Consider the following 115,343-nt stretch of genomic DNA (forward strand, 5'->3'; position numbering starts at 1 on the left):
TTATGAAGCCAAACGCGCTGTTGAAGCACCATGGCTGTTTCCCGCACAGAGCCACGCGTAATCATTCATCTCCGTCTGGTAGAGCACTGCATATTTAAACCAAAGCCCTTATCAGCGATCTGCACAAGTCTGCAAGCGAATGTTTTATCCCCTATCCCTCAGGGAGAGGGACAGGGGTGAGGGAGACATGAGCCGGATGCTTGCAGCAACATCATGGAAAGTCCATGAGTTTTTAGCCCTCACCCCAACCCTCTTCCGCAGGAGAGGGGCACCTGACAAACGCACAAACACACTGCTCAACATTACCAACTATGACCAAAAAAATCGCAATACTACCCGGTGACGGCATCGGCCCGGAAATTGTTAACGAAACCATAAAAGTACTCGACGCCCTGCGTAGCGGCTTCGGCCTGAATGTCGAAACCGAACAAGGCCTGATCGGCGGCGCTGCCTACGACGCCACCGGCACCCCGTTTCCTGAGGCCACGCTGAAACTGGCGCAGGATGCCGACGCGATACTGCTGGGCGCGGTAGGCGGTCCCAAGTGGGAACCACTCGACTATGCCCTGCGCCCGGAACGCGGCCTGCTCGGCCTGCGCGCCGGACTGGAGTTGTTCGCCAACCTGCGCCCTGCCCTGCTCTACCCGCAACTGCTGGATGCATCGACACTGAAAGCGGACGTCGTATCCAACCTCGACCTGATGATTATTCGCGAACTGACCGGCGGCATCTATTTCGGCAAGCCGCGCGGACGCCGCATCAACGACAGCAACGAACGCGAAGGCTACAATACGCTGGTTTACAGCGAATCGGAAATCAGCCGCATCGCGCATATCGGCTTCCAGATCGCGCGCAAGCGCCAGAAACGCCTGTGCTCCATCGACAAAGCCAACGTCCTCGAATGCACCGAATTGTGGCGCGAGGTGGTGATCGAAGTCGGCAAGGAATACCCGGACGTCGCGCTAAGCCATATGTACGTCGACAATGCCGCCATGCAGCTGGTACGCAACCCGAAACAGTTCGACGTGATGCTGACCGACAACCTGTTCGGCGATATCCTTTCCGACTGCGCGGCGATGCTGACCGGCTCCATCGGCATGCTGCCGTCGGCTTCGCTCGATAAAAACGGCAAAGGCATGTACGAGCCGATACACGGCTCCGCGCCGGATATCGCCGGACGCAACGTCGCCAACCCGATTGCAACCGTCCTGTCGCTGGCGATGCTGCTGCGCTACAGCTTCGACGACGACGCCACGGCTACGCATATCGAACAGGCCATACAGGCTGCGCTGGATGCGGGTTGCCGTACCGCCGATATTTATTCGGAAGGCACGCGAAAAGTAAGCACGACGGAAATGGGCGACGCTATCGTCTCCGCGTTGCTGGCGAGGAAATCATGAGCAGAAAAATTTATAACGTTGCCATACTCGGCGCTACCGGCGCGGTTGGCGAAACCATGCTCTCCATACTGGAGCAGCGTCATTTTCCGGTGGGTGAAGTGTTCGCGCTGGCCAGCGCGCGCTCGGCAGGCAATCGCGTGGAATTCAAGGGCGATACCCTGCTGGTGCAGGATGTCGCCGCTTTCAATTGGAGCCAGGCGCAAATCGGCCTGTTTTCCGCCGGCGCATCCGTGTCCGCGCAATGGGCTCCGGTTGCGGCGGAAGCCGGTTGCGTGGTCATCGACAATACCTCCTGCTTCCGCTACGACGACGACATCCCGCTGGTGGTGCCGGAAGTCAATCCGGGCGCAATAGGCGAGTATCGCAATCGCGGCATCATCGCCAATCCGAACTGTTCCACCATCCAGATGCTGGTGGCGCTTAAACCAATCCACGACGCCGTGGGCATAGCGCGCATCAACGTCTGTACCTATCAGGCGGTTTCCGGCAAAGGCAAATCGGCAATAGACGAACTGGCCAGCCAGACCGCGGCCTTGCTGAACGGCAAGCCCGCGCGCTGCGAAGTTTTCCCGAAGCAGATCGCTTTCAACGTACTGCCGGAAATCGACGTATTCATGGACAACGGCTACACCAAGGAAGAAATGAAAATGGTCTGGGAAACGCGCAAGATCATCGGAGACGACAGCATACTGGTCAACCCGACCGCCGTCCGCGTGCCGGTTTTCTACGGCCACTCGGAAGCCGTTCATATCGAAACGCACCAAAAAATCACCGCGCAGCACGCGCGCGAACTGCTGGAAGCCGCGCCGGGCGTGCGCGTAATCGATACGCACCAACCGGGCGGTTATCCGACAGCCGCCGGCGAATCCGCCGGTGAAGATCCGGTCTTCGTCGGGCGTATCCGCGAGGATATTTCCCATCCGCTGGGGCTGAACCTATGGATCGTTTCCGACAACATCCGCAAGGGCGCGGCTTTGAACAGCGTACAAATCGCAGAACAACTGATCGAACACTGGCTGTAACCAAAAATGACGAATGGAGTCGCCCCCCTGCACAAACGGCGCCCTGTTACGCTGTTACCAGCGCTTATCGCTCTTGCGCTGCCGCCAACCGGGGCGGTAGCGCTGAGCCTTGGCGAACCGAGCGTCCATTCGGCGCTGAATCAGCCGTTTAACGCCACGGTTCCGCTTACGCTGGACGCCGGCGAATCATTGGCGAACCTGCACATCAACGGCAAGCTTTCGGCAAACCCGGCAGGCAATAGCGAAGCGAATAGTCCGGCATTGCATTTAACGCTGGAGAGGAGCAGCGGCAACAATGAATTTACCGTTCACGTCATTTCGGATGAAACGGTGCAGGCCGCCGGCGTCAAGCTGAGACTAAGCCTCAGCGACGGACAAGGACAGACAGCGCGCGAATATTCGCTGTTGATAGACCCTCCCCGCTCGCTTACCGACCCGGTTTCCGCCGCAACAGAAAGCCGGACTCCGAACAGCGCGAGTGCAACCCGTTACGGGCCGGTAAAAGCCAATGAAACGCTCTGGTCCATCGCCGGCGCTATCAACCCCTATGCCGATATCAGTCAGGCGCAAATGACGCTGGCGCTGTATCAGGCCAACCCGCAAGCGTTCTACCAGCCGACGATCAATGCGCTGAAAAGCGGCGAATATCTCAGCATCCCCGCACATGAGGAAATTGCGCGTATCCCGGCCGGACAAGCCGGACTCGAGGTAAAAGCCGAACTGGCGCAACTGCGGGACGCGCGCAGCTTGCCGCAATCCGAAGCAGTACCGGCGCAGCAGCCCGCGGGCGCACCCGCTGGACAGACAGCATCCGAACCTGATGCCGTCCTGCCGACTGTCGATCAGTCGCGGATTCCGGCTCAACCGAAACCCGCTCCGGCAACGCCGGCGGCCGAAGCCAACAACAACGATCAGACCGCTTCCGACTCGCAGCAACCAGCCGCTGTCCCAACGGAAGAGGCTGCACCCACTGCACCGCCTACTTCGCCTGAAACATCCCTTCCTCCTCCCGTCGCCGATGTAACGGAAAAGACAGCAAGTGTCGCCGCCAGTATCGACGCTATTCCGGAAAAAACCCCGGAGCCGGCTGCAGATGCGGCAACATTCAGCAACATCCGGATGATCGGCGCGGCAGCGCTGGCGCTGCTGTTGTCGCTAACAATACGGGCATATCTGGCCCAACGCAGCCGTAAACAAACGCTCGAAGCCGAGCGTCAGGCCAGACAAGCCGAAGTAACGCGCCAGTTGTTAAAGGATAAAATGCTTGCGGACATTCGCTATCCGCAAAAACAAACGGACCCTGATCCCGTCCGCGCAACAGAAACACCCGTCGCCGAACTGTCCGTGCCGGATATGCAGATTAATCCGCTACCGAACCAAACAGGCGCAGAACCGGCAATAGCCGCGACACCGGCACCAAGCTCCGGATTGTCGTTACTGCCGCTGGAAGAAACGCCCGACTCGAGCGGCGGCTACGCGCCCGTTCCGGCAGTCCCTCCGAGCGTAGCTGAAGAAACGACCATCGGCAGCCTGACTACTAACCCCGACGCAAACATCAGCGCGGTTATCTCCGACCTGACCGACATGGACGAAAACGAAACCAAGCTCGACCTCGCGCTGACCTACGCCGCGATGGGCGACAGCAAAAGCGCCGGGGAGCTGCTGACTGAAATTATCGCGGACGGCAGCGGTAAGCAACGGGAGGAAGCGCGGTTGCAGTTGGCGAAACTGGATAAGGAAGAGTAGTGGTTTTCATAGCGTCACATCCATCGAAAATCGCTAAGTTCCGCTCACCAAACTTCGAAAACTGTCCGAACGTATATTGGTCCGGAAACTATTCAGGTTCAACGCAGCCCGGCCTCTTGAAAGAAATCTCTTCGTCGAAAAACGCTCGGAATGTGATTACGTTTTTCTTGTTCTTGTAGCAAGTTTCGTTCGATCCTTTCAGTGACTCGGGGACAACCAGATGAATTCCCTGATTGCCCATGTCGTCTATGGCAGTCGAAGATACACGGTCATCAACTGTTGCCAGAAACAGTGCGCTGCTGGATCACTCGATTGCTTACGTTGAAACTACACGTACTGAAGTTCCCAACCTCCGTAATATATTCCATCATAGTAAATCATTTCTTGATACAAATATATGGGTGATGGGATATCGACATTGTACCCTTGCGTATCTAATTCTTCGCCGTTTGCAAACCCGAGACCAATGACAGCAAGGTATGTGCAATGAAACCAATTGAGCGGGCCGATCCATGGGCCATTCAATCCTCCATCTTCGACTTCTTCGTTAGCTACTGTACCCCCAAGCATCAGTTTGAGATACATTCCTGATTCTATAGGTTTTATATCGAGGGTGTGTCTCTTCAAAAGTTCAAAATTTGCTACGGCAGTAAGTATTAGATTTTGCGGGCGGAATTTCAAATGATTTTGAAATATAAATTCCAACCTCTCTTGTAGCCCCTTGCCTCCACTTAAAACAACCCTAGCCTGTTCTTTCGCAATACTTACCAGAGCATTTGAATAACTGACGTGATTAGTCACGCTCCCCCCATGTTTTTATAAAACCAAATCAAACAGCGGCATCAACAAATATTTTATTGCGGTGGTGTGAAATAAAAGCCAGGTTAGGAATAAATTTTTCCGGCATCTCAATTTTACGGCCTTCAACCGGAAGAAATATGTTAACAACAAAGACATCATCACTTCGCTTTAATTGTTCAGACAACATGACCTCATGGTCGTCAGAAAGTGTTATTAACCCTCGATCAAAAGCTTTGTCGTGGATAGCAGAAAGACAAAGGCCATTACTGGGGTTAAGCCGGTTTTTTTTATCGTAACTCCATGGCATTATGTGGCTCGCCATCAGCAAACGCGCATCTGAAAGTCCTGAAATACAACAGCGCCCCCGATAACTACTCAACACAGCACGCCGGAAGAAGTGTTGTTTAACTCGCTTTTCCGTCAAAACTCGTTTTGTCTCGCCAAAAAAGTCTTGGAGCTCGGCTAGCTCAGCTGAGTCCAATTCAGCAACTGACTCGGAATCTACTTCATTACGAAGCGTAGCGTTTAATAATAAGCACTCGAGAGCGAGTTTTTCCCAATCGGCATGGAATTCTGCCCAAACTTCTTTGTCCAGCGCACTTGCATTGCCTAAGCCAGCACGCCCAGTGCTAGTGATTGCCGGGTCTAAACTGGCAAAATTTACTAGCTTCATAGCTACGGCACTAGGCGTTCGCCCAATCAATTGGGCAAGTTGAATAATTTCCGGGTTCCGGCTGTGCAACCTTCCGAAAGGAAGTTGACAATAAAGATGAAATGCAAGTTTGAGTTGTTCTTTCGTCCAGCGACTTGTGGTCATGATATCTTGCGGCACTTCGACAGCTTTCGCTTCCGATGCCTTCTCCTGTAAATTGAGTTGCAATGCTATCAGTTTAGCCGCATATTCAACCATTGGGACAACTGCCGCCTGAGAACATAGCTTGTAAGCTTGCGTATCCGAAACAGGTATCCTGAACGAATCAGGATACCCCATCAGCCGCGCACATTCTCTGGGCGTCAATCGGCGCGAATTCTTGTTCTCGCCTTGATATACCAGTATTTCCGATCCGTCCTTGTTGTGCGGTGCAGAATGTCCTTGAGCGTATGTTCGCTCTTGGACGGCAAAGGCAAGGCATCGAAATCGAATGCCACCGGTTCGCGGAAACCGGCAATCAGGATGCGCTCGCGGTGTTGCGGGACGAAATGCGCGCCGTCCATGACGCGATAATGGACATGGTAGCCCAGCGTTTCGGTCAGGGTGCGGCGTATAACGTCGAAGGTGCGGCCCTTGTCATGCGAAACGAGGTTTTTGACGTTCTCCAGCAGAAAGGCGCGCGGGCGTTTTGCTTCGATAATGCGCGCCACGTCGAAAAACAGCGTGCCTTGCGTTTCGCAGGCAAAACCGTGCGCCTTGCCCAAAGCATTTTTTTCGATACTCCGGCTATCGAGAAAGGCTGGCAGGGGAAACCGGCCAATAGTACGTCGTGGTCGGGAATGTCCGCAGCCGGCACCTGGGTGATATCTCCGGCAATAGGATGTCCATCGCGAAAGTTCTCGGCATAGGTTTTCTGTGCATAGCTGTCCCACTCACTGGTAAATACGCAGCGTCCGCCGATTTGTTCGAATGTCTTGCGCAAGCCGCCTGTAATGGTTTAATGAACCCGGACACTTCCAAAGGCAGAATTTATACTGTCAGCAGAGGTGAGCATGATGACAAACGAGAAAAAACACGAGCGCCCCAAATACAGTCTGGAATTTAAGCAAGATGCCGCCCAGCTGGTTCTTGAAAAAGGCTACAGCCTGAACCAGGCTGCGGACCATTTGGGCATATCATTAAGTGCCCTCGGGCGCTGGGTTCGTGCGGAACGCAAGCCTTCCGGCAATGAGTCTGCGACGAAAAAGCCAGGCTTGAATCTGGGGGATCACGATGAATTGATTCGTTTGCGCAAGGAAATTGAACAATTACGCATGGAGCGTGAAATCTTAAAAAAGGCCGCAGTCTTCTTTGCGAAAGAAGCCGAATAAAGTACGGGTTTATTCAGGTGCAACAGAAGACGTATCCAGTGACCGTGCTCTGTCGAGTCAGGTGAGTACCAGTGCGTATTATGAGTGGTTAAAAGCCCGACAGGACAGCGATAAGGATCAACAAGATCAAAAGCTTGCCGAGAAGGCGAGGCAGATTTTCATCGACAATAAACAGTGCTTTGGTTCGCGTCGTTTAGCGGATCGATTGCAAAAACAAGGTCATGCCGTTGGGCGTTTTAAAACGCGGCGCATCATGCGAGATTTAAAGTTGAAGGTTCGCTATCCCAGGCGAGTTAAGGTCACCACCGATAGTAACCATAACGAGGCCATTTCGCCCAACCGCTTGGACCGGCAATTCCAGGTTGCCAAACCCAATCAAGTAGGGACGACAGATATTACCTACGTGTGGACCCTACAAGGCTGGCTTTATGTCGCGGTGGTCATCGATCTGTTTTCCCGGCAAGTCGCGGGCTGGGCGATTGATGATCACATGCGGACCTCGCTGTGCGTCAAGGCCTTGCAAATGGCCTTCTGGCGCCGTAAGCCGCCACCCGGTCTGTTGCATCATCACTCGGATCGTGGCAGCCAGTATGCGAGCCGGGAATATCGCCGGCATTTAGAAGTGATGAAGATGGAACAGAGTATGAGCCGTAAAGGGAACTGTTGGGACAACTCGCCGACCGAACGCTTTTTTCGCAGCTTGAAGCATGAGCAGCTCAACTACGAAAAATTCAAGACCCAAGAGGCCGCAAAACTGAGTGTGATCGATTATTTGGCTTTTTATAATGGCCGCCGTTCACACTCAATATTGGGTTATCAGACCCCTCTCGAATTCGAGCGGGAATTTTATCGAAACGCTGCCTGAACAGGTGTCCGGTTTTTGTTGACCATTACAGCCAATGCCCGCGAACAGGTCTATAAAATCAAAAGCGCCTTCAGCGCTGTCATCCCCGAATGGCAGCAATTGCTGCAAAGCGTGAGCCACATAGGCGGGAGGATGCGTTTCTCTCGCTTCCCACCGTCTGATAGTACGAACGTCAATCTCCAAATACTTGGCGATCGCCGCTTGCGTATGGTGCTTGCGGGCTTGATCCAGACAGGCAAGCGCCGCGTCCTGATCGCTGGTCAAGCAAGGTAAAAAAGGCGTTCATGATAATTTGTTCCGGGCATATTCTGGGAATTTTTGCGGACAATATGCCTTTTTTATCCCTAGTCAACCTTTTGTCCGGCAATAGCGGGTTAAGCCGGAATTGAAGCAGTTACGCCGGAAACGCCAGGAGCTTGGCCGATTATCGCACTGCCGATCTTTCAGAAATTACAGCACGCTTTCCGGCCAAACCTGTCAATTCTGACAGTTGCGCAAAAGACAGGAGGCCGATACAGTTTTTGTTTGCCACAAAAGCCGGGATATAAAAACAATGGCCGATGAACAGCTTTTTAAAACTCTGTACAACTGGTTTCTTGAAGAGAGGAACAGGCTTAGCCGTTCGATAATGTCTTATAAAAAAGACCTCGATCTCGAACCTGACAGGAAAGATCTCAAGAAATCTATCGAAGAAAAAGAAAACCGTCTTGCCTTGATAACCGAAGAGGCGATACAGAAATATCAAGCCTTCTGGAACACCCTATTCCCGCATGAGCGACGCCCATGCCCCAGTTGTTTTACGCATGGCGAGGTTTCGGACCTGCTCCCCATGCCAGAAGATAACGGGGATGAGCGTGTAAGGTGTAAAACCTGCCAACGGAGTTTTTACTTCCCATCGAGTTCAACCGATACCCGACAGTAATGGCGTAGACTTGCCGCAACCGGAAACATCGAAGCAACCCGGCTTTTTTGTGATGCGTCCAAACATCGGATAGCATTATTACCCCTCCATATGTGCTGCTTACTCAATAGCTCATGGCCACATGACCATAACTGCTTTTATAAGAAGCCGCTCGACGGCCCAATGCGATAAAATTGCATGGAGACGGCGGCAGATCAAATCGCGCCGCATCGGGAAACATTTCGCCCACTACACAAGACGATCTTAATATAGCGATGAAATATAAAGGGATAATATTCGATTTTAACGGTGTTTTACTTTGGGACGCGGACTTCCATTTTCAGGCATGGCAAGCGACCGCACTTCGGCTCAGAGGCTCGGAAATGAGCGGTGAGGAATTTGCAACCCATGTGCATGGACGCACCAACTCCCATATTTTGCGCTATCTGACCGGACGCACGCTGCAAGGCCGCGAGCTCTTCGATCTCGCCCAGATCAAGGAATTAATGTATCAGAACTTGTGCCTGAAAAATCCCGACCGCTTCGCACTGTCTCCGGGCGCAACCGCGCTGCTCGATTTCGTTGTGGAAAACGGCATACCCAGAACCATTGCCACGGCTTCGGAGAAAAACAATGTCGATTTCTTCGCACAGCACCTCGATCTGGAAAAGTGGTTCGGTCTGCAGCATATCGTCTACGATGACGGTTTCCTTCCCGGCAAGCCTGCGCCCGACATGTATGCAAAGGCGGCGGCAAACCTCTACCTGCCGCCGGATGCCTGTATCGTTGTCGAAGATTCGTTTTCCGGTTTCAAGTCCGCGCATGCGGCAGGCATCGGGCATATCGTCGGGCTGGGTCCGCGCGAAACGCACGACAAGCTGCTCGCCTGTGAAGGCGTGTCAACCGTGATCGAAAGCTTTGAGGAATTTCCTCGCGAGTTGCTGGAGGCATAGGGTATGGTCGAGAATAACTTCCCCGTTCGTGGTTAGCCCTTCGACTACGCTCGCTCAGCAGAGCCTTTTCGAACCATGAGAACGGCCCTTCGACAAGCTCAGGGCTAACGGGTATATAGTCACCCGGGAAGTTATTTATCGCCGTATCCTTACCGAATAATTACTTACAACTATTCGTAACTATTCAGCCTACCCGCAGGAGAAGATGTGAGTGAGTCAGGCGAGACATTCTGCGCCCTTGGATGGGCGCAGGGCGCTGCCCTGAGCGGCAGCCGAAGGACGGGGTTTGCGGCGTGGTTAACTACCGACACGCTTCCGCCTGGTTAATATCACCGACACGCTTCCGCGTGGTTAATATCACCGACACGCTTCCGCGTGGTTAATATCACCGACACGCTTCCGCGTGTCTCGACGGGCCTGCCTCTCTTCCGGCTGCTTTGGTCATGCCCCAAAAGCACTCGCTGAATAGTTACTAAAATACTGACCAATAATCTATCGCTACGCTTTGAACGAGCGGGCCGCATCACTGCTGATCGTTCTCCGCTTCCGCGATCACCTGCAAAAAGATATCCCCGTACTTCGCCAGTTTGGCCTGCCCAACGCCATTGAGCAGCCCCATCTCGCTCAGCATTTTCGGCTTGCGGTTGAGAATTTCCAGCAAGGTGCTGTCGTGGAAGATGACATAAGGCGGTACGCCTTGTTCGCGGGCCAGTTCGAGTCGCTTGGCCTTGAGCGCCGTCCATAACAGATCTTCGCCGGGTCCGACCAAGGCGGTACGCGCTTGCGTGCCGCGTTCGTCCTTACCGGCTTTAGGTTTGACCGGCGCGGCATCGCGCCGCAGCCGGACAGTCTGTTCGCTTCGTAATACCGGGCGCGCCGCTTCGCTCAGGCGCAGGCCTCCGTAGCCTTCCATATCCACGTCAAGCAAACCGGCGGCGACGAGCTGGCGGTAGACGCTGCTCCACTGCGGCTGGGTGAGCTGTTTGCCAATGCCGTAGGTGCTGAGCTGCCCGTGCCGGAATTGCTCTATTTTCGCCGTTTCCTTGCCGAGCAGCACGTCGATCAAATGGCCGACGCCGAAACGCTGGCCGGTGCGATAGACGCAGGACAGCGCCATTTGCGCGGCTTGCGTCGCATCCCAGGTATCAACCGGTTCCAGGCAGTTGTCGCACTGACCGCAATCGCCGGGATGTTCTTCGCCGAAATAACGCAAAATGGTCTGATGGCGGCAGGCGGTGGACTCGCAGAAGCCAAGCAGCGCATCGAGTTTTTGCATTTCCACGCGCTTGCGCTCCTCGGGCGCATCGCCGGACAGCAGCATCTGCCGCATCGACACCACGTCGCCCAGACCGTAAGCCATCCAGGCATTGGCGGGCAGGCCGTCGCGCCCGGCGCGTCCGGTTTCCTGATAATAGCCTTCCATGCTTTTCGGCAGATCGAGATGGGCGACGAAGCGCACGTTGGGCTTGTCGATACCCATGCCGAATGCGACCGTGGCGACCATAACGACGCCTTCTTCGCGCAGGAAGCGGCGCTGATTGGCGCTGCGCTCCGTAGCACCAAGCCCGGCGTGATACGGCAGGGCGTCCCTGCCCTGCCCTTTGAGCCAGAGCGCGGTTTCCTCGACCTTTTTGCGCGACAGACAATATACGATACCGGCGTCGTCAGGATGCTCGCTATCCAGAAAGGACAATAGCTGCTGCCGCGCATTGTTCTTCAACGCGACGCGGTAACGAATATTGGGCCGGTCGAAACTGGATACAAATTGTTGCGCCTGCTCCAGCGCCAGCCGCTCGACGATCTCGCGCCGCGTCGGCGCATCCGCCGTGGCGGTCAACGCGATACGCGGCACGTTGGGAAAGCGCTCGTGCAATATCGTTAACGCCCGGTATTCGGGACGGAAATCATGGCCCCACTGCGAGACGCAGTGGGCTTCGTCGATGGCGAACAGCGCGATGCCGCCGTCTTGCTGCAAGCGTTCGAGCAGCCCCTGAAAACCTTCGGTCATCAAACGTTCCGGCGCGACATACAACAGTTTCAATTCGCCGCGCAACGCTTGTCGCCACACCTCGCGCGCGGCATCGGCCTCCAGACTGGAATTCAGAAAAGCAGCCTGCACGCCCAGCTGCTTGAGCGCATCCACCTGATCGTGCATCAATGCGATCAACGGCGACACCACGATGCCGACGCCCGGACGCAGCAGCGCCGGAATCTGATAGCATAGCGACTTGCCGCCGCCGGTCGGCATCAGCACCAGCGCATCGCCGCCGCCGGCCACATGCGCAACGATAGCCTGCTGCGCGCCGCGGAAGGCGTCATAGCCGAATACGTCGCGGAGGATTTGTTTTGCCTTATCTGAAATCATGATTAAAAACTCCGCGTTCCAGCGGACCCGCCTGGCTCACTGTTAAAATCGGATACTGAGACGCGACGGGAAAAGCCTGACATCTCACAAATAATGAGACAGTCTTGAGAGGAATTACAACTGATCGCGTATCTCTATAGCATCGCGGTCGCCGTCATCTTTGCCTCTTTAATATCGATCACCAATACCTAAAATTATAAAAGACGCCATTATATAAAAGCCATTATTTCGCTGTTTCAAAACTTGAGCACCGTGGCTGCGAACTACGCTCTCATCAGTTTTCCCCAGGACGATAGCGATCGACGCCGGGCGGCAACAGCTCGAACACCGGATGCCTGGGGATACCGAAGACTGCTGGGTAATAAACGCCGGCCAGATACAAACCGTCAGGAGGCGCGGTAACGCCGCCCTGATTACGGTCGCGGGCTATCAATACCTCTCTTGCCCAATCCGGCTCGCGCTGACCTGAGCCTATCGCCATCAATACGCCGGCTATATTTCTGACCATGTGATGCAGAAAGGCGTTGGCGGAAATATCGATTTCGATTTGACTGCCGACACGTGTAACCCGAATGAAATGCAGCATGCGCCGTGGACTTCTGGACTGGCAGCCCTGCGCGCGAAACGAGGTAAAATCGTGATCGCCGATCAAATGATCGGCCCCGGCCTGCATGGCCGGCACATCCATGGGGCGATAACTCCAGGTAAGCTGATGCCGCAACAAAGCCGACCTTACCGGCCGGTCGAGTATTGCATAGCGGTAAAAACGCGCTATGGCGCTGGTGCGGGCATGAAACGACGCATCGACCGGGCGCACCCACAGCGCGCGTACATCGTCGGGCAGGTTGGCGTTGACGCCCATCAGCCAGGAACGCTGTTCGCGGAACAGGGGGGGATCGAAATGCACTACCTGCTCCAGCGCATGCACGCCCGCATCGGTACGTCCGGCGCATACCACCGGAACCAGGTGCGCCGCCACGCGGCTGACCGCATGTTCCAGACAGCTCTGTACCGTGCGCTGTTGATGCTGCGTCTGCCAGCCGGCGAAGGCATGACCGTCGTATTCAATCCCCATCGCGATACGCTGCGACACAAGCTTGCCCGCTAAATCTCGACAAAACGCACGCGTTGCGTCACGCCGCACAGCAACTCATATGGTATGGTCTGGGCGAAACGGGCAACTTCTTCCACCGGCAAGCCGTCGCCCCACAGCGTGACAGGATCGCCTACTTCCGCGCGCGGGCAGTCGGTCACATCGACACTGATCATATCCATCGACACGCGCCCGGCCAGCGGCGCGCGATGGCCATTGATCAGAACCGGCGTTCCCGACGGCGCATGGCGCGGATAACCGTCGCCATAACCGATAGCCGCAACGCCAAGACGTGTCGGACGCCGGCACACCCAATCGCCGCCGTAACCCACTGCGGCGCCGGTTTCCAGCAATTTAACCGCTATTAAACGCGTGCGCAACGCCATTGCAGGGCGTAGATCCATACTTGTTATGCTATCGGACGCGCCAAAAGGTGAAATGCCATAGAGCGCCAACCCAGGCCTGACCCATTCGGCCTGCGTGTTTTTCCAGCCCAGAACGCCGGCAGAGTTCGCAATGCTGCGTTCGGCCTGTACGCCATCCATCGCTATGCGGAAAAATCCGGTTTGCTGTTCGGTTACCGGATCATCCAGCACATCGGCATTGGCCAGATGCGTCATCAGCGCAAAAGGTTTACGCACTGCGGAACAATGCCGCAAACGCGCCAGAACCGGTGAAAAAGTTTCCCGGTCGAACCCGAGGCGATGCATGCCGGAATCGAGCTTGAGCCAGATGGTAACCGGCTCGCTAAGCCGGATTTGCTCCAAACACTCGACCTGATGCAATGAATGCACTACCGGTTCCAGCTGGTAGTGCATCAACAAACGAAGCTCTTCGCCGCTGACAAATCCCTGCAACACGGCTATGCGTTGCGACACACCGGCCTTGCGCAGAGTCACACCCTCATCGGCGCGCGCTACCGCGAAAGCATCGGCCTGCGCCATGGCCTTTGCTACTCTCACCAGGCCATGACCGTAGGCGTTGGCCTTCACCACCGCCATGATTTTGGAATGCGGCGTGATGGCGCGCACCACTTTCAGGTTATGTTGTAATGCCGTCCGGTCGACAACGGCATGCGCTGCCATCACCATGTCAGTATCCGTCGTTCGCGTAAGGATCGGAAACAAAGTTCTCGAAGCGGGTGTATTGTCCCAGAAAGGTCAGCCGCGTGGTGCCGATCGGGCCGTTACGCTGCTTGGCGATAATGATTTCCGCCGTACCCTTGTCCGGGCTATCGGGGTTATACACTTCATCGCGGTAGATAAAGACGATCAGGTCGGCGTCCTGCTCGATGGAGCCGGATTCGCGCAGATCCGACGGCACCGGACGCTTGTTCGGGCGCTGTTCCAGATTGCGGTTAAGCTGCGAAAGCGCAATCACCGGGACATTGAGTTCTTTCGCCAGCGCTTTCAGCGACCGGGATATTTCCGAGATTTCCGAGACGCGATTTTCCCCGCCGCCCGACCCTTGCATCAGTTGCAGGTAGTCCAGCACTACCAGTCCCAGTTGGCCATGTTCGCGCGCCAGACGGCGGCAGCGCGCGCGCACCTCGAGCGGCGACAGCGCAGCGGTATCGTCGATAAACATACGCGTTTCCGCCAGAATGCTGATCGCCGAAGTCATGCGTGGCCATTCGTCGTCCTCCAGTTTGCCGGTGCGGACGCGATGCTGGTCGATACGGCCCAGCGAGGACATCATGCGCATCGCCAGCTGCTCGCCCGGCATTTCCATGCTGAATACCGCGACCGGCACCTGTTCCTTGATGGCTACATGTTCGGCGATATTCATCGCGAACGTGGTTTTGCCCATCGACGGACGGCCGGCAACGATGACCAGATCGGACGGCTGCATGCCGGAAGTCATATCGTCGAAATCGTTAAACCCGGTGCTGACGCCGGTGATATGGCCTTCCTTGTGAAACAGCGTTTCGATGCGATCTATGGCGACGGCCAGCAGGTTTTTGATCGGCTTGAAGCCGGTGTCGCCCTTGCGGCGCTGATCGGCAATCTGGAATACGCGCTGCTCGGCCGCCTCCAGCAATTGCGGCAGCTCTTTGCCCTCGGGGAAATAAGCGGAGTCGGCTATTTCCGCGCCGACATGTATCAATTGCCGCAACACCGAACGCTCGCGCACGATATCGGCATAAGCGGCGATATTGGCCGCGCTCGGCGTATCGCGCGCCATTGCCCCCAGATAGGCCAGCCCTCCGGCATCGTCCAGACTGCCGATTTTTTCCAGCACCTCGGCCAGCGTCACCACATCGAACGGCGATTGTCTTTCCGCCAGCGTGCTGATTGCACGGAAAATCAACTGATGATCGCGGCGATAAAAATCCTGCTCGCCCACGCGATCGGCAACCGTATCCCAGGTCTGGTTATCGAGCATCAAGCCGCCCAATACCGACTGTTCGGCATGCACCGAATAGGGTGGAACTTTCAGCCCGTCAAGCTGGGCGTCGTTGTAGCGGTTTTCGTCAACCATTAATCGATACGATACCTAGTGCAAACAATCCTTGCAAAACACACCACGCATACAATCCAGCGATTACATCGTCGAACATTACGCCGAAACCGCCATGAACCTTACGGTCGAACCACGTTATCGGCCATGGTTTCAGGATATCGAATAGCCGGAAAAAGATAAAACCCAGAGCGATATTAAGCAGCGTCGGCTGAGTTGCGGTCATGGTGATGAAAAAACCGACGAACTCATCCCATACCATGCCGGAATGATCCGAAACCCCCAGTTTTTTTTCGCAACGCCCGCACAGCCAGACACCGGCGGCAAACAGCAATGCGGTCGCTCCCAGGTAATACGGCACCGGCAGCGGCGCTGCCAGCAGAAACATAGGGATGGCGACCAGCGTACCCATCGTGCCGGGCCCCCAGGGACTCAAACCGGAACCGAAACCGAATGCCAGAAAGCAGGCCGGACACCGTAACACTTGACTTGGCATCACTGGAATTCGTTTATTTTTTACCCTGCTCATTTGCGGAAATGCTGGTAACCGCTAACCGGCAACTGCTGTAATTGGCCGTTGCGCAGCAATCTTAACCCCGGTTCGGATTCGATCATGCCGATACGCGTAAACCCGGTTCCGACAGCGGCCAGCGCCGCCGCTAATTGCGGCTCATGTTGCGGCGGCATGGTGAAGCACAATTCATAATCATCGCCCGCAACCAAAGGCGGCAGCCAGTCGCCGGTTCGAGCAATGTATTGCCGCACCTCGTCGTGCAGCGGCAACGCCTCCCAATCCAGCGCCGCGCCGACTTTGCTTGCATCGAGAATATGACCCAAATCAGCGCTGAGGCCGTCGGACACATCGATACAGGCGTGCGCAAATCCCAGCAATTCACGTCCGGCCTGTACGCGCGCTTCCGGTTGCTCCAGTTGCTTTATCGCTTCAGACGCTACGCCGTCGTAGTACCCGAGTAACGATTTGAGTCCTACTCCCGCCAAGCCTACACTACCGGTTACATAAACCGCATCGCCTGCTTTGGCTCCGGAACGCCGCAACGCTTTGTCCGCTTCGACATATCCCATGGCCTGCACCGTGATCGACAGCGGACCGCGCGTGGTATCGCCGCCGACCAACTCGACATCACTGCGCTTTGCCAACGCCAGAAACCCCGAGGAAAAAGCGGACAACCACGCCTCGTCGACATGTGGCAAAGTCAGCGCCAGCGTCACCCAGGCCGGTTGCGCGCCCATCGCCGCCAGATCGCTGAGATTAACCGCCAACGCCTTGTGTCCCAGGCGTTCGGCATCGGTTCCCGCCAGAAAATGCACGCCTTCCACCAGCGTATCCACGGTTACCGCTAAATCGAATCCGGGTTGAGGCCTGAGGATGGCGCAGTCGTCTCCTATGCCCAACGAGGTTCTCGTGTGCCGGTGAGCGCCCGCTGTAAAATAGCGTCGAATCAAATCGAACTCGCCGAGCGCGGTATCGTTCAAGGCCGAAGGCTTCCGTTTTTTGCCGCCGCAATCTCGACGCTGCGATACTTATGGGCGATTTTATCGAGTATGCCGTTGATAAATCTATGGCCCTGGCTGGCGCCGAACGACTTCGCCAGGTTAACGCCTTCGTTCAATACCACGCGATACGGTATCTCCGGCATAAACAGCAGTTCGTAGCCGGATACACGCAATATGGCGCGCTCGACCGGGTCGATTTCCTTCAGGGGTCTGTCGACAAATTCAGCCGCGCTGGCGTCGATTTCATCAACGCGTGCCGGAATACCGTGCAATAAAGTTTTAAAATACTCCACTTCCGCTTTGCCGAGACCGTGCTCCTCGACAAACTGCCTTTCTATTTCAACAAGATCGTAACCGGTCAACTGCCATTGATACATGGCCTGCAAGGCGCATTTGCGAGCGAGGGTACGCGCCTGCGCCTGGCTCATGCCTTATCCAGCTCACGCAGCAAATTAACCATTTCAACCGCTGTCAATGCCGCTTCGGCACCCTTGTTGCCGGCCTTGGTGCCGGCGCGCTCTATCGCCTGTTCCAGATTATCCACCGTCAATACGCCGAAGCTCACCGGAATCTGGTGCTTCAGCGAAAGACTGCTGATACCTTTGACGCATTCGCCGGCTACGTAATCGAAATGCGGGGTAGCGCCGCGTATGACCGCGCCCAGTGCAATAATGGCGTCATAGCGCTGTCCTGCAGCCACCTTCTGTACCGCCAGCGGCAATTCATAAGCGCCCGGCACGCGCACGATGCCGATATCCTCATCCTGCGCGCCATGGCGCTGCAGCGCGTCAATCGCGCCGCTTTCCAGATGATCGACAATAAAACTGTTAAAGCGCGCGACGACAAGACAAAACCGCGCGGAGGCGATCGTCATTCCGCCTTGATAAACCTTTATTTTCGACATTTATTGTTCTCCTTTTAGACCGTCACAGTGGACATACTCGACCACTTCCAGGTCGTACCCTGATAATCCCAAATATTTTTTCGGAGCTCCCGCGCCCAATATCCGCAGCTTGGTCACGCCCAGATCGGCCAATATCTGTGCGCCGGTGCCGGTAGTGCGCCAGTCGTCGCCGCCCTCCGTTTCCGTATCGACGTCGATACCTCGATCCTGCATGCTGTAGCGGTGGATGCGCTCAACCAGCGAATGCGCATCTTCGCTGTTACGAATAACCACCAGGACGCCACGGCCTTCTCTGGCGATTTTTTGCAGCGCCGTGCGCAAGGGCAACCCCACGGCGTCGCGCTGGGAGCCCAGCAGGTCGCTCAACAGGTTGCGTCCATGAACGCGCACCAGCACCGGCTCGCCGTCGCTGATCGCGCCCATGGTCAACGCCAGATGCAGCTTGTTTTCGATTTGATCCTGATAGGCATGCAGACGAAAACGCCCGAACTCGGTCGGGTAATCGCATGAACAGATACGCTCGACCGTTTTCTCATGCTGTGTGCGATAGTGGATCAAATCGGCTATGGTCCCCATCTTCAGTCCATGCTGTTCGGCAAAGACCTCGAGGTCGGGCCGGCGCGCCATCGTGCCGTCGTCGTTCAGTATTTCAACAATGACCGCCGCCGGTTCGAGACCGGCCAGACGCGCCAGGTCGCAACCGGCCTCGGTATGTCCGGCACGGTTCAGCACGCCGCCGGGCTGCGCCATCAGCGGGAACACATGGCCGGGCTGAACCAGATCGTCCGCTTTCGCCTGCTGCGCAACCGCCGCCTGTATGGTGCAGGCGCGGTCCGCGGCGGAAATGCCGGTGGTCACGCCGCTGGCTGCCTCTATGGATACCGTGAAGTTGGTCGAGTGCGGCGTTTTATTTTCGTTGACCATCAAAGGCAGGCGCAATTGTTGGCAACGCTCGCGAGTCAGCGTCAGACAGATCAGGCCGCGGCCATAGCGCGCCATGAAGTTAATATCTTCTGCGCGCGCATGCGTCGCGGCCATGACCAGATCGCCTTCGTTTTCTCTGCCCTCATCGTCCATGATGACCACCATTTTACCCTGGCGCAGGTCTCCGATAATTTCTTCTATAGTACTTAACGCCATATGCTTTATCTATTCCTTGAATCCGGCTTCCGCCAGTAATGATTCTGTAATGCCGCTTTTCGGTATCGCAGCCTGCTCGCCCAAAACCAGACGTTCCAGATAACGCGCCAGCAGATCGACTTCTAGATTGACGCGCTGTCCGGGCAGCAATGCTGCCAGCGTCGTCTCGGCCAGGGTATGCGGCACAATATTCAGCTCGAACCGGTTGCCGTTCACGCCATTCACTGTGAGACTGACGCCATCCACGCAAATCGAACCCTTGGCGGCAAGGTAGCGCGCCAGCGATGCGGGCGCCGCCAGCACAAAACGCACCGAACGGGCATCGCTGCTGCGCGTCAGCACTTCGCCTACGCCGTCCACATGACCGCTGACGATATGACCGCCGAGTCGTGTCGACGGCGTCAACGCCAGTTCGAGATTAACCGCCTGCCCCGGCTTCCACTCGCCCAGCGTCGTACAGCTCAGCGTTTCGCGCGAGACATCGGCGGCGAAGTATTGCGCACCCAGCGCTACCGCCGTCAAACAGACGCCGTTTACCGCAATACTGTCGCCCAGCTTCGCATCGTTTAACGGCAACAAACCGGTTTCTATGGTCAGACGGCTATCGCCGCCTGTCGAATCCATTCCGGCGAGACGTCCGACAGCTTGAATAATACCTGTGAACATGGTTTTGTTATTTCTCCGGCTGTAGTCTTAAGCGGATATCGGGGCCGACAAAGCGAAAGTCGACAAATTTGAATTCAGGGCGCTCCGACATGCGGGCAAGTTCCGGTAAACTGAAAATGCCGCGCCCGCTGTCTCCCAGCGCGCAAGGAGCTTGATAAATAACCCATTCGTCTATTAATCCGGCCTGCAGCAACGCGCCGTTCAGGGTCGCGCCCGCTTCTATCATCACCTCGTTAAAACCGGCGCGGCCCAGTTCATCCGCGACAAAAGCCAAATCAAGGCGGCCCGAGCCGCTCAAAGGCAATGGAACCACGTCGGCTCCGGCCGCCTCCAGACTCCGCACTCGCGACATATCGGCCTGCTCGCCCGTGTAAATCAGCGTGCGTCCCGGCAGCTTCAGCATTTGAGCATCAACCGGAAAACGCAACTGCGTATCGAGCACGACTCGATCCGGCGCGCGGCTACGCTCCAGCAAACCGGGCAAACGCACCGTCAGCGCGGGATCGTCGGCCAGAACCGTATCGACGCCGGTCAATACGGCTGCGCACGAGGCACGCAGCCGTTGCACGTCATGACGGGAAGCCTCGCTGCTGATCCATTTGCTCTCGCCGGAAGCCAGTGCGGTGCGTCCGTCCAGGCTCATTGCAATTTTGCTGAATAGCCACGGACGACCGCTACGCATGCGTCTGCAATAACCGCGATTCAGGCGCTCGGCCTCCGCGCCGAGCAGGCCCAACGCCGTTTCGATACCGGCTTGCGCCAGCTTCCGCATCCCTTTTCCGGCAACCAGCGGGTTGGGGTCCTGCATCGCAGCGACCACGCGGCTCACGCCCGCAGCAATCAGCGCGTCGGCGCACGGCGGGGTCTTGCCATAATGACTGCAAGGTTCCAGCGTGACATAGGCGGTTGCACCTCGCGCCGCATTTCCAGCCTGCTTTAACGCGTAAACCTCCGCATGCGGCCCGCCACCCGAACGCTGATGCCAGCCCTCTCCGACGAGAATGCCGTCACGCGCCAGCACGCAACCCACGCGCGGATTCGGGTGCGTCAGGTTCAGCGCCTGTTCCGCCAAACGCAGCGCGTGCGCCATGAAAACGGCATCCTGCTTATTCAAAATAAACCTGCCCCGATACTGGCTTGTTACGCGGAAAAATCATCCGTATCGATCTGCGGCTGCAATACATCGACCGGCTGTTTTTCGAGATTATCGATTACGGTGCGGAATTCGTTAACATCCTGAAAGCTTCTGTATACGGAAGCGAAGCGGACATAGGCGACATGATCAAGCCGGCTCAACTCTCTCATCACGCTCTCACCGACAAAGTGCGAAGGAATTTCGCGTTCTCCGCTGGTGCGCAGGCGCTTTTTGATACGATTGATGGCGGCCTCGATCTGGTCGCTTCCGACCGGGCGTTTTTCGAGCGCGCGCAGCATGCCGCCACGCAGTTTATCCTCACGGAAAGGCTCGCGATTGCCGTTGCTTTTAACAATGCGGGGCAGACTCAGCTCCGCGACCTCAAACGTGGTGAAGCGTTCGTTGCATTCGCTGCAGGCGCGGCGCCTGCGCACATTGTCGCCTTCCTGGGAAAGCCGGGAATCAACAACCCGGGTATCCTGAGCGCCGCAAAAGGGACATCGCATGTCGAAGCGCCTTATCCTTATCCGGGATAAACCGGAAAACGGCGGCAAAGCTCTATTACATTATGCTTGACATGCGCAATCGACTCATCGTTCTCAGGGCTATCCAGCACATCGCAGATCCAGCCGCCAAGCTCAATACATTCGTCAATACCAAATCCGCGCGTCGTAACCGCCGGCGTGCCGATACGAATACCGCTGGTCACGAACGGGGATTGCGGGTCGTTGGGCACGGCGTTCTTATTGACGGTGATATTTGCAAGGCCCAGCTTTTCGTCAGCCAGTTTTCCGGTTATGCCTTTATCTACCAAATCCAGTAAAAACAAATGATTATCCGTACCACCCGAAACTATTTTATAGCCGCGCGCAATAAGTGCGGAAGCCATTGCCCTGGCATTATCAACCACGCTCTGTTGATAATGCCTGAATTCAGGCTGCAAAGCTTCCAGTAGAGCCACGGCCTTTGCGGCAATCACATGCATCAGCGGGCCGCCTTGAATACCGGGAAATATTGTCGAACTCAGCTTCTTTTCCAGTTCCGGATCCGCTTTGGCGAGAATCAAACCGCCACGTGGACCGCGCAGGGTTTTATGAGTCGTCGTTGTGGTGACGTCGGCGATCTGCACCGGGTTAGGATAAACTCCGGCAGCCACCAAACCGGCGACATGCGCCATATCTACCATCAGATATGCGCCTGCCTCGTCGGCAATCTCGCGAAAACGCAGCCAATCGACTATACGCGAGTAAGCTGAAAAACCGGCGATTATCATTTTCGGACGATGCTCGCGCGCCAGCGCGGCTACTTGCTCGTAGTCGATCTCGCCGCTGTCTGGATTTAATCCGTATTGCACGGCGTTATAAATCTTGCCGGAGAAGTTGACCTTGGCGCCATGCGTCAAATGACCGCCGTGCGCCAGACTCATACCCAGCACGGTATCTCCCGGATTCAACAGCGCCATATAAACCGCAGCATTGGCCTGGGAACCGGAATGAGGCTGTACATTGGCATAATCGGCGGAGAAAAGCGTTTTGGCGCGCGATATCGCCAGCTCCTCGACTACATCGACAAACTCGCAGCCGCCGTAATAGCGTTTTGAAGGGTAGCCTTCTGCGTATTTGTTGGTGAGTACCGAGCCTTGAGCCTGCAATACTCTCGGACTTGCGTAATTTTCCGAGGCAATCAGCTCCAGATGATCTTCCTGCCGCCTCTCTTCACCTTGAATCGCCGCCCACAATGCATCGTCGAAACCGGCAATTTCCATACCTTTGCTGAACATAGCCACCCAGAAAACTTTAAATAACGAAAGACCTCGGATTATAACCTAAATTCGGGTAGCGAACCCGCAAAATGAAAATGTGCGATATCCCCCATAATTCCGCGTTAAAACACACGTATCTCACCTTTTACCACCCCAGAAAAAGGGTAATAACTTGATTTGCATGCGATAGAATAGTTGGCATATAACATGCTTAACTATCAGACATCCATAAGGATCAAGGGCATATCGCTACCGTTTACCCCCATCACAGGAGTTATCACCATGCCACAAGATAAAACTTTACCACCCCAATCCTCCGATTTCATCGAAATACAAAATCTTTTTCACACACTCGAACAACCCTATGATCTCAAGGAAATCACTCGCTTCAACCAAACCTACGAGCGCAGCTATTGGAAACTGCGCAAGGAAGAAAAACAGCGCGCCGAAGCGCTTGTAGATAAACTGATTGCAGGATTAAAAACACCCAATCTGGCAAGCAGAATTTTCGGGGTGGTCTAAGCCCGACTCCCAATAAAGATAGCCAAAACACCGCCCCGGCCGATAACGCGCGCTTCGGCTTACGCCGCACAGAGTCCAGCCACCTGAACCGCCTTTCGATAAAGCCAACGCGGGCGCTATAACCGCCAACGCAGCAAGCTTTCCCGACCCCGCCCCGCACAGTTTATATTCCATAAAGAACATTAAAGTTATTTTTTATAATTTAACAATATCAAACAGCATTAAAGTTTCACCCCCCGAAAGCCGATGTAACCATCAAGGGTTATTGAGATAAGCAGTGGGTGTAAGGGACCATGGAGTTGCAGCATGTGACCTGGACAACACACCCAAGCTTGAAAAACGGGAGGGATACATCATGGTCGCCGCAGTCAATAGTTTCGCCGCAATCAACGGCGTGACACAAGCCAGTAGCTCACATGGCTCTGCGGGTCAGCAACGCAGCTTAAGCATGGGTACGCTATCGCAAGCCTTGTTATCGGGAAATCTGGCGGCAGCTCAAAAGGCATACGGTTCTCTTTCCGCAACCTATCCGGGCGGAGCGATTACGAATGCGCCGAACAGCCCGCTTGCAAAAATAGGGCAAGCATTAAAAGCGGGCAACCTCGCTGCAGCACAGTCGGTCCTCCCATCGCTGAACGGCGTAGGGCGGAGTTATGCAGCTACCAGCAGCAGCGCCAACACAACGGCGATTAATTCCGGCTTCGCGGCAACGCTGGCCGCTTTAAGCGGCAGCTCCAGCGGCGGTTTCAGCATAAAAGCATAAAAAAATCAATCCGGCACAAGCCTGTTCGAATTAAGCTAATCGGAGTGTGCTGGTTACGCTTAAATAATACAGTTTGCGCGGCAACTCCAAAGGGCAACCGGCATGAAGCTTGCTGAATAAGGGAAGAGCTGGGGCTGTTGCCACCGAGGCCTGCCATGAACACCTCCTTGACAGCTTCAGGGCGGACAGGGCTGGCGGACCGTATCCCGGAGCGAATAGTTACGTTCACTCCCCGAATAAACTCATTTCATGCCAAGCGATTAATTGCCTCTTTTGCCAAATCGCTCAACCCTTCCCCGCCTGCCTGATAATATAACTTGATCTGGTTACGCATACGCGGATCCCAAAATTTGCTTATATGATCACGCACCCCGCCAACCGCCAACTCCCGATCAGGTTCGCTCTGGAAAAAAGCACTGATATCGTTGGCCATTTTGATCAAGTTTTCTATATACATAAAACTGCCGCTTAACTTGTTGTTATTTAAAAACACCTTTTCAATGAAACCCGCGTGCGCCATGAAAAACGTGTCCGTTGACGAATTGATCGGCTGTATCGCCTAACCGACCGTGGCGAAAACATCATCTCTTATCATGCTAGTTCGCGCCACGCCGCCCGCGCATGCTTACTCTTTCACCCAGCCCGTTCCGCTTGCCCCAAGGTCTGCGTTACAGCGCCGGGCGATGCGAACATGCTTCGCAAAATCCCGCCTGAGCTCCGGATGGGATGAGACCAGGTGTTCGCTATGCAATTTGTGTATGGTAACTTTAAAAAATCAGCCACTATCCAGCTTTTAGCGCCTTCTGCGTAAAACGCATCATCAAAAATAGCTATATTGTAATCTTCGAATGAAGCTATTTTACAGAAGCGGGCCTTAACCAGCGATCAACCTCTATCGCGGGCTAACGCCTGCTCCCGTGTTGATATATAACGGTAGCTTAATAATTAAAAAATCAAAGCAATCGCTGCGGATGAGCATAAACGATGTGACTTTTATCGCGTAAAAACCCCACCAGGGTAAAACCGGTTTCACGCGCAAGACGAATAGCCAGGCCGGTTGGCGCAGACATGGCAGCCATCATACCGATGCCTACGGCAGCGCATTTCTGCACCATTTCGTAGCTTGCACGACTGGTCACCAGCGCATAGCCTTCATTTCTATTAGCGCCGGTTCTCGCCAGCACGCCGATCAGCTTATCCAGCGCATTATGCCGGCCCACATCCTCCCTGACATAAACAATACCTCGCCCCGGCACCAGCCATGCAGCCGCATGCACTGCACCGGTTTGCGTATTAAGCTTTTGCCAGCCGGAAATTTCCGCCAATCCGTCATGCAGATCTCGATGACTCACCTGAACGCCTCCCGCCGGCAACGGCTGCGGATGACGCACCGCTTGCTGCAACGTTGCCGAACCGCAGAGTCCGCAACCGGTACGCCCGGTCAAATTGCGTTCTTTACCGGGCAGCAAGGCAAAACGCTCTTCCGGAATCTTTACCCGTACGTCAATACCATCGGAACGATGATGCACCCGAATGGAATAAACTTCTGCAACGGCTTGCACAATACCTTCGGTCAAGCTGAAGCCGAGCGCAAAATCCTCAATATCCAGTGGGGTTGCAAGCATTACCACATGCGACAGGCCGTTATAACTCAAAGCTACAGGAACTTCTTCGGCGATTTCATCCGTTACAACCGGATCGCACCCCCGCCCCTGATGCCAGCGCTGCACCACATACTGCCCATGAGCAGGCCAACTGATGTTTTCGTTAGTCGTCGCGCATTGTAAAGGAGCCGGCTGGTAACCATACAACCCGGGAGCTACCGGAATTTCCCCCGGCTCCATATTGCTTTTCGTGACCAATCAGCAGCAACTAACCGGTCGTCGCGTTCTCCAGGAACGACAATTGTTGCTCGCTAAACTCTTGAAAGCCCTTCTGCCATTCGGAAGGCGCATTAACTTTCGTTACCTGTACCGCCGTTACCTTATACTCCGGGCAGTTGGTTGCCCAGTCCGAATTATCGGTGGTAATAACATTGGCGCCCGACTCGGGAAAATGGAACGTGGTGTATACCACACCCGGCTGCACGCGCTCGCTCACCAAGGCATGCAATACAGTCTCTCCCGCCCGGCTTTTGATGCCTACCCAGTCGCCATCGTTGATACCACGATCCTCGGCATCGTGCGGATGAATTTCCAGACGATCCTCGGAATGCCAGGCCGTATTTGCAGTACGGCGCGTCTGCGCGCCGACGTTGTACTGAGAAAGAATGCGTCCGGTAGTCAATATGAGCGGATACTTGCTGCTGACTCGCTCCTGCGTCGGTACGAACTCGGTCAGCATGAAGCGCCCCTTGCCGCGCACAAACCCCTGCACATGCATGGTTGGCGTCCCCTCAGGCGTAGCGTCATTACAAGGCCATTGTATGCTGCCCTTTTCGTCGATCTTCTTGAAACTGACGCCTTTGAAGGTCGGGACCAGACTGGCAATTTCATCCATGACTTCAGAGGTGTTGGCGTAGTTCATCGGATATCCCAGCGCGTTGGACAGCAATTGAGTCACCTCCCAGTCCTCATAGCCGGCCAATGGCGGCATTACCCTGCGCACCGGAGAAATACGGCGTTCCGCATTGGTGAACGTTCCGGTCTTCTCCAAAAAGGATGCGCCCGGCAGGAAAACATGGGCAAATTTCGCAGTTTCGTTCAGAAAAATATCCTGAACCACGACACATTCCATCGATTTCAATGCCGCCATGACATGCTGGGTATCCGGATCGGATTGCGCGATATCCTCTCCTTCGCAATACAAGCCCTTGAAACTGCCATCCAGCGCGGCGCCGAACATGTTCGGAATACGCAAACCCGGCTCTGGGTCCAGCTTAACACCCCAGGCGCTTTCAAACAGGCTGCGCGTAGCGGTATCGGATATATGGCGATAACCCGGCAACTCATGCGGAAAGGAGCCCATATCGCACGAACCCTGCACATTGTTTTGACCGCGCAACGGATTTACGCCCACGCCTTCGCGGCCTATATTCCCGGTAGCCATCGCCAGGTTGGCGATGCCGATAACCATGGTCGAACCCTGGCTATGCTCGGTCACGCCCAGTCCGTAGTAAATCGCGCCATTCGGCACGGTGGCGTATAAACGCGCCGCCTCGCGCACTGTCTCCGCTGGTACGCCGGTAACGGACTCGCTGGCTTCCGGAGAATTACGCTGCTCGGAAACAAATGCCTTCCACTTCGCCCATGACTCCTGATCGCAACGCTCGGCTACAAACTGTTCCTTTACCAAGCCCTCGGTCACAATCACATGAGCCAATGCATTCACTATCGCCACGTTGGTGCCGGGCTTGAGTTTAAGATGATAGTCCGCCTTGATATGCGCCGATTTGACCAGATCCGTATCGCGAGGGTCCACGACGATCAGTTTGGCGCCCTGTCGCAAACGCTTCTTCATCAGCGAGCCGAATACAGGATGGCCGTCGGTAGGATTCACACCGATCACCATAATCGCATCGGATTGCATCACCGAATCGAAGGTCTGCGTTCCTGCCGACGTGCCGTAAGTCACGCTCAATCCGTAACCGGTCGGAGAGTGGCAAACGCGCGCGCAGGTATCGACATTATTGTTGCCGAACGCCGCGCGTATCAGCTTCTGCACCAGATAGGCTTCTTCGTTGGTGCAGCGGCTGGAAGTCAGGCCGCCGACTGAATCCTTGCCGTATTTGGCCTGGATGCGTTTAAATTCGGAAGCGGCATAATTGATGGCTTCTTCCCAGCTCACTTTCTGCCATGGGTCGCTGATGGACTTGCGTATCATCGGCGTGGTGATGCGATCCGGGTGGGTCGCGTAGCCGAATGCAAAACGTCCCTTTACGCAGGAATGACCGTGATTGGCCTGGCCGTTCTTATCGGGGACCATGCGCACCAGTTTCGCGCCCTGCATTTCCGCGCGGAACGAGCAACCGACGCCGCAATAGGCGCAGGTGGTTATGATGCTGTGGTCGGCCTGCCCATGTTCAATCACGCTGTTTTCCATCAGGGTCGCTGTCGGGCAGGCCTGTACGCAAGCGCCGCACGACACGCATTCAGAATCCATGAAATCCTGATGCTGCCCGGGTGAAATCGCCGAATCGAAGCCGCGTCCGTCTATGGTCAGCGCGAAGGTACCCTGCGTTTCTTCGCAGGCGCGCACGCAACGCGAACAAACGATGCACTTGCTCGGGTCGAAGGTGAAATAAGGATTACTGCGATCCTTATCGGACTTCAGGTGATTCCTGCCTTCGTAGCCGTAACGCACATCGCGCAAGCCTACCGTACCCGCCATGGTCTGCAATTCGCAATTGCCATTGGCGGAGCATGTCAGACAATCCAGCGGATGATCGGAAATATAGAGTTCCATGATGCCGCGGCGAACCTGGGCCAGCTTGTCGTTCTGGGTCACGACCTTCATGCCTTCGTAAACCGGCGTGGTGCAGGAAGCCGGATAACCGCGCCCGCCCTGAACCTGGACGACGCACAAACGGCATGACCCGAACGGATTCAGACTGTCGGTCGCGCAAAGCCTGGGGATATCAATACCGATACTGGACGCCGCTCGCATGACCGAAGTCCCTTCCGGGACGGTCACGTTGAAGCCGTCGATTTCCAGGCTCACCTTTTTTTCGGATGCGCTCGCCGGCGTACCGTAGTCTTTTTCGTGTTGTAGTGTCATAGTGTTACCTCGTGTGCTGGTTGCAGGCCTGCCGTTCATCCGTGGATGAATGTTTAGATTACTTCGATTTTTCGCCGCCAACTACCCCAAAATCTTCCGGGAAATGGTTCAGCGAACTCAAAACCGGATAGGGAGTCATGCCTCCCAGCGCGCAAAGGGAAGCATTCAGCATCGTGTCGCTCAGATCGCGCAGCAACGCGACCGTCTGATCCGTGTTTTCGCCTGCAATAATATGATCCATCACCTCGACGCCGCGTGTGGAGCCAATACGGCAAGGCGTGCATTTACCGCAAGACTCTTCCGCGCAGAACTCCAGTGCGTAACGAGCCATCTGCGCCATATCAACCGTATCGTCGAACACGACAACCCCGCCATGCCCGAGCACCGCCCAGATCGCTGCGAAAGCCTCGTAATCCAGCGGCGTATCGAACTGCGATTCCGGCATGAATGAACCCAATGGTCCACCCACCTGCACCGCGCGGATCGGACGCCCGGATGCCGAACCGCCGCCGTAATCGTACAGCAGCTCGCGCAAGGTAATGCCAAATGCCTTCTCGATCAAACCGGCTCGCTTGATATTGCCGGCCAGTTGTATCGGCAGGGTTCCGCGCGAACGGCCCATGCCGAAATCGCGGTAATAATCGCCGCCCTTATCCAGAATAATAGGTACCGACGCCAGCGAAATAACATTGTTGATAACTGTCGGCTTGCCGAAGAGCCCCTGGATGGCGGGCAACGGCGGCTTGAAACGCACCAGTCCGCGTTTACCCTCTATACTTTCCATCAGAGCGGTTTCTTCACCGCAAACATAAGCGCCCGCGCCTATGCGCACTTCGAGGCCGAACGACTTACCGCTGCCGCAAATGTCCTTACCCAAATAACCGGCGGCATAGGCAGCGGCAATGGCTGCATTCAGGTTTTTAGCGGCATGCGGATATTCGACGCGCAAATAAATATAACCCTGGGTCGCACCAACCGCCAGCCCGGCGATGGTCATGCCTTCGATCAATACAAAGGGATCGCCCTCCATGATCATGCGATCGGAAAATGTCCCGGAATCGCCTTCGTCGGCGTTGCAAACCACGTACTTCTGATTAGACTCGGCATTGAGCACGGTGTTCCACTTGATGCCGGTCGGAAATGCCGCGCCGCCTCTTCCACGCAATCCGGAATCGGTCACCTGCTTGACGATCTCCGCCGGAGACAACGCCAGTGCATTTTTCAGTCCGCGATAGCCGTCATGCGCCAGAAAATCCTCCAGACTGACCGGATCGGTAATTCCGACGCGAGCGTTGGTCAAACGCTCCTGGTTTTTCAGATAAGGGATTTCATCAGTCAGGCCGCGAGCCAAATCATGCGCGCCGCCGCGTAGGAAAGCGGCATCGAAAAGACCGGCGACATCGGCGGTGCTGACCGGGCCATAAGCCATACGGCCCTGAGGCGTCACCACCTCAACCAAAGGCTCCAGCCAAAACAGGCCGCGCGAGCCGTTGCGCACCAGTTTGATGTCTTGACCGCGCGCCTGCGCTTCGCTCTCAATCGCCTTTGCTACTTTCTCCGCACCCAGCGACAGCGCACTGGAATCAAACGGTACATAAATGGTTGTCGTCATGCCTGCGTCCTCACGTCAGCGACTATTTCGTCAAACCGCGCCGCGCTTACACGGCCATAAACCTCGCCGTCAATCGCAATCGCCGGCGAACAGGCGCAATTACCCAGACAATAAACCGGCTCCAGACTGATAGCGCCATCTGCCGTAGTTTCATGAAAATCGATACCCAGCTCCGCTTTCGCGTGTGACTGCAACGCGACGCCGCCCATGGACTGGCAGGATTCGGCACGGCAGATATGCAGCGTATGCTTGCCCGGCGGCGTTTCCCTGAAATAGTGATAGAAGGTAATGACGCCGTGGACTTCCGCACGGGACAAATTGAGCGCTTTCGCAATCAACGGCACGCTCTCGGATGGAATATATCCCAGAGCGTCCTGTATACCGTGCAATATCGGCAACAACGCGCCAGGCTTGTCCTTCAAACCGTCAATAACGGCTGAAACCGTACTCTTGTCCCAGTCCAGGTGATTCATTTTGCTCTCGTTCAACATTGATTTTTCATACCCAATCACGCGGAACGTCCCTTTGCCCGATTCCCACGCATAGAGACCAAAGGCACGCGCATGCTTTTATTATATTTTAACTCATCGCAACAAAAAACGCGCTGTCCTGTAACAATTTTGCTATCGGTTTATCTAGCTATATCGAGACCGGTTTACTCTACCTGCATTGCAACTCGCCGCCGCTGTCTCCGAGCCCCGGGACGCGAGTATTGAAAACCACCCAAGCATTTGGTTCCAGGCTCAATATAGGTTTCAGGGTCTTGAAGACCCGTTTTTTAAAGGGAAAAATGGTCTGAGCGGGAACAAGAAGGTAAGATACGGGTTATTTTTCATAACAGATTGAAACTATTGATGATCGTAAATATTAAAGCACTAATCAACGACGCCTCTGGCTACGAAAAAATTCGAGAATTACGTTGGCCTAATGGCGTTTGTTGCCCCCAATGTGGATCGGCAGATGCCATCAAGCGAGACAGGGATGATAAGCAAAAAGAACGCCAGAGCTATGCATGCAAAGCGTGCAGTAGCCGATTCGCCTATCGCGGTCCCTGCGGCCAGTACGCCGAAAATACGTCCGCGGTATTCCGGGATGAACTGAATCACGCGCCAGATATTCTTCAGGAACTCAGCTTTTTTGGCCGTACACGACGGAAAACCTGCGTGATCAGGATAAACCCGATACCCTCCTCCAGAAACCGGGTGGCAAATCTATCGGCGACGCGCCCATGCGCCAGACTGGATTGCACCGCTACGACATTCTTCCATGCCGTTTGCAAATGCGCTGCGACAGATGCAGAAAATTGCCCGGCTCGCCCAGCCACTGAAGGTCATGCGTGGCGGCAACGCCCAGCAGTACCCCTGCAACCGGGGTAGGGACAGTAAGCAGGATGTGTTTGGAGAAAAACGGAAAGATCGGCGGAGTATATTCATGAATTTTGGATGCCGTACAAACTCTGTAGACGCGCAATTTTTGGCTCATCGTCAACGACTAATATGGAATGATCCATCATGAGATGTATGCCATGGCCTTAGAGACTGTTCATAATCTATTCAGTAATAACATCAGGAAGTCCGAATGGACGAACGGCCAAGGGATGTCGAGTTCAAGCTCGCAGTTTTTCCTGAACACCGACACTTATGCAGCCAGACGACGTAAGAGAGCTCCGCTATCCACCGATGGGGTCATCACCGCAAGTATGCAGCTCGTTGCGCTTGGCCGCCTACACCTTTGCCTCAACTTCTCTTTGACCGCTAGAGTAAAGGGTTGTCCATTGTAACTTCCATATTCAATACGTTGCGCAATCTGCCGCAGGTTCGAGGGACAACAATCGAAAACCGGGCGGCATGCGCCGCTGGCAGCTCGTTTTCAGCTGATACCATACCGATCGGAATACTTGGCACTAATCGAAAGTACGCGGTTTCGTTCGTTTACGCACACTTTCCAGGAGCGCTTGGAGACTTGTTCAAACGCCTCTTTACTGAGATATCGCGCGGGTATTTCTTTCTCATGCCGCCATTTTACAATTTTCCTCAAAAATCATGAACAGCCCCAAAGAATGTTTGAGTAGAAGCAAGAACGGGCAAACGCACTTCCACTTTCAGGCCGCCCAAGGCCGATGCGCTTACCGCGATGCTGCCGCCATGCGCCTCCGTGATGTTCTGGCAAATGGCAAGCCCCAGCCCGGAACCACCATGATCTCGACTACGCGAAGCTTCAACACGGTACAAACGCTCGAACAGGCGCGGCAGCGCCTCATCGGGAACACCGGGAGCCGAATCCTGTACAATAATCAGAGCCTGACGGCCGTCGCACTCAATACTAATCTGAATCAAACCCTGCGCATCGGTATAGCGCGCACTATTTTCCATCAGGTTAACGAATAGTTGCGCCAGACGATCCGCATCCGCCGACACCTCTATTGCCTTCGCAGGCGACTCCACCTCCAGCGTGAGCTGCTGTCGGGCAAGACGCACGCTAAATGAATCGGCCACATCCTGTACCAGCTCAACCACATTGACGGTATATTTTCGATAGTTAAGCGCCCCCTGATCCGTCAAGGCCAGCTGATAAAGGTCGTCAACGAGCTTTCTCAGCCGTTGTACCTCTGCCACCAAAGACAAGAGCGTCGATTCGTCGAAAGGCCTCACCCCATCTTCCAGAGCCTGTAATTCTCCGTACAGAATTGTCAACGGCGTGCGTAACTCATGAGAAATATCCGCAAACCAGCGCTGCCGCGCATCGCGGCTTTTACTCAACGCATCAGCAAGCGCGTTGAAGTCCGTGGCCAGCTCACCCAATTCATCCCCGGTTGTTACCGGAATTCGCATATCGTAGTAGCCATCAGCAAGCTGCCTGGCAATTTCCGCCATTTTTCTAAAAAAACGGGTACGGTTGCGAGCAACGACCAGTGCGGCCAGCAAGGCCAATGTCAACACCAGAGCGACTATCAAAAACCAGGCCTGATTTTGGCGTTCTACAAAACGCAGATCGACACGATCCGTGATTTCGATCATGGGCATGATGCCAAGATAACCCACAGTCATCTCCGCATATTGAACGGGTTCCATCTTTTTAATATTAGTCAAAGCTTCCGGATTACCGGCTACAAAACGGCGATTTGCATCAAACAAACCGATGCGCGGCCCAATTCTAAGTGTATCGGGAGGAGGAACGTCTCTCTCTGAAAATGGCGCTGGAGGCGGCGGAAACCCGTCAGGTCCGGGCGGCGGCCGCCCAGACCCTGGACGCAAAATCCGTAACCAGGCTCCAGGGTTATCAACCAGGTTGCCCCAGCCGCTGTCCGGATCGTAGGCTTGCGCAACGCGCCTGGCCATCCCAGTTAAGTGCGTACGCTCCATGTCATTGAGATAATCCAAAAAACCCTGTCGAAAACTCCAGTGCATCAAGCCGGCAGTCAATCCCAGCACCACTAGTGCGAGCAATACAAAGACAATAAATAATTTATGCCAGATTTTTAAATGCATGGCTTCATTTCTTCACCCGTAAACCCGCGACAATACCATCAGGACAGCGGATTTTTGCCGGAATATCCCTTCCGCCCTCACAAGATGAAGTTTCGCAGGCGCCATCAATGATGCGGCAGCAAAGCGCCTGCGCCATTGCCGCTCCCCCCAGCTTGCGGGGCGGCGTGATCGGGTATAGCGGTGCTGCTCTGTGTTGCTACTACGCCATAATAGGTAGGTCCCAAAAAGTAGGGGAATACACCCTTGCCGTTCGCATCTACAGTCGTAAAATAAGCATAAGTGCCGTTTGGATAGTCAGGCGTTACCGTAAACCGTCCATTATGCTCATCCAGATGACCTGAATCTTTCACATAAACGTAATCTTCCGCATAGGAACCAAGCGCAACGGATGCAATGGATGGCCCATCTTCAGAAGCAGGCAGCACAGTGCCATCGGCCAAGCTAGTCCGATCATTCATATTACGTAAACTGTAACTGGACTTAATACGCACGAGACCGCCACTGCCATTGGGATTGGCGTAGCCGTAAGGCCCGTAAATCGGATAACCGTCCACAGCGAACCCCAATATCGGCGAGTGATGAGTACCGTCATCGCCCAGCTCTTCACGCAAGGAAGTCGGACTCTGATGATGGTGATATTCTCCCGGAAGATAGCCGCTCACTGCGGTGGTCGCATTGCGTAGCGGCGCAGGGTGACCGGGCGCGGTGTCAAAGCTTTGCCCTTCAAAAACATTAGCGTCCTGATGCCAAACCCCCTGATTCTGGTAGCTGAAGGCATCCGCATAACTGAAAATCGCAACCCCATTGACAAAAACGCCGATCGCACCCAAACCGACTTCAGTTAAGGTATTGGAAAGATTCGGTTGCGGATTGAGCGGAATGCCATAGATGGCCTGTATATTGGAAGCATAGGCCGGATTACCTGGAAATGGTCCGGTGGGGTAGGAAGGAACGCCCGAAGTCTGTATGTAAACCTTGCTAGCGGTCGAACTAACGCTGCTCACGTTGGCGGGTATCTGAACAGCAAGCGAGTTCAGCGTTGCATCAGGGCTGGAGCCGGTTACACCATTTTTATTAACTACCCAGGCCGTAACTGCGGGCGGCGAGCTGCCTGCGGCAAAAACCTGGGCGCTGTACCCGATGAAATCCAGGCTCAGGCCGAGAGCGATCAGTGCGCGATAAATTGCTGTGTACCTCATCGAAGTATTCTCCTTGTTAATATTGAGTGTAAGCAGCGCCATTGCGCCACGGTACAAAGCTTAATGCCTCTTTGTGCATAAAAATGGCAGAAATCATGGAGAAAATAAGGAGATTGAGACCGGGATGCGCTTCGTTATACGTCATTACGTCGACCCGCTGGGGAATTTCAATTGGGTCTTTGCCCTAGGCATCGAGGCGTCGCCATTTTTCGCGAAACCTGATCGGACATCCCAGCCTCCCTCAGGAGCGAAAAACCGGCTATAACTGTGCCTTCGGCCACCGCGCGCATCCCCGCGTGACCCGAAGACGGCGCTTCTCGCCGCAGATGGTTCGACGCCTTGTCGCAGGCCTGCAGGATTCCGACAAAATCCTGCCCGGCGCTAAAGGCTTCCGGGGACTGCTCGATTCGCTCCATATCTGGCAGCATCTAGCAGCGATGGAGTATCGCAGCGGTCATGCACAACGCTTGCGCCATAAACGATTTCCACGGTAGCCTTATCGCTGTTACTTTTCAAGTAGATTTAAGCGCGATTGCCCTGCAGGGGATCATTATAATCCTTGGGTTCTTGCAGGAATTCGGCTATTTTGAATAAATTAAACACAACCGGTTGCCAGCTGTAGTGAGTTTCCGATCTACCAATTACACCATTCACAACCTTTCTTTTATCAACCCCGCCACAAGCCGGGCGTGCCCCTCCCCCGCATTAAGCGCCGGAATATAACGGTAGGAAACGCCGCCCGCCGCCAGAAAAATGTCTCGATTGGTGATTGCGATTTCTTCCAGAGTTTCCAGACAATCCACGGCAAATCCGGGGCAAACCACATCGACGTTGAGTATCTCTTCGCACGGCAGTGATTTCAGCACATCGACACAATAGGGCTTGACCCATTCGGCCTTGCCGAAGCGAGATTGAAAAACCACGCGCCAGGCTACGTGCGGCAATCCCAGCTGTGCAGCTATCCGTTCGGCGGTATCCAGACATTGCTCCACGTAAGGATCGCCAAGGTCGCGACAGCGTTGCGGCAGGCCGTGAAAGGAAAACAGCAAAAGATCGGCAGCGCCATGCGCCGCGTGGAAAGACCGGATACTTTCGCTAACGGCAGCGATATAGGCCGGATCATCGTGATAGCCGGCAATAAAATTCAGCGCCGGGATACGTCTCCATGTTTTAAAAACGGCGGCTATCGCATCGAAGGCGCTGGCGGTAGTCGCCGCAGCGTATTGCGGATAGAGCGGCATAACGATCAGCTTGTCGACCTGCAAGCGCCGCAAGGCTTCCAGTCGTGATATTATTGAGGGATTGCCGTAACGCATCGCAATCTCCACCCGTATATCGTCGTGACCGTCGCTATCGAGAACCCGCCGCACGGCATCGGCCAGATCCTGCGTCAACGCCAACAACGGCGAACCTCTGTCCGTCCATATGCTTTTATAAGCCTTGGCCGACTTGCGCGGTCTCAAGCGCAAAACTATGCCATGCAGAATCAGCCACCACAGCACGCGAGGTATTTCCACGACGCGGGTATCCGATAAAAACTCGGACAAGTATCGTCTGAGCGCGGCGGGCGTCGGGGCGTCGGGCGTGCCGAGATTTAACAGCATCACACAGGTCTTTACGGGAGATGAAGCCATGGCGGCGGCTACTTGCGATTAATCAAATTGAGGAACTCCGAACGCGTGCTGAACTCCTTGCGGAATATTCCCAGCATGGAAGACGTCATCATCACCGAATTCTGCTTTTCGACCCCACGCATCATCATGCACAGATGTTTGGCTTCGATCACCACGGCAACGCCTCTCGGATTCACCGCGGTCTGTATTGCATCGGCTATCTGTTTGGTCAGTTTTTCCTGGATCTGCAAACGGCGTGCGTACATTTCCACGATGCGCGCTATTTTCGACAAGCCCAGCACTTTACCCTTGGGAAGATAAGCCACATGACATTTGCCGATAAACGGCAACAGGTGATGTTCGCAGAGCGAGTAAAGCTCTATATCCTTGACGATCACCATATCCTCGGTATCGGCTTCGAAAATGGCGTTATTTATCACGCCTTCGAGCGTCATATTGTAGCCGCTGTTGAGGTATCGGAACGCCGCTGCCGCGCGTTTGGGCGTATCGACCAGCCCCTCTCTCGTTTCATCTTCTCCTATATTCCGGATCAGTTGGGAGTAAGCGTCTTTCATAGTGCCTCTGGTATTATCAAATTGGGAATATTATAACCAGCCCGGGCAACTTGTTTTGACCCGTCATCGTACGGAATAAACAAGGCCGGCAATGGGAGCGGTATTATTGCACCACTATTCGATCCGCGCACGGTAAAATCCCTACCTGTAAACTAGGGTACTATCTACAACCAATGACAGGATGATTAGCCATGCTTGATCTGAATTATCTGTCCGGACTGGCCCGGATGCACGGCGGCCCGTTGCAGCAGCCCATGACGCGCGCCATGACCTTGCGCGGAGCAAGCTTTTCGCCCTGGCCCGAGGTGTCGATCATGGGGGTGGTGAATTTATCTCCCGGCTCCTGGTACCGGGAAAGCGTGGCTACCGGCGTGGAAGCCGCCGTGCGACGCGGACGGCGGCTGGCGGTGGAAGGCGCGCGCATCATTGATATCGGCGCCGAATCCACTTTATCGCATACCGCTCGCGTAGATGCTGCAACGCAACGCTCGAATCTGGTTCCGGTCGTGAGGGAACTCAGCGCCGACGGCATCCTGGTTTCGGTTGAAACCTATCATGCCGACGTCACCAAGGCATGTCTGCAGGCCGGCGCTGCTGTTGTCAACCTGACGGCGGGAGCCGATACGGAACCCTTTTATCGCATGGTTGCGGAACACGAGGCCGGCATCATCATCTGTTACGTGCAAAACGGCAAACATGTTCGCGACGTCGGCGACTTCCTGATGACCGGCGACCATACTCAGGCGCTTTACGATTATTTCGCGCGTGAAACCGAGCTGGCGGCCAGTCTGGGCGTGGAGCGCATGTGGATCGACCCCGGCTTGGGATTTTATTATCAAAACCTGAACGACAGCAAGTCCCGCATCCGATATCAGCTGGAAACGTTTCTGAACAGTTTTCGTTTACACGCCCTGGGCTGGCCGGTCTGTCATGCGCTGCCGCATGCGTTCGAATGTTTCGAGGAGGAAGTCCGTAGCGCCGAACCGTTTTTCGCTGTCATGGCCTTGCTTGGGCAAGCCGATTTGCTGCGCACGCATGAAGTCGCCAAGGTGCGCGGCGTGATCGAGGCGATGAAGATGATCTCATGAACAGGGTTGCGTTAATAACCGGGGCTGGGCGCGGATTGGGCGCCGCGCTTGCAATCAGGCTGGCGTATGACGGCTTTCGCGTGGCGGTGCATTACCGCTCCAGCACTGCCGGAGCCGAACGAACCTGCTCCGCTATCCAGGAATCAGGAGGGATTGCCGAATTGTTTTGCGCGGATCTGGCGCGCGATGCCGAGGCTCTGGCGCTTGCCGACAGCGTCGGCAAGCGTTTTGGCCAGATCGATCTGCTGATCAACAATGCTGGAATTTATCGGGAGCGGCGCGGTTTGCAGCTGAGCGAAGAGGAGTGGTTCGAAGGACTGAACTCGACCGTGACCCAGTCCTTTTTCACCACGCGCGCCTGTCTTCCCTGGATGCAGAAAGCCCGGCTCAAACGCATAATCAACATCGGCGACTCCAGTTGCGACCGGCCCGGCGCGCGCGACTACGCATTGAGCTACCATATCGGCAAAACCGGCTTATGGATATTGACGCGCTCACTGGCCGCTGAACTGGCCGCCGATGGCGTCGCCGTAAACATGGTCTCACCCGGCTTTCTCGAAAACAGCATCGGCAGTACCGGAGCCGAGTCCATACCGGCGGGCCGGCCCGGAAATTTCGGGGATATTTTTCAAGCCGTCAGATTTCTCGCGCTGGAAGCCCCGGCATACCTCACCGGTTCGAATCTGGTGGTCAGCGGCGGATGGAATCTGCGATGAATACCGAGTCGTTTCGGCCCGTGTGGGTACACCCGTCGCTGCGTGGCGAAATGCAGGCGAGAAAGCGTGCGGATTCGCTGTGTTTGGGAGAAATGGAGCACGCCTTCCATTATGTCGGCGTCAGACAAACACAGTTATGGCTGGAAGTACACCGCAACCATGCACCGATGTTCGGCGATCCCGCCTTCGAGGCTATCTATCGCCGGATTTTCACCGATGTTGCCGCAAACCTGAACGGGCAGCCGCTCCATGTAATTGGTCTCGGCACAGGTGGAGGACAAAAGGAAAGCCGGCTGCTGGAAGCTTTGCAAAGCGCGGGCTGCCCGTGCCGCTACACCCCGATCGATATTAGCCTGGAATTGGCATTGCTCTCCGCTGAAACGGCCGCCGGGAAATCGAGCTACGATATCATGCCGGTAGCGGGCGACCTTTCCCTGCTGAGCGAGCTTCCGGACTGGCTCGAACGCTACCCGGCCGGCGAGATGCGGATTTACACGGCTTTCGGACTGACTCCGAACTTCCTGCCAAGCTGGCTTTTCCCGCGACTGCATGGTGTTTTAAGACCACAGGACAAGCTGCTGCTGAGCGCAAACCTGGCATTGGAAAACGGTGCATCCGATACTGATGCAAGCTACCACAGTGCCTGCGCCGCCATCCTGCCGCAATACGATAATGCGGAAACGAGGCAGTGGCTCGGGCAGGTTCTGGTCGACTGGGGCATCGCGGAATATTTGACTCCGTTGCGCTTCACCATCAAACCCATCGAAAAGCTACAGGCCTTCGTCGCCCGCAGCACATGGCGGGAAGATGTTTCTTTCCCCTGGGAAGGCAAGTATTTTCAGGCGCGCAAAGGCGACGAACTAAGGCTTTTTTTCAGTCTGCGCTACACCCCAAAGCGGCTGGAAGAGGTGCTGAATCGACACGGTTTCACTCTCGGACCAGGATACTGCACGCCGTGCGGACGGGAAGGCGTGTGGCAGATGGCTTGTTACCAGATTGAATCATCCCATCCGGTAGAAAGCGAATATACATCTGGACAGCTGAGTTGGAAGTAACTGAAGGCGTTTCTGGCGCAGGCATTGCCGGGAGTTGAACCGAAACGCCGCACTGGACAATATTTAAACCCGGTTCGCTACGGCATATGGCGCGAAACCAGCCTGCTCAGCCGGGATGTTTCCCTGCTTCCAGCAACACTTCAATGCCCGATCCCGGTTTCCATGCGTTTTCGCTTAAATAACGCCGCCACTGACGCCCACCGGGTACTCCCTGAAACAACCCCAGAATATGCCGGCTCAATGCCTGCAAACGCACCCCTTGCGCCAACTCGCGTTCTACATACGGAATAAAACGTTCCAGCACTTCATGGCGCGTCGGCGCCGCACCATGCTCGCCGAATATGAGGCGGTCGGCATCGGCCAATAAATACGGATTATGGTAAATGGCGCGTCCCATCATTACGCCATCGAAAACCGTCAGGTGTTGCCGCGCTTCATCCAGCAATTGCACCCCACCGTTCAGTATGATGCGGAGATTGGAAAAGTCGCGCTTCAAATCGGCGGCCATGTCGTAGCGTAGCGGCGGTATGTCGCGGTTTTCCTTCGGCGATAACCCTGACAACCACGCCTTGCGCGCATGAACTATAAAAGTATGGCATCCTGCAGCCTTTACCGTCCCGACAAAAGCCGTCAATGCCTGATAACTGTCCTGATCATCGACGCCAATACGGGTTTTGACCGTCACAGGAATACCGGCTGCAGCCTGCATCGCGGCTACACAGTCCGCCACCAGTTGCGGCTCCTTCATCAGGCAAGCCCCGAAGCGACCTTTCTGTACGCGATCGCTGGGGCAGCCGACATTCAGGTTGACTTCGTCGTAGCCAAAATCTTCCGCTATGCGCGCGCATGCCGCCAGATCAGCTGGATCGCTGCCGCCCAGCTGCAATACCAGCGGATGCTCGGCGTCGTTAAACCCGAGCAATCGGGCGCGATCTCCGCGCAGTACCGCCCCCGTCGTAACCATTTCCGAATAAAGTTGCACATGCCGGCTGATGGTTCGCAGAAAAAAGCGGCAATGCCTGTCGGTCCACTCCAGCATCGGAGCGCAAGAAAGTCGATAAGAGGGAAACTGAGACATCAAGCATAATCTTTAATATCCAATCGTGGAAATTTACCAGATTCGACGATGCAGAGTATATCTTTCCACTCAAAAAGTGCCAGTTAAGCGCCATGGAACACAAGTAATCAAGCAACGCTTCAGCATAATACCGCCGCCGAAGAAGAAGTGAGAAGGAAGTCAGGGTGAGACCTTCTGCGCCCATGGAAGACCGCAGAGAGCTTCCAGAGCCTGTCCTGGGCGGTAGCCGAAGGGAATGGACTGGCAGCGTGGTTAATGTAACCGACACCTTTCCGCCTGTCTCGACTGGCTTGCCTCAACCCGACTGCTTCGGTCATGACTCAAAAGCACTCACTGAATAGTAAGGTAATTAATGGAATTACCCTTAAAGTAGAACTTGTTGTTTTGCCAGTTTTTGTCCTGGTTTGGTATACTTGCTGGGAATCGGGGGGCTACAGTTACAGTTCAGCCTGTTGAAGCCTGCCTGCACCGGCTCGGGCTTCCAGGGCATGAGCGCCCGAGCCGTGCTCGATACTCCAGCTATTGCCTCTTTTTACAGGCCATAAAATGGGTATTCCCAAGGTACTCGGTCTGCTGCACTTTCAAACAAACTGCCACCTATGAAACATTTCGCATCATCCATAATCGTTACGCTGGTCGGTTTGAGCGTCGCTTACTACTGGGCAGGTTTTCCGGGACTATCGGTGGCATTTCTGCTGGGCCTCATGGAAGTCAGCCTGTCTTTTGACAACGCCATTGTCGATGCCTCCATACTAAAAAACATGAGCGCGCAGTGGCAGCGGCGCTTCCTGACCTGGGGCATGCTGTTCGCGGTGTTTGGCGTGCGTATGCTGTTGCCGCTGATGATCGTGTCGTTGACCAGCGGATTATCACTGACTGAGGTTGCGCACATGGCCGTGCAGCACCCTGATCTTTATGCCCGCCATATCGAACAATCTCACATGCAAATTTCAGCATTTGGCGGCATGTATCTGCTGATGGTGTTTTTTTCCTTCTTTTTCCGCGCAACCAAATCGGTGCACTGGCTCAGGTGGCTGGAAAAACGGCTGTCCCGTTTGGGAAAACTGGAATCCATAGAAGTCGCGCTCGCGCTTGGCATATTAATGGGGGCTCAATATTTTCTGCCGCAGGAATCGCGTCTGCCGGTACTATTGTCAGGCGTTATCGGAGTTGTACTTTTTGTCATCATCAAAAGCGCCTCGAAAATTGTCGAGGATAGCGAATCCCCTCAAAAAGTGGCGAACCAGGGCTTTAGCGCGTTTGTTTACCTGGAAATACTGGATTTGTCGTTTTCGTTGGATGGCGTAATCGGCGCATTTGCAATTACTCAGGATATCGTCATTATTCTGATCGGCCTTATCATGGGCGCGATGGTCGTGCGTAACTTTACGCTGTTTCTTGTGCGTAGAAGCGCGCTGGACGAGTTTCTATTCCTCGAGCACGGCGCTCACTATGCGATAGGCGCCCTGTCACTGCTAATGCTGTACACGCTGTTTGCCGAAGTTTCGGAAATCATCACCGGCACACTGGGTATGAGCATCATACTGCTGTCTCTGTGGTCTTCCATACGCCACCGGAGACAAACGCAACAACAACCGCAGCCCCTTGCCAAAGCTGTCGCCAGGGTTAAGCGAAGAAAATGAAACGAGCCATACATCAAGCACGTACCCTTTTTTAAAACAGGGCAACTATTCAGTTAAATTAAAAATTCCGGATAAGTTTTTACGCGATGATCGTAACTTTACAATGCGCAGGGCACGTTGTGCGTACCCTGCCTGGTCTGAGCGACAAAGTCTTGACAGCATTCCCCCATACCGGTAGCTGAATGCTTACAAATTTGTTTCTTGTCTCAAGGGGCTTTATCTCGGTATAATGTGTAATTAGATTGTGAATTTATCCTGGAGTACACATACACATGCCTTACACAGCTGTAGAAAAACGCGCTGTTGTCGAACAATATCAGCGCGCACCCAATGACACCGGTTCGCCGGAAGTACAAGTTGCACTGTTGACTACCCGCATCAATCATCTGGCCCCCCATTTTTCTCAAAACAAAAAAGACCATCATTCCCGTCAGGGACTTCTGCGCATGGTCAATCGGCGGCGTAAACTGCTGGACTACCTTAAAGACATGGATGTCGAGCGTTATCGCTCATTGATCGAAAAACTGGGCTTGCGCAAATAGCGCAGGACGATGTGAGCTAGCCGCCTGATCAGATAAGGGAAAGGAAAAAATAGTGAAACCTATCCGGAAAGAATTTAACTTCGGTAACCGCCTTGTAAGCTTTGAAACTGGTGAAATTGCCCGTCAGGCTGACGCAGCAGTGATGGTGGACATGGAAGGAACCGTGGTACTTGTAACTGCGGTAGGCGTCAAGGATAACAGCAAGGATAGCGATTTCTTTCCGCTCACGGTCAACTATCAGGAAAAAGCCTACGCCGCAGGAAAAATACCCGGCGGTTTTTTCAAAAGGGAAGGACGCCCCAGCGAAAAGGAAACCCTGACCGCCAGATTGATAGACCGCCCCATTCGCCCCCTATTCCCTGAAGGTTTCGTCAACGAAGTACAGATCGTCGCGACTGTCATGTCGCTGAATCCTGAAATAGATCCGGACATTCCCTCATTGTTGGGCGCATCAGCGGCATTATCGTTATCGGGCATGCCCTTTCAAGGTCCTGTAAGCGCGGCTCGCGTCGGTTACCGCGATGGTCAGTACCTGCTCAATCCAGGCAAATTCGAACTGGAAACTTCGGAGCTGGATCTGGTTGTCGCCGGCACGGAAAAAGCGGTACTGATGGTTGAATCGGAAGCGAAGATACTATCCGAAGAGATCATGCTGGGAGCGGTGATTTATGGTCACGAGCAGTCGCGCGTAGCCATTCAGGCGATCAACGAACTGGTTGCCGAAGCCGGCGTAACGCCATGGAGTTGGACGCCGCCCGTCGCAGACGAAGCGCTTAATCAGGCTCTGGTCGCTGCGGCGAAAGAAAGCCTTGTGGCGGCATACCACATACCTGAAAAGCAACTACGGCAAAAAGCACTGAAGGAAGCGCGCGCGGCGGCGGTTGCAGCACTGACTTCAAGTGAACAATATAGCGAAAAAGCGGTAAAGGCAGCACTGGAAGCTCTGGAATACCGTACCGTCAGACACAGCATATTGACCGAAGGTAAACGCATAGACGGCAGAGACATGAAGACTGTTCGCCCGATCAGCATACGCACCGGCGTACTTCCCAGAACCCACGGCTCAGCGCTGTTTACACGCGGTGAAACCCAGGCCCTGGTCATAGCGACGCTGGGTACCGGCCGCGATGCGCAATTGATCGACGCGATTGACGGCGAGTACAAAGATAACTTCATGTTCCATTACAACTTTCCTCCATACTGTGTCGGAGAAGTCGGCATGGTGGGCTCGCCGAAACGCAGGGAAATTGGTCATGGCCGTCTTGCCAAGCGCGGCGTACAAGCCATTATGCCCAGTCAGGATGAATTTCCTTACGTAGTCCGCGTGGTTTCTGAAATTACCGAATCTAATGGTTCGAGTTCAATGGCTTCAGTATGCGGCAGCAGTCTGGCGCTGATGGACGCGGGCGTACCGACCAAGACGCCGGTAGCCGGTATTGCAATGGGTCTCATCAAGGAAAATGACAGCTTCGCCATTCTCAGCGACATCATGGGCGACGAAGATCATCTAGGTGATATGGATTTCAAGGTCGCCGGCAGCCGTAACGGTATCACCGCCCTGCAAATGGATATCAAGATCGACGGCATTACCAGCGAGATCATGCGCGTTGCGCTGGATCAGGCTCGCGAAGGCCGTCTGCATATCCTGTCGAAAATGGATGAAGCATTGGCGACTCCGCGCCAGGAAATGTCGGACTTTGCGCCTCGTATCGTTACCTTCACCATAGACCCGAGCAAAATTCGCGAAGTTATCGGCAAAGGCGGCGCTACCATTCGCGCCATTACAGAAGAGACCGGCGCCAGCATTGATATTAGTGATGACGGTATTATCAAGGTAGCTTCGGTTGACCGGCAAGCCGGCGCTGAAGCGCGCCGCCGCATCGAAGATATCATTGCGGAAGTCGAGGTCGGCAAGATTTACGAAGGGAAAGTCGTACGCTTAATGGACTTCGGCGCCTTTGTAACCATACTGCCGGGCAAGGACGGTTTGGTTCACATCTCGCAAATATCGGACGACCATGTTGAAAAAGTCAGCGACAAACTGACGGAAGGCGACATCGTACGCGTCAAAGTACTGGAAATTGATCGTCAGGGGCGTGTACGTCTGAGCATGAAATCGGTCGATTTATAAAAAACACCTTAGCCGAGCCTTACCAACCCCATCTGCCGATGGGGTTTTTAGTTTTCTAGCAGTGTCTAAACAAATCCCCGGCCTGCCAAAGACATAAAAGCCTTTAAGTACCGAGAGAATAAAACTGGTTAAGGATCAAACACAAACAGCACCGCGATGATCCAGCAACCATTGCTCCTGAAACACACGTTGCGCGGTTCTGCCGGCCTGTTTGATAAAGGCGCGGCTTAAATAGGCATTCATTGCAATGCCGAAACCGGGAATGGCTGAACCGACCTGAAAGCCGAATACAAGTTTCTGCAACATCCGGGCTGCGGTATCTCTCACCGCCTGATCGACAAGACTTTGCTGTATATGAGTTCGATAATCTGCGAACGCAACCTGTTTTTGCTGCGGATCCTCCGCCATGGATAAAGCCAGAATATACAAAGCCAGATTTTTTCTACGCTCTCGCGTGTTCTGATACCCATAGGACAGCCCGACGCGATGAATAACGGTCATCGCGTTAGCCAGCAGCACCGGGGTACTGCCCAAAACAGCAATCGGGCCGCCGGTTCCGGACGCCACCCCCATCCCGATGGCAATTTTCTTCGCGTCCTTGACCACATGGTCAGCTATGGCGTCGGCAACTTCCAGCGGCTGATTATGCAGATCGGTCCATGAAAAAATATTAAATCCTCTGACGAACGGGTCACCAAGCAATTCGTCGCCGTCATTGGCCAATCGCTCGGCCATGTCATCCATACGCTCCATTAAAAAAGTAACGCCTGAACGGGGCAATACCCGGTCTACCGCGTGGCCGGCACGCCGCGCAATAGGGTCGAGCAGCTTCGCCAGCACACTCAGCCCGGACTCGCTCCGTTTCCATGCAGCCACATCGCGCAACCGGGCAGATTCGTAATTACTCAGCGGCTTGTGAGTGGGACGATAACGAGTAAAAAACATGATCTCGACTCTGAATGGGAATATACACGCTATAAGGAGGAAACACATTCCCCCTGATTTCTCAGATTAACGCCAAGCTGAGCGGCTTCACGAGAAATCCGCTTTTTGTGGTGAAGAGGATGAAGTCCCGCGTCCAGGTAAAGGCGTAATTATCGTATACGCCGCGGATACCTTTTATCGATATCGTCCAGAAAACGATTAATTTGCTTCAATGCAAGATTCATTGCATTAGACGAGGAATATTTCTGGCGCCATCTTTCGATTCGGGCAGCCCTGCCGGGCAACAAAACCAGCACACCGACGACAAAAAAAGGCGTCCCCAATACTCCAGGTAGAATAATACCGGCAATACCGGCTCCTACCAACAGCCAAGCGACTTCATTACTCATTTCCGTCAATCTGACGGCAAGTCTATCGCCCTCCCTCATTCCCGGCCCGGTCAGTTCAGGCATGATCGCGACCGGCAAGGTATTCCGTTCCGTCTTCAATGCTTTGGAGTCGGCCGCTTTTTCTGGCGGGTCAGAGTATTCATCGATAACAGCAGCGGCCACCGCCTCCCCTTTACCACTCGCCAGGGATTCAGTAGCCGCGTTCGAAATCGAGGATATAGCTTTCCCTTTCCTTGACTTAACCGGGAGGGCTCTATTACGCGTTTTTTTCGTGGTTTCGTTCACATTAAAAATCAAATCAGATTAAATCAACGGGAACCTTACCAGGCAAAAATTTCATCGGTATAAGGCTTGATCGTGCCGTTTTGCACCATCGCCTCAAGCTCGGATGTAATTCTACGCTCATCGCTATCCAGTACATCGTAAAGCTTGCGTAAATGCTTACGGCGACGATCTACTTCAAACGCCATTGCTGCGATAAAAATTGCCGCGAAAACTACCGTCACGGTTTCTGCTGCTTGTCCCATTTCACTTTACCTCTCGTCACAATATAAATTAACCGCCCATCACATCTTTTGAGCCTGACCGTATAATCTCTATCGACCCTTTTATGCCGTCACGATGCAGCTTATCCTTGATATCCTGCTCAATATCGCGGCTACGGCGGTGCAAATGTACAAAACGTAAAAACCTTTGCAAGGTTTCCAGCACTGCCGCACCATCTGTGATCAAGCCGAGATTAAGCCTGAAACCATGGTAATCGTTGTCGTCTTCGTGATAGTTATGCGCATGTAAATCATGCACCAGGATAATCGGATCCTTACCTATCATATCAGGATGCCTCTTCACCAGATTCATGGATTGTTCACGGCTAAGAACAAACAGCGCATCGCCTTCCTGATATTCGCGTATCATCGCAAAATTGTCGCGTATGACTTTTGCCGATACTGACTTCCAGCCCGTGTCGATGATAAAAAAACGAAACCGCAACAGCGCGCATTCCTCGGACGTGTCGCCTTCTCCGCAATAATGCGCTGCGTCTTCCGGTTGCTGCGCAGCCAAAGCTGCTGCGCCTTCGCTTTCACTTGCGGCTTTTATTTCAATCCCAGGCTGCTTGGCCTTGCCGCGCCCCCCTGAAGACTTGACTGATCCACCTGCATTCGTCGTCGCCATAACTATTTTCCACAAAAAAAAGAAATACTCTGTACTTTTAGCGCTTCACTACGTCGCTCAGGCAACTGAAGGAAACATTGCGCATCCCTGCGCAACGCTGTCGAATTATTGCGCTGATTAGTGTAATTCTTCCGCATGTCCGTCTATGGTGTAGCCTGACGCTTTCAACTCGAGCTCCAGACGATGCCGACGCTCGGCTTCGAGCTGAGCGACCTTGCGCATAGGCCGCACACCATTCGCCAACGCACCCAATGCCGCAACATTATTGGTCAACACCGAAACGCCGATACCGAATCCCAATGTAAACACACCGGCAACGCAGGCCAGGTTCGGCAATAATATCATGATCCAGCTATTGCGCACATTGTCACTAAGACTACGAGCGATATCACGCAACTCGCACAGTTTACCGAGACCCTGCTCCATGAATACGATATGTGCGGTATCCGTTGCAATAGAGGTCGCTCCGCGCAGTGAAATCGAAACATTAGCCTGTTTCAACGCAATCGAATCGTTGATGCCATCGCCGATAAAGCAAACCGTGCGTCCTTCCTTTTGAAGCTTTTCAACGTAGTCGGCCTTGTCGGCGGGCAATACCTGGGCAAAATAACGATCCATGCCCAACTCTTCGGCCAGCTTTTTAGTCGGCGCTTCGTGATCGCCGGAAATGATGGCGAGATGTTTGATGCCTCTCTCTCTGAGACCGCGAATAATGTCCTTGACCTCCGGACGTACAGCCGCCTGCAACTCCAATGCCCCGCCCAGATGGTCGTCAACCCCGACCATAACCAGAGTATTGCCGTCCACATGCGCAGCATCAAGCGCCGCTTCAACTTCGGGGGTAATCGCAATTCCTTCCATTTCCATGAAACGCCTGCTGCCCACCCGTATGGTGCGACCGTTAATACCGACGCTGATGCCATAACCTACCTTGTACTGCGTCTCGTCGGTTTTGGCCAGCTCAATGCCCAGCTCTTCCGCTTTGTGAACGATAGCCAATGCGATCGGGTGATGGAACTTTTGTTCCGCCGTGGCGGCATACATCAAAATCTCATTTTCAGCAAACCCGTTGGAGGTAATGATACGCCCAACCTCGGGCCGCTCGCGGGTTAAAGTACCGGTTTTATCGAACAATACCGTATCCACTTTGTTCATCAGTTCCAGCGCCCTGCCATCCTTGACCAGAATGCCTTTCTGAGCGCACAGCGCCAGGGTGGACAGCATCGCCAACGGCGCCGCCATGCGAATGCCGGTTCCCATGTCGCTGTTCAGTACCGCAACGCCGCCCGCAGGACCCATGGCGGCCAGAGCTAGCGCGCCTAGCGCCAAAGTAGGCGCCACGGCCTGATCGGCCATGCGCTCGCCGGCATTCTGGGAAGATAATTTATAACCGGCCGTATCGTTCAGAATCTGGCTGATTTTCGCGGAAGCAGTTTCGCTGCCTGCCTTTTCCACCGATACGTAGATTTTCCCGGCTACCATGATAGTCGAAGCAAATACGCGATCTCCGGCGCCTTTCTCGGCCGGCGTCGATTCGCCGGTTAAAGCATGCTGGTCTATCATGGCCATACCCTCGACGATATGACCATCAACCGGCACCATATCGCCGGTATGAACAACGACGGTATCCCCCTGCTCGAGTTTGTCGAGCGAAACCTCGGTTTCCACACCATCCTTGTAAAGCCAGACAAAGCGCGGATGCTTGCCGAATGCGCTAAGCAAAAGCTTTTTCGAGTTGTCTTCGGTCTTTTTTACCAGCATGCGTCCGAAGGACAGGCACAAAGCAAGTACCGCACCCGGCAAAACCTGCATGGTTGCAAGACAACCGACTACTACAACAGCGTCAAGGAGATCCACGCCCAGCCGCCTTTCCTTGAAGAGGACTTCATAAGCACCCTGAAAACTCGGCAAGGTAGTGTACGCAAAAACTACAGCCGATACCGGCAGCAATGCCGGAACGGCGAATTGCGCAACGCCGGCAACGACCAGCGACCCGCCGCACACAATGAGATCGAGATCCAGCTTATCCAGCTCGGCCTGATGTTCGGCGTTGGACAGGGCACAATCCAGAATATCTATAATTTGATTGCGCGTCAGACGCCGCGGATCGTAATCGATCTGCACCGTACAATTCATAGCGTGCGTTTTATATCGTTCAACGCCCAATACGCTCATCAGCTCGCGTTCGACTGCTTCGCAAAGCGCGCTTTTACGGTAAAGCACCGGGTTTTTGACTTTCAAAAAACCGACGCGTTCGGAAATAATCTGAAATCCGCTGACGAAGCGGCCATAACGATGAAAATGAAGTACGCCATGCCGGTCCTTGGCTGTTTCCAGCGGCGCCACGCGCGGCAAGGCAGATGCAGCATCGGTAGACGGTGAGCCATTGGCAGCCAATACTTCCGCCAACAATGCCAGTGTCTGCTTGACGGTAAAATGTTTTGCGTCAAAGTGCAAATCCACCCTGGCGTTGTTTCCGGTATGTATGATTGCACTGGAGATTTCCTGACGGGTAAATACCTTCTGCAGGAAGCGTTCGACATGATGACCATGCCCCTCATCCGTGAACGGTGCAGCATTATCGATACGAATCACACCTTCTGCGGGCGTACTGACGCTCAAGGGCGCGCCACTCTGCCGGTTTACGGGATTGGCTACACGTTCCAACCTGCCATCATCAAACATCAAAAACTCCAAAAAAATTTAAAAAAACGGGTAGCATGAGCACGTTCCCGTTAAACAGGAACAGGAACGTGCCTGGATATGGAATCAGGCCGGGGCGCTCTGAAAGGAATCGGAGCGGTAGCCTTTGGCTTCGTTCACGGCGTCAATGGCTGCGCGCCCGCCGTCGACAAACCCCTCCACGACAGGATTATCCTGAGGAAGTGATTTGGCAACAAATACGGTCGCATAGACAATGCCGTAAGAAAGCATATAAGACCCCGTATAGGCAAAACGCGATGCCGAACGCAGCACATCCGGGCCTACCTCTCTGATACGTTCGCTGGCGCGTTGCGCATCTTCGGATGCCTGATTTACAGCATCCTTCATTGCATCGGCCACGGATTTCAGCGGATCCTCCTGAGCGAGGGTTTCCTGCGTTTGAGTTTTTGCAACCATATTTTGATCTCCAAGTTTATTTCAGCGGTGAAACGGCCAATACCGTTACCCTCATTGTATGGGATTCATGTGAAGAAGCAAGGGAAGCACTGAGTTAATCGTTTTTCCCGGCAATCATGAAACACAACCTATTGACTTTAATTTTGATGTTGTTGAGTTATTTTAATAAACTCAAGCTGCAAATCGGAACTGCGATCTGATAGCTTAGATGTGGGACAGGCATAACCTCTGAAAGTTCAGATATTGATAGTAACAATAGATTATTACAGGATGGTGACAGAAATTTACCAACCGGTTCCCCACATCATCCCGGTGCCGCTACCCCCCCCCCACATACCCCAATCCACCGCTGTATTATCGTTGACTTCCGCAGCCGACCGCTGATCTTCGGTAAGCCCTTTTTGTACCGCCAGCAATTGATAGCGCTGATAAGCGGCTTCATCTCCGGTATATACGCACCGGCAATTTTCCGCGTCCGCATAGACATAGACTATGGCTTTTTCCTTTTCGTGCGGCACCAGCCTGAACTGCGTCAGTTCTCGCGCATGCGCCATTTTTTCCGGGGTCTCGGCAAGATTCATCTTAAATCCGGCTGCTGCCAGCAGCTGCTCCGTATCCTCCGCTTTGACGGCATCAAGCGCAGCACAACCGCACAGCATCGGGATTGTCATAACGGTAAAGACGGCACCACGAAGGAACACGGGGTTCGTCCGGAAAAGTTTACCAATAAGCGATTTATAATTAATAAGCATTGCGCTCCTCTAGCCAGTTCAAAAGCAATACATAGGTTACCGCCAATAAAGTCGGCCCCAGGAATATCCCTAGCACGCCCCAAGCGACCAAGCCACCTATCACGCCTACAAGAATAATGGCCATTGGCGTGCCTGAGCCGCGGCTGATCAGATAGGGTTTCAAAAAATGATCGCAGAGGGTATTGATAGTCAACCCCCATACAATTAGAAATATCATCCAGCCATGATGCTCCTGGTATCCCAGCCAGATCGCGGCCGGAATCCAGATAATGCGCGTCCCGATTTGCACCATCGCGGCCAGAAAACCGGCAAAACCCAATAGCACGGGCGCCTGCATACCGGCCATGTAAAGCCCGATCGCCACGGTTATCGATTCGATCAAAGCCGTACCGATGACTCCCCAGGTCACACCACGTATATTAAGTTCGGCAACCTTGAGCAGCTTGCAACCGCCCGGTTCATCCAGGCGGCGCGCGAAACGGTTAACCAGCCAGTGCAGATACTCCCCGTTGGCCAAAATAAAACCGCTCAATAATACTGCCAGCAAAAACTCCAGTATGGCCAGCCCCAGGTGAGCGCTTTGTGACAACAGGAATTTCACGCCCTGTTCCAAATAAGGTTCTACCGCCTTGAAAACCTGAGCCAGGTTGTGGTTTAAAGCCTGCCAGGCGCTCGTGATATCACCGCCAAGCACCGGGGTTTGCGCTAACCATGCTGGCGGGGACGGTAAACTCAAAGTGGAAAGGTTATGCGCAAATTGACTGATGCTCTCGGCATGCTCAGACAAAGAACGCCCGATCAACAACAACGGCACCACAAAAACAATCAATAACAGCAGGGTAACCAGTATTGCCGCCAGATTAACGTTCCCGGCCACGCGCTGTTTCAAGCCGACAAAAAAAGGCCAGATGGAGACGGCGATGATGATGGCCCAGCCTAAAGCGCCGAGCAGTGGCGAGGTGATGCGCAGACAGGCCAGAATCAACGTACTGACAATCACCAGAGACAGAATACGCTCAAAAAATCTTTCTTTCATTGCGTCACCCTTAGCTCCTGTGCAATATCCATTCAAGTACGATTTTGCTGCCGAAATACGCCAGCATCAAGGAAACGAATCCCGCCAGCGTCATCTGTATCGCGATCTTGCCGCGCCAACCATTGATGCCGCGTCCCGCCATCAATGTACCGAACACCAGCCAGGCCATGATCGACAGCACGGTTTTATGCGCCAAATGCTGGGCAAACAAATCGTCGATAAATATAAAACCGGTGATCAGAGCAACTGTCAGCAACAGGAAACCGACCCCCATAAGTTGAAACAGCAGCCTCTCCATGGTTTGCAGTGGAGGAAGCGAACGCGCGAAACGTCCTGCGCTATGATGGGTATGCAGTTGCCAGTCCTGATAGGCCACGAGTACGGCCTGAAGCGCCGCGATATTCAGAAAACTGTAAGCGAGCATGGAAGTCAGTATATGTACATTCATCTGCCATGCATGGGTTTTCAACGGATGCGCTGTTTCCGGCACCAGCACGCGTATCAACAATATCAGCCCTGCCAACGGGAAAATAACCAGCCCAAGCTTATCGAGAGGACGAAACAGCGCCGCAAGCAACAAAACGACCACGATCAGCAAAGCCGCAAGCGAGGAAACGCTCATGAAACTGAAGTTGACCTGCCCTGCCCAATCGCACATGTCGCTCAGACTAAAGCCATGCAACGCCGCAGCCGGGTATGCAAACGCCAGCGTACCGGCTCGCTTTGATTGAGCGTACTCGAACCCCAGCGAACGAAACAGCACAAAGGTAGCGGTAAAATAAGCGCTGGCGGAAACGATAGCGATTGCTGATAGATTCATCGTGAGTTTTCTCCTGCCGCCTAGTCTGGCACAACTTGCCGGCAAGTTGAAGGCTGCATCATGGCAAAGCCACGCATGCGAAGCTGTCGCGGCATGACTTGGTCACGAAGAAACTACCGTTTCCTATCGCATTGTAACCGGAAATATCACTTTGGAAACGCCACTGCCGCAATGCAGATTAATCGTTATATTATCACCAACACGAAAGCGTCTGACCGGTTGCATCAACATCAGATGGAGGGCGCCCGGCGCAAACACCAATTCGCCAAAAGCGGGGATCGACAACTGTTTTTCCTGCTGCATGCGCATGACGTTGTCCACCGTCAGCATCGAATGGAATTCCACGGCTGCAAACTCGGGACTGTCGGACGCGGCCAGCGTCAATGGCGTACTCGCCGTATTCTGCAGCGTCGCATATCCCGCCATCACCTCCGCCCCCGGCGGAGCCTCAAAAATCCTGGCATCCTTGATCGACAAGCCGTCGCAGCTCCAACAAACAGGGACGGAGAGCGCGAACAGTAAAACTGCGGCAAGCAGACAACGATTCACGGCACACGACTCATTAAAACGGCTTTGAGATCGGCAGCCAAGGTTTCGGGAACGAACGGCGAACGCAGAAAACCGGCGTGACGTCCCTTGGGATCAATCAGTATCAACTCGGCCGAATGCCCAACCTCATAACCGCCACTGCTTTCATTCGGTGCTTTCATATGTACAATGAACAAATTGGCTGCGAAGGCGTTGATCTGCTGTTCGCTGCCGGTAGCGGCTCGAAACGAGGGATCGAAATAATGCACATAATCGGCGAGGCGGTCCGGCGTGTCGCGCTCAGGATCGACGGACAGAAACAATATCGTTAGCTTTTCCGCGTCTGCGCCCAGTTTTGCTTTCGCGGCCTTGAGTTGCGCCAGCGCCGTAGGGCAAACGTCGGGGCAATGGGTATAGCCGGCAAACAGCGCGGTCCAATGCCCTGTCAAGTCCTTGCGGGTGAACTCTGCTCCGTTCTCGAATTTCAGATTGAAGTCGGCAATGGGTCGGGCTGTCGGAAAGAACGTACCCGCACTCAGTGCAGGCAGACCGGAAAACGAAAATTTAGAGATCGCAATCCCGACCAGCGCCGCAGCGAACAGGCCTATCGCGAGAACAACGGAAGTTTTGAGCCGGACAAAGTTTCGCGTCCACGCAGGTTTGTGCTCCAATGATGCCATACCTATGCCTCGGAGAAAAACTTAAGCCCTATGATGGATATAATCAGCATCGTCAGAAAAAAAACACGCGCAGGATTAGTCGGATCGCCGAAAAACAGGATACCGATCAAAGCTGTGCCAAACGCGCCTATGCCTGTCCAAACCGCGTACGCCGTTCCCAACGGAATATTTTTCGTTGCCAGCATCAACAGCCAGAAGCTTAACGCGGCAAACACGCCGAACAATAGTGACGGCCATAGCTTGCTGAACCCGTCCGACAGTTTAAGCGAAGTCGTGAATCCTACCTCGAATAAACCGGCTAGCGATAAATAAATCCACCCCATATTTCACACTCTATAAGTATAGCTATTCAACAGGCACGCATCATATCAAACCGTATGCTCTCCGTGTGAACGCGCTATCGTTACCGGCGCCTGGGCAGAAATCCCGATAAGTGTGTCCGCCTAACCAGCGTGGAAATATCCTCTTGTGCTGCAGCAACTCCCTTCAGAGCTGGGAAGCGAGCTAAAGTAACCTTCCACGTCAGTTAGTCTTGAGCACTTACAAGCGCGTTTATCCGAAAACCGCAATGTTGCAGCATTCAGCGCCAGTACGGGAACCTGATCGCGATCATCTTCTTCCAAATAATTCAGTTTAACCGGCTCATTCAGCACATCGCGTCCGATAGCCTGCATATGGACCTTGACAATGACCTCATCCGGTAAATGGATATCAGGATAACGGAATGACTTTGCGGCTTGCGCGCGTTCCGCTCCCGTTCCGGGAAACGACAAAATATGGGGGCGCTGCATATAGTATCCCGGAAGCATAGGTCTCCGCAGCGTTTTTATCGAGTAAAATATCTCTAAAATAGCGATGTCTAACGCGCAGCTGCAATTTGTCCACTGTGAAATACCGGTTTTCCTGCCCGTATGGCGACGATTTCCACTCACTGGCATCTTAAAGGATGAAAAAACGTTGAATTTTCGAAGCTTTATCAAGCCACGGCCTCCGAAACAAACTTCAGTCCGATAATGGAGACAATAAGCGTTATCAGAAAAAATAAACGGCTGGCGTCGACCGCATCCCCGAAAAACAGAATGCCGACGGTTACCGTGCCAAACGCGCCAATACCCGTCCACACTGCATACGCGGTTCCCAGCGGGATCGATTTCATTGCAAGATTTAAAAACCCCAGACTCAACAGCGAAAAAACAATAAAAATCACCGAAGGCCAAAACTTTGTGAAACCGTCCGACAACTTGAGCATAGAGGTGACGCAAACCTCAAACACGCCGGCCATCGTCAAATACAACCACCCCATCCTTTACCCCTTGATAGAATCGATAAAATAGTTAATCCTTTACTATAAAAGATCGGACAGCGCCAAACAGCGAGCTATCGGCCGACGTAAGCCGGGGGCAGGGATATAACCCCGGTTTAATGTACATGATGACTCAGCTGTTTGCTACGGCTGTTCGACAAAGCGGGCTATGTTAATTCGCGCTTGCCGGTTCCAAATAAAGAACCCAGCTTCAGCACCGCCAACAATGCGCCTGCAACCCTGGGCAAAAACAACGGACGCAATAGCTTTTTGTCATAAGTCGCCAGCCGCCTCGCGTTTTCGGCAAGGCACGATTCCAATACATGTCGCAAGCGGGTCTCGCCCAGAATTTCTCCGGCTTGAGTCGCGGAAAACTGAACGCCATTGCTTTCGTTGCGCGCATTCCTGAGCGCCACGTTAACCAGCGAAGAAATCGCCCGTCCGTAATACCACAGGGAAGTCAGCGCCCGCAACGGCGCAGCGCGCCGCCCATGCCGGGCCTCGCGGTAAGCCATCCAGTTAATGATGAACAGGACATGCCTGACTTCCTCTTCCATCAGTATATCGAGTATATCCAGCAACGGCTCAGGCAAAAACTCGGTTTCACGGGCGATTTTGAAAAAACCGAAACCGATAAAGGAATCGACGCATTCGCCAAAGCCGAAATCGATAAACGTGGTTTCGATATCCGCCGGCAGCGGTTCCAGACTCTGATCGGCTATAGTGATTCCGTAATGCGCGATCAGATAGCGAATCAGATGTTCATGGCGCTTTTCCTCTTTCCCCATCAAATCGAGCGCCTTGCGTATCAGCGGATTTTCGACCGTCGCCGAAAACGCATCGATAATGGTAATGGCGCGCATTTCCGTATATAAAATCTCCTGCCAGAAAGGAACGCCGCGCATCCGCTCCAGCTCGGCATCGGTCAACTCCGGCCAGGGCAAGCGTTCCGGCTCGAATGCCTTGTATGTATTTATATAGTTGGAACAAAACAATACCATATGGGTATCTGACCCGGCTTGCACATTACTCATCTTTTCTTTCCCTATTCGAGTACGGTCTGGGCCGCCGCCGTGTCATTACCCATGGCGTTAATCCGCTCAGGCTGATGCAAAGTCGCCAGGCGGCGCCAGCCGATGGTTTTTTCGTAGTGGTAAATAAACATCACGCCCAGCCTCAACAGCCATTGTTTGGTTTTGCTCCAGCCAAGCAGCCTGGCCATGCGCGTCACAAACACCAGACTGACGTCGCGGTAAACCTGAATTTCGGTATCCGCGTAAATGCGCAGCATCTGCGCGATATTTTCCCGCTGCGCGACGCCGCTATCGGAAAGCTTCAACAATTCCTCGTGGGTATAGGAAAGATGATTGATTTCGTCATCGGCGATAATGCGCAGCGTAGACGCCAGCTCATTGTCGTCCGCGAAAACTGCCAGCAGGCGATTGACTTCATCCGACGCGCGCTCTTCGGTGATCTTGCTATGAACGAGATACTGAAGAAACTCATCCGGCGTAAGCGCATGGTTTTGACGCAGACGCGTATGAGACAATCCCATGCCTTTGCGCTCCAGCAGCATGCAATAATCGGCATCGGTCGGCACCAGTACGCTATCCAGACCGGCCTTGCGCAACAGTTTCGAGAACATCAAACCATGTTTGGTTTCGTCCGCGCCGTGACGCAACACCTTGCGCGCCAGCTCCTGATCCTCGGTCAACGCGGCAATGCGTTCGTTCTCCCATCCGCCCTGGGTTTCTCCCTTGGCGGCGATGCTCAGCAGCAGCCTGAACGCCGCTTCATTAGCGCGGATCTCCTTGAAGATGCTTTTTGTCGATAGCATACTGCCTCTCCTACTTACCGTAATAATCCGCCAGCGCGGAAATTTCCTGTTCATTGAGTTTGCGCGCGATTTGCGCCATGCCGGCGTTGATATCGTTGTTGCGCTCGCCCGATTTAAAGCGGTTCAGCACCGAAACCAGATAGGCGCGATGCTGACCCGCCAGCGTCGGCTGCAAATCCCAGCCCTGGCCGTTGGCGCCATGGCATGCCTCGCACGGCGGTATCAAGCGGCTGCGGTCACCCTTAAGCACCGCGGGTTCGCGTCCGGTATGCCTGATAAGCATCGGGCGCGTTTGCCGGCTCAGCCATTCAGCTAAATCCGATATCTGCTGTTCGTTCAGATTGGCGGTAACAGCCGCCATCATCCCGGCGCCCTGCCCTTGCATGCGTCCCGCGCGATAGTCCAGCAGCATCTTGTAAAGATAAGGCGATCGCTGTCCCGCCAGTATCGGCCATTCCGGATTTGCCGAAATCCCCGCTTCTCCATGACAACCGGCACATCCGGTCGCGGCGAAAAGCGCCGCCCCGACTTGAGCGTCGCCCTGGGGCCTGACGTTCAGAACCTCCCGCAACGCGTTCATGGACAGCGCATCCGCCCGCGCCGACCCGGCATCGAACGCAGACAGCAGGAAGAACGCCGCAGCCGCCATGGTCCATAAACCATGTTGAGGCATCATCTCCCCTCTCCCTGTAACAACACCATGAATCCGAACAGGAAGTACTGGGCAATCCAGACGCCCAACGCAACCAGACTGATACTGCCCAATCGCGTCACCAGCGGCGAGGCGGTATAGATACCGATGGTTCTGCCGCTTTCCCACGAAATGACGATGGAATAAGCGACCGCCGGCAATCCCAGAAAGATAAAGGTTCCGAAAAACAACAGCGTACTATAGGCGTCGAAATGAACCGGGTAATCGAAAAGATTGTAGCCGTGTACGCCGTGCAAAATGCCGATGCGCAAGGCTTCACGGCCCATCGCGATGCACAGCACGGCGACCGCCGCGACCGCCGCGATGTAATAATCGCTGCGCCCGCAACTATTCAGCAGCGGACAAAGCGCCAGCACCAGTGTCGCCCCCAGCATCAGCAGCGCCCAGATCGAACCAGTGAAAGACGCTGCGCTGTCCGGCAGCGTGGACAGCCACAACACGTAAAACAGCAGAGACGCCAAACCGCCCGCGCTCATCAACCGCGTACCCAGACGCCCTACCCAGTAGGAAAACGTGGCGTTGGGTCCATGCAACCCCAGATACTGGCGATAAGCTATCAGCCAGGCTCCAATGACCGGCACCGATAACGAGATGAAATAGATAAAGCGCCAAAGGTTGAATTCATGCAGCGTCGAACCGGTAGAATCGATATGCCCGCCCGGCGCGTACCAGCCCATCCACAGTTCCGGCCGCAACATCTGACTGACCAGCACATGCATGATGAAACCGACGAGCAGCAGCAGTACCAGCGAAGCCACCAGCGACCACCGGCCGGATTGCTGATCATCCGCATTATCCTTGCTTGCAAAATAGCGGTGATACATCGCCCAATAGGCCGCCAGCAGGATAAAGATAAACGCAATGACCCAACGCGCCGACAACACATTGGACACATACCAGAACGGATCGTAAATCACCTGCACAAACAACAGTGGCGCCACGCCCAGCACTATGGCGATGGATACCGCCACTTTCGCCGTGTTCAGCATGATGTTGCCTAATTTGCGCATGAAGCCGTCATTGACAAAGACGCCGATCACGCTTAGTGCGGTGCTGCCCAGCATCACCTGAACCGCCAGAATGTGCAGCGTCCAGGTAACAACCAGCAATATCAGAAAAATGACGGGGTGGCTTGGCAGCCCGGAAGGACTACGCAATGCATTCAGGGTTTCAATATCCATACAAGACTCCAACTAACGATTAATGGCTTGCCACAGCGGCATGCCTGCTATGAAAAGAGACAAGGCGTGCGCCTCCTCGTCGGTGAGCGGAATGCGCGGCATATTCACCATATTGCCGGTCACCAGCGCTCCCTTCAGAAAAGCTTCTATTTCCAGCGCATCGCGATTACCCGCGAACATCTTTCCCAAAGGCCGGATACCGCTGCTGCCGAGCGCATGGCAATTCGAGCAATACACCAGCGCCAGCGTCTGTCCCGCTTCCAGTTGATTTCCTGCGGAGATCCGGCGCAGATTTTGCGGTATGAAGGGGTGAGAATTCAGCAAACCGCGCTGCTCGAGCGCGGGCAATTCCGACTTGATGCCCAAGCCCGGCACATCGCGCGCGATAATCTGGTTCGAGTAGATAAATTGCCCGGCTATATACGGCTTGCGCATGGACTCGCGCGCCCGCTCTTCCGGCCAGATGCCGAAAACCAGCAGACTGACCAGCATCACCGCTGAAAACCGTCTGGAGAGCAACGACGGTTGCGCCAGTATCGCGATGAAATAAATCACGATGACCGCCAGCACCGCCCACATCGTCGGCACGAAATAGCCGGGCAGCCGCGTTTTCAACAACAGCGAAGCGCTTTCCGGCACGGTGGACAAACCCCACTGGAAAAATGCCGAACCCAGTATCGCGGCAGATATCCCGAGCTTGGCCAGCGTACGCGCCATTTCCATGCGGAAAGGCGGCTCTTCGATACGGGATGCTATCAATTCGCCCGCCAGCGCCGCCGCCATCAGCATGAAGCAGGTGCGGCTAAGTATCTGGGCAAACGTATAGGGTCCGTAAAAGCCGGTCAGGGTGCCTCCTTCGACAAACCAGCGCTCCTGTCCCGGCCACAACATGAACGACAATATGCCGACGATCACCAGCATCGTCGCCCACGAGGCGCCGCCGAACAGCCAGGCAATTCCAAGATAGCTGCGCGAGTCGATACGCCCGGCCAGATAGACCAGCAGATAAATTCCTATCACTTCAATGACGAAAAATACCCATTCAGTCGCCCACAGCCAGACAAAGCTGTGGATCAGCGCGGACAAACCGCGCGGGCTGGCGACCGTCGCGGAAAACCAGATCCCCGGGCCGGTGATGGAACCCAGCACATAGGAAAAAACCAGCAAAAAGACGCCATAGCTGCGCACATATTCCAGTAACTCGGGGCGATTGCGGCGCACAGCGACCGTGGCGAGCCAGGTCGACACCAGCGCCGCCCCGACGGAAACATGCGAAGCCAGCATATGGATCACGGCAATGACGCCAAGCACCCAGCCGCTGCCGAGCACGGGCTCATACCATGTGGGATACAGTCCTGGCATATTCATAAATCATTATCTCCGTAGCGAATTCGTACGTTGAGCATAAGCATGAGCTGTGCCATCGACTCGTAACGCTATTAATTAATTGGTTTGCAATTAGTTAATCGAGCAACACGGATATTTATCCCAGGAAATTGAAATAGCAAATTGTATATTTTCTTTACACCGATACAGTTTTCAGGAAAAAAAGCCAACATACAAACAAATTTACCTTTCATATACACTAACTTATAAACAACACAAACAATGGCACGTATCGTGCTTATACTGACAAGATAGCCCGACAAAAACAACAAGGGCTCTCTATTAAATACCCATAAATACCTATCCGGTTTAAATTGGATAGCGGTATTAGGTTTCTCAACTATCATCAATACTATGCGTTAGGAGTAGCAACAATGAAGGCGAGTATATTAATTCAGACTGCGTTGGCATCCGGTTCGCTGGGTCTCATTTACGCCCTGTTGACAGCCATCCGGATATCGCGCGCAAGCGAAGGAAATGAAAAAATGCAGGCGCTCGCGGCAGCGATACGCGCAGGCGTCAATGCGTTTATAAAGCGCGAATATCTGGCGATATTCGTTGCCGCCACGTTGATTTATCTTTTGCTGCTGACTTATATCGGACTATGGTCCGCCATTGGTTTCGTCATAGGCGTCACCAGCGCCGCGCTGACTGCCTTTCTTGGCGCGATTATCAGCGTCAGAGCCAACGTCCGCACTGCGGACGCCGCGCAACAAGGAATAAAACAGGCGGCAGCGACCGCATTTCGCGGCAGCTTCGCCACCGGTGCGCTGGTCGCAAGCTTCAGCCTGCTTAGCGTCACGCTGTCCTTTCTGGCAGTCAAATCCCTTGCCCCGCTGAGCTCGCTGGCCCCGGAAGAAGAAATCTTTCGCACCCTGGTCGGATTAATATTCGGCGGTTCCACCGTTAGCGTATTTGCGCGCATTGTCGGCGGCATCTATGCCAAATCAGCCGATGTCGGAGCCGATCTGGTTTCCAAAGTCGAAAGTTACGTACCGGAGAACGACGCACGAAACGCCGCCGTGATAGCGGACAGCGTCGGCGATCATATCGTCGACAACGCCGGGTTAAGTGCGGACCTGTACGAAACCGGCACAATCGCGCTGGTTGCGGCGATGCTGATAGCAGGCACGTCATTCGGAACCGAAAGCCCATGGGTAGAGTTCCCGCTACTGATAGGCAGCATAGGCGTCATCAGCACGCTGTTTGCAGCTGCCTGCACTCGCCTTGCCGGCAAACGGCAGCGCATTATCGCGGCGCTCTATCGCGGCGCGCTGCTGGCTTCGCTGGTCTCGGCCGGCGCGCTGTTTCCGGCCAGCGACTGGTTTTCTGGCCTGTCGCTGATACAACCGGCATTGTCGGCACCCACCATAACTGCAATCGGTTCGATAGGTTTAACCTTGACCTGGCTCATTATCGGAATTACCGAATACTACACATCGAAAGGCTTCGCACCGGTAAAAAGCATAGCCGCAGCCTCGGAAAGCGGTCACGCGACCAATATCATTACCGGGTTATCGGTCAGTATGAAATCGACGGCGTTGCCTGTTGTCGCGGTCATTGCCGCTATTAGCGGCGCGTATTTTCTGGGCGGCGGATTCAGCGCCAGTACCGGCACAGGTCTGTTCGCAGTCGCGCTAGCACTGGTTGCAATGACCTCCCAGGGAGGCGTGATTGCCGCAATCGGCGCCTACGGCCCGATAGCGGACAACGCCGCAAGCATCAGCGAAATTGCAGGGCTGTCCGAAGAAACCCGCAACATTACACAATCGCTGGACGCCGCCGGCAAAACCACCAAAGCGATTACCAAGGGCTACGCCATCTGCGCTGCGGGATTGGCGGCACTGTTGCTATTCAGCGAGTATGCGCATGCATTTTCTACGCGCACGTTCGATCTGGTGAATCCGGCTGTGCTTTTGGGCCTGTTTATAGGCGGATTGTTGCCTTATTGGTTCGGATCGCTGCTGCTCACTGCCGTAGCGCGCACCTCCGGACGAATAGTCGAAGAAACCCTGGCTCAATTTCGCGATATTCCCGGCATATGGGATGGCAGTACTCCCCCAAACTATGGGCGCTGCGTCTCCATTGCCACTCGCAGCGCCATTTTGCTGACTTTGGCCCCTATCCTGCTGCTGATCGCCACACCGGTAGCCGTCGGCGCACTGGCCGGACGCGAAGCGCTCGGCGGCCTGTTGATAGGCACGCTGGTCACAGGATTGCTGCAAGCCATAGCACTGACCAGCGGCGGCGGCGCATGGGATAACGCCAAGCAATACATCGAAGGCGGTATGTACGGCGGCAAGCGTTCGCTCTCGCATATCGCCGCTGTTACCGGCGACACGGTTGGCGACCCCTGCAAGGATACCGTAGGCCCGGCCATCGCGCCCATCATCAAAATCGTGGCGGTAGTCGCGTTGCTGACGCTGATATGGGTACCCACCCAAATCGCCTAAAACGAGCGATGGTATAGTTACAAACCGGCGGCGTCAGCGATGTCGCCGGTTTTTTAATCAACATAGAAAAGGCGGCCTGTATGCAGTATAGCTAAATACGGGGAACCACCTCATACTCGAACCGAAAGCCGTATGAATGAAGAATCTCCGTTGCTATCGAAATACGCGGCAATAAAAACCCGGCTGCTGGAACTCACCTCAGCCTGTAGCGGATTCGACGCCAACAATAATGAACTCTACGCATCGTTGCAGGAAAAGCTGTCAAACGAGCACTTCAACCTCGCCGTGGTCGGACAGTTCAAACGCGGCAAAACCAGTCTGGTCAATGCACTATTGGGTGAAGCGCTGCTTCCGTCGGGCGTAATACCGTTGACCTCGACAGTTACCGTAATCTCATATGCCGAGCTGCCGCAATTCAGCATACGGCTGCGCGACGGCTGCGTCCGGGAAATCGACAGTAGCGATCTTGGCGTTTATGTAACCGGCGCGAACGCGACGGACCAGGATGTAAGAGAAGTCCATGCGCGTCTACCTGCGGCGTTTTTGAAAAATGGGATACGGCTGCTGGATACGCCGGGAGTCGGTTCGGTTTATCAAGCCAATACCGATACCGCCTACGCTGCCTTGCCGCAATGCGACGCGATATTGTTTCTGCTGTCCGTGGATCAGCCGCTAAGTCAGGCGGAACTGGATTTTTTGCGGGACGTACGCCAATATGCCGAACGAATCTTTTTCATACTCAACAAAATCGATTATCTTTCCGGCGACGATCTGCAACAGGCGCTGCATTTCACGCGCACGACGCTGGAACATGCTTTCGGCCATGCCGTACAAATCTTTCCGCTTTCATCCACGCAGGCGCTGAAAGCAGCACAGGACGATTTACCCGAGTTACTGAAAACCAGCCGCCTCCCTGAATTAACCGCCGTGCTGGAAAATTTTCTGGAATCCGAAAAAGGCAAGGTACTCTTGCATGGCGCCGTACGCCGTTTGCTGACTCCAATTCAGCAACGCAGTTTCGAACTGCAATTGGCATTGAAATCGCTGGGGCTGCCGCTCAAGGAACTGGACGATAAAATCCGGCGTTTCCACGAACAACAAATACGCATAGAACGTGAAAAACAAGTGATCGAGCAGCATTTCCGCAGCGAGAGCGAGCGCGCGGTTGTCAACTTGCTGGACAAAACCCTCAAGCAGTTCAAACAGACGCTGACGCTCGATTTGAACATCGACTTCGATAAATTTGTGCAGCAGCACGAAACCTTGACGCCGAAAGCGCTCACGCAGGAAATGGACAACTGGATACAACAACAGGTTGGCAGGGCATTCGTCGACTGGCAGCAAGGTATGGCTGTCACCCTTTATTCGGAACTGGAATCACGCGAACAACATTTCCGTGCACATATCGACGCATTGCTGCAGGAATTACGCGACTACTCATCCAGACTTTTCGATGTGCGCCCCGAAAACATACGCGCAGTAGCAAACGGCAGCGCAGCCATTGAAACGTTTGCAAACGAGACCGATGAACCGGTCGGCCTGGAGTTACTGCTGGAAGCGATAGCGGTCGATTGGCGTAACGATAACGTGGACACGCGCCTGGGCCGTATCAAGGCCGCCATCGTCCGCATCAGTAAAACCTGGGTGATAGAACGGCACAGAAACCGGTTGATGGAAATCATCGAAATGCACGCAGGACGCGCGCGCTACGCTATTCTCAATCGGCTGGACAACGCGCAAAGCGCATTTTGCACTGAAATCACCCGCCATCTCGAACAGGCGTCAGCCGGTATAGTGCACGTACTGAAACAAAGCCGTAAAACACGCGAGCAGGATGCGCGGGCCTTGCAGCAACAGCAACGCCTGCAGGAAAACCGGCTCGAGCAGGCGCTACGCCTGAAAGAAGAGCTGCAGCAGCTGACGATCGAAATAAACGCTTTATGAAATTGGCCGTATTAAGTAATCACTGTAGGTTGATCTTGCCCAAACTTCACAGACACTCAGCTAAGAGAGTAATCTCCCAACCTGATGAGTCTCATGAAAACTACAGAGCAAGAAACGAATCACCCCAAACTCAAGCGCAACAAGTATTCGCCACAGTTCAAAGAGCAGGCGCTAGAGCGGGCAAAACGCGATGGCGTCCCTAAGACAGCCAGGGACCTCGGTATTGCTGCAGCCATGCTCTACAACTGGCAAACCAAAAGCCGTCAAACAGGCCAACCTTTTGAAGATCAGAAGCTTCAGCAGGCCGAATTAGCCAGGCTGAAACGGGAGGTTGGCCGTCTGGAAGACGAGGTATCTTTTCTAAAAAAAGCGGCGGCGTACTTCGCCAAACAACCGAGGTAAAGCACGCCATGATTCAATCGCTTGAAGCTGAATTCGCCGTCGCCTTGATGTGCCGCCTTTTGTCAGTCTCTCGTAGGGCTATTATCAATGGAGAAAGCGCCCACCTTCGCTGCCGCTGCGTCAGCAAGCGCGTAAAGACCTGGCTAACGAGGTTAAGCGTGTTTTCGACGCTGAAAAAGGGCGAGCAGGTTCGACCAGGATCGCTAAGCGTCTTAATGATGAAGGGTATCGCACCAGTCGTAATACGGTGGCCGGCATCATGAAATCCCGGGGCTGGCGTGCGAAAGCAGCACGGAAATACAAGGCCACGACCCACAGCAATCATAACTTGCCGGTAGCGCCCAACCGGTTGGAACAGGATTTTGAAGCGCCGGTGAAAAATCAAAAATGGGTGTCGGATATAACCTGTATCTGGACTGACGCAGGCTGGCTTTATTTGGCGGTTGTGCTTGAATTATTTTCGCGTAAAGTTCTGGGGGCTGGGCCATCGCTGAACATATGACCGCTACACAGGTCTGTGATGCGCTGACGATGGCGTTGTGGCGGCGGCATTGACCGAAAGGGGTTATCGTCCATTCGGATCAAGGTAGTCAGTATTGTTCAAATGCCTATCAGGCTTTGCTGGCCAAACACCAACTGATTTGCAGCATGAGCAAGAAAGGTGATTGCTACGATAATGCCGCCATGGAAAGTTGGAATCACGGCTTTAAAGTCGAGGCGATCCACGCAGAGCGATTCCCGACCAGGAACGATGCCAAACAACACGTCTTCGATTACATCGAAGCGTATTACAATAGGAAACGGCTTCATTCGAAACTGGGCTATTTGTCCACTGAGGCCTTTGAGCTTAAAAATGTCGCTTGGCAATGTGTCTGCTGAAACTGGGCAGGATCATTATTCCAAGCCGAGAGGATTATGGAGACCGGAAACCATCTTAAAAACGGGGCGTACTCCGAAAAGCCTTATGAGTAGGAAAATATTTGAAGGATATGTTTTTATGACAAACAATAATTCGTTACCTCCGGGCAGCTATCAGAATAGTTGCACTGATATTTGTATCGAAAATCCAGGACCAGCGACCATTATTACAGCTAATTGCAAAACAATAAATGGAGACACAAATGTATCCAGTGTATACTATTCATATCTCCAAAGTCTTAATATAGCCGATATAGCAAATGTTAATGGAAAATTAATTATTCAAATGGCATGGAGCCATATACCTCAATCAAATTTAAATGTAAACTCCGCATTACTACAGAGTGCCAAGTCACTTCTTCAAGGTATTTATACTTATATCGGTTATGCCATTGGCGGTGCGGCAGGCACTGATTATTTGCCTATATCCTATAACATATCTACGAGCAACCCTGACACAGTGAGTCAAACACAATATTTGATTCACGCAAGTAATAACACTTATGTAAATTGGATAAATCCATCTCTGGCATGGGCCAGCACACCAAATTACGGTGAACTTAAACAGTACGCCGGAACAGTGGCGCAAGGTACTGCAAGTTCCACCGCACAATGCTGGACAGATTGCAGCGGATTTATTACCGCCATTTTTGCCTATATTAACCAGCAACTCAATATTCAGACCGTATTCCAGAACTGGAAACTAAACTCGTCAATTCCAGAGGCGGGTTGTTTTGATCCTACTTCTGGCTGTAACAACCCAAATCCGGAAAATTACTATAGTCTGATTACTCAACCGGGGTCATCTAATCCTCCTAATCAATTTCAATCCATCGCATTATCAGACCTTCAGCCGGGGGATTTAATCGTATATGCAAGCGGAACCGAGAGCGCAGGCGACACCGGACATATCATGCTGGTGGCTGCTGTGTTAGTGATGACTGCTGGCATGGTATACACTTTACCTGATAATTCAGCTCACACTGCCGGTGAAAATGGCGGTACATTGGTGGTTGTCATCGATGAAACACAAGATCCGCACTCATGCGATTCTCGTGGTACTAAACCAACTCAAACATCCACTAATTCAAACGGAATTACAGGTCTAGGAATAGGCGCAGGAATGGGAATCATAGAACTCTACGAATCCGATGCTGCTATTCAGTTTTGTTGGAGCGTTGGCGCTAACCCGCAGTCAGCAACCTACCCAACAAGTGCGGTAGTATTAGGTCGTGCCGCCGCCGCGTAGCGCGCACGACTTTCCTGATTAGCGCTGAAGTTAACGAACAGTAGGGGACACCATTTTTCGCGAAACCTGCCGGGACATCCAAGTTTCCGGCAGGGCTTAGCATGCTTTATTTTCTGTTTCGTGAGTTGACCTCCAGAAGCGCGCGCCGCTGTTGCCGGCGCGTCGGAACTACCGTAAGCGCGTAACGCCACCATCTATTCCTGCGCTTACGCCTGCGGTTTAATATCCATAACGGCAAAGGGCAGCAACTCATCAATACGGCTGTTGGGCCAGACCGGCAGTTTTTCCAGCGTGTCTTTCAACCAGCGCGCCGGGTTAAGTCCATTGAGTTTGGCTGTGCCCAATAAGGTCTGTATTGCGGCGGCGCGTTGACCGCCACGCTCGGAACCGGCGGACAGCCAGTTCTTTTTGCCGATGGCAATAGGACGAATGCTGTTTTCCACCGGGTTGTTGTCGATCGGCAGATGGCCGCTGTCGGCATAGCGGATCAGGGCAGGCCAGCGTTTGATTGCGTAATCCAGCGCTTTGGCGGAGCCGCCGCCGTTGGCAGTACGCGCGCGGGTTTCGATCAGCCAGTCATGCAGGGCTGTTAGTTCGGGCTTGCTTTTTTCCTGGCGCAGTTGCTTGCGTGCTTCGATGTCCATCGTTTTGCCTTCGCCTTCTATCGCGTACAGCCTGGCAATACGCTGCAGGGCTTCCAGCGCCATCGGGCAGCTATTGGCTTTATGCAAATCGAAGAATTTCCGGCGCGCATGCGCCATGCAGCCCAGTTCGATACAGGGCTGCGCGCCCTCGCGGTCGGCAGCAAACAGGGATTTGTAACCGCCATAGTCGTCGACCATGAGGTGACCGTGCCAGTTGCCGAGGAAGTGGCGCGCATGTGCGCCGCTACGTCCGGGCTGATAGTCGAAGACGATGATGCGAGGCCCCGGTTCCAGATCATTGCTGCGGTAGGCCCACAGGTAGGCCTTTTTGGTTTTGCCGTTGCCGGGATCGAGTTGCGCCACCGGCGTCTCATCGGCGTGTAGGGCGTTGCGCTGCAACAGATGCCAGGCAAGCCGGTCTACCAGCGGTTGTAACGCCACACCGACACGACCAACCCAGTCTGCCAGCGTCGAACGCGACAGGATCACGTCGTCGCGCGCGGCGATCTGTTCAAGACGATAGAGCGGGAGATGATCCTGGTATTTGCCGATCATCACCCAGGTGAGCAAGCCGACCGCCGCCATGCCGCCATCAATAATGGCGGGTGCAATCGGCGCAGCCTTGACCGTCTCGCAGGCCTTGCACGCGTATTGCGGGCGGATATGGCGGTGGACAAAGAATTTGGCCGGTTCGACATCCAGCTGTTCGGTGATGTCTTCGCCGATTTTGACCAAGTCTTTACCGCACTGTCCGCACAGGCAGGATTCCGGTTCGTGACGGTGTTCGATGCGCGGCAAATGTTCTGGCAGCGGTTGACGGCCTGCGCGCGGACGCCTGGGTCTGGCGACGGTGGTGCAGGGTTGTTCTTCGACCAGCTGTTCGACTTGCGCTTCAACGGCGGAGAGGTCTTCGTTCCAGGTGTCTTCGAACAGATCGCGCTGCACAGCGGGCAGTGCTTCGCTTTTGACGCTGAAGCGGGTGCGGCGCAGGATGCTGAGCTCCAGGGTCAGCGCCTCGATCTTGATGTCCTTGATACGAATTTCATCGTCCTTGGCTTTCAGCGTTGCGTCGAACTGCTGTTCAGTTTCCTGCCGCGCCTGTTCGATCAACGAATCGATCGCCGATGCCAGCTGTGTTTTGGCCGCTGCTTCCAGATTCAGTTGATCGAGTTTAGCTTGTAAATTCATGGTGTTATTATACCCGATGCTCGGTAGGGAGTCACGCTGAAACCCGCATGAATGCTGGGTTTCAGCAGGTTTTTACGGAAAATGCAGGCGCTGTTCAAGCCCGTAAATCCGCCGACGGGACAGACGACAAGCGCCGCCAATCGACCCCGGCAATCAGCCATTCCCATTGCGCGACTGTGAGAGAAACACAGGGCTCTCCCGCCTTCGGCCCAATAAAGCGGCCCTCGTGCAAACGGCGCTGACATAACCACACTCCGGTGCCGTCCCACAGCAATACTTTGATGCGATTACCCGCACGATTGCGAAACACGAAGGCCGACCCCGCGCAAGGCGCATGTCCCAGCACCTGCTGCACATGGCTTGATAAACCGTCGATGCCGCGACGCATATCCACCGCCGCGACACTGAACCAAATCTGGACGGGATGAGCGATCAATCCAGACATTGCAGCAGCTCCGCCAACCAGCGAGGAGAAGTCGACGTTGAGAGTTCCAGGGTGTACCCCTGTCTTGTCCGCAATAGCAGCGCATGCGCCGCCGGTTCAGCTACTTTATCAATCGATACCGGCAAAAAACCGGCGCGCGAAGGTGAAAGAGGGCGAACCGCGGATGCTTCGGCATCCAGATGCCGCACCCAGTAGTTGAAAGTAGCCGGCTTCAGCTCGTTCCGACGGCTATATTCGACCTGACTCAGGCCGCTGGCTCGCCACTGCTCGATATGGCGTATCTGCTCTGCTTGCTTGTTATTCATGCTATTCATGCTTCGACTCCTCAAGGAAAATGCAAAGCATGACGGAAGACTTATTTTTTATGTAGACGGGACGACTGGACGCTTACAATCCTGGCAGTAAAGCCGCCCTTCGATCGTCCCAAGGCTTCGTCTCCGGCGTTGCCGCCCGCCGCGCCACCGGTGCAGGGATGAGTCCGGTTAATGGTGGAGTCGATAAACACGCTTTGCACATCAGGATGATGGATGCATCCGGCGAACAGCGACCGCCAGACCCCATGCTCCAGCGGGAAAAACGCTTGAACACGGCGTTCCAGTTGCCATGCGCTTCCGGCAGCAAACGCCATTGAGAACCAGATCGAAGAATTTGCAGAACAGCGGCCAGAAAGGCCCGGCACCGTTCCCCGGACGTCGACCGGACATGCCGATGCTTCACCAGCATGGGATAGATAACGCTCCAATCTTCGGCGTAATGTCAAGTCGGTTAGCCATTTTCGAAATGGTTCCAGCTTCACTGGTGGCGCCTGCTAATGTCAACAGAATCTAGATAACGAAATGCAAAAGCAAGGCTTGATGAACGGCTTCGCCGGGAGCAAACAGAATGACCGTGGCTCCCTCATGACAAAGAAAATTCATGTTTCCGAGGTCAAGCTTGGCATGTTCATTCACGAAATATGTGCCAACTGGCTGGATCACCCTTTCTGGAATGGTTCGTTCGCTCTGAATTCGATCGATAGCTTAACAAAACTCAAGGCCAGCGGCATAAAGTATGTGTGGATAGATGTGTCAAGAGGGATTGATGTTGAACCACGCATCTCCATGGTAACCCAGGAAAATGAAAACCGGAAAATAGAAAGCGTGCTGCATGGTGCGATAGCCGACCTTCCAAAAACCGGGAGAGCTGTAGCCATACACGAAGAGATTGACAACGCCCGTAAGGTACTGGCCAAAGCTCAAAAAAAGGTAGAGATCATGCTTCTCGACGCACGCATGGGAAAAGCGCTCCAAATCGAAGATGTCATGACGGTGGTATATGAAATCAATCGATCCGTTGCGCGGAATTCGAATGCGCTGTTAAGTCTGGTACGGCTGAAAAACAAGGACAATTACACCTATATGCATTCCGTCGCGGTCTGTGCATTGATGATGGCGCTGGGAAAGCAATTGGGCATCAGAGACGAACAATTGCCGCTGTTAGGAGAGGCCGGACTATTCCACGATATCGGCAAGGCCAAGATTCCTGAAACCGTACTGAATAAACCCGGAAAACTGACGGATGAAGAGTTTACCGTCATAAAACAGCACCCGCGGCTGGGCTGGAGAATTTTAAAGCAATTACCGGGTATCAACGACCTAACACTGGATGTAGCCTTGCATCACCATGAAAAAACAGATGGCACGGGGTATCCAGACAAACTCTCGGGCGAAAGCTTGTCGTTGGCGGCACGCATGGGTGCAATCTGCGACGTATATGACGCCATCACTTCCGAGCGTTGCTATAAAAATGCATGGGAGCCTGCCGAAGCCATACGCAAAATAGCTTCCTGGCAGCAGAACGGACATTTCGATAAAAAAGTGTTTCACGCATTCGTCAAGACCGTGGGGATTTATCCGGTCGGAACCTTGGTCAAGCTGAAATCCGGTCGCCTGGGCGTCGTTGTCGATCAAACAGAAAAAAATCTGACGACGCCGATAGTGAAAGTTTTCTTTTCTATAGCAGGCAACATGCATATTTTTCCGGAAAAAATAAACATGGCTAAGTCACGCGAAAGCATAGAATCGAGTGAAGATCCCACAAAGTGGGGATTCAATTTGCAAACCATAATGGAGACAAATAGTTAGCTTCATGGCGGCGGGTATTGCAATTTAAGCGCGAAAATATTCACCCGTCGGGCGAGGTGTAGACTAAGATGGATTCGGAAACGATGCTGGACAAAGCGGTGTAGTGCGTTCAAGTAACCGCTTCCATGTGGAAGGCTGGGGTAAGTTTTGCTTAGAAGCTGTTCATAATCTTTTCAATAATAACGCCAGGAAGGCCAAATGGACAAACTGCAAGCTGGTATTGAGCTCGCACTCGCATTTTTTCCGTAACTGTAAGCTTTTCAAGCCAAAATCAGGTTAAGACTTAACACTTGTGTAGCTGACGGAATGTTCGGCGGTTTGCGCTTACACCCCATTTTTGTTGGCTGTTCAGTCCATAGACAGACTAGATAAAATGAACGACGACAGAAAACACCTGACCGGGCGCGAGATCGAAAAGCTGCTGGCGGCGCGGTCAAGGGCGCGCGTAACTAAGCGCGCGACCGCTGCTTATTGGTGATGCTGTTTAGGCATGGATTGCGCGTCTCGGAAGCTTTGGCGCTGAAACTGAACGCGGTCGATCTGGACGGGCGCACCCTGCATGTGACGCGGCTGAAGAAAGGCTTATCGACCACGCACCCGTGCGCGGCGACGAGCTGCGATTGTTGCGCGCTGGGCTGAAGGTGCGGGCGGCGATGAACCCGGAGACAACGGCGCTGTTCATCAGCGAGCGGCGCGGGGTGTTGTCGCGCAAAACGGTATGGAGTTTGGTTCGGCGCTATGGCGATGCGGCGGCGCTGGATATTGCCGCGCATCCGCACATGTTGCGCCATGCTTGCGGCTTTGCTTTGGCCGACCAGGGCGCGGATACGCGGCTGATTCAGGATTCCTGGGACGCCGGAATATTCAGCATACGGTGCGTTATACAGCCACCAGTCCGGCGCGGTTTGAAAAACTGTGGCGGTAGCATTGTCAATAATTGCCAATTATTGACAATAGTGCTGAGTTGAAACCGTTCCTAACCCAAGAGGTTGACATGACAATGAACGTCAATTTAAGCCCTCAGCTTGAGGACATGGTGAGGCAAAAAGTTGCTTCCGGCCTTTACACCTCGGCCAGCGAAATTGTGCGCGAAGCGTTGCGGATGATGGAGGCACAAGACCGGTTACGCGCCGCAAAACTTGAACAGTTGAGGCAGGACATTTATGAAGGGATGGAAAGCGGCGAGCCGACGCCGTGAGATGCCGAAGAGATCAAACGGGAAGGCCGCCAGAGACGAGCCGCCAGCGCCACTCATACTCAAGGGGCTTGAAGTGCCATTTATTACCAAAAGGCCACGCGCCAAAAGTGATCTTGTCGAAATATGGGATTACATCGCCGAAGACAGCGAAGCGCGGGCAGACGACTTCATCGACCGCATTGACCAGAAATTCCGCACACTGGCACAACGCCCCGGCATTGGCCGCTTGCGGGATGAACTGGCGGCAGATGTGCGAAGTTCCCAGTTGGCCACTACCATATAGCGATAGCGGTAAGATTTTTGGAAGAGGCCTTTTTCTCCACCCTGCTTAAGGCGCGGCGCGGCTTACAGAGGTATCTTCTCTTGCGTACAGTCAGGTATAGATATGACAATCTGCAGCATGAACCGATATATTAGAGTTGAAAACCCTAGTTTCAAGAGAATCAATAGCGAGAGACGCATCATGTAAAACTGTATCGGCCTTTTTGATAGATAGATCGTATTTACTCAGTGACAAGTCTATGCTTTTGAACTTACTTTCAACCACCTCTAAAACATCTTCGTTGAAGTGAGCGTCAACTGCTATTATCTCATTATTGCTTTGTATTCGTGAAATATTAGATCCTATTACTTCCACGCTAAGCCCTATTGCTCCCACGCTAGCCAGTATTCCTTCTAAATAGACACCAATAGCTTCAATAAGAACAGAAGATGCTTCGAAAGTAACCCAGGGAGAACAAGCAAAGTTCCAGGCTCCAAATAAAAACTCGAATGAACTTCCGTAAACTGTTTCATAGGAATCTCCATTAACTGTTTCAGTGGATTTTCCATTAATTGTTTCAGTGGAGCTTCCGTTAATTGTTTCAGTGGAATCTCCATTAACTGTTTCAGTGGAGTTTCCGTTAATTAATTCAACGCTATTTCCTGAGACAACTTCCTTACTGTTTCCTCCGGCGGGCTCAAAATACAAGTGCAACACTATGATAAGGTGTTGCAATGGAAAAGAAATATAATCACTTAAGTGCAGAGGATCGTGCCGCGATCATGTTGATGAAGTCAGATGGACATAGCCTGAGGGCGATGGCTTTGAGATTACAGCGATCTCCGTCAACGATCAGTCGCGAATTGTTACGCAATCCAGTCAAGTCTGGTAGCTATTGCGCAGGTACGGCGGGGATACGAGCGAGGCAGTTACGCCATATGGCTCGAAAGCCGCGCAAATTATTACCGGATAGCCTGCTTTTTGGCGTAGTCGATTACTTTCTGCATGAAGGTTGGTCGCCTGAACAGATTTCTGGCACACTCAAGCGCGTGTATGCAGAGCAGGGAGCCCTTACGGTGTCACATGAAACGATATACACCGCACTGTATGCCTTCCCACGCGGTGAATTACGCAGCGAACTGTTGAGCTGTTTGCGGCAATCTCACACGGGCAGACGTCCTCGCGCCAGAGGAACCGATCGGCGTGGTCAGATACCTGATATGAACAGCTTGCATGTACGTCCACCGGAGATTGAAGACCGGCTGGTTCCAGGGCATTGGGAAGGTGATCTGATCAAGGGGTCAGGCAATCGTTCTTCGGTAGGCACGCTGGTCGAGCGTAGCAGCCGCCTTGTGATGCTGGCGGCTATGACGTCCGGCACGGCTGAAGCCGCACTGGAAGGCTTCAGTAACGCATTGAACCGTGTCCATGAGCCGATGCGCAAAACCATGACCTATGATCAAGGTAAGGAAATGAGCTGCCATAAAACGCTCAGTGAGCGAGCGGGCATCACCATCTACTTTGCCGACCCTCATAGCCCTTGGCAACGCGGAAGTAACGAGAACACCAATGGACTACTGCGCCAGTATTTACCCAAAGGAACCGATTTGTCGACCTACTCGCAGGAGCAACTGGATGAAATCGCATACAGACTGAACACGAGACCGAGAAAAATTCTCGGGTTTAGAACCCCCTTGGAAGTTTATGCCGAATTCCTGCATAATTGCCAAAAGGATGAGGCTATGTGCGAATCAACAACCGTTGCACTTGGAATTTGAAACCGCCGTTTCCTCCTGTAAACTCGTAACTGTCTCCGGTAGTAATTTCAGTGTTCCATAATCCTGTTGCGATATCTATGCTACTGCCGTCCGTATAGAATTCGAAATTAATATTATCTGTTGCTGCTGGTGTGGGGAAACCATTTAAAGTTAATTGCTGTTGTGTAGAGTAAGGCAAAGCGCCCCATGCAGTGGTATAGTTTATTTTCGGTTCATCATCAGCGTTAGGAGATTGCTGCTGTTGCCTCGTGACGTTTGTTTGTAGTTCTCCGCCCTGCCACATCTGCTGTGTATTCCGCCATGACAGTTTTTCCGGGCTCGCCTGCCACTGTTGCTGTGTGCCGGGGTTGGCCTTCGATGTATACGAATAACGCGCCTTAGACTCGTTCGATCCGCCCAACCCCATGCGCATCCAGGTATTACCACCGGGCGTTTTGAGGAGTATATGCTGTTTGCCTGCTTCATCATGCAGCGTGATCTCGTTGCCACCAGCGGTGCGGATACGCGATTGCATCTGGTTGACATCGGTAACCACGCTGGGGTTGATCGAGTTCGGCACCGCGCCCATGATAATCGGCTGGTCCGGGTCGCCGTTGACGAAGGACAGCAGCACCTCGGTGCCTTTCAGTAACGGGAAGTGCATGCCGTGATCACTGCCGGCGTACGGCGTCGCCATGCGGATCCAGGCCGAACCGCGGTTGGCGCGTTTATGGCTGATATCGAACGGCAACTGCACCTTGTACTCGCCATATTGGTTCAATTCCGCGTACTGACCGCTGCCTTCGGCATCGATAAAGGCGTTGATGGTGCCGATGATTTTCGGCCAGGGATGTTTGGTTTCCGGGCGATACTGCACATTGTCCGGGATGGCGGTAAATTCCGCGCTGTAAAAATCGCTGCTGCCAAGCTCCGCCGGAACCCTTAATCCGTCGAGCAGCAATCCGGCCTGGGAGCCTCGATGTTTAACCGCGGTCAGCAGGTAGCGGCGGTTGAGCGGCTGGCGCGGATGATTCGCTGTTTCAATAAAATGCCCGCAGCGCAAACCGGTGGCGGTGCTACCGCCAAAATACCGGTCGGCACGGCACAGCAGGCTCTCGGCTTGCAGTTTCGCGCGCAGTTTTATTTCCATGTTGTTTTTTATTTTTCTGCCGAACAGATGCACTTCGCCGATGCCGCTCGCCGGGTTAACCTGCGCCGTGCCTTCAGCTCCTGACTGGCGCGCTCGGCGCTGTAATCGCGTATCACAAGCCGCTTGGGCAGGTTTTGCGCCACCCGGCGCAAGCTTTGAAAGCGGCGCGTTTGTAACACGCCATCGCCCGTTTCGCCCGGCGCTTGATAACTCAGCCTGATCGCCTCGTCCTTGTGCGCGGTCCAGGTGTCGCTGAACAGAACTTTCTCGTTTCCGTCGATTGTTTCATACCACCAGTAGATGCCCAAGCGTTCAGCCCAGCGCGAGATAAAATTCAAATAGGTTTCACGGTACTGGCAGATATAATCGAGCCTGGGCGCGTTCGAAGCGTTATTCAGCAGCCGCACCTCGAAATCGTTGCTCATCAATCCGGCGTTTTCCAGCACCGTGTCGAAGATTTCCGGGCGGCTCTGGTCCAGATAAATTTCGGAAAGCATGTAGGTTTCCAGTTTCCACAGTTTCGGCACCAATATCGCGCGGTAGAACGTCCAGTCGTCGACCTGGTATTCGTAGGAAAACTCCTGGATCAAGCCGCGATAAACGGTGTCCCGGCCACCTTCGATACCGTCGTTCAGCGAAAATTGCGCATCAAGGCCGATCAGGCCGGGTTCGTCGATCTCGCCGTTTTGGGAAACCAGCAGCAACTCGAACCGATAAAGCTCGGATAGCGCTTCTTCGCCTTCGAAGCGCGCCACTTCGAAAGTATGCTGCGGCAGGTTTGCGCAGGAAAAAGTGAAGCGGCGATTAGAACCGCTGAGTTGGCTGAATGAATGCATAATTTATCCTAAACTGATTGTTTTAAGCTACATTTGAATAAGCCAAATATATAGCGTACCCCAAACTCAAGATAGAGTATTTTGACTCCGCCTATCCATAAAACGATTATCTGCAACGCGAGATTATCGGCGCATTATTTAATCCGTATGTGTAACGACCTGCAATCGAAAACGCCCGAACCTGCAATCAGCGCATCGGCAAGCCCAGATTAACTGAGAATGGGCCTGAAATCAACCGCGCCGGCCTGCAATCCATCGCCGTCAACCCACATTATTTGCGACTGACCGCTGCGCCCAAACACGGCACACGCTAGCGTACTCCGCCGGCGCCGGTAAAGAAAACGATCGTTTTCCTTACTGTTTCCGACAACCATGCAGGCCGGTAGCACCGTTCTTTTTTCTGCTCAAACAAACGACCGTTTTAGTGGTACGGTGACTGTCGGCCTCAAAAAATCCATTTTTGTGCGCCCTACCCCGCTTATTCGTACCATAAAACACGTATATCAAATCTAAGTACCAATCCGATAAATTTAGATGAGTATCATGGTATAAAATGGCCTGTTACCAGAAACAGGGCTAATTTTATGCTTGTCGGCTATGCCAGAGTATCGACCAACGACCAACACCTTGATCTTCAGCAAGATGCTTTGCGGGCTGCGCAGTGCGATGACATTTATACTGACACCGCCAGTGGAGCCAAGATGCAGCGGCCAGGACTGACCGACGCGCTTAAGCAATGCCGGTCAGGTGACACGCTGGTTGTCTGGAAACTCGACCGGCTGGGGCGTTCTCTTCCGCACCTGGTTGAAACCGTGCGCGATCTGGTGGCGCGAGGTGTCGGCTTCAAAAGCCTGCAAGAAAATATCGACACCACCACGTCAGGCGGCAAACTGATTTTTCATATCTTTGCTTCGCTGGCCGAGTTTGAGCGCGACATCATCCGCGAGCGTACCCATGCCGGGCTGTCGGCGGCGCGTGCGCGTGGCAGAAATGGCGGAAGGCCTGCAGGCGTGGACGAAAGGAAGAAAAAAGCGGCGATTGCGCTCTCCAGGGACAAGGAGCGTAGCGTCAAGGACATTTGCGAAATCGTCGGTATTTCACGCAATACCTATTATAAGTACACGCGCGCCGAGGATAAGCCGGCAGCGGCATCCAAGAAACCGAAGAACGCCGGTAAGCTGGCGACGGGAGACAAAGCATAACGGCGTAGTCAAAATGATCGTGCGGACCGGCGTGCGTAAAATCCGCCTCGTGTCTTGTTGTCGGGCATGGCGTCAGACGTGATGCGGGTTACGACCGATTTTACTCATTTACGAAGGTGTTCTACGCCTATCTGCTTGATTCCGTCTTAGAAAAAGTCTACAGTGCGATCATTGAATGCGTACCTTGTGCGCACTACATTAAGCATAAATAGTTCTGTAGGAGAATACATATGCAAACGCATTATGCTGAGACAGCTATTCGCGCCGGTTCTAAAGTTCGCACGAAAGAGCAGCGGGCGGCGCTTTTGATAAAAGCAAATATCCTCGATAGCAATGGCGATTATGTGAAAGGCTTTTTTTCGTCTGAAACGATAAAAAAAGATAAAGCTCGTCGTGAGGAAAAATAAAATTGTATTCGTCAAAATCATCATATGTACTTGGCTTTCATGGTCTTGACGAAGAAGTTGGCAAGAAAGTGTTGAATGGCGAAGATGAGTTGCGTCATAGCAATAACAGCTATGACTGGTTCGGGAACGGCGTTTATTTCTGGGAAAATAGCGAAGAACGTGCGCGCCAGTTTGTCGAGCAGGCCCGTACTCGTAGCGGTTCTGCGATTAATAAACCGTTTGTTATCGGCGCAATCATTGATCTTGGAACCTGTTTAGACCTTCTTGACCAAAAATGGCTGGATTTTATCCGTCTTGCTTATGATGACATGATGCTTGGATTGAAAGATGCCGGCGATAAGGAGCCGCCTACAAATTCGTCATTTGGTGTGAATGACTTTGATTTTAAGAAGCGCGAGCTTGATTGTGCGGTTATTCGTTATGCCGTCCAATTAGCCGAAGTAGAGGAAAACATTAAATTTGATTCGGTCAGAGCGGCTTTCTGGGAGGGTGATGAGCTTTATCCGAATGCAGGATTTAGAACGCACAATCATATTCAATTATCCGTAATCAATCCAGATTGCATCAAGGGGATATTTCTTCCTCGTAAAAAGGTAAGTATTTAGTTTGTATGGTTTTTTAGTTGACGACATCCGATATGTGTCTTATCGTCCGTAGGACTAACCACGGGGCTTGTTGGTGTAAGCCTCCCCCCGAGGACAGACGATAGATTCAAGAAAGCCCGCCCTATGGTGGGCTTTTTTTGTAGTCTGTAAAAACCATGACTGGCGAAACCAGCACCGGTATCTGGCCAGGGGCCGGATAAAGCGACTGCGAAGCATCGCGAAACGCTCCTCGACATCAAGGCTGTTCTGAGCGCCGGCATCGGATCGCTGAGCATAACCGCACGACCCAATATTCACGCGACCCGTTAACCAACCGTTCTTTTTTGTGTTTTTGGGGGGCAATGGAACAGTGAACCGACTTAGGGCTTTTGATGTAAACGAGAAATTTTCTGTTGGGCGAACCCGCCATCCCTGGCGGGTCGGGTGCTATGCGCTACGCGCACCGAGCCGGTTTCCGTCTCGGCCTTACGGTAACGCCCCCTTTCGTTTGGTTGTGTCAACGGACTGCTTGTCCCTGGCCGGATCACGCTTCGCATGAACCGGCTGTTGAAGGCTAAGGTTCCACCGCACCCTTAGGGAAACGCTGATTTAATCGCCACCTAATTCCATATATTTATTATGGATATAAATTAACCATGGTATAATAATCAATATATTATACTGAAACGGTTTCCGGCGTATGATGAAACAGACCACCCTCCTTGACGTTCTTCTCCAGCAAAAATCGCGTACCACGCGGCGCGAGACTTTTTTGAACGCGATGGATCAGGTAGTTCCCTGGTCTGAACTGGTCGAGCTCATTCAGCCGGTGTATCCCGCTTCCGGACGAGGTCGTCCGCCTATCGGGATCGAAAGGATGTTGCGATTGTATTTCATCCAGCAATGGTACGGCTTTTCCGACGAAGGAACAGAAGATGCGCTTTATGATATGCCCCTATTAAGCCGCTTTGCCGGAATTGACCTGACGCATGAGCGTGTTCCCGATGCTACCACGCTATTGAACTTCCGCCACCTGCTGGAAGAGCATAAGCTGGCGCCGGTGATGCTGGGCCGCATTAATGCGCTTCTTGAAGCGAAAGGATTACTCATGCGCGAAGGAACGATCGTGGATGCCACGTTGATCGCAGCGCCGCCCTCGACCAAAAACAAAAGTGGCGAGCGCGATCCGGAAATGCACCAGACCAAGAAAGGAAATCAGTGGTATTTCGGGATGAAGGCGCATATTGGTGTGGATGCTGAATCGGGACTGGTTCATACGGTTGTCGGTACGTCGGCGCATGTCAGTGATGTGGTGATGACCAGCGAGTTGCTTCATGGTCGGGAACAAGTGGTCATAGCCGATGCCGGTTACATCGGCGTTGAAAAGCGCGAAGAGAATACCGGGAAAACGGTGGAGTGGTTGATCGCCATGAAGCGCGGCAAGCTAAAAGCGATGCCCGAAGGCCGATGGAAAGAAACGGTGCGCGAGATCGAAAAAAAGAAGGCGCAGATTCGTTCGCGTGTCGAGCATCCGTTCCATGTGATCAAGAACCTGTTTCATTATCGCAAGACGCGGTATCGGGGATTGGAAAAGAACACGCATCAACTACAGATTTTGTTCGGGCTTTGTAATTTGTACCGGAGCCAAAAGCGGCTGATGGGGTCGATATGAGGGATTATTGCGCCCTCAATCCGCCCGAAAGGCGGAAAATGCCGGTAAAACCGGTGGTTTTAAGAGGGAACGCATAAAAAATGCGCCAAAATAGAAAATTTAGGCTCAAAAAAATTGCGCACCGGCGCAGCAACCCAGGTTTTGGCTATTAATCAGCGGTTCCTTAGCGCAGGATAATAAAAATAACGGCTTTCACGATAAAAAACGGCTTTCAGCCACCGCTTTTTTTATCGAAAAGCCTCCGTTGTCTATTGAAAAACAAAGGAAATACGGTTGACCTTTAGCTTGATTCCATCTTATAAAAAGTCTAAAGTCAGATTATAAATATGTACTTTATGCGAACTACACAGTGGCGGAAAATCTGGAAATTACACAGACAAAAGACAAGCGATCAGCCAGTTCTCCGTTAACAAGCATCGAATCGGAACGATCCGTCAAAATAGATACTTGTACCGCGCTCGCATTATTCCAAGCTGAAAACTCCCGTTTGATAGCTCTACTGGAGAAGCATGGCATCGAATGGCGATTGCCGCTCGAGCCAGCGCCAGTGCCTTTCATTGAAATTGATTCTCCAAAACTCGGTACTGACGAGAAAGTAGCGTTATTCCGCCGCTTGTTCCGGGGGCGTACCGATGTTTATCCTATACGCTGGGAAAGCAAATCATCCAGTAAAGCTGGCTACTCGCCTGCCTGCGCCAATGAGTGGCGAAGCGGTATCTGCGAAAAGCCGCGCATTAAATGTTCGAATTGTGGGAGCCGTTTGCTGGCTCCATTTTCCGATGCCGTTATCTACGATCACCTGGCGGGTAAGCATACCGTTGGTGTTTACCCACTACTGCCTGACGATACCTGCCATTTTCTTGCAGCTGATTTCGACGAAGCCGAATGGAAAGATCGCGGCAGGCAATGGTAAAACTGCGTACAGAAAAGGGCTTTCTTGAGCTGTTAAAACTCGACTTCAACTACAAGGGTAAGATGCTTAAGGCTATTATTCAGCCTGCCCGTATCGAGAAACCGGACGGTACATCGCAAGACTATTACCCAAGCGCCAATGAAGAGCTGATTGAGGACGCGCTACGTAAAATTGCAGCAGATCAGAACCACGGTTATTTTGACAAGACTAACTACCATAGCGGCGTGGTATTCTCGCTGCATATGCTACGTCAGGAGTTGAAGAAGAGGGGACATGCCCGCTCTTTTCAGCAAATAACCCTTAGCTTGAATATCCTATCCGGCAGTGTGATCGAATTGCGCGCGGAGGACGGCAACAACGCCGAGGCCTTTACGCGCAGCCCTTATTTTCCTTCACTTTCGGCGGTATCCCGCATGAAATTACAGAATGATCCTCATGCAAAATGGGTGGTGCCAGCGCATCCGCCGAACAGTGTTCCGGCAAGATGGACAAGGACGCTATTGCTGTCCGAGTCCAAAGCTTAGTACGTCAAAACTATGATTGAGCGCCACTGGATGAAACCAGCGTTCCTTCCGCCTTGTGCGGACGATAGGCGCGGTAGGTGCGAAAACCGATATACCCCATGATCGAGAAAAACAACACGACAACAAAACCGGTAAATTTACCCAGCCAGTCGGATTTTTTCGTCGGGCTTTCCAAAGCGACGCTGAACGGAACGCGCAAATGATCGTCTTCGGTAATATCCCGGTCCCCTATCGTCACCATCAATGCGTAATGCCCGGCTTGCATTAAATCGGCAACAATTTCAGCGGTTCCGTTCTTGTAAACTTTGGCAGGGGTCTCGGTAATGGTACGTTTGATTTTCGGCAAGCGTCCATCGTTGATTTCTTCCTCGACTACCCGCAGAGAAAGCGGCGTTGTGCGCACATCCCGGTCCAGCAGATCCACAGTCAAAAACGTTTTGCCGGTCGCCGGTATTTCCTGACAATATCTGACGAAAGGCGTAGTTTCTCCTTTGACCTGTCCTTCCTGCATCGCGGTAAAATTCACCGCATAAAAATCGTTGGTGACCATGCATTTTATACCGGAACCGGCGTAGGCCTGACGGCCATTATTCATCGGGTCCCTCGGCGCGTTCGCCGCATTGGCGCACAGGACGCCGCTTAATGAAACAACGGCGCAAAAAAGGAATAAAACTATACTGCGGAACTTACGGATTTTCATGGGCGGCGCTCTCTAGTGTGGTTTGGGTTCAACCTGAAAATAATATTTTCCGCTGACGACATGACCGTCAGCGGAAAGTACCCGGTAGCGGACGGTATAACGGCCTGGGTTCAGCTTGGATACGGAAGCCCTCAAATGCGAATGATCGCTAAAATCGAGCTTGGCGTCGTGCTTGTCCACGCGCGTTCCGTTCTCGTCGATAACGGCAAGGGCCAGATACTCCTGCCCTACCCCGTCGTTAAAAATCAGTAAAACATCGTCGGGCGCATCGCTGATGACCGCGTCTTTATCGGGTTGCGATTCGACCAGTATGGCGTGAGCCAAATTTACCGGAGGATAGCCTCCGTCCGGACCAGCCAATGCGAATGGCGAAGATTTGCTTTCCTTTAACACACCCTCCAATCGTTCATGGCGTAACGTCCCCCGATCGCCTAAATACGGAACCGCAGCAGCGTATCCCGCCCATGAACCATCGCAAAACAGCGCGGCGATTAAAACAAAAAATATTCTCATGTTGATATTTTTATTGATAAATTAGTTAATGACCGACATACCCAGCACTTTGCCTGCATCAAGGCGTCTTTCCGTCCAGAATGCCCGAAATCCGCCCGCAACGGTCACGATGACCGGATGATCCGCAATCGCATCGGCGGCTGTTATGATTTGCGGCGCCGTCCATTCTTTCCCTGCATTGGCGGATGACTGAAAATGTATCAGCGAGTGTCCACGATCGATCCGGCTGAACACGATACCCAGTCTACCGGCGGGCGTACCGGCTATATCGCCGTCACGCCCCAGCGCATCGCCGATACGTTGCGGCGTCGACCAATGCGTTCCGGCGTCGGCGGATTGCAGATAATAAAGACCCGCCGCCTCGTCCTTGCCGGTCCACACCACGCCATGCAGCAGCGTTTTTCCATCTGCCCGAGTCAAAGCCAAACCGCCGCCATTATGCGGACACCCGGCAAAATGCCAGTCGAACCGTCCCACTGCGCCTTCCTTACGCCACTGACCGCCGGCGCCTGGGCGGAGCGCCAACTTCATATCGTGCGGTTCGGCGCTGCGATAAAGCACCGCAACTGACTGATCGTCCAGCATCTGTATGCGATTCCAGCAGCAGGTGCATACCAGCGGATCGACAGTCTGCTCTTGCTGCCAACTCTGTCCGCCGTTATCTGTAACCGCATATCTCAAACCGCTGGTGTTTCCGTTTTCCTCGCGGTCGTCCAGCCAAACCAGATGCATACGACCCTGGCTGTCGGCGGCTAAGCCGGCATAGGCCTGATTTTTCGCGCTATCCCCTTTCACAGGATAGCCGGCAATGCGCCAAGTACGCCCGCCGTCATCGGACACGGCGGATTGCAGAGGCCCGTTGCCGGGCATATCCCGCTGTTCCTGCCAAACCGCCAGCAACCTGTTCCCTGCTACCGCAAGTCTGGCGTCGTTTCCCCGCCGCACTTGCAGTGGCTTATCGGCCGCCATGCCGATGTTTACCGGTGCCTCCCAATGCAACCCTCCATCCCGGGAGCGTAAATAAAACAGCCCCTGCCGCAGCCCTTCGCGCGTACCCGCAATCAAGGCATGCAACACATCGCCGTCACCAACGACATCGACACTTTGGATCGCGCTGACGCCATGCAGGTCAGGGTAAACAGCAGACGAGCTTCGCGCATACGTTTCGGCACGCGCGTGCAATGCAAACACACCCATTCCTGCCAGCAACAGAATGGATAATATGCGAGATCGATATAGAAAAAGGTTTTGTGTCAACAACACGGCAAAACATGAAATCTATTAAAATCCGGGAAGCTTACAGCCGGACCGGTTCTGCTAATTAAAACTTTCGTGTCACAAAAAAACCATGGCGAGTCGTTTCAGGTGTATCCGATTGAAACTCCCCGCCATGAAAATGAGGTTATACACGCCTCATAATATATACAATAGACATGCCAATACACTAAATAATATAAATATCAATATATTGGTATTTTTATAAAGATGCAGTGAGGCCGAATATCAGGTCATATCCCACAACTTTACGAGATATGACCTACTTTGAAAAACGGCGCGTATTGAAATCCAGGGGGAAGGAAGGCTATTCAAATAGCCAAAAGGTTCGAGCGCATGACAACCCTCTCCCGATACGGGAGAGGGTTCTTGAAACAATTAACCGATTGCGCTTAAGCCGGCGCGATGCAATAACTGGGTATCCAGGTTTTCCGCATCAAGGGAGCGGGAATTTCGCTGTAATCGAATACCAGCGCTTCCTGAATCATCAGCTCCAGATCAAACAATAACGCGGTTTCCGGAATGTCATGAAAAAACATGCGGAACAGGGCCGGCGTCATCCATTGGGACAGCTTCAGTCCCATCGCTCCAAGATAATTGCGGCGTTGGCCGATATGCGCCAATTCGTCTATGGTGATTTCGTTCAGCAATTCGCGTAACCGGGCTGCTGCTTCTGGTTCGTCGGCAAAAACCTCATCAAGCAAGGCATCGACGCGACGGTAGAACATGATACCCATCAGCTCGGTGACAAACGCAAAAGGACTCATCAAGTCTTCGGGGAGTTTGGGAAACAATTCATAAACCTTGCGCAGGGTAAAGCTCAACGGAACCCACTCGACCTGATCCAGACGGAAAGTAAGGAACATTTCATGAAACAAGCGTATGTGTGAAAACTCCTCGGCAAGATGATAACGGCTGATCTTGTCCGTTACATGTCTGGAGTTCGCCATATCCGGCGTAGCCGCCCAGGCGCCGGTAATGCCCACCCATTCGTGGCGGGCGAATTTATAAATACAGGTCAACAGCAACGTTTTACGATCCAGCGTCTTTGCGGCATCCTGTAGCTGCACATAATTTCTGTAGAAAGCATCCGGGTTCTGAAACGGTTGCCGCAATTGCACCGGCTGAGATTGGAAAGAGTCAAGCTTGGCTTTTTTCTTGGACAAACTCTGTTCCTGCTCCAGCAGTTCTCCGGAATGCTCTTGTGTAAAATTCCAGTAAATATCGAAATTGTCCTTGCGTTCGCTGGCCGTGCTGGGTGAAAAGATGGAAAGGTATTTTGGAAGTTGCGTCATGGAATTATCAAAAAGATTTATCTGGGTTCAATGGGACTCCCGCTTATTCGATTGTTCAGCGGAATGCCGTAGGGGCGGAAACCGAGCCGACCACGAATTCAACGAGAGTAAGGGTATGGTGCGAAGTAGCGCATTCCGCAGAGTAAACAACTGGATCTGCTCTGCTCATGACCAGATAAATCTTGCGCGGCATAACCGCCGCAGTGATTGCTTGGCTTGCGATTATAAGCTGTAAATAAAGGGCAATGTCAAGAGACTACCATATAGTTAATATGGTAATTCATGTTTGAAGTCGCTGGAATGGCAATATGCAGCAAGCTGACAAAAACCAAATCGAAAAAAACCCGCTCAAATTTTTGGGAATTGTATGCGGCTGACCATAAGAGATCCGGAAACCGCGAAAAACAACACCATCGGATGAAGCGTTAAACCGGCAAAAACCACCTGTCCGAACCAAAGAGATTCGCGCAAAGCACCCTGAGAAGCAGCGGCAGCCATCAACAATACCAGCAGTAACGAGGTTGGGATAGGCGTCCCTTCGAAGTACTTCACTTTATCGCCACCGTCCGACAGCGACTCGGCCGTAATGTTATAGCGGGCCAGGCGGGAAACGCCACATGCAACAAAACCAGCCAGGACAATGCGGTCGTATAAGCCCTGCATTCCGCAACCGTACGCAATGACGGCCGGGGCTACTCCGAAGGAGATGATGTCGGCAAGAGAATCCAGCTCGCGCCCCATGGAAGAAATTTTCCGCCGCCACCGGGCAACCCGCCCATCCAGAAAATCGAAGATAAAAGCGGCAAAGACCAGACCGCTTGCAAATAATACATGCTTGACTTCGCTGGTTTGCAGATACGTCATCATGGAAAACAACGCCACCGTTCCGCAGACTGCGTTTGCCAATGTGAACCAGTCGGCAAGATGGAGTTCTCGAATCATCGAAAAATGTTTACGCGGTCTATGTACCGTCATATGGGACTGATTCTCTCTCTGTAGCGGGAAACGCTCCCGGAACCGGTTTCCGGCTCCGGAAAAAAACCACATCCGCAGCCAAAATACCCTGTTGTAAAACAAAGCATACAATATAATGGACAGTATAGTGCAAGACTGGGTATTTCAGGCATGCGACTGTGTGGAGCATGAATTGTTAAACGTTAAAAGCGTCAGCGTCTGCGATGATCATTTCGAACAGCTCATTTCTTATCGGTTCTTATCTGGTCAGCGCGGGATTTATATTCGCGATAGGCATTCAGGCAAGCTTTGTCGCTCTGGCGGGATACCGCACGAAACTTTACCGGGTATTCTCGCTGCTGTGCCTCCTGGCGGCGGGCTTCATGTTCACCACAGTCAATTATTATCTGGTTGACACCGTTGCCGCGGCAGCGGTAGCCATCAAATGGCAGTCAACGCTCATCGGGTTTTTCTTCCTCGTTTTTTATGCCTTTGTCGCGATCTATACGCAACAACGCCGAATCAAGCCCTGGTTGATCGGCATAGCGCTGATTCTGGGCGGCCTGATGATAGCCAATTGCCTATCTCCTTACGGCACACGGTACGCAACCCTGGATAAAGCGGCGCCGCTGATTTTGCCCTGGGGAGAAATATTGCCAAGATTTTCAGGAAAAACAGGATCTTATGCATCGATTCCGCGCGCGACCCATTTAGGTATCCTGATTTGGGCACTTTACCGTAGCGCCGTGCAATTCAGGCAGGGACAACGGCGGGACGGGATATTTCTGGCGACCAGCGTTTTACTCCTTGTCGCCACCTATCTATGGGGCATGCTGATAGACTTGGGGCTCATCAACTCCTTCTATAGCCCTGGTCTTGCATTTCTCATACTGATCTTGCTGATGAGCATCGGTCTGGCGCTGGAGTTACGCCATCAAACGTCCATCATGAAATCCAACGCAGATGAACTGCGTATCGCCGCGACCGCCTTTGAAACCCAGGAAGGCATTTTCGTTACCGATGAAAGAAAAATCATCCTGCGCGTCAATAAAGCCTTCTGCCGGCTGACCGGTTACCAGCCCGAAGAAGTAATCGGCGCCCCTCCGGTCATGATCGGATTCGGGCGGAATCAAACTCCGTTCCTTCACCACATGCAGGAAATCCTTTTGCACGACCAATGCTGGCAGGGAGAAGCCTGGTGCAGAAACAAGGACGGCGCGTTAATGGAGATATGGCTGACCGTCAGCTGTATTTCCGATCCCAACGAGCAGACGCATATTTCCGTCGGCGCATTTTCCGATATTTCCAAGTATAAGGCCGCAGAGGCCCGGATACACGACCTTGCCTTCTATGATCCCCTGACCAACCTGCCCAATCGCCGTTTACTTCTCGACCGGCTACAGCAGGCGATCACTGCCGGCAACCGGCATAGAAGACATGGAGCCGTGCTGTTTATCGACCTGGATAATTTCAAAATTCTAAACGACAGTAAAGGACACAAGCTCGGCGATATATTATTGATCGAAGTGGCCGAGCGCCTGCAAACCACGCTGCGTGAAAGCGACACGGTGGCCAGACTGGGCGGAGATGGGTTCACCGCCATGCTATACACGCAGGGATCGGAGTCTGAAATCGCTGGCGAAAATCCGCATAAAACAGCTCATCATGAAGGCAACACAGTGGCAAGACTGGGCGGAGACGAATTCGTCGTCATCCTGAATAATCTGGACATGGAAACCCGGCAGGCGGTCGTACAGGCCGAAATAGTCGGCGAAAAACTGCTGGGAGCCTGCCGCGGACCGTTCAGCCTGCAAGGGCAGGAATACTACAGTTCGTCCTGTATCGGTGTTTGCCTTTTTCTCGGCAGCCAGTTTGGAGTGGATGAACTGCTCAAACGCGCCGATACCGCCATGTACCAGGCAAAAAAGGAAGGAAGCAACAACATGCGCTTTTATGACCCGGAAATGCAGTCCATACTGGAGTCGAGACTGCGGCTGGAGTCCTGGATGCGCAATATGGTCCCCGATAATCAGTTGCGGCTTCATTATCAACCCAAAGTCGATTCCAGCGGCCGGATTTTTGGCGCCGAGGTACTGCTGCGCTGGCTTCATCCGGAGCAGGGAATCATTTCTCCCGCCGAATTCATCCCGCTTTCGGAAGAAAACGGCTTGATTCTGCACATTGGAGAATGGGTGCTGAAGGCGGCCTGCCAACAGTTAAAAGCATGGGAAAACGATACGAAAACCAGTTCCTTGCACCTTTCCGTCAATGTCAGCGCAAAGCAGATCCATCAACCGGATTTTGTGGTACGAGTGCAGAACATACTCAACAACACCGGCGCCAACCCGGCAAAACTCAACCTAGAACTAACCGAAAGCATGCTGATGGAAAAAGTGGAAGACGTCATCAATAAAATGTCTTCCTTGAAATCCATCGGCGTAAGTTTCGCGCTGGATGATTTTGGCACCGGCTATTCCTCTTTGTCCTATCTGAAACGATTGCCGCTTGACGAGCTGAAGATAGACCAGTCTTTCGTACGCGACGTGTTGATAGCCCCTAACGACGACGCCATCGCCTGCGCCATCATAGCGCTGGGAAAAAGCATGGGACTATCGGTCATCGCCGAAGGCGTGGAGCTTCAGGAACAGCTGGACTTTCTAGCCCGTCACGGTTGCAATCATTTTCAGGGCTATCTGTTCAGCAAGCCGGTACCGATCGGTGAATTCGAGCTGCTGCTGGGCAACGCCGCCTGAAACACAAGCTTACTCGATATGCCAAGGCAGCTTGACTCGGCGTGTATAGTGCAGCCACCACCCTATCAGAGCAAGCAACGCGATCCCCACGATTACCCCCTCTTCTATTCGACGCAGATCGGTAACCACCAGCGCCAGGGTACTGCCGAAAACATAACCCAGAGCGCCCACAGCCAGAGCCCATAACAATGCCGCGAAAAAATTCAGCGGCGTATATTGCCGCCAGGTTACGTCACTCATTCCTATCGCGATCGGGCCTGCTATACGCAGCCCGTAAAGAAAGCGCATCGTAAAAATCAAACGTCGATGGTAGCGTTGCATCAGCGCGCGTATCTTCATGATGCGCGGTTCGATGCCGGGAAAGCGGCGCAGCAGTTGCGGCGCGTAATGTTTTCCCAACAGGAAATACAACTGATCGCCGGCGAAACTGCCGCCCATGGATAAAGCCACGACCCAAAAAAAGGACAAATAGCCCTGATATGCTGCGAAACTCGCAATCAGCAATACCGCTTCGCCCTCTAGAAACGAACCGATAAATACAGCCCAATAACCATACTGCCGAACCCACTCTATGATATGCATTTTATCCTCACTAGTGACATAAGACGGTAGCAGAATAGTTACAAATAATATAGCGAAGTGACTGACATCATTGAACTTAAACCTGATCCGGCTTGTTCTGGCCTATTAGCACAGAACTCATCGAAATAGCGCCCAGAGTGACTTTTTCGCAAAAAAATGTAACTGCTTCCCCTTTATCCTGCAGCCCCAGTACAGGCAGCAGCGGACAAAAATGATCGAATGCAGGCACGGACAAACGCGCGGCTTCGCCCAATTGCTGATAATGGATAATCGCGTCATGCTCACCGGCCAGAATCAACTTCCTGATTTGCTGATCGAAGGCAATGGCCCAATCATGAGCGATATCTTTCCAGATCACGGCTCCGAGGTTATGAACGATGTTTCCGCTGCCGAGAACCAGCACGCCTTGATTCCTCAGCACTTTCAAAGCCCTGCCCAGATCATAGTGAAATTGTGCGGGTTTGCTGTGATCCAGACTCAGTTGGAGAACCGGGATATCGGCCTGCGGATACATACGGCGCAAGATAGACCACGCCCCGTGATCCAGACCCCAGTCAAAATCCGGCTTGATTGCGACTCCTTCGACAGTCTGCCGTATCCGTTCCGCCAGTGCAGGCTCGCCGGGAGCAGGATATTCCAGATCGAAAAGCGCTTGCGGGAAACCAGCAAAATCATGAATAGTGCGAGGCTGCAGCATCGCTGTCACATAAGTGCCGGCGGTTTCCCAATGAGCCGACAAACACAGTATTGCCTCAGGTTTGGGGAACGACTGGGCAATCCGGCTCCATGCGCGACTGAACTCGTTATCTTCAATGGCGTTCATCGGGCTGCCGTGACCGATGAACAGCACAGGCATTTGATATGCCGGTCCGTCAGGCTTCTGGTTGGCGGCAGTGGCATCCGGTATCTTCATCGTTACTCACTCCATAAAGTTCGATACATAAGGCGCATGCCCATACGGATGTCCGTCCGTTTATACTACAGCCCATGGCGCGCGTTGTCGTATTTAAATCCGGCAGTAATTTAAAGCTATTGTAACTATTCGACTACCGTTGTATACCACTGCGGGGGCGGGTTTAAGGCCGATCATGGGCTAGAGCCCGCTACTGCAAAGATGCTTTATTCGAAGATTACATTGCAGTCCCGTTTAATGATGCGTTTTCCGTATAAGGCTCTCATGAGCTGAATAGTCACAAACTATTTTACTGAACGTCCCTGCTCTCGACACCCTCAGGCATTCAAGGCATGGGTTCCATGAACTGCGTTGGGTTGAGCATATTATGAACAGGATTGCATCCGGTCTTCGGCGCATACGGCGCCCTAAGATATCAGGCCGACTCTCGAATTCCGCTATAATCCTTCCAGAAAACTTGACTCGTTCGTTGTCTGAAGATCCCCGTTGCCCCTGGGTACGGCTTACCCCGACCGCATATCAATGCCAAATATTCCATCATGCCCCGCCTTGTTGATTGCCGCACCGGCTTCCGGTCACGGCAAAACCTCGGTGACCGCAGGCATCGCCCGTTATCATAGTCGTCGAGGCCTGCGTGTACGCTGCTTTAAAACCGGACCGGACTTCATCGACCCCGGCCTGTTGGAACAAGCATCGGGCCAGCCGGTTTACAACCTGGACACCTGGATCATGGGCGAAGATCATTGCCGGCAACTGCTGCACGAAGCCGCAGCCGGCAATGACCTGATTCTGGTCGAAGGCGTAATGGGATTATTCGACGGCACGCCCTCCAGCGCCGATCTGGCCGAATGTTTCGGCTTACCGGTGCTGCCGGTCATCGACGCATCGAAAATGGCGCAGACTTTTGCCGCCGTGCTGCACGGGCTGGCTACCTTTCGCGACAGCTTGAAAATTGCCGGAGCGGTAGCCAACAACGTTGCATCGGAACGTCACGCAGAACTGTTACGCGCCGCCCTGCCATCGCACATCAAGCTTGCAACCCTGCCCCGCAACCCGGACGCGACGCTGCCAAGCCGTCACCTGGGACTCCGGATCGCGGCGGAAATCGACGGGCTCGACCAGCGGCTCGACCGGCTGGCCGAAGCCGTCGGCGCAAGCTGTCTGGCGGAGCTGCCGGCGCCTGCTGAATTTGTGCAACCGGCTACCCAACCGCTGGCAGAAGCCCTGTTGCATGAAAAAACCATTGCAGTCGCGCGCGACAATGCTTTTTGTTTCCTGTATCGCGCCAACATCGACTGCCTGCGCAAACTTGGCGCGCAAGTCGTTTTTTTCTCGCCGCTCAAGGATAACGCGCTGCCTGCCGCCGATGCAATTTATCTGCCCGGAGGCTACCCGGAACTGTTTGCGGCTGAACTCAGCCGCAACGAAAGCTTACGGCAACAGATGCGCAGCCATGTCGAGAAAAATAAACCGCTGCTCGCCGAATGCGGTGGTCTGATGACGCTAGGCGATGCGCTGGAAGATCTGAACGGCAACCGGCATGCCATGCTCGGCCTGCTGCCAGGCATAGCGCACATGGGGCAACGCCTGCATGCGATCGGTTCACAGCAGGCGCTGATTGCCGGAGCAAGCATACGCGGTCATACCTTCCATTACTCCCGATTCGATACTACACTGACACCCTGTTTTCAGGCGCAAACCCAGGACGGTAGAACGGGAGAAGCCCTTTACCGGCATGGTTCGCTGCTGGCATCCTATGTTCACTGGTATTTTCCATCCAATCCGGCTCTGGTTGCGAGCTGGTTTTTATCCGAGGGATAGCCCCTATACATGACCGCAGAATCCATATGCAATCAACGCCATCGCGAACGCATGCTGCGTAAACAGAAGGTGGTTGACGAACTGATAGCCGGCGCGACGCACGATAAAGGCCTGCTGCTGGTCATAACCGGCAACGGCAAAGGCAAAAGCAGTTCGGCTTTCGGCATGGTAGCTCGCTCCCTGGGCCACGGCATGAAAGCCGGCGTCGTGCAGTTCATCAAAGGTGCGTTTTCCACCGGCGAAGAAACATTTTTCCGGCGCTTTCCGGATGAGGTCGAATATCACGTCATGGGAGAAGGTTTCACCTGGGTAACCCAGGATCGCAACCGCGACATTCAGGCTGCGGAAGCCGGTTGGACAGTCGCGCAAACCATGCTGAGCAACCCCGCTATCAATCTGGTGGTATTGGATGAACTCAACATTGTGCTGAAATTCGGCTATCTGCCGCTGGAGCGCGTACTGAACGCGTTGCATCAACGTCCGGCGGGACAGCATGTCGTTATTACCGGGCGCGGCGCGATACGCGAACTGATCGATATAGCCGATACCGTCAGCGAAGTTAACAACATCAAACACGCCTTCAAACAGGGCATACGCGCGCAAAAAGGGATTGAGCTTTGAGTATGTCGGACTTCAGCGCGGAAGAAATCGAAACCGTCTACCGCGTTATCCGCGAGCGCCGCGACATGCGCCACTTCCGGCCCGACCCGATCGACCCGCGCGTGCTCGAGCGCTTGCTGCTGGCCGCCCACCATGCGCCCAGCGTCGGCTACATGCAACCCTGGCGCTTCATTAGGATTACCGACCCAGCCCTGCGCATGCAAATACACGCACAGGTTGAAAGCGAACGCCAAAAAACCGCTGAAGCGCTGGGAAACAGAAAAGACGAGTTCAGCAAGCTGAAAGTCGAAGGCATACTTGACTGCGGCGTGCTGCTGGTAGCTGCGCTGAGCGATGATCGGGAAAAGCATGTTTTCGGCCGGCGTACGCTGCCGGAAATGGATCTGGCCTCGGTCGCCTGCGCGATACAGAATCTGTGGCTCGCCGCGCGTGCGGAAGGCCTGGGGCTGGGCTGGGTATCGTTTTTCGACCCCGTTGAGCTGGCTGAACTTCTCGGCATCCCCGATGGCGGAAAACCGGTGGCGATACTGTGCCTGGGACACGTCGAAGCTTTCTATCCGCAACCGATGCTGGAAATGACCGACTGGGAAAAACGCCGCAATGTGGATGAATTGGTTTTCGAGAACAGGTGGGGAATGAATATCGGAGTACACCCGCAACCCTTTTCGCAGTTCTCTACGGTTCAGTAACGTCATATGCATATACTCCCCTTGTGTCGTCAACTTTACGTTCAAGTGCTTATTGCCATCGCGCTAGGTATTTTGCTGGGCATTTTTTGCCCGGAAACAGCCTCCGGCGCAGCGGTAAAAGCGCTCGGGGAGGGCTTTATCAAACTGATAAAAATGATGATTCCGCCCATCATTTTTTGCACCGTGGTATCGGGTATCGCCCACATTCAGGATGCTAAAAAAGTCGGACGCATCGGTGTCAAGGCCTTACTGTATTTCGAAGTGATTTCGACCTTTGCGCTGATCATTGGCTTACTGGTCGGTAATATTCTGCAGCCCGGACGAGGATTCAGCAGTCCAAGCAATGTTTCGTCCGTGGCCGGTTACGCTGAAAAAGCGTCCCAACTAAAACCCGTCGATTTCGTACTGGGTATTATCCCCGACAGTTTCTTCGGCGCGCTGGCGGCGGGCGATATACTGCATGTGCTGGTGGTCGCGGTATTATTCGGCTTTTCACTGATGGCGCTACGCGAACGCGGTCAGGCCATGCGCGTGTTTATCGAAGATATCGCTCATGTGATGTTCGGCATCCTCTCCATTATTATGAAAGCAGCCCCGATCGGAGCCTTCGGCGCGATGGCGTTCACCATAGGCAAATACGGCCCGCAATCCCTCGCCAGCCTTGCCGGGCTGGTTGCCGGCTTTTATCTGACCGCCACCCTGTTTGTAGTCGTGGTCCTGGGGACAGTCGCGCGTATTGCCGGCTTCAACATTCTGCATTTCCTTCTATTTATCAAGGATGAGCTGTTGCTGGTACTGGGCACCAGCTCATCCGAAAGCGCATTGCCCCGTTTGATGAGCAAGCTCCAGGCACTGGGTTGCTCAAAACCGGTGGTTGGTCTGGTTATTCCCACCGGTTATTCGTTCAACCTCGACGGCACCAATATCTACATGACGCTGACGACATTATTTATCGCCCAGGCCCTGAACATCGATCTGACATGGGGGCAGCAGGCAACCATCCTGGTTGTGGCCATGCTCACATCCAAGGGCGCCAGCGGCGTCTCCGGCGCCGGATTTATTACCCTGGCGGCAACGCTCGCAGCGATAGACCCGGCGATGGTTCCCGGCATGGCGATCGTATTCGGCATCGATAAATTCATGAGCGAATGCCGCGCGTTGACCAACATGGTCGGCAACAGCGTAGCCACCGTAGTGATTGCGTCGTGGGAAGGCGAACTGGACCGTGACGCCATGAGAAACACGCTTGGACGGACAAGGCCAAACGCTGGCAACCTGACCGCCGAAATAAAATCAAGCAATCAACCCGGTTTATGAACTTTACCTCCTTCTGGCTTGCATTACAGTTTCTAACGCGCTTCCCGGTTCCGCGCACGGTGACGCCTGGACCGGCGGCGCTGGGCTGGTCGGTGGTGATGTATCCGCTTGTGGCCTTGCTGATCGGTATGGCCCTTGCGCTGTTGCAAGGCGCGCTGCAATACCAGCACGCCGCACCGGGTCTGGCGGCAGGTTTGCTGTTGACTGCCTGGGTTGTGATTAGCGGAGGCCTGCACATCGACGGACTGGCCGATTGCGTGGACGCGTACGTCGGCGGATACGGCGACGCCGAGCGCAGTCTGGCTATCATGAAAGATCCTCGCTCCGGCCCGATGGCTGTAGCGGCTGTGGTTTTACTGATGCTGGTGAAATTCGGCGCGCTGATGGCGATTTATGAAAAACACATCAACCTGCCGCTGCTGTTAATCCCGGTAATCGGGCGCAGCTTCGTTGCGCTGATCTTGTTGACCACGCCCTATGTGCGCATCCGGGGACTCGCTTCGCCGCTGGTGGAAAATCTGCCGAGGCGGCCCGCAATAACGGCGCTTGCCGTTTCCGCTTTTTGCGCGTGGTTGGCGCTGGGACCATGGCCGCTGCTGGCGGCAGTTTTGGCCGTTTGGGGGCTGCGTTCAGTCGCAATACGGCGTATCGGCGGTTGCACCGGCGACGTACTGGGCGCGATGATAGAAATCAGCGAAGCAAGCGCTCTCGCTGCTTGCGCCTTGATAGAGGTTTGAACATATGGATATCTCAACCCGAATGCTGGTCATGCCGATTGCCGCGCTACTGGATCGGTGGCTGAGCGAACCGTCCCGCTATCACCCGCTGATCGGGTTCGGCCGTCTGGCGGCTCGAACCGAGCAAGCTATCTACGGCCCGCAACAAGGCGTGACGGCGAATGCCCGGCGTCTGCGCGGCGCCGCCTCCGTCGCCATCCTGCTGCTGCCCGCGCTTACGCTTGCGACGCTGATCGAAAACATGCCTTACCTCGGCGCGTTGCTGTCGATCGCCGGACTTTATCTGGCCGTGGGAGGACAAAGCCTGAGCGAACACGCCATTTCCGTTCAGCAGGCCTTGCTGGCGGGACAGCTCGATCAGGGACGGCTGGCCATCGCGCGCATGGTAAGCCGCGACACGCAAACGCTGGATGCGGAACAGATTGCCGCCGCCACTGCAGAATCAGTATTGGAAAACGGCTGCGATGCGGTTTTCGGCGCACTGTTCTGGTATCTTCTGGCGGGCCTGCCCGGCGTCGTCGTTTATCGACTGGCCAATACGCTGGATGCGATGTGGGGCTATCGCAATACCCGCTACCGGGATTTTGGCTGGGCCGCCGCGCGTCTGGACGATGCGCTCAACTATATCCCGGCGCGCCTGACCGCGTTGTCTTATGCGCTATGCGGTCACACGCCTGCCGCGTTGCGCGCCTGGCGCGCGCAGGGCGCAAACTGGAAAAGCCCGAACGCCGGTCCGGTAATGGCGGCAGGCGCCGGCGCCTTGCAAATCGAACTGGGCGGAGCAGCCAGTTACCATGGCGAGCTGACGCAACGTCCGCCATTGGGATTCGGACGGCGGGCTGAAGTCCGCGATATCGAACGCGCCATCAGACTGGTGCAACGGGCGCTGCTGTTATGGCTGGCGCTGAGTGTTTTCGGGGGAATATCCCTTGCTTGAACATGGAGGCAGATTGGCGCGCGCCGCCGCGGCCAGCGGCACGCCAATCGAAGACTGGCTAGACTTGTCCACCGGCGTCAGCCCCTATGCCTGGCCGATACCGGAAATACCAGCGCGATGCTGGACGCGTTTGCCCGAAGAAGACGACGGTTTGATCGAAGCTGCCAGCGTTTACTATGGCGCGCACGATTTGCTGGCGGTCGACGGCAGTCAGTGCGCCATTCAATTGCTGCCGAAATTGCGCGAACCCGGCCGTGTCGGGGTGCTGAGTCCTACTTATGCCGAACACGCTCATGCCTGGCGACAATGGGGTCATGAAGTAGCCGAACTGGACGCCGATGGCGCCGAGGAACAACTGGACAGCCTGAATGTGCTGGTGGCGGTCAACCCGAACAACCCGACCGGAGACTGCCGCACGCGCGATGATCTGCTGCGCTGGCATGAGGCGCTGTGGGCACGCGGTGGCTGGCTGGTGGTCGATGAGGCGTTCATGGATGCAACGCCGCAGTTGAGCGTGATCGCCGAAACCCACCGTAGCGGCCTGATCGTATTGCGCTCCTTTGGTAAGTTCTTCGGCTGTCCGGGCGCCCGGCTGGGCTTTGTCGCCGCAGAACGCGATGTGCTGCAGCGCTTGCGCGAATTGGCTGGGCCATGGCCGGTCTCAGGCGCAGCGCGCTGGATTGGCCGGCTCGCATTGGCGGATTTCGCCTGGCATGAGACTGCATGCGCTTTACTGGCGTCCAAAAGCCAGGCGCTGAGTGCGCTGCTTCAGAACCACGGATTGCCGCCTCTGCATGGAACCGCGCTTTTTCAGTGGACTAAAACCGAACAGGCCGAACGGTTGTACACGCACTTTGCCGAACAGCGGATACTGCTTCGTTTGTACACGCAACCGCGTAGCCTGCGTTTCGGCTTGCCCGGCACTCCGGATGAATGGCGTAGATTGGAGGAGGCGCTGAAATACGTTCTACCTTAAATATGCACCCCATGCGAGCCTATCTCACTTTTATGGCAAGGCGGGGTTTGGAACCACTCCACAGAGCCAAAACACCCAAGCCCAGTGCGACAAAATCAAGCCCGAAGCACACGTTCCGACGTCCCGCTGTATTAATGAAAGCGAGTTTGTACCTTTTCAGTCTCCAGCCTTCTGTTCTGTTCACCGTATGGCGGGCATCCTGTCAGGCACACATGCCTTAAGCCCGCTGGGCGAACGGCAGATGCCGGAGACATGGTCGCCGCGCGGAGAAACGAATTCGCACCGCTCACCCAGCGACAGAACTCCACAGGAGTCAAGGGCTTCTTGCGGCGGCAAGCGGCTCGCAGCTCCCACAGGAACGAAGCCCGGTCCGCCTGTTGCAGGCTGTTCGCCATTCGTCGCTTCTCCGGAACCGCTAACCAAACGCCCACGAAAACAGCCGATGGTATACGGATACTCCTTAGTCAATACGTAATGATACATTTCCCTCCGCTGCCCATCCCATGAAATACGACTGATACGGCCATGGCACTCATCGAGATCGGCATTGCTCAACTCCTTGCCGCTTTCGTCACGACTGCTGTAAATGCCGAAACCATCGAGCGCATAACCGATCAACGCATTGTTTTCATTTTCTGCGGCATGACAAGGCGATATACCATGGTAATGATACTGACCGCTCATTTGGGGATGACCGTTGCAATGATCCTGAACCTCATGCGCCACTGCATCGCGTCCGGCTGCATCCAGCGCATTGAATATCGCCACGCCGCCGCTGGTAATCCCTACCATGCCCATCGGCAAACAGCCGGCGTCGGCGGCGATTTCCGGCAGCATCGGAAGATTCAAGGCTACTTGCCTGGCTTCGATTCGATTCGGATTACGGTCTATGCGATAGGCGGGGTCCGACGGATGAATAGGAAATATCCCAGTGGTATGGCCGGTCGGCAAACCGTTGCCTGTAATTTTGCGAACGCCGTTTAGCGTCTGCACGCTGAATCGTGCATTCGGCCACGACACATCGCCTTGCACATGGATTTTACGCGTGGCGTCCCAACTATCGGCACCGAGCCATTCGCCGTCATGCTCGGCTCCGCCTCCAAGAAATCGGGTCATGCAGGAATAAACATGGCCGCGTAACGGCATGGAGCCAGCCCTGCCATCGCCGAGAGGCATAGCCTTGTCGTCCGATTGTTGCGCGTTGCCTGCGCCGCCGGCTGTTATGGCGCAGCAAAAGGCAGCTGGCAAAGCAACCCTGGACTTGAAACGATGCATATTCATCTCCCGATACAAAACAGGCGCCTGCAAACGAAAGTAACGCTTATCGGACGAAGCCGGAAAACTATTACGCCCAAATCCACAGACGTGCAAAAGGCGTACCCTGCAACGCTTGATCATTCAGATTATCAGTCGAAAAAATCAAAGCTGGTCTGCCCATACGGATGGGGTTTACGAAACAAATCGGTGCGCAACTCGGGCGGGGACCTGTTCAACCCCAAGCGTCTGCAAATCAAGCCGAAGCGCTGCGCGATCAGTTCGGCATAAACGCCGCTGCCGCGCAGCCGTTGATGAAACGCCGGATCGTAAGCCTTCCCCCCGCGGCTCTGCCGGATCAAACTCAACACATGATCGGCTTTCAACGGGAAGTGATGACGCAGCCATTCCTCGAACAGTTCAGCTACCTCCAGCGGCAATCGCAGCAGGATAAATTCGGCGCCGACAGCACCGGCCGCATGGGCGGCTTTGACGATATCTTCCATTTCATGATCGTTCAGCGCCGGAATGACCGGAGCAACCATCGCTACCGTTGGAATGCCGGCTTCGCTTAATCGGGCCAGGGTTTCCAAACGGCGTTGCGGCGCGGAGGCCCTGGGCTCCAAAGTCCGAGCCAAAGATCGGTCCAGAGTAGTAATCGATATGCCCACCGAAACCAGACCCTGCGCCGCCATCGGCGCCAGCAGGTCCAAATCGCGTTCGATCAACGCGGACTTGGTGACTATGCTCAACGGATGACCGGTTTCCGCCAGTATTTCCACAATCTGTCGCATCAACTCGTGCTGACGTTCAAGCGGTTGATAAGGATCGGTATTGCTGCCCAGTGCCAGCGGCGCACAGCGATAACCTGGCTTGCTCAGCTCCTGCCGGAGTAAAGAAGCGGCATCCGGCTTGATCAAAATCCGGCTTTCGAAATCCAGGCCCGGTGAAAGCCCCAAATAGGCGTGCGTAGGCCGGGCGTAACAATAAATGCAACCGTGCTCGCAGCCACGATAAGGGTTGATCGAACGATCGAAGGGAATATCCGGCGAGTCGTTGTAGGTAATCAGCGAGCGGCTCGCATCGATGATTACCTCTGAATTCAGCGGCGGCAACTCGGCATCCTGGTTGCCCCAGCCATCATCGACGTCTTGGCGGCTTTGTTTCTCGAATCGTCCGGCGGCATTGCTGATGCTGCCTCGGCCCTTGTATTTCAATGGTCGGTACATACTGGCCAACTGTGGCTTGAGTTTTTACGGCAGTAACAAGGCAAACCACTCTTTATGGTATTCCGGGAAAAACCGGAGCGCGGCGGCGGGCCTGATCTGCATATCGACTGGACGCCTCCGCGCTACGGTACGGGATGCAAGCGCACGCATCGCCAGCAGGAACAGCCTACTTTGCCAGACCGGTAATAAATTCCGACGCGGATTTTACTTCGGCGTCGCTTGCGCCCAAGCCTTTTGGCGGCATCGACCCAAGGTTCCATCCAAACGAACCGCCCTTGACCACATTAGCGATTATTTTTCCGGCTGCGTCCTTATCGCCTTTGTATTTTTTAGCGATTTCGGTGAATGACGGGCCGATGATTTTCTGATCCATGGCGTGACAGGCGCCACACTTGGCCTTTACGTCCGCCGGCATTTCTACCGCCAGAGCCGAACCTGCTATAATCAGGATCGCTGTTGCAACCACGCTTGTAATAATAGTTCTCATTTTGTCTCCGGTTGATCAAACAACGGTTAACTGCGGCTGGCGAACTCTCGGCTTTAGTGGCGACCCTGCTTTAAAACCAAGCGGCACACCAGATGTTCCTTGTCTGCAAAAAGCAAAACCTGAACATTCGCCATATTAGGATAGCGTTCGGCGGCTCGCAAGGACTATCCCCCGCACCAATCCGGCGAAGAGAAGACGCTGCCCGAAAATATTGGGCAATTTATCGAGTACCGGCTGCGGTTTTCCGCTTCCCTCAGAGGGCTGCCCTTATTATTTCCCAGGAGAAACCAGATGCGAAAACTTAATAAATATCTGCTTATTATAAGCCTGCTCATAGCCCCGCTGCATGTATACGGCGCAAGTTTCAATTGCGCCAAATCGGCTACATGGACTGAAAAAACTATCTGTTCCGACTCACAACTATCGGATCTGGACGATTTGCTAATGGTTTCCTACACAAAAGCCCTGTCGCGGGAATCCGATAAGGCGCCGCTAAAAACGGCGCAGAGAGAATGGCTCAAGTCCGTACGCAATACCTGTCAGGACAAAACCTGTTTAAGCAAGGCATATACGTCGCGTCTGGCCGAACTGAATAATGCCGTTGCAAACGCTGCCGAATCGCCGTCCGTTTCAGGCAAATACATACGCTATTTCGATGGAAAACCGGACAAACATTCTTCAAACATCACTGTACGGGAACTGGGAAACGGAAAAGCCCATATCACAGGCTCCGCTATTTGGGTAAGCAATGCAAACACGGGCAATGTTAATATGGGAGACCTTGATGGCGAACTGCCGCTGGAAGGAAATCAAATTCACTACACGGACGGCGAAAGCGAGGGTTGCAGGCTGACCATTACCTTTGCGGGAAATGGCCTGGAAGTCAGCGGCGACAACATGCGATGCGGCGGACTCAACGTTTCCTTCAACGGGTACTATAAAAAATCAAATCCGCGCAAGAAAATCTGACAAGGGTTTCCACATGACTGCAACATGTTATTGAAATACGCCAACAATTTCGCAAGACCACGGCTTTCAACTGAAACACTGCACAGGACTCTGATCGCGCCACATTTCATACAGAACATCAGGTGGAACTATTCCACTACCGGTTTAGAGACCGGCGCAAGCCGGTTGTCGGATAACTGACATCGTTCAATGAGTTTTTGTACCAAATCACTACACCCGCTTTAAAAGCGGCATCTATACCGTCGATATCCAAGTCGGCCTTATTGTTGCGTTTATTTTCTTTTAGTGATACACAGCCGTACCGAAGCCACGACATTAACCTGCACAACATAGACAGTATAGCCATGCCTCAGTTTCCCGTTCACCTTGCGCCGACACCGGAAGAAACGACGATTCAACCGGGTTACCGCTACCGGGTGAACTGGTCAGAGTCCGAATTGGCCGAATATTTGAAGCGTGCCGGCGAAGCTGACGCGGACCATCACACCGGCGTTGTCGGCGCTTACCGGCCGGGCATCGACAGCGCGCAGATCGAAGCGATTGATCTAAACGCACAGCCGTTGAACTGCTTCGTTTGGAATACGGAGTTGCTCACCAAAACCATGCGCCGCGGTTTGCAAAGCGAAGCGGAACAAGCTCCTCCACGGCACAACAACAGGTTAACGCTGATGGATAGCTGCCTGGGGGGCCCCGAAGTGCGCTTAATCAATGAGCGAACCATGCTGAGCGTCGCCCCCCGCTTCGAACTGGAATGGACTACCGAGGCTTTCGCCAGTCAACTAGGGTGCATACAGCTGATGGAATCGTCGCGCACCCTGCACTTTAGCGACGGCGAAGCTCTGATTTTGCTCGATACCGAAGCAGCGGATGACGGCCCGGTTCTGTATCTGGGCGGAACGGGCGATACCCAGGCGGTTAAACCGGTTTGCGCTTTCCAGGCGCGGGGCGAGCGGCAAAAGATCGGTTACAATATGGAAATATCGCAGCTTATTCCAGCAGAATTCCAGGAAAAAGCGGTCGTTTCCGTCAGCGTGCTGGAGAAATACACCTGCTATTTTCTGCAGAACGCCGCCCCATCCGACCCTGAGCGCCATATTTGGACGCCGGTGCATTTACCTATCGTCTGGGGCTGGAGCATACGGGTACAGCAGCGTTATGACGGCGTATGGGATATTTTTCGCAAAAAACTGATTCTACCGACAGCGACGACCGAAGCGCCGGCATTGCCGCGCTGGCGGCGCAACTCCCTGCAATGCAGCACAAGCGCCGCCCATTTACTCAATTCAACACATAAGGCAACGCGATGAAATTTTATTTAACGCCCGGCTCCTGCTCGACCGGCATCCACATTTTGCTGGAAGAACTCGATCTGGTTTTCGAGGCGCACATCGTCAACCTATTGGCCGGAGATCAATTGAAGCCGGAATATCTGGCGCTCAACCCCAAAGCCACCATCCCGACACTGATACGCAACGACGGCAGTGCACTGACCGAGTTTCAGGCCATTGCCTACTGGCTGGCGCGCAGCTATCCCAAAGCCCGGCTGCTGCCCGGCGACGCGGACGGCGACGCGCGCATCATCGAGCTGATGGACTACGTGGTCGGCACCCTGCATGGACAGGGCTACGCCAGAATTTTCACCACCGACAAATTCGCGCCCTCCCCGGCCGATTTCGAAACTGTAAAAGCACAAGGGTTACATATCGTTCAGCAGGGGTTTTCCGTCATCAACGAGGCTTTGCCGGAGCAAGGCTACGCCATGGACGCATTCAGCATCGCCGATGCCGCATTGTTTTATGTCGAGTTCTGGGCCGATAAGTCCGGCATTGAACTGCCGGACAAATGCCAGAAACACTATCGGCTGATGCTGTCGCGTCCGGTCGTACGGCGCGTGCTGATGGAAGAAGGCTATAGACCGGAAGATGTACAAACAGCCTTCATATAAATCCCTTCGCAGGAACGGACTTTAGCCCACGAAACGTGCGTTATCGCGGGCTAAAGTCCGCTCCTTCAGGGATCTCAGGCGTTAATTGAATACTTGCAAAATTTTGGGCGTTATTAGCAAAACGGGATGGAAGCAATGGAAAAAAACGTAGCTATGGTATTGGGCCATGATCCAATCGATAACGATCACGCCGAATTTATCGCTCTGCTACGGCGTTTGAACGCCGCCACCAATGCCGATTTCCCCGCATTGTTTCAGCAGCTGTACGAACACAGCGAACGGCATTTCGAGCGAGAGAATCAATTGATGCAGCAATATGCTTACCCCGCGGAAACCGAGCATAAGAGCGAACACCAGCGCATACTCGGCGAATTCAGTCAATTCAAGACGCGGGTAGACAAGGGTTTGATTACCTTCGGACGATCGTTCGTCAAGGAACGCCTCCCGCAATGGTTCGAACTGCACGTCGTAACCATGGACAGCGCGCTCGCCGCGCATATCAAAACAGCGTCCTGCGGATAAAGGTCTTGCCGGATGAGCCTCTGCGCCGAACTTAAAGTTATCGAAGCATTTTACGACGCCGAAACCAGCGAACGCATTTATCAGCGCTTGCTGCACGAACAAAGCTGGCCGGACAATCGCTACACCCACGCAGGACGGCAATTCGTCCTGCCCAGACTGCAAACCTGGCACGCCGATTCTGGAATTCGCTACAGCTATAGCAATAATCTGCTCGAAACCCGGCCATGGACGCCGCTACTGTCCGACATCCGCGCCAAAATCGAGGCATCCCTGAACCTTTCGTTCAACTCGGTACTGGTCAACTGCTATCGTAACGGCGAAGACCATGTCGGCTGGCACGCCGACAATGAACCGGAACTGGGCGAACTGCCGTTTATCGCATCGCTGACCCTGGGAGTGGAACGACCATTTGCATACCGGCATAAGAAAACATCGGAAAATGGAAGTATATTACTGCGCAGCGGCACGCTGCTAATCATGCAGCCCGATTTCCAGCGGCATTGGCTACATAGCGTTCCTGTCGATAAAAATACGACTCATGGGCGTATCAATTTGACGTTTCGGAAGGTTGTAGCGATAAATAACCACTGATTAACTCAGGTCATAAAATTTCTTGACTTGGTACATTATCTCTGATATATGATCGATTTGTCAATTTGCTTTTGTCGCGTTGACCTCTACGAGTCTCGTCATTAGCTGGTCCTTTAAGAATTGAAACTACAAAAGTCAGTGGTGATTCAATAGCGAAAGCCACGCGTAGGGTATCGCCCTTGTTTATTTCAAGGCGTAATTGCCGCTGAGCGTAACGCGGTCTGAAAACCGGACTGTTTTCAAAAACGCGTGGATAACGTGCAGCCCAAGAGCTATATTGCGCACATGATCGAGATTAAAAAATCTGATATTCAAGTCCGACGGCGGGATGATCTGCGCAACTTTCGTGCACTTGTACGAGTCTAAAGCAAGTGACGGGCGTTTACCTGCCGGTAATCCGGGCGATATGAAGCACGCGGGCGTTACTTGAACGAAGGGTAGAATACCCTCAATAGTGCGGAAAAGGGATTATGCCGGTACATTAGGCCGTTAACAACAGTTTTTCCGGCAAACTCCATGGAACTTTAGAGCCTTTTGTTGATCAGCACCCAGTATCAGGATGGAAAAATTATGACTTACACCCCTCTTACTCTCGATCAACTCCGTAACGCAAGGTTTCCAGAGAACAGTCCGGAGCGTATCCAGCAGAAGGCTCAGGAAGACAAAGCCGTGGGTACTTTTGTTGAGGCTATGAAAAAGTTTGATTACGCGGACTCCAACGCGCAGAAACGGGAGCTGGAGTTGGAGGCGGCTAAAGTAAGAGATCAAACTGGCGTTCAGGTACGCTATGAATCCTCGTTTTGGAGTCAAGGCTCGCTCATATTTCCCAAAGAGATGATTGAATCTTCCGTCAGGGCGGCGCTGGCTAAGGTCACGAAAGGGGGGGAGGGTCTGCCCATCAATGGCAATCAAGAAGAGGGCTATTCCATTGCCGTCTCTGACCTTGCTTCTGCTGCTCCTGAGTTGGTGAAGGAAGCTCAAGTACAACAACAGAAAGAGGTTACTGATTTGAAAACTGCCAAAACAGATGCGGCGAATAAAGTGCTGGAGGCGCATGGGTGGGATTTAACCGGACATAATCACAGATTGCATGACTATAGTCCCCCTGCCGATAGCCTTATCAAAACTGCAGCGGTTTCGCCCAAGAGTGTAACAGCCTCAGCGCCAACCCCGCCAGCACCAGCTCCAGCAGAAAATCTTGCTGCAGCAACAACCCATGCTATTGGAGAGCGCTCTCCAGCTATTTCAAAACCGAAATCCATTGGGGTTAACAAGACAGTTGTTGCTCACGCCTTACCAGAAAAGACACAACATTTAAATCACCGCGCTCAATTAAAAACACAAAATGCTAAAGCCATTGCCGAGATTCGTGAATTGGTAGAAACAACAAGGCTGGCAGCACTGGAGTCGGCAAGCGCAAGTCAGGATACAATCCGATTACTCAGCGTGTTACGTCAAGGACGGACGGTTTTAAGCTAGTTATCGCCCAAGATGGTCGAGTTTTCTGTTTTTTCTTACTGAGTTTATCCCCTTATTACTTGAAGTTCGGTGATTTGTCGATCGGTATTCAGGTGAACGCCGCAGCACTGCCGAAGCAACCCCATCGCGCACGAACGACCAGAAAGGTGGTCGTCCCCGCAATCTGGCGCAGCCGCATATTTTAAGTATCGAAGACTAACTGGAGTATTGCTTTAGCTCGTCTCCCCTACCCTGAATTGGGGGTGCACGACTGCCCAAAAGATATTTACTCTGCGGTCGGACAGACACACTTAACATATTGTTTTTATATTTATTTTACTCCTTAGCGGAAGCTTTCGTTTTTTGACAAAACGCCCCATCAAGCCGTAACAACCGACACGCGCTTAAACACCATCGCCATGAGCAGCCTTTTTTCGGTGGAATCCAGTCTGAAAATGATTAAAAATAACCCCACCCATTCTCCGCAGGCGCCAGAGCCGGCATGTAAAGTCAGGCACAAACCATGAACATGAACATCAACTCCATTACCAGCGAATTACCCACCGATATGCTGTCTTCGACATTTCTGCTCGGCGAGGTCGGCGCACCTTTCGTCATCGGTCTTGCTGCGGGTTATTTCGCAAAAAAGATGCTGAGACTCGCGCTGTTCATCGGCGGAGCCGCCATCGTGCTGGTGCTGGTAGCGAATAACTACGGCATCGCCCATGTCAGTACGGACAGCCTGCAAAATGCGGCGACTGCGGCAACCGCGGCTGCGCAGCAATCGGGCGGTTTTCTGATGGGGCATCTCTCCAACATCACCAGCAAGGGCGCCAGCGCCAGCGCCGGCTTTTTCCTTGGACTTAAATTCGGTTAACACCGCGCGTCGCAACCGCTGCTATTTCTCCGCATCCGCCGCCAGATGCAGCCCCACAAGTCTGGCAACCAGTATTGCGACATACATCTGCCCAACAATCGCCTCCATGGCTGCAACCATGCCGGAAAGCCAGGTTGCCGGAACGATATCGCCGTAACCTACCGTCGCCAGCGTAATAAAACTGAAGTAAAGGTGAACGCCGGTCTGAAAAGTGGTTTGAAAATCGCCGCCGCACTGGCCCGCCTGACACAGATAGGAACCCGGATGTATCGTGTTGACAATCAAATGCAGGTCGGCAAAAAACATGCCTATTAATACATAAATACAGACCGCCCCATAAAGACGGTTGGTCGTGCTCGCGTGCCGCCCCCCCGCAAAGACGTGACGGGACATAACCACAATAATCAGTCCCAGAAAAATCGTGAACAGCAGCGCTCTGAGCGCAAAAACCCATGCGATATCCGGGTTAAACAACGCAAATATTCCGGTAAGGACGACGGCCGCGCTTACGGAAGCGGCAAAGCTTGCCCGCAGACTCCGACCCCTGGCAGCCAGCGTACCGGTAACCAGCACGGCTGTCGCCAGCGATAGTTCAACCACCCTGCCCCACAGCCCCGCCTCTATCAGCAACGGATAGCTGGCAAGCAGTAAAATCAGGGAAACAAGCAAATTACGATAGGTATTTTTCAACATCGGTATACTAGGCGGATCAGGAGTCAAAACGACATGATGATTTCATTTTATCGCAGAGTCCTGCACGCCAGTTCAAACCGGTTGAAATTAACCGCGGGAAATGCGAAATTCTCCCTTAGTTTTTATCTGACAATCTTACAAAACCGATTCCCAGCCTATGAAACCAATGCCCTTTTCTCGAACACCCCTGCTGGACGGCGAAAATGCAAATGAAAAACGCTCGGAAATCCTGCGCTATTTCGTTACCACTTTCGATTGCTACGAGCGGCTGTTCGAGACGCTGAACAGCGAAGCGGCGTATTATCTGAAACCGATCCGGCTGCGTCATCCGCTGATCTTCTATTTCGGCCATACCGCCACGTTTTTCACCAACAAGCTGCTGCTGGCGGGCCTGTTTGCCGAACGCATCAACCCACGGCTGGAATCCATTTTTGCGGTCGGCGTCGACGAGATGAGCTGGGACGATCTCGATGAAATGCATTATGATTGGCCAGGTGTGGAAGAAGTCAAAGCCTATCGCAACGAACTGCGGCAACGGGTAACGGCGCTGATCGAAACGCTGCCGCTCACGTTGCCGATAAGCTGGGGCCACCCCTGGTGGCCGTTGCTGATGGGCATAGAGCACGAACGCATCCACCTCGAAACCTCATCGGTGCTGATACGCCAGCATGCGCTCGAGTTTGTACGGCCTCACGAAAACTGGATACCGTGGACTGAAACCGGTCCTGCGCCGAATAACACCCTGGTGAACATTCCTGCCGGACGCATCATACTAAACAAATCGCGCAGCACCGGTTGTCATTATGGCTGGGATAATGAATATGGACACCATGAGACAGATCTGCCTGCTTTCAAGGCCAGCCGGTTTCTGGTCAGCAACCAGGAATTTCTGCCGTTTGTCGAAGCGGGCGGTTATCAAACGGCATCCTGGTGGGAAGATGAAGGCCAGGCATGGTTGGGCTACACCGGCAACACACACCCGCCGTTCTGGATCAAGGACGGACAAAACTGGTGTTTACGCCTGATGCTGCAGGAAACGACCATGCCGTGGGATTGGCCGGTCGAGGTCAACTACCATGAAGCCAGGGCATGGTGTAACTGGAAACAGGCGCAGACCGGAGCAAGCGTGCGCCTGCCGACCGAGGATGAATGGTATCGCCTGTACGACTTTGCCGGACTCGGCGAATTGCCTGCGGATACACGATCGAACGCCAACATCGGTCTCGATTACGCGGCATCGCCCTGCCCGGTCAACCGCTTTGCGCATGGAGATTTGCACGATGTAGCCGGCAATGTATGGCAATGGACGGAAACGCCGATTTATCCGTTCGAAGGGTTCGAAGTGCACCCGCTCTACGATGATTTCACCACGCCGACGTTCGACGGTCGCCATAATCTGTTCAAGGGCGGTTCCTGGATTTCATGCGGCAACGAAGCGCTGCACAGCGCGCGTTATGCTTTTCGCCGCCACTTTTTCCAACATGCCGGTTTTCGCTATGTGACCGGCGCGGCGCAGACAGAAATCCACACTTCGAACTATGAAACCGACCGCCTGCTATCGGAATATGCCGAGTTTCATTATGGCGACGAATTTTTCGGCGTAGCCAACTTCCCCAAGACCCTGGCGCAAATCGCGATAAACGCCATGGGGCAACGTCCGGCCTTAACGGCGCTCGATCTGGGTTGCGCCGCCGGACGAGCGACTTTTGAACTGGCGCGCCATTTTCAGTCGGTGACCGGCGTTGATTTTTCCGCGCGTTTTATCGGTCTGGGAACACAGATGGCGGAACATGGGCTGCTGCGCTATACCCTGACCGACGAGGGCGAACTGGTCAGCTACCATGAACGCACGCTTGCGGCGCTGAAGCTCGATCATGTCAAAGACAAGGTCAGCTTTTCCCAGGGCGACGCCTGCAACCTGAAACCGTTGTGGAAAGACTTTGATCTGGTCCTGGCCGCGAACCTGATCGACAGGCTCTACGACCCGGAAAAATTTCTCGCCGGCATCCACGCACGCATCAAACCGGGAGGGCTGCTGATGATTACATCGCCTTACACCTGGCTAAGCGAGCACACGCCTCGCGCGGCATGGGTCGGCGGTTATAAACAGGACGGCGAAAACCGGACGACGCTGGACGGATTGAAAGTGATACTGGAACGACGCTTCCGACTGATACAGCCGCCGCTTGATATCCCGTTCGTCATCAGGGAAACACGGCGCAAGTTTCAGCACACGCTGTCCGAAGTAACGCTGTGGGAGAGACGGCATGATTGACTTCGATCAGCCCATATCGCGCCAGGGCAGCCACTCGTTAAAGCACGATGCGGTAAAAGCGGTTTTCGGTACGGACGACATACTGCCGCTGTGGGTGGCGGACATGGATTTCGCCACGCCGCCGGCTGTTACCGACGCCTTGCTGAAACGCGCCGCGCATCCGCTTTACGGCTATACGCTGGCCCCGGACAGCCTGTTCGATGCGATGCAGAACTGGATCGAAACCCGCTACCGCTGGAAAACCGAGCGCGACTGGCTGATGCTGGCGCCGGGCGTGGTACCTACTCTGAACGCGGCGGTACTTGCGTTGACGCGTCCCGGCGACGGCGTAATCGTACAGCCGCCGGTATACCCCCCTTTTTTCTCGGCAGTGACACGATCCGGACGCACGCTGGTCGAAAATCCGCTGCGTTTGTCGAACGACAAATACCGGATGGACTTCGACCACCTGGAAAGCTGCATGAAACGGGGCGCGCGCCTGCTGCTGCTGTGCGCGCCGCAGAACCCGACAGGCCGGGTATGGACCCAACCGGAACTGGAAGAATTGCTGGCGCTGACGCAGCGTTACCGGGTTACCCTGCTTTCGGATGAAATTCACGCCGACTTGACCTACCCCGGCGTTATCCATTACTCGCCCGGCGCGCTGACCGCCGGGAATAACGCCATCATCACCGCAATTGCGCCAAGCAAAACCTTTAACATCCCAGGGCTGGGATTGTCGGCGCTGATAATCCCGAATCCTGAATACCGCAAAGCCCTGCAAAACAGTTTCGAGATGCTGCATGTCAGCACCACCAATCCGTTCAGTCTGGCTGCTTTTGAAGCAGCCTATCGCAAAGGCGGGCCGTGGTTGATGCAATTGCGCGAATACCTCGCCGAAAACCGCGATTTCTCACGCGAATTTATCGAACAAAACCTGCCCGGCATCCGCTTCATCGAACCTGAAGGCACTTATTTACTATGGCTGGATTGCCGCGAGCTGGGCATGAACGACAGCGAATTGAAACAGTTTTTTATCAGGAAAGCCAAGGTCGGCTTGAATCCAGGCATGACATTCGGCGTCAATGGCAGCGGATTCATGCGCATGAACATCGGCACGCGCAAAGCCGTAGTCGCTGAGGCTTTAGAGCGAATTGCAGATGCGTTGACATCGGCTAAGCAACGAGCCGGGTAACTATTCGGTTCCCGTGTTGGCATGGGTACATCCATAATTCTATAGTTTTTCTTTCCCTCCTGGATAAATCTGCCGGAAACGGATTCGCGCACGCACAGAAGAGGGCCGGAAAACATGATCACGGAGGCAAAAGCCTGCCGCCCCGGATTTAATGCGGGTTTACCCTGGTCCCGAGCTTGCCAAAACTGCCGGGCTATACCTTACAAAACGGATTCGGGTTGTAATAGGCCGCGTCAAGGGCTTCCTTAAGCGTTTTTGGCCTGCTGGTCCAGGTTTCATCCAACGCATGGCAGCATTTTCCGCGCGTATCAAAGTGCTCCCCGTCGAGCAGTAAACGCGCACCGCAACCGCCCTCCCTGCGCACATGAACAATCACCGCCTTTCCCTCCCTGAAGGCGGCGTCAATAGCCGCTTCCGATACTTCCGAGCCATCTTTGAGTTTGTACATGGTACCCCCACTTTTTGACCCCCGGTCAAGGAACTTGGGTTTTTCCTGCCGCCTTCAACCTGATTGCTCAAAATGCGCCGCCGTAATTTTGCAACGCGTTGTAAAAGCAATACCCCGCTTTCCCTGATTTTTTTGATCGATACATCGCCTGGTCGGCATGTCGCAGCAACGCTTCCGCGCTATTGCCGTCATCAGGAAATAGCGCAATGCCGATACTGGCCGATACCCGAATGATATCGTTTTTAATCAGCACCGGCTGCTCTATTTCATCCAGCAACTTATCCATATATAAACAACAATCCACCGATCGGCGCAAACCGTTCAGCAAAATGACAAATTCGTCCCCGCCGACACGCGCCACGGTATCGTTACGGCGTGACGCCCGACTGAAACGTCTTGCTATTTCCTGCAGCAGGCAATCGCCTGCCGCATGTCCGAACACATCGTTGACAGCCTTGAACCCATCAAGGTCAAGAAAACACACTGCCAGATATTCGTGTGAGCGCTCCGCATGTGCAATAGCCAGTTCGAGGCGATCGGTCATCAGCAGACGATTCGGCAATTGCGTCAGCGCGTCATGGTTGACCATGAACTCCATCTCGTGCTGGCGTTTGATCAATTGCTCCACGCAGGAAAAAACCGCCACGAAATTACAAATATTCCCGCGCTCGTCCTTGACGGCCGATAAGGTCAGCCACCCTGCCTTGACTCCGCCGCTCCGGCAGCGGCTTCTGATCTCGCCGTTCCAGTGACCCTCCTCCCGCGCAGCCTGCCACACGTTGGCAATATCGAAAGCGTCGCTTTCCGCGCCCAGCATAAGCGTATCGAGACTATTGCCCAGCACCTTGTCGTGAGCATACTGGGTAATATGGCTAAATGCAGGATTGGCGTCTATGATAATGCCGTCCGCATCAGTAATGCAGATGGCTTCCAGCGTATTGTCGAACACGCTGGAAGCCAGCCTTAACTTGACCTCGGCCTTCTGCCGCTCCACGATCTCCGTCAACAACTGCAAAGTGCGGCATGAAAGCGTTTGGTACATGGAAAGCAGCGCCTCGATCAAAGCCTTGATCGCGCCGCTCATTTCGTGGGAGGTCAGCCGTTTCGCTTCCTCCAGAGGAAGACCGGATTGCGTGGCGCGCACCAGTTTGGCCATGCGTTTATCGCTATCCAGAATATGGAATGCCAGCCAATTGGTCAGAAAGGATAGAATATCAGGCACCGCCTCATCCAGCGGTTTACCGCCGTAGCCGGCGCGCAGACGCGACACCTCCTCGATAAACGAGTCATGAACATCCTTATGCCTGGTTTCCCAGGAATCGTCCGGGACTGATTGATGCCAGATGGTTTCTTCCGTATGGAAATGATAGACGGCGTAGTCGGCCAACTCGTTGAAAACGGCGCTCAGCGCCGGAACGTCGGCATTATAGATAAGATGATTAGCCAGTATATTGACCAAGCCCGCCAAGCGCTCATGCTGCTGATCAACCAGCAGGATTCCCAGCTTGAAACTATCGTTCCACGGAAAAATGGTATGCGGCTTATCTGTATAGGTTTCTTTGTTATTATGCATCTGATCGCCTCCATCAGACTTTTTACTACCCTACGCTTACCGAAATTGAATTTTACGCCCCATCCTTGCAAAATATCAGGAATCAATCCTATACGTAACCATTCGGCCAATCAAGTAGGACCTTACCGCTACCTCGGGCGCTGAACAATTGACAGCATACAAACTCTCCCTCTTTTCTTAAAAATTATGCCTAGTCCAGACACAGATATAAAAACTCGCCCGAACAATGCCAGGTTTTTCAGTCATATCATCCGCTATGCCGCCGTGTCTATAGTTGCCGTGTTCGGCATCTATTTCTATGCATTTCATTCGCCGCTGAATCACGAGTCCAGCGCATGGGGCGACTTCGGAGACTTTATTGGCGGAACGCTCAGCCCAATTTTGACTTTCGTATCCATTATCGCACTGGTACATACGATAGAACTACAGCGTCAGCAACTGCAAATTGCGCGTAAAGAACTTAAAAACTCGAAAATTGAAGTGAGGCTAACGCGGCTCGAACTGGAAAAGTCCGCCAAAGCGCAAGCCGAGACCGCAAGAG

Annotated in this window: 114 protein-coding genes and 6 pseudogenes (2 of these 120 running past the window's edge); 51 read left to right on the forward strand and 69 right to left on the reverse strand. The window is 53.7% G+C overall.

Annotated elements, in window-relative coordinates; genetic code table 11:
- The 4 genes from leuD to F6R98_RS12480 form a co-directional block, all read left to right on the forward strand.
- Window positions 1-61, forward strand: partial view of a 3-isopropylmalate dehydratase small subunit gene (gene leuD, locus F6R98_RS12465; RefSeq protein ID WP_153249303.1) — the final stretch only. 587 nt of this gene lie to the left of the window's left edge; only the last 61 of its 648 coding nucleotides appear in the window; its start codon lies off the left edge, out of view; the stop codon is at window positions 59-61.
- Between the two features lie 250 nt (window positions 62-311).
- A complete protein-coding gene (gene leuB / locus F6R98_RS12470; protein ID WP_153249304.1) occupies window positions 312-1,400 on the forward strand; it encodes a 3-isopropylmalate dehydrogenase in 1,089 nt (362 codons plus the stop codon).
- Window positions 1,397-2,422, forward strand: a complete 1,026-nt coding sequence (locus F6R98_RS12475; protein WP_153249305.1) for an aspartate-semialdehyde dehydrogenase — start codon at window positions 1,397-1,399, stop codon at window positions 2,420-2,422. The genes leuB and F6R98_RS12475 overlap by 4 nt, the downstream gene beginning before the upstream one ends.
- Before the next feature lie 6 nt (window positions 2,423-2,428).
- Complete coding sequence (locus F6R98_RS12480; RefSeq protein ID WP_153249306.1) at window positions 2,429-4,168, forward strand: FimV/HubP family polar landmark protein; 1,740 nt, start codon at window positions 2,429-2,431, stop codon at window positions 4,166-4,168.
- An 88-nt stretch (window positions 4,169-4,256) separates the two neighbouring features.
- On the opposite strand, the gene F6R98_RS22805 is transcribed toward F6R98_RS12480, so the two are convergent.
- The 5 genes and pseudogenes from F6R98_RS22805 to F6R98_RS22495 form a co-directional block, all read right to left on the reverse strand.
- Window positions 4,257-4,460 (reverse strand): PDDEXK family nuclease, encoded by a 204-nt coding sequence (locus F6R98_RS22805; RefSeq protein ID WP_153251052.1) that lies wholly within the window; start codon window positions 4,458-4,460, stop codon window positions 4,257-4,259.
- Window positions 4,461-4,495: 35 nt separating this feature from the next.
- A complete protein-coding gene (locus F6R98_RS12490) occupies window positions 4,496-4,969 on the reverse strand; it encodes a hypothetical protein (protein ID WP_153249307.1) in 474 nt (157 codons plus the stop codon).
- 28 nt (window positions 4,970-4,997) lie between these two features.
- Window positions 4,998-5,987, reverse strand: coding sequence for an HNH endonuclease (locus F6R98_RS12495; protein ID WP_265588093.1), 990 nt, complete (start codon window positions 5,985-5,987; stop codon window positions 4,998-5,000).
- Window positions 5,984-6,385: a DNA (cytosine-5-)-methyltransferase gene (gene dcm / locus F6R98_RS22490; protein ID WP_265588094.1), complete on the reverse strand. Its 402-nt coding sequence runs from the start codon at window positions 6,383-6,385 to the stop codon at window positions 5,984-5,986. The genes F6R98_RS12495 and dcm overlap by 4 nt, the downstream gene beginning before the upstream one ends.
- A gap of 44 nt (window positions 6,386-6,429) precedes the next feature.
- A pseudogene (locus F6R98_RS22495) lies at window positions 6,430-6,603 on the reverse strand (DNA cytosine methyltransferase); the annotation flags it as partial.
- A gap of 70 nt (window positions 6,604-6,673) precedes the next feature.
- Here F6R98_RS22495 and F6R98_RS12505 point away from each other — a divergent pair.
- The 5 genes from F6R98_RS12505 (at window position 6,674) to F6R98_RS12525 (ending at window position 9,710) form a co-directional block, all read left to right on the forward strand.
- Window positions 6,674-6,991 carry a transposase gene (locus tag F6R98_RS12505; protein ID WP_153249308.1) on the forward strand — a complete coding sequence of 106 codons (318 nt, stop codon included), beginning with the start codon at window positions 6,674-6,676 and terminating at the stop codon, window positions 6,989-6,991.
- Window positions 6,972-7,856: an IS3 family transposase gene (locus tag F6R98_RS12510; protein WP_153249309.1), complete on the forward strand. Its 885-nt coding sequence runs from the start codon at window positions 6,972-6,974 to the stop codon at window positions 7,854-7,856. Before F6R98_RS12505 ends, F6R98_RS12510 begins: the two co-directional genes overlap by 20 nt.
- A 15-nt stretch (window positions 7,857-7,871) precedes the next feature.
- The gene (locus F6R98_RS12515) at window positions 7,872-8,129 is read left to right on the forward strand and encodes a hypothetical protein (protein ID WP_153249310.1); all 258 of its coding nucleotides are present in this window, start codon (window positions 7,872-7,874) and stop codon (window positions 8,127-8,129) included.
- Between the two features lie 280 nt (window positions 8,130-8,409).
- A complete protein-coding gene (locus F6R98_RS12520) occupies window positions 8,410-8,778 on the forward strand; it encodes a hypothetical protein (protein WP_153249311.1) in 369 nt (122 codons plus the stop codon).
- Window positions 8,779-9,032: 254 nt separating this feature from the next.
- Window positions 9,033-9,710 (forward strand): HAD family hydrolase, encoded by a 678-nt coding sequence (locus tag F6R98_RS12525; RefSeq protein ID WP_153249312.1) that lies wholly within the window; start codon window positions 9,033-9,035, stop codon window positions 9,708-9,710.
- A gap of 523 nt (window positions 9,711-10,233) precedes the next feature.
- Here F6R98_RS12525 and recQ read toward each other — a convergent pair.
- From recQ to glyA, 13 genes are all read right to left on the reverse strand, one after another.
- Window positions 10,234-12,075 (reverse strand): DNA helicase RecQ, encoded by a 1,842-nt coding sequence (gene recQ, locus F6R98_RS12530; RefSeq protein ID WP_153249313.1) that lies wholly within the window; start codon window positions 12,073-12,075, stop codon window positions 10,234-10,236.
- Between the two features lie 274 nt (window positions 12,076-12,349).
- Complete coding sequence (gene truA / locus F6R98_RS12535) at window positions 12,350-13,150, reverse strand: tRNA pseudouridine(38-40) synthase TruA (RefSeq protein ID WP_153251054.1); 801 nt, start codon at window positions 13,148-13,150, stop codon at window positions 12,350-12,352.
- Between the two features lie 29 nt (window positions 13,151-13,179).
- On the reverse strand, window positions 13,180-14,259 hold the full coding sequence (alr, locus tag F6R98_RS12540; protein ID WP_153249314.1) for an alanine racemase: 1,080 nt from the start codon (window positions 14,257-14,259) through the stop codon (window positions 13,180-13,182).
- A 1-nt stretch (window position 14,260) separates the two neighbouring features.
- Window positions 14,261-15,649 carry a replicative DNA helicase gene (gene dnaB, locus F6R98_RS12545; protein ID WP_153249315.1) on the reverse strand — a complete coding sequence of 463 codons (1,389 nt, stop codon included), beginning with the start codon at window positions 15,647-15,649 and terminating at the stop codon, window positions 14,261-14,263.
- Window positions 15,642-16,124 carry a phosphatidylglycerophosphatase A family protein gene (locus tag F6R98_RS12550; RefSeq protein ID WP_228124858.1) on the reverse strand — a complete coding sequence of 161 codons (483 nt, stop codon included), beginning with the start codon at window positions 16,122-16,124 and terminating at the stop codon, window positions 15,642-15,644. Before F6R98_RS12550 ends, dnaB begins: the two co-directional genes overlap by 8 nt.
- A gap of 29 nt (window positions 16,125-16,153) precedes the next feature.
- A complete protein-coding gene (gene thiL / locus F6R98_RS12555; RefSeq protein WP_153249316.1) occupies window positions 16,154-17,122 on the reverse strand; it encodes a thiamine-phosphate kinase in 969 nt (322 codons plus the stop codon).
- Window positions 17,119-17,571: a transcription antitermination factor NusB gene (gene nusB, locus F6R98_RS12560; RefSeq protein WP_153249317.1), complete on the reverse strand. Its 453-nt coding sequence runs from the start codon at window positions 17,569-17,571 to the stop codon at window positions 17,119-17,121. The genes thiL and nusB overlap by 4 nt, the downstream gene beginning before the upstream one ends.
- A complete protein-coding gene (gene ribH / locus F6R98_RS12565; RefSeq protein WP_153249318.1) occupies window positions 17,568-18,047 on the reverse strand; it encodes a 6,7-dimethyl-8-ribityllumazine synthase in 480 nt (159 codons plus the stop codon). The genes nusB and ribH overlap by 4 nt, the downstream gene beginning before the upstream one ends.
- Complete coding sequence (gene ribBA, locus F6R98_RS12570; RefSeq protein WP_153249319.1) at window positions 18,048-19,187, reverse strand: bifunctional 3,4-dihydroxy-2-butanone-4-phosphate synthase/GTP cyclohydrolase II; 1,140 nt, start codon at window positions 19,185-19,187, stop codon at window positions 18,048-18,050.
- Between the two features lie 9 nt (window positions 19,188-19,196).
- Window positions 19,197-19,853, reverse strand: coding sequence for a riboflavin synthase (locus tag F6R98_RS12575; RefSeq protein ID WP_153249320.1), 657 nt, complete (start codon window positions 19,851-19,853; stop codon window positions 19,197-19,199).
- A gap of 7 nt (window positions 19,854-19,860) precedes the next feature.
- The gene (ribD, locus tag F6R98_RS12580; RefSeq protein WP_407079249.1) at window positions 19,861-20,967 is read right to left on the reverse strand and encodes a bifunctional diaminohydroxyphosphoribosylaminopyrimidine deaminase/5-amino-6-(5-phosphoribosylamino)uracil reductase RibD; all 1,107 of its coding nucleotides are present in this window, start codon (window positions 20,965-20,967) and stop codon (window positions 19,861-19,863) included.
- A gap of 26 nt (window positions 20,968-20,993) precedes the next feature.
- Window positions 20,994-21,494 carry a transcriptional regulator NrdR gene (nrdR, locus tag F6R98_RS12585; protein ID WP_153249322.1) on the reverse strand — a complete coding sequence of 167 codons (501 nt, stop codon included), beginning with the start codon at window positions 21,492-21,494 and terminating at the stop codon, window positions 20,994-20,996.
- Window positions 21,495-21,511: 17 nt separating this feature from the next.
- Entirely contained in the window at window positions 21,512-22,768 is a 1,257-nt protein-coding gene (glyA, locus tag F6R98_RS12590) for a serine hydroxymethyltransferase (RefSeq protein ID WP_153249323.1), read from the reverse strand.
- Between the two features lie 264 nt (window positions 22,769-23,032).
- On the opposite strand from glyA, the gene F6R98_RS12595 reads away from it, so the two are divergent.
- Entirely contained in the window at window positions 23,033-23,272 is a 240-nt protein-coding gene (locus F6R98_RS12595; protein ID WP_153249324.1) for a hypothetical protein, read from the forward strand.
- 355 nt (window positions 23,273-23,627) lie between these two features.
- Window positions 23,628-24,035, forward strand: coding sequence for a hypothetical protein (locus tag F6R98_RS12600; protein WP_153249325.1), 408 nt, complete (start codon window positions 23,628-23,630; stop codon window positions 24,033-24,035).
- Window positions 24,036-24,282: 247 nt separating this feature from the next.
- Here the strand turns inward: F6R98_RS12600 and F6R98_RS12605 are convergent, their stop codons facing one another.
- The 5 genes from F6R98_RS12605 to F6R98_RS12625 form a co-directional block, all read right to left on the reverse strand.
- Window positions 24,283-24,555 carry a formate dehydrogenase subunit delta gene (locus F6R98_RS12605; protein WP_315699062.1) on the reverse strand — a complete coding sequence of 91 codons (273 nt, stop codon included), beginning with the start codon at window positions 24,553-24,555 and terminating at the stop codon, window positions 24,283-24,285.
- Between the two features lie 433 nt (window positions 24,556-24,988).
- Entirely contained in the window at window positions 24,989-25,879 is an 891-nt protein-coding gene (gene fdhD, locus F6R98_RS12610) for a formate dehydrogenase accessory sulfurtransferase FdhD (RefSeq protein ID WP_153249326.1), read from the reverse strand.
- Between the two features lie 28 nt (window positions 25,880-25,907).
- Complete coding sequence (gene fdhF / locus F6R98_RS12615) at window positions 25,908-28,751, reverse strand: formate dehydrogenase subunit alpha (RefSeq protein WP_153249327.1); 2,844 nt, start codon at window positions 28,749-28,751, stop codon at window positions 25,908-25,910.
- A 58-nt stretch (window positions 28,752-28,809) separates the two neighbouring features.
- Window positions 28,810-30,363, reverse strand: coding sequence for a formate dehydrogenase beta subunit (locus tag F6R98_RS12620; protein ID WP_153249328.1), 1,554 nt, complete (start codon window positions 30,361-30,363; stop codon window positions 28,810-28,812).
- Entirely contained in the window at window positions 30,360-30,836 is a 477-nt protein-coding gene (locus F6R98_RS12625) for a formate dehydrogenase subunit gamma (protein ID WP_153249329.1), read from the reverse strand. The genes F6R98_RS12620 and F6R98_RS12625 overlap by 4 nt, the downstream gene beginning before the upstream one ends.
- A 381-nt stretch (window positions 30,837-31,217) precedes the next feature.
- Here F6R98_RS12625 and F6R98_RS22810 point away from each other — a divergent pair.
- Window positions 31,218-31,379, forward strand: a pseudogene (locus F6R98_RS22810) (transposase); the annotation flags it as partial.
- A gap of 104 nt (window positions 31,380-31,483) precedes the next feature.
- Here the strand turns inward: F6R98_RS22810 and F6R98_RS22065 are convergent.
- The 6 genes from F6R98_RS22065 to folE all read right to left on the reverse strand — a co-directional run bounded on the left by F6R98_RS22065 (window position 31,484) and on the right by folE (window position 37,238).
- Window positions 31,484-31,687 (reverse strand): hypothetical protein, encoded by a 204-nt coding sequence (locus F6R98_RS22065; RefSeq protein ID WP_228124859.1) that lies wholly within the window; start codon window positions 31,685-31,687, stop codon window positions 31,484-31,486.
- A gap of 709 nt (window positions 31,688-32,396) precedes the next feature.
- A complete protein-coding gene (locus F6R98_RS12635) occupies window positions 32,397-33,851 on the reverse strand; it encodes an ATP-binding protein (RefSeq protein ID WP_153249331.1) in 1,455 nt (484 codons plus the stop codon).
- A 104-nt stretch (window positions 33,852-33,955) separates the two neighbouring features.
- Window positions 33,956-35,050, reverse strand: a complete 1,095-nt coding sequence (locus F6R98_RS12640; protein ID WP_194269925.1) for a YHYH protein — start codon at window positions 35,048-35,050, stop codon at window positions 33,956-33,958.
- A gap of 167 nt (window positions 35,051-35,217) precedes the next feature.
- Window positions 35,218-35,466 carry a hypothetical protein gene (locus F6R98_RS12645; RefSeq protein ID WP_153249333.1) on the reverse strand — a complete coding sequence of 83 codons (249 nt, stop codon included), beginning with the start codon at window positions 35,464-35,466 and terminating at the stop codon, window positions 35,218-35,220.
- 234 nt (window positions 35,467-35,700) lie between these two features.
- Complete coding sequence (hemH, locus tag F6R98_RS12650) at window positions 35,701-36,684, reverse strand: ferrochelatase (protein WP_153249334.1); 984 nt, start codon at window positions 36,682-36,684, stop codon at window positions 35,701-35,703.
- 8 nt (window positions 36,685-36,692) lie between these two features.
- Complete coding sequence (gene folE, locus F6R98_RS12655) at window positions 36,693-37,238, reverse strand: GTP cyclohydrolase I FolE (protein ID WP_153249335.1); 546 nt, start codon at window positions 37,236-37,238, stop codon at window positions 36,693-36,695.
- A 191-nt stretch (window positions 37,239-37,429) separates the two neighbouring features.
- On the opposite strand from folE, the gene F6R98_RS12660 reads away from it, so the two are divergent.
- Genes F6R98_RS12660 through F6R98_RS12670 form a run of 3 tightly spaced genes read left to right on the forward strand, consistent with a single transcriptional unit; the run spans window position 37,430 to window position 40,097 of the window.
- Entirely contained in the window at window positions 37,430-38,326 is an 897-nt protein-coding gene (locus F6R98_RS12660; protein WP_153249336.1) for a dihydropteroate synthase, read from the forward strand.
- Window positions 38,323-39,042 carry an SDR family oxidoreductase gene (locus tag F6R98_RS12665; protein WP_153249337.1) on the forward strand — a complete coding sequence of 240 codons (720 nt, stop codon included), beginning with the start codon at window positions 38,323-38,325 and terminating at the stop codon, window positions 39,040-39,042. The genes F6R98_RS12660 and F6R98_RS12665 overlap by 4 nt, the downstream gene beginning before the upstream one ends.
- Entirely contained in the window at window positions 39,039-40,097 is a 1,059-nt protein-coding gene (locus F6R98_RS12670) for an L-histidine N(alpha)-methyltransferase (RefSeq protein WP_153249338.1), read from the forward strand. The genes F6R98_RS12665 and F6R98_RS12670 overlap by 4 nt, the downstream gene beginning before the upstream one ends.
- Before the next feature lie 106 nt (window positions 40,098-40,203).
- Here the strand turns inward: F6R98_RS12670 and dusA are convergent, their stop codons facing one another.
- Window positions 40,204-41,175, reverse strand: a complete 972-nt coding sequence (dusA, locus tag F6R98_RS12675) for a tRNA dihydrouridine(20/20a) synthase DusA (RefSeq protein WP_153249339.1) — start codon at window positions 41,173-41,175, stop codon at window positions 40,204-40,206.
- 599 nt (window positions 41,176-41,774) lie between these two features.
- Between dusA and F6R98_RS12680 the strand changes: the two genes are divergently transcribed.
- The 3 genes from F6R98_RS12680 (at window position 41,775) to pnp (ending at window position 45,491) form a co-directional block, all read left to right on the forward strand.
- A complete protein-coding gene (locus F6R98_RS12680) occupies window positions 41,775-42,818 on the forward strand; it encodes a DUF475 domain-containing protein (RefSeq protein WP_153249340.1) in 1,044 nt (347 codons plus the stop codon).
- Window positions 42,819-43,090: 272 nt separating this feature from the next.
- The gene (gene rpsO / locus F6R98_RS12685) at window positions 43,091-43,360 is read left to right on the forward strand and encodes a 30S ribosomal protein S15 (RefSeq protein ID WP_153249341.1); all 270 of its coding nucleotides are present in this window, start codon (window positions 43,091-43,093) and stop codon (window positions 43,358-43,360) included.
- Between the two features lie 52 nt (window positions 43,361-43,412).
- Window positions 43,413-45,491 (forward strand): polyribonucleotide nucleotidyltransferase, encoded by a 2,079-nt coding sequence (pnp, locus tag F6R98_RS12690; RefSeq protein ID WP_153249342.1) that lies wholly within the window; start codon window positions 43,413-43,415, stop codon window positions 45,489-45,491.
- Between the two features lie 135 nt (window positions 45,492-45,626).
- Here the strand turns inward: pnp and F6R98_RS12695 are convergent, their stop codons facing one another.
- From F6R98_RS12695 to F6R98_RS12785, 19 genes are all read right to left on the reverse strand, one after another.
- On the reverse strand, window positions 45,627-46,436 hold the full coding sequence (locus F6R98_RS12695; protein ID WP_194269926.1) for an EcsC family protein: 810 nt from the start codon (window positions 46,434-46,436) through the stop codon (window positions 45,627-45,629).
- Between the two features lie 149 nt (window positions 46,437-46,585).
- Complete coding sequence (locus F6R98_RS12700) at window positions 46,586-47,122, reverse strand: hypothetical protein (protein WP_228124860.1); 537 nt, start codon at window positions 47,120-47,122, stop codon at window positions 46,586-46,588.
- Between the two features lie 23 nt (window positions 47,123-47,145).
- Entirely contained in the window at window positions 47,146-47,352 is a 207-nt protein-coding gene (locus tag F6R98_RS12705) for a hypothetical protein (RefSeq protein ID WP_153249345.1), read from the reverse strand.
- Between the two features lie 28 nt (window positions 47,353-47,380).
- Window positions 47,381-47,998, reverse strand: coding sequence for a hypothetical protein (locus F6R98_RS12710; RefSeq protein WP_153249346.1), 618 nt, complete (start codon window positions 47,996-47,998; stop codon window positions 47,381-47,383).
- Window positions 47,999-48,115: 117 nt separating this feature from the next.
- Window positions 48,116-50,683: a heavy metal translocating P-type ATPase gene (locus tag F6R98_RS12715; RefSeq protein ID WP_153249347.1), complete on the reverse strand. Its 2,568-nt coding sequence runs from the start codon at window positions 50,681-50,683 to the stop codon at window positions 48,116-48,118.
- Window positions 50,684-50,767: 84 nt separating this feature from the next.
- The gene (locus F6R98_RS12720; protein WP_228124861.1) at window positions 50,768-51,118 is read right to left on the reverse strand and encodes a hypothetical protein; all 351 of its coding nucleotides are present in this window, start codon (window positions 51,116-51,118) and stop codon (window positions 50,768-50,770) included.
- A gap of 284 nt (window positions 51,119-51,402) precedes the next feature.
- Entirely contained in the window at window positions 51,403-51,789 is a 387-nt protein-coding gene (locus tag F6R98_RS12725) for a hypothetical protein (RefSeq protein ID WP_153249348.1), read from the reverse strand.
- 70 nt (window positions 51,790-51,859) lie between these two features.
- Window positions 51,860-52,906 (reverse strand): AI-2E family transporter, encoded by a 1,047-nt coding sequence (locus F6R98_RS12730; protein WP_153249349.1) that lies wholly within the window; start codon window positions 52,904-52,906, stop codon window positions 51,860-51,862.
- A gap of 10 nt (window positions 52,907-52,916) precedes the next feature.
- A complete protein-coding gene (locus F6R98_RS12735; protein WP_153249350.1) occupies window positions 52,917-53,726 on the reverse strand; it encodes a cytochrome C assembly family protein in 810 nt (269 codons plus the stop codon).
- 123 nt (window positions 53,727-53,849) lie between these two features.
- Entirely contained in the window at window positions 53,850-54,275 is a 426-nt protein-coding gene (locus F6R98_RS12740) for a copper chaperone PCu(A)C (protein ID WP_153249351.1), read from the reverse strand.
- On the reverse strand, window positions 54,272-54,934 hold the full coding sequence (locus tag F6R98_RS12745) for an SCO family protein (protein WP_153249352.1): 663 nt from the start codon (window positions 54,932-54,934) through the stop codon (window positions 54,272-54,274). The genes F6R98_RS12740 and F6R98_RS12745 overlap by 4 nt, the downstream gene beginning before the upstream one ends.
- A 2-nt stretch (window positions 54,935-54,936) precedes the next feature.
- Window positions 54,937-55,257: a DMT family transporter gene (locus F6R98_RS12750; protein ID WP_153249353.1), complete on the reverse strand. Its 321-nt coding sequence runs from the start codon at window positions 55,255-55,257 to the stop codon at window positions 54,937-54,939.
- Window positions 55,258-55,377: 120 nt separating this feature from the next.
- The gene (locus F6R98_RS12755) at window positions 55,378-55,914 is read right to left on the reverse strand and encodes a hypothetical protein (RefSeq protein ID WP_153249354.1); all 537 of its coding nucleotides are present in this window, start codon (window positions 55,912-55,914) and stop codon (window positions 55,378-55,380) included.
- Window positions 55,911-56,237, reverse strand: a complete 327-nt coding sequence (locus tag F6R98_RS12760; protein ID WP_153249355.1) for a DMT family transporter — start codon at window positions 56,235-56,237, stop codon at window positions 55,911-55,913. The genes F6R98_RS12755 and F6R98_RS12760 overlap by 4 nt, the downstream gene beginning before the upstream one ends.
- 167 nt (window positions 56,238-56,404) lie before the next feature.
- A complete protein-coding gene (locus F6R98_RS12765; RefSeq protein ID WP_153249356.1) occupies window positions 56,405-57,271 on the reverse strand; it encodes a hypothetical protein in 867 nt (288 codons plus the stop codon).
- 11 nt (window positions 57,272-57,282) lie between these two features.
- Window positions 57,283-58,074, reverse strand: a complete 792-nt coding sequence (locus F6R98_RS12770; RefSeq protein ID WP_153249357.1) for a ferritin-like domain-containing protein — start codon at window positions 58,072-58,074, stop codon at window positions 57,283-57,285.
- 10 nt (window positions 58,075-58,084) lie between these two features.
- On the reverse strand, window positions 58,085-58,750 hold the full coding sequence (locus tag F6R98_RS12775) for a c-type cytochrome (RefSeq protein WP_153249358.1): 666 nt from the start codon (window positions 58,748-58,750) through the stop codon (window positions 58,085-58,087).
- Entirely contained in the window at window positions 58,747-59,967 is a 1,221-nt protein-coding gene (locus F6R98_RS12780) for a hypothetical protein (protein WP_153249359.1), read from the reverse strand. Before F6R98_RS12780 ends, F6R98_RS12775 begins: the two co-directional genes overlap by 4 nt.
- A 12-nt stretch (window positions 59,968-59,979) precedes the next feature.
- Window positions 59,980-61,335, reverse strand: coding sequence for a cytochrome c (locus tag F6R98_RS12785; protein ID WP_153249360.1), 1,356 nt, complete (start codon window positions 61,333-61,335; stop codon window positions 59,980-59,982).
- 392 nt (window positions 61,336-61,727) lie between these two features.
- Between F6R98_RS12785 and F6R98_RS12790 the strand changes: the two genes are divergently transcribed.
- The 4 genes and pseudogenes from F6R98_RS12790 to F6R98_RS12805 all read left to right on the forward strand — a co-directional run bounded on the left by F6R98_RS12790 (window position 61,728) and on the right by F6R98_RS12805 (window position 68,319).
- Window positions 61,728-63,806, forward strand: a complete 2,079-nt coding sequence (locus tag F6R98_RS12790; protein ID WP_153249361.1) for a sodium-translocating pyrophosphatase — start codon at window positions 61,728-61,730, stop codon at window positions 63,804-63,806.
- Between the two features lie 132 nt (window positions 63,807-63,938).
- A complete protein-coding gene (locus F6R98_RS12795) occupies window positions 63,939-65,750 on the forward strand; it encodes a dynamin family protein (protein WP_153249362.1) in 1,812 nt (603 codons plus the stop codon).
- Between the two features lie 93 nt (window positions 65,751-65,843).
- Window positions 65,844-67,031, forward strand: a pseudogene (locus F6R98_RS12800) (IS3 family transposase).
- Window positions 67,006-68,319 (forward strand): hypothetical protein, encoded by a 1,314-nt coding sequence (locus tag F6R98_RS12805; protein ID WP_153249363.1) that lies wholly within the window; start codon window positions 67,006-67,008, stop codon window positions 68,317-68,319. Before F6R98_RS12800 ends, F6R98_RS12805 begins: the two are co-directional and overlap by 26 nt.
- A gap of 206 nt (window positions 68,320-68,525) precedes the next feature.
- Here F6R98_RS12805 and tnpC read toward each other — a convergent pair whose 3' ends face one another.
- The 4 genes from tnpC to F6R98_RS12825 all read right to left on the reverse strand — a co-directional run bounded on the left by tnpC (window position 68,526) and on the right by F6R98_RS12825 (window position 71,392).
- Window positions 68,526-70,118, reverse strand: coding sequence for an IS66 family transposase (gene tnpC, locus F6R98_RS12810; RefSeq protein WP_153251058.1), 1,593 nt, complete (start codon window positions 70,116-70,118; stop codon window positions 68,526-68,528).
- 127 nt (window positions 70,119-70,245) lie between these two features.
- Complete coding sequence (tnpB, locus tag F6R98_RS12815; protein WP_153249364.1) at window positions 70,246-70,596, reverse strand: IS66 family insertion sequence element accessory protein TnpB; 351 nt, start codon at window positions 70,594-70,596, stop codon at window positions 70,246-70,248.
- The gene (gene tnpA / locus F6R98_RS12820; RefSeq protein ID WP_153249229.1) at window positions 70,584-70,910 is read right to left on the reverse strand and encodes an IS66 family insertion sequence element accessory protein TnpA; all 327 of its coding nucleotides are present in this window, start codon (window positions 70,908-70,910) and stop codon (window positions 70,584-70,586) included. Before tnpA ends, tnpB begins: the two co-directional genes overlap by 13 nt.
- 41 nt (window positions 70,911-70,951) lie before the next feature.
- A complete protein-coding gene (locus F6R98_RS12825; protein ID WP_228124863.1) occupies window positions 70,952-71,392 on the reverse strand; it encodes a hypothetical protein in 441 nt (146 codons plus the stop codon).
- A gap of 103 nt (window positions 71,393-71,495) precedes the next feature.
- Between F6R98_RS12825 and F6R98_RS12830 the strand changes: the two genes are divergently transcribed.
- Window positions 71,496-72,719, forward strand: coding sequence for an HD-GYP domain-containing protein (locus F6R98_RS12830; protein WP_153249366.1), 1,224 nt, complete (start codon window positions 71,496-71,498; stop codon window positions 72,717-72,719).
- Window positions 72,720-72,881: 162 nt separating this feature from the next.
- Here the strand turns inward: F6R98_RS12830 and F6R98_RS12835 are convergent.
- Window positions 72,882-72,968 (reverse strand): annotated as a pseudogene (locus F6R98_RS12835) (IS5/IS1182 family transposase); the annotation flags it as partial.
- A gap of 228 nt (window positions 72,969-73,196) precedes the next feature.
- Here F6R98_RS12835 and F6R98_RS12840 point away from each other — a divergent pair.
- The 3 genes and pseudogenes from F6R98_RS12840 to F6R98_RS22070 all read left to right on the forward strand — a co-directional run bounded on the left by F6R98_RS12840 (window position 73,197) and on the right by F6R98_RS22070 (window position 74,200).
- Window positions 73,197-73,687, forward strand: a pseudogene (locus F6R98_RS12840) (tyrosine-type recombinase/integrase).
- A 26-nt stretch (window positions 73,688-73,713) separates the two neighbouring features.
- Window positions 73,714-73,917 (forward strand): type II toxin-antitoxin system ParD family antitoxin, encoded by a 204-nt coding sequence (locus F6R98_RS12845; protein ID WP_153249367.1) that lies wholly within the window; start codon window positions 73,714-73,716, stop codon window positions 73,915-73,917.
- Between the two features lie 73 nt (window positions 73,918-73,990).
- Entirely contained in the window at window positions 73,991-74,200 is a 210-nt protein-coding gene (locus tag F6R98_RS22070) for a type II toxin-antitoxin system RelE/ParE family toxin (RefSeq protein WP_228124864.1), read from the forward strand.
- 90 nt (window positions 74,201-74,290) lie between these two features.
- Here the strand turns inward: F6R98_RS22070 and F6R98_RS12855 are convergent, their stop codons facing one another.
- Window positions 74,291-74,887 carry a bacteriophage T4 gp5 trimerisation domain-containing protein gene (locus F6R98_RS12855; RefSeq protein ID WP_153249368.1) on the reverse strand — a complete coding sequence of 199 codons (597 nt, stop codon included), beginning with the start codon at window positions 74,885-74,887 and terminating at the stop codon, window positions 74,291-74,293.
- A 26-nt stretch (window positions 74,888-74,913) separates the two neighbouring features.
- On the opposite strand from F6R98_RS12855, the gene F6R98_RS12860 reads away from it, so the two are divergent.
- Window positions 74,914-75,957, forward strand: a complete 1,044-nt coding sequence (locus tag F6R98_RS12860) for an IS30 family transposase (RefSeq protein WP_153247527.1) — start codon at window positions 74,914-74,916, stop codon at window positions 75,955-75,957.
- Here the strand turns inward: F6R98_RS12860 and F6R98_RS22815 are convergent.
- Window positions 75,920-77,922 (reverse strand): annotated as a pseudogene (locus F6R98_RS22815) (type VI secretion system Vgr family protein). The gene F6R98_RS12860 and the pseudogene F6R98_RS22815 sit on opposite strands and share 38 nt — an antisense overlap.
- A 584-nt stretch (window positions 77,923-78,506) precedes the next feature.
- Here F6R98_RS22815 and F6R98_RS12870 point away from each other — a divergent pair.
- From F6R98_RS12870 to F6R98_RS12895, 6 genes are all read left to right on the forward strand, one after another.
- Window positions 78,507-79,124 carry a recombinase family protein gene (locus tag F6R98_RS12870; RefSeq protein ID WP_153249371.1) on the forward strand — a complete coding sequence of 206 codons (618 nt, stop codon included), beginning with the start codon at window positions 78,507-78,509 and terminating at the stop codon, window positions 79,122-79,124.
- Between the two features lie 230 nt (window positions 79,125-79,354).
- A complete protein-coding gene (locus tag F6R98_RS12875) occupies window positions 79,355-79,531 on the forward strand; it encodes a hypothetical protein (protein ID WP_153249373.1) in 177 nt (58 codons plus the stop codon).
- Window positions 79,532-79,533: 2 nt separating this feature from the next.
- Window positions 79,534-80,136, forward strand: coding sequence for a hypothetical protein (locus F6R98_RS12880; RefSeq protein ID WP_153249374.1), 603 nt, complete (start codon window positions 79,534-79,536; stop codon window positions 80,134-80,136).
- 682 nt (window positions 80,137-80,818) lie between these two features.
- Window positions 80,819-81,787: an IS5 family transposase gene (locus F6R98_RS12885; RefSeq protein ID WP_153250884.1), complete on the forward strand. Its 969-nt coding sequence runs from the start codon at window positions 80,819-80,821 to the stop codon at window positions 81,785-81,787.
- Window positions 81,788-82,136: 349 nt separating this feature from the next.
- A complete protein-coding gene (locus F6R98_RS12890) occupies window positions 82,137-82,700 on the forward strand; it encodes a TOTE conflict system archaeo-eukaryotic primase domain-containing protein (protein WP_228124865.1) in 564 nt (187 codons plus the stop codon).
- Window positions 82,694-83,224, forward strand: coding sequence for a hypothetical protein (locus tag F6R98_RS12895; RefSeq protein ID WP_153249375.1), 531 nt, complete (start codon window positions 82,694-82,696; stop codon window positions 83,222-83,224). Before F6R98_RS12890 ends, F6R98_RS12895 begins: the two co-directional genes overlap by 7 nt.
- A 10-nt stretch (window positions 83,225-83,234) precedes the next feature.
- Here F6R98_RS12895 and F6R98_RS12900 read toward each other — a convergent pair whose 3' ends face one another.
- From F6R98_RS12900 to pssA, 5 genes are all read right to left on the reverse strand, one after another.
- A complete protein-coding gene (locus tag F6R98_RS12900; protein WP_153249376.1) occupies window positions 83,235-83,924 on the reverse strand; it encodes a hypothetical protein in 690 nt (229 codons plus the stop codon).
- A gap of 12 nt (window positions 83,925-83,936) precedes the next feature.
- Window positions 83,937-84,437, reverse strand: a complete 501-nt coding sequence (locus F6R98_RS12905) for a copper resistance CopC family protein (protein ID WP_153249377.1) — start codon at window positions 84,435-84,437, stop codon at window positions 83,937-83,939.
- Window positions 84,438-84,458: 21 nt separating this feature from the next.
- Window positions 84,459-85,628, reverse strand: coding sequence for a sialidase family protein (locus tag F6R98_RS12910; protein ID WP_153249378.1), 1,170 nt, complete (start codon window positions 85,626-85,628; stop codon window positions 84,459-84,461).
- 476 nt (window positions 85,629-86,104) lie between these two features.
- The gene (locus F6R98_RS12915) at window positions 86,105-87,007 is read right to left on the reverse strand and encodes a hypothetical protein (RefSeq protein WP_153249379.1); all 903 of its coding nucleotides are present in this window, start codon (window positions 87,005-87,007) and stop codon (window positions 86,105-86,107) included.
- 348 nt (window positions 87,008-87,355) lie between these two features.
- On the reverse strand, window positions 87,356-87,982 hold the full coding sequence (gene pssA, locus F6R98_RS12920) for a CDP-diacylglycerol--serine O-phosphatidyltransferase (protein WP_153249380.1): 627 nt from the start codon (window positions 87,980-87,982) through the stop codon (window positions 87,356-87,358).
- 203 nt (window positions 87,983-88,185) lie between these two features.
- Here pssA and F6R98_RS22630 point away from each other — a divergent pair, with 203 nt between their 5' ends.
- On the forward strand, window positions 88,186-90,714 hold the full coding sequence (locus F6R98_RS22630) for an EAL domain-containing protein (protein ID WP_153249381.1): 2,529 nt from the start codon (window positions 88,186-88,188) through the stop codon (window positions 90,712-90,714).
- A 9-nt stretch (window positions 90,715-90,723) separates the two neighbouring features.
- Here F6R98_RS22630 and F6R98_RS12930 read toward each other — a convergent pair whose 3' ends face one another.
- Both F6R98_RS12930 and ygiD read right to left on the reverse strand, forming a co-directional pair.
- Window positions 90,724-91,296: a DedA family protein gene (locus F6R98_RS12930; protein ID WP_153249382.1), complete on the reverse strand. Its 573-nt coding sequence runs from the start codon at window positions 91,294-91,296 to the stop codon at window positions 90,724-90,726.
- Window positions 91,297-91,372: 76 nt separating this feature from the next.
- The gene (gene ygiD, locus F6R98_RS12935) at window positions 91,373-92,209 is read right to left on the reverse strand and encodes a 4,5-DOPA-extradiol-dioxygenase (RefSeq protein WP_153249383.1); all 837 of its coding nucleotides are present in this window, start codon (window positions 92,207-92,209) and stop codon (window positions 91,373-91,375) included.
- 522 nt (window positions 92,210-92,731) lie between these two features.
- Between ygiD and F6R98_RS12940 the strand changes: the two genes are divergently transcribed.
- Genes F6R98_RS12940 through cobD form a run of 7 tightly spaced genes read left to right on the forward strand, consistent with a single transcriptional unit; the run spans window position 92,732 to window position 99,307 of the window.
- Window positions 92,732-94,030, forward strand: a complete 1,299-nt coding sequence (locus F6R98_RS12940) for a cobyrinate a,c-diamide synthase (RefSeq protein WP_153249384.1) — start codon at window positions 92,732-92,734, stop codon at window positions 94,028-94,030.
- 9 nt (window positions 94,031-94,039) lie between these two features.
- Window positions 94,040-94,651 (forward strand): cob(I)yrinic acid a,c-diamide adenosyltransferase, encoded by a 612-nt coding sequence (gene cobO, locus F6R98_RS12945; protein ID WP_153249385.1) that lies wholly within the window; start codon window positions 94,040-94,042, stop codon window positions 94,649-94,651.
- Between the two features lie 2 nt (window positions 94,652-94,653).
- Window positions 94,654-95,340 carry a 5,6-dimethylbenzimidazole synthase gene (gene bluB, locus F6R98_RS12950; RefSeq protein ID WP_194269929.1) on the forward strand — a complete coding sequence of 229 codons (687 nt, stop codon included), beginning with the start codon at window positions 94,654-94,656 and terminating at the stop codon, window positions 95,338-95,340.
- 6 nt (window positions 95,341-95,346) lie between these two features.
- Window positions 95,347-96,657, forward strand: a complete 1,311-nt coding sequence (gene dctA / locus F6R98_RS12955) for a C4-dicarboxylate transporter DctA (RefSeq protein ID WP_153249387.1) — start codon at window positions 95,347-95,349, stop codon at window positions 96,655-96,657.
- Window positions 96,654-97,394 (forward strand): adenosylcobinamide-GDP ribazoletransferase, encoded by a 741-nt coding sequence (locus tag F6R98_RS12960; protein WP_153249388.1) that lies wholly within the window; start codon window positions 96,654-96,656, stop codon window positions 97,392-97,394. Before dctA ends, F6R98_RS12960 begins: the two co-directional genes overlap by 4 nt.
- A gap of 4 nt (window positions 97,395-97,398) precedes the next feature.
- Complete coding sequence (cbiB, locus tag F6R98_RS12965; RefSeq protein WP_228124866.1) at window positions 97,399-98,331, forward strand: adenosylcobinamide-phosphate synthase CbiB; 933 nt, start codon at window positions 97,399-97,401, stop codon at window positions 98,329-98,331.
- A complete protein-coding gene (cobD, locus tag F6R98_RS12970; protein WP_153249389.1) occupies window positions 98,324-99,307 on the forward strand; it encodes a threonine-phosphate decarboxylase CobD in 984 nt (327 codons plus the stop codon). Before cbiB ends, cobD begins: the two co-directional genes overlap by 8 nt.
- Window positions 99,308-99,487: 180 nt before the next feature.
- Here cobD and F6R98_RS12975 read toward each other — a convergent pair whose 3' ends face one another.
- From F6R98_RS12975 to F6R98_RS12985, 3 genes are all read right to left on the reverse strand, one after another.
- Complete coding sequence (locus tag F6R98_RS12975; protein ID WP_194269930.1) at window positions 99,488-100,582, reverse strand: YHYH protein; 1,095 nt, start codon at window positions 100,580-100,582, stop codon at window positions 99,488-99,490.
- 131 nt (window positions 100,583-100,713) lie between these two features.
- Window positions 100,714-101,790: a PA0069 family radical SAM protein gene (locus tag F6R98_RS12980; RefSeq protein WP_153249391.1), complete on the reverse strand. Its 1,077-nt coding sequence runs from the start codon at window positions 101,788-101,790 to the stop codon at window positions 100,714-100,716.
- Window positions 101,791-101,956: 166 nt separating this feature from the next.
- Window positions 101,957-102,277 (reverse strand): c-type cytochrome, encoded by a 321-nt coding sequence (locus tag F6R98_RS12985; protein ID WP_153249392.1) that lies wholly within the window; start codon window positions 102,275-102,277, stop codon window positions 101,957-101,959.
- 291 nt (window positions 102,278-102,568) lie between these two features.
- Here F6R98_RS12985 and F6R98_RS12990 point away from each other — a divergent pair, with 291 nt between their 5' ends.
- The 7 genes from F6R98_RS12990 to F6R98_RS13020 all read left to right on the forward strand — a co-directional run bounded on the left by F6R98_RS12990 (window position 102,569) and on the right by F6R98_RS13020 (window position 108,639).
- On the forward strand, window positions 102,569-103,246 hold the full coding sequence (locus tag F6R98_RS12990; RefSeq protein WP_153249393.1) for a lysozyme inhibitor LprI family protein: 678 nt from the start codon (window positions 102,569-102,571) through the stop codon (window positions 103,244-103,246).
- Window positions 103,247-103,590: 344 nt separating this feature from the next.
- Window positions 103,591-104,553 carry a hypothetical protein gene (locus F6R98_RS12995; RefSeq protein ID WP_153249394.1) on the forward strand — a complete coding sequence of 321 codons (963 nt, stop codon included), beginning with the start codon at window positions 103,591-103,593 and terminating at the stop codon, window positions 104,551-104,553.
- A complete protein-coding gene (locus F6R98_RS13000) occupies window positions 104,550-105,191 on the forward strand; it encodes a glutathione S-transferase family protein (protein ID WP_153249395.1) in 642 nt (213 codons plus the stop codon). Before F6R98_RS12995 ends, F6R98_RS13000 begins: the two co-directional genes overlap by 4 nt.
- A 135-nt stretch (window positions 105,192-105,326) precedes the next feature.
- Window positions 105,327-105,713: a bacteriohemerythrin gene (locus F6R98_RS13005; protein ID WP_228124867.1), complete on the forward strand. Its 387-nt coding sequence runs from the start codon at window positions 105,327-105,329 to the stop codon at window positions 105,711-105,713.
- 12 nt (window positions 105,714-105,725) lie between these two features.
- The gene (locus F6R98_RS13010) at window positions 105,726-106,304 is read left to right on the forward strand and encodes an alpha-ketoglutarate-dependent dioxygenase AlkB family protein (RefSeq protein WP_153249397.1); all 579 of its coding nucleotides are present in this window, start codon (window positions 105,726-105,728) and stop codon (window positions 106,302-106,304) included.
- Between the two features lie 570 nt (window positions 106,305-106,874).
- A complete protein-coding gene (locus tag F6R98_RS13015) occupies window positions 106,875-107,783 on the forward strand; it encodes a hypothetical protein (RefSeq protein WP_153249398.1) in 909 nt (302 codons plus the stop codon).
- Between the two features lie 502 nt (window positions 107,784-108,285).
- Window positions 108,286-108,639: an FUN14 domain-containing protein gene (locus tag F6R98_RS13020; protein WP_228124868.1), complete on the forward strand. Its 354-nt coding sequence runs from the start codon at window positions 108,286-108,288 to the stop codon at window positions 108,637-108,639.
- A gap of 21 nt (window positions 108,640-108,660) precedes the next feature.
- Here F6R98_RS13020 and F6R98_RS13025 read toward each other — a convergent pair whose 3' ends face one another.
- Complete coding sequence (locus tag F6R98_RS13025) at window positions 108,661-109,332, reverse strand: potassium channel family protein (protein ID WP_153249399.1); 672 nt, start codon at window positions 109,330-109,332, stop codon at window positions 108,661-108,663.
- A 157-nt stretch (window positions 109,333-109,489) separates the two neighbouring features.
- Between F6R98_RS13025 and ovoA the strand changes: the two genes are divergently transcribed.
- On the forward strand, window positions 109,490-111,607 hold the full coding sequence (gene ovoA / locus F6R98_RS13030; RefSeq protein ID WP_153249400.1) for a 5-histidylcysteine sulfoxide synthase: 2,118 nt from the start codon (window positions 109,490-109,492) through the stop codon (window positions 111,605-111,607).
- A complete protein-coding gene (locus tag F6R98_RS13035) occupies window positions 111,600-112,781 on the forward strand; it encodes a MalY/PatB family protein (RefSeq protein ID WP_153249401.1) in 1,182 nt (393 codons plus the stop codon). The genes ovoA and F6R98_RS13035 overlap by 8 nt, the downstream gene beginning before the upstream one ends.
- A gap of 193 nt (window positions 112,782-112,974) precedes the next feature.
- On the opposite strand, the gene F6R98_RS13040 is transcribed toward F6R98_RS13035, so the two are convergent.
- A complete protein-coding gene (locus tag F6R98_RS13040; protein WP_153249402.1) occupies window positions 112,975-113,229 on the reverse strand; it encodes a hypothetical protein in 255 nt (84 codons plus the stop codon).
- Between the two features lie 67 nt (window positions 113,230-113,296).
- Window positions 113,297-114,802, reverse strand: a complete 1,506-nt coding sequence (locus tag F6R98_RS13045; protein ID WP_153249403.1) for a diguanylate cyclase domain-containing protein — start codon at window positions 114,800-114,802, stop codon at window positions 113,297-113,299.
- A gap of 264 nt (window positions 114,803-115,066) precedes the next feature.
- Between F6R98_RS13045 and F6R98_RS13050 the strand changes: the two genes are divergently transcribed.
- Window positions 115,067-115,343, forward strand: partial view of a hypothetical protein gene (locus F6R98_RS13050; RefSeq protein WP_153249404.1) — the 5' portion only. The gene runs 227 nt beyond the window's last position; the window shows 277 of its 504 coding nt (coding positions 1-277); its start codon is at window positions 115,067-115,069; the stop codon falls past the right edge of the window.

The sequence above is a fragment of the Candidatus Methylospira mobilis genome, assembly GCF_009498235.1.
In the GTDB taxonomy this organism is placed as follows: domain Bacteria; phylum Pseudomonadota; class Gammaproteobacteria; order Methylococcales; family Methylococcaceae; genus Methylospira; species Methylospira mobilis.

Bases quoted from the DNA above. Each gene is read 5' to 3' on its own strand.
- leuB (WP_153249304.1), top strand. From the start codon at position 312: ATGACCAAAAAAATCGCAATACTACCCGGTGACGGCATCGGCCCGGAA.
- F6R98_RS12475 (WP_153249305.1), top strand. From the start codon at position 1,397: ATGAGCAGAAAAATTTATAACGTTGCCATACTCGGCGCTACCGGCGCG.
- F6R98_RS12480 (WP_153249306.1), top strand. From the start codon at position 2,429: ATGACGAATGGAGTCGCCCCCCTGCACAAACGGCGCCCTGTTACGCTG.
- F6R98_RS12505 (WP_153249308.1), top strand. From the start codon at position 6,674: ATGATGACAAACGAGAAAAAACACGAGCGCCCCAAATACAGTCTGGAA.
- F6R98_RS12520 (WP_153249311.1), top strand. From the start codon at position 8,410: ATGGCCGATGAACAGCTTTTTAAAACTCTGTACAACTGGTTTCTTGAA.
- F6R98_RS12525 (WP_153249312.1), top strand. From the start codon at position 9,033: ATGAAATATAAAGGGATAATATTCGATTTTAACGGTGTTTTACTTTGG.
- recQ (WP_153249313.1), bottom strand. From the start codon at position 12,075: ATGATTTCAGATAAGGCAAAACAAATCCTCCGCGACGTATTCGGCTAT.
- truA (WP_153251054.1), bottom strand. From the start codon at position 13,150: ATGGGGATTGAATACGACGGTCATGCCTTCGCCGGCTGGCAGACGCAG.
- alr (WP_153249314.1), bottom strand. From the start codon at position 14,259: ATGGTGATGGCAGCGCATGCCGTTGTCGACCGGACGGCATTACAACAT.
- dnaB (WP_153249315.1), bottom strand. From the start codon at position 15,649: ATGGTTGACGAAAACCGCTACAACGACGCCCAGCTTGACGGGCTGAAA.
- F6R98_RS12550 (WP_228124858.1), bottom strand. From the start codon at position 16,124: ATGCCAAGTCAAGTGTTACGGTGTCCGGCCTGCTTTCTGGCATTCGGT.
- nusB (WP_153249317.1), bottom strand. From the start codon at position 17,571: ATGAGCCAGGCGCAGGCGCGTACCCTCGCTCGCAAATGCGCCTTGCAG.
- ribH (WP_153249318.1), bottom strand. From the start codon at position 18,047: ATGTCGAAAATAAAGGTTTATCAAGGCGGAATGACGATCGCCTCCGCG.
- ribBA (WP_153249319.1), bottom strand. From the start codon at position 19,187: ATGGCGTTAAGTACTATAGAAGAAATTATCGGAGACCTGCGCCAGGGT.
- F6R98_RS12575 (WP_153249320.1), bottom strand. From the start codon at position 19,853: ATGTTCACAGGTATTATTCAAGCTGTCGGACGTCTCGCCGGAATGGAT.
- nrdR (WP_153249322.1), bottom strand. From the start codon at position 21,494: ATGCGATGTCCCTTTTGCGGCGCTCAGGATACCCGGGTTGTTGATTCC.
- glyA (WP_153249323.1), bottom strand. From the start codon at position 22,768: ATGTTCAGCAAAGGTATGGAAATTGCCGGTTTCGACGATGCATTGTGG.
- F6R98_RS12595 (WP_153249324.1), top strand. From the start codon at position 23,033: ATGCCACAAGATAAAACTTTACCACCCCAATCCTCCGATTTCATCGAA.
- F6R98_RS12600 (WP_153249325.1), top strand. From the start codon at position 23,628: ATGGTCGCCGCAGTCAATAGTTTCGCCGCAATCAACGGCGTGACACAA.
- F6R98_RS12605 (WP_315699062.1), bottom strand. From the start codon at position 24,555: ATGGCGCACGCGGGTTTCATTGAAAAGGTGTTTTTAAATAACAACAAG.
- fdhD (WP_153249326.1), bottom strand. From the start codon at position 25,879: ATGGAGCCGGGGGAAATTCCGGTAGCTCCCGGGTTGTATGGTTACCAG.
- fdhF (WP_153249327.1), bottom strand. From the start codon at position 28,751: ATGACACTACAACACGAAAAAGACTACGGTACGCCGGCGAGCGCATCC.
- F6R98_RS12620 (WP_153249328.1), bottom strand. From the start codon at position 30,363: ATGACGACAACCATTTATGTACCGTTTGATTCCAGTGCGCTGTCGCTG.
- F6R98_RS12625 (WP_153249329.1), bottom strand. From the start codon at position 30,836: ATGAATCACCTGGACTGGGACAAGAGTACGGTTTCAGCCGTTATTGAC.
- F6R98_RS12635 (WP_153249331.1), bottom strand. From the start codon at position 33,851: ATGCATTTAAAAATCTGGCATAAATTATTTATTGTCTTTGTATTGCTC.
- F6R98_RS12640 (WP_194269925.1), bottom strand. From the start codon at position 35,050: ATGAGGTACACAGCAATTTATCGCGCACTGATCGCTCTCGGCCTGAGC.
- F6R98_RS12645 (WP_153249333.1), bottom strand. From the start codon at position 35,466: ATGGAGCGAATCGAGCAGTCCCCGGAAGCCTTTAGCGCCGGGCAGGAT.
- hemH (WP_153249334.1), bottom strand. From the start codon at position 36,684: ATGGCTTCATCTCCCGTAAAGACCTGTGTGATGCTGTTAAATCTCGGC.
- folE (WP_153249335.1), bottom strand. From the start codon at position 37,238: ATGAAAGACGCTTACTCCCAACTGATCCGGAATATAGGAGAAGATGAA.
- F6R98_RS12660 (WP_153249336.1), top strand. From the start codon at position 37,430: ATGCTTGATCTGAATTATCTGTCCGGACTGGCCCGGATGCACGGCGGC.
- F6R98_RS12665 (WP_153249337.1), top strand. From the start codon at position 38,323: ATGAACAGGGTTGCGTTAATAACCGGGGCTGGGCGCGGATTGGGCGCC.
- F6R98_RS12670 (WP_153249338.1), top strand. From the start codon at position 39,039: ATGAATACCGAGTCGTTTCGGCCCGTGTGGGTACACCCGTCGCTGCGT.
- dusA (WP_153249339.1), bottom strand. From the start codon at position 41,175: ATGTCTCAGTTTCCCTCTTATCGACTTTCTTGCGCTCCGATGCTGGAG.
- F6R98_RS12680 (WP_153249340.1), top strand. From the start codon at position 41,775: ATGAAACATTTCGCATCATCCATAATCGTTACGCTGGTCGGTTTGAGC.
- rpsO (WP_153249341.1), top strand. From the start codon at position 43,091: ATGCCTTACACAGCTGTAGAAAAACGCGCTGTTGTCGAACAATATCAG.
- F6R98_RS12695 (WP_194269926.1), bottom strand. From the start codon at position 46,436: ATGTTTTTTACTCGTTATCGTCCCACTCACAAGCCGCTGAGTAATTAC.
- F6R98_RS12705 (WP_153249345.1), bottom strand. From the start codon at position 47,352: ATGGGACAAGCAGCAGAAACCGTGACGGTAGTTTTCGCGGCAATTTTT.
- F6R98_RS12710 (WP_153249346.1), bottom strand. From the start codon at position 47,998: ATGGCGACGACGAATGCAGGTGGATCAGTCAAGTCTTCAGGGGGGCGC.
- F6R98_RS12715 (WP_153249347.1), bottom strand. From the start codon at position 50,683: ATGTTTGATGATGGCAGGTTGGAACGTGTAGCCAATCCCGTAAACCGG.
- F6R98_RS12720 (WP_228124861.1), bottom strand. From the start codon at position 51,118: ATGGTTGCAAAAACTCAAACGCAGGAAACCCTCGCTCAGGAGGATCCG.
- F6R98_RS12725 (WP_153249348.1), bottom strand. From the start codon at position 51,789: ATGACAATCCCGATGCTGTGCGGTTGTGCTGCGCTTGATGCCGTCAAA.
- F6R98_RS12730 (WP_153249349.1), bottom strand. From the start codon at position 52,906: ATGAAAGAAAGATTTTTTGAGCGTATTCTGTCTCTGGTGATTGTCAGT.
- F6R98_RS12735 (WP_153249350.1), bottom strand. From the start codon at position 53,726: ATGAATCTATCAGCAATCGCTATCGTTTCCGCCAGCGCTTATTTTACC.
- F6R98_RS12745 (WP_153249352.1), bottom strand. From the start codon at position 54,934: ATGGCATCATTGGAGCACAAACCTGCGTGGACGCGAAACTTTGTCCGG.
- F6R98_RS12750 (WP_153249353.1), bottom strand. From the start codon at position 55,257: ATGGGGTGGATTTATTTATCGCTAGCCGGTTTATTCGAGGTAGGATTC.
- F6R98_RS12760 (WP_153249355.1), bottom strand. From the start codon at position 56,237: ATGGGGTGGTTGTATTTGACGATGGCCGGCGTGTTTGAGGTTTGCGTC.
- F6R98_RS12765 (WP_153249356.1), bottom strand. From the start codon at position 57,271: ATGAGTAATGTGCAAGCCGGGTCAGATACCCATATGGTATTGTTTTGT.
- F6R98_RS12770 (WP_153249357.1), bottom strand. From the start codon at position 58,074: ATGCTATCGACAAAAAGCATCTTCAAGGAGATCCGCGCTAATGAAGCG.
- F6R98_RS12775 (WP_153249358.1), bottom strand. From the start codon at position 58,750: ATGATGCCTCAACATGGTTTATGGACCATGGCGGCTGCGGCGTTCTTC.
- F6R98_RS12780 (WP_153249359.1), bottom strand. From the start codon at position 59,967: ATGGATATTGAAACCCTGAATGCATTGCGTAGTCCTTCCGGGCTGCCA.
- F6R98_RS12785 (WP_153249360.1), bottom strand. From the start codon at position 61,335: ATGAATATGCCAGGACTGTATCCCACATGGTATGAGCCCGTGCTCGGC.
- F6R98_RS12790 (WP_153249361.1), top strand. From the start codon at position 61,728: ATGAAGGCGAGTATATTAATTCAGACTGCGTTGGCATCCGGTTCGCTG.
- F6R98_RS12795 (WP_153249362.1), top strand. From the start codon at position 63,939: ATGAATGAAGAATCTCCGTTGCTATCGAAATACGCGGCAATAAAAACC.
- F6R98_RS12805 (WP_153249363.1), top strand. From the start codon at position 67,006: ATGTCGCTTGGCAATGTGTCTGCTGAAACTGGGCAGGATCATTATTCC.
- tnpB (WP_153249364.1), bottom strand. From the start codon at position 70,596: ATGTCTGGATTGATCGCTCATCCCGTCCAGATTTGGTTCAGTGTCGCG.
- tnpA (WP_153249229.1), bottom strand. From the start codon at position 70,910: ATGAATAGCATGAATAACAAGCAAGCAGAGCAGATACGCCATATCGAG.
- F6R98_RS12830 (WP_153249366.1), top strand. From the start codon at position 71,496: ATGACAAAGAAAATTCATGTTTCCGAGGTCAAGCTTGGCATGTTCATT.
- F6R98_RS12845 (WP_153249367.1), top strand. From the start codon at position 73,714: ATGACAATGAACGTCAATTTAAGCCCTCAGCTTGAGGACATGGTGAGG.
- F6R98_RS12860 (WP_153247527.1), top strand. From the start codon at position 74,914: ATGGAAAAGAAATATAATCACTTAAGTGCAGAGGATCGTGCCGCGATC.
- F6R98_RS12870 (WP_153249371.1), top strand. From the start codon at position 78,507: ATGCTTGTCGGCTATGCCAGAGTATCGACCAACGACCAACACCTTGAT.
- F6R98_RS12875 (WP_153249373.1), top strand. From the start codon at position 79,355: ATGCAAACGCATTATGCTGAGACAGCTATTCGCGCCGGTTCTAAAGTT.
- F6R98_RS12885 (WP_153250884.1), top strand. From the start codon at position 80,819: ATGAAACAGACCACCCTCCTTGACGTTCTTCTCCAGCAAAAATCGCGT.
- F6R98_RS12895 (WP_153249375.1), top strand. From the start codon at position 82,694: ATGGTAAAACTGCGTACAGAAAAGGGCTTTCTTGAGCTGTTAAAACTC.
- F6R98_RS12900 (WP_153249376.1), bottom strand. From the start codon at position 83,924: ATGAAAATCCGTAAGTTCCGCAGTATAGTTTTATTCCTTTTTTGCGCC.
- F6R98_RS12905 (WP_153249377.1), bottom strand. From the start codon at position 84,437: ATGAGAATATTTTTTGTTTTAATCGCCGCGCTGTTTTGCGATGGTTCA.
- F6R98_RS12915 (WP_153249379.1), bottom strand. From the start codon at position 87,007: ATGACGCAACTTCCAAAATACCTTTCCATCTTTTCACCCAGCACGGCC.
- pssA (WP_153249380.1), bottom strand. From the start codon at position 87,982: ATGACGGTACATAGACCGCGTAAACATTTTTCGATGATTCGAGAACTC.
- F6R98_RS22630 (WP_153249381.1), top strand. From the start codon at position 88,186: ATGATCATTTCGAACAGCTCATTTCTTATCGGTTCTTATCTGGTCAGC.
- F6R98_RS12930 (WP_153249382.1), bottom strand. From the start codon at position 91,296: ATGCATATCATAGAGTGGGTTCGGCAGTATGGTTATTGGGCTGTATTT.
- ygiD (WP_153249383.1), bottom strand. From the start codon at position 92,209: ATGAAGATACCGGATGCCACTGCCGCCAACCAGAAGCCTGACGGACCG.
- F6R98_RS12940 (WP_153249384.1), top strand. From the start codon at position 92,732: ATGCCAAATATTCCATCATGCCCCGCCTTGTTGATTGCCGCACCGGCT.
- cobO (WP_153249385.1), top strand. From the start codon at position 94,040: ATGACCGCAGAATCCATATGCAATCAACGCCATCGCGAACGCATGCTG.
- bluB (WP_194269929.1), top strand. From the start codon at position 94,654: ATGTCGGACTTCAGCGCGGAAGAAATCGAAACCGTCTACCGCGTTATC.
- dctA (WP_153249387.1), top strand. From the start codon at position 95,347: ATGCATATACTCCCCTTGTGTCGTCAACTTTACGTTCAAGTGCTTATT.
- F6R98_RS12960 (WP_153249388.1), top strand. From the start codon at position 96,654: ATGAACTTTACCTCCTTCTGGCTTGCATTACAGTTTCTAACGCGCTTC.
- cbiB (WP_228124866.1), top strand. From the start codon at position 97,399: ATGGATATCTCAACCCGAATGCTGGTCATGCCGATTGCCGCGCTACTG.
- F6R98_RS12975 (WP_194269930.1), bottom strand. From the start codon at position 100,582: ATGCATCGTTTCAAGTCCAGGGTTGCTTTGCCAGCTGCCTTTTGCTGC.
- F6R98_RS12980 (WP_153249391.1), bottom strand. From the start codon at position 101,790: ATGTACCGACCATTGAAATACAAGGGCCGAGGCAGCATCAGCAATGCC.
- F6R98_RS12985 (WP_153249392.1), bottom strand. From the start codon at position 102,277: ATGAGAACTATTATTACAAGCGTGGTTGCAACAGCGATCCTGATTATA.
- F6R98_RS12990 (WP_153249393.1), top strand. From the start codon at position 102,569: ATGCGAAAACTTAATAAATATCTGCTTATTATAAGCCTGCTCATAGCC.
- F6R98_RS12995 (WP_153249394.1), top strand. From the start codon at position 103,591: ATGCCTCAGTTTCCCGTTCACCTTGCGCCGACACCGGAAGAAACGACG.
- F6R98_RS13000 (WP_153249395.1), top strand. From the start codon at position 104,550: ATGAAATTTTATTTAACGCCCGGCTCCTGCTCGACCGGCATCCACATT.
- F6R98_RS13005 (WP_228124867.1), top strand. From the start codon at position 105,327: ATGGAAAAAAACGTAGCTATGGTATTGGGCCATGATCCAATCGATAAC.
- F6R98_RS13010 (WP_153249397.1), top strand. From the start codon at position 105,726: ATGAGCCTCTGCGCCGAACTTAAAGTTATCGAAGCATTTTACGACGCC.
- F6R98_RS13015 (WP_153249398.1), top strand. From the start codon at position 106,875: ATGACTTACACCCCTCTTACTCTCGATCAACTCCGTAACGCAAGGTTT.
- F6R98_RS13020 (WP_228124868.1), top strand. From the start codon at position 108,286: ATGAACATGAACATCAACTCCATTACCAGCGAATTACCCACCGATATG.
- F6R98_RS13025 (WP_153249399.1), bottom strand. From the start codon at position 109,332: ATGTTGAAAAATACCTATCGTAATTTGCTTGTTTCCCTGATTTTACTG.
- ovoA (WP_153249400.1), top strand. From the start codon at position 109,490: ATGAAACCAATGCCCTTTTCTCGAACACCCCTGCTGGACGGCGAAAAT.
- F6R98_RS13035 (WP_153249401.1), top strand. From the start codon at position 111,600: ATGATTGACTTCGATCAGCCCATATCGCGCCAGGGCAGCCACTCGTTA.
- F6R98_RS13040 (WP_153249402.1), bottom strand. From the start codon at position 113,229: ATGTACAAACTCAAAGATGGCTCGGAAGTATCGGAAGCGGCTATTGAC.
- F6R98_RS13045 (WP_153249403.1), bottom strand. From the start codon at position 114,802: ATGCATAATAACAAAGAAACCTATACAGATAAGCCGCATACCATTTTT.